At 70.0% G+C, this 108,536-nt stretch carries 115 protein-coding genes, 4 pseudogenes and 1 riboswitch (1 of these 120 running past the window's edge); of the genes and pseudogenes, 46 read left to right on the top strand and 73 right to left on the bottom strand.

The genetic code is table 11. The features are described from left to right. Together Pka01_RS33050 and Pka01_RS33045 are read right to left on the bottom strand one after the other, a co-directional pair. Positions 1-680, bottom strand: partial view of a penicillin-binding transpeptidase domain-containing protein gene (locus Pka01_RS33050; RefSeq protein ID WP_203886878.1) — the start only. Its footprint begins 940 nt before the window's first position; the window shows 680 of its 1,620 coding nt (coding positions 1-680); it begins with the start codon at positions 678-680; its stop codon lies beyond the left edge, outside the window. A 107-nt stretch (positions 681-787) separates the two neighbouring features. Continuing rightward, positions 788-1,438, bottom strand: coding sequence for a lysophospholipid acyltransferase family protein (locus tag Pka01_RS33045; RefSeq protein ID WP_373318208.1), 651 nt, complete (start codon positions 1,436-1,438; stop codon positions 788-790). A 461-nt stretch (positions 1,439-1,899) separates the two neighbouring features. Here Pka01_RS33045 and Pka01_RS33040 point away from each other — a divergent pair, with 461 nt between their 5' ends. Continuing rightward, on the top strand, positions 1,900-2,430 hold the full coding sequence (locus tag Pka01_RS33040) for a GNAT family N-acetyltransferase (RefSeq protein ID WP_203886877.1): 531 nt from the start codon (positions 1,900-1,902) through the stop codon (positions 2,428-2,430). Positions 2,431-2,568: 138 nt separating this feature from the next. On the opposite strand, the gene Pka01_RS33035 is transcribed toward Pka01_RS33040, so the two are convergent. After that, entirely contained in the window at positions 2,569-3,528 is a 960-nt protein-coding gene (locus Pka01_RS33035; RefSeq protein ID WP_203886876.1) for a tyrosine-type recombinase/integrase, read from the bottom strand. Positions 3,529-3,697: 169 nt separating this feature from the next. Here Pka01_RS33035 and Pka01_RS33030 point away from each other — a divergent pair, with 169 nt between their 5' ends. Next, complete coding sequence (locus tag Pka01_RS33030; protein WP_203886875.1) at positions 3,698-4,135, top strand: GNAT family N-acetyltransferase; 438 nt, start codon at positions 3,698-3,700, stop codon at positions 4,133-4,135. Positions 4,136-4,288: 153 nt separating this feature from the next. On the opposite strand, the gene Pka01_RS33025 is transcribed toward Pka01_RS33030, so the two are convergent. The 4 genes from Pka01_RS33025 to Pka01_RS33010 all read right to left on the bottom strand — a co-directional run bounded on the left by Pka01_RS33025 (position 4,289) and on the right by Pka01_RS33010 (position 7,351). Continuing rightward, complete coding sequence (locus tag Pka01_RS33025) at positions 4,289-4,894, bottom strand: DedA family protein (protein ID WP_203886874.1); 606 nt, start codon at positions 4,892-4,894, stop codon at positions 4,289-4,291. 180 nt (positions 4,895-5,074) lie between these two features. Further along, positions 5,075-5,509, bottom strand: coding sequence for a hypothetical protein (locus Pka01_RS33020; RefSeq protein WP_203886873.1), 435 nt, complete (start codon positions 5,507-5,509; stop codon positions 5,075-5,077). A 52-nt stretch (positions 5,510-5,561) separates the two neighbouring features. Further along, the gene (locus Pka01_RS33015) at positions 5,562-6,395 is read right to left on the bottom strand and encodes an ABC transporter permease (protein ID WP_203886872.1); all 834 of its coding nucleotides are present in this window, start codon (positions 6,393-6,395) and stop codon (positions 5,562-5,564) included. After that, positions 6,392-7,351 (bottom strand): ATP-binding cassette domain-containing protein, encoded by a 960-nt coding sequence (locus Pka01_RS33010; RefSeq protein ID WP_203886871.1) that lies wholly within the window; start codon positions 7,349-7,351, stop codon positions 6,392-6,394. Before Pka01_RS33010 ends, Pka01_RS33015 begins: the two co-directional genes overlap by 4 nt. Before the next feature lie 78 nt (positions 7,352-7,429). Between Pka01_RS33010 and Pka01_RS33005 the strand changes: the two genes are divergently transcribed. Together Pka01_RS33005 and Pka01_RS33000 are read left to right on the top strand one after the other, a co-directional pair. Further along, entirely contained in the window at positions 7,430-8,221 is a 792-nt protein-coding gene (locus tag Pka01_RS33005) for a TetR/AcrR family transcriptional regulator (RefSeq protein ID WP_203886870.1), read from the top strand. A gap of 36 nt (positions 8,222-8,257) precedes the next feature. Further along, a complete protein-coding gene (locus Pka01_RS33000; protein ID WP_203886869.1) occupies positions 8,258-8,974 on the top strand; it encodes a YoaK family protein in 717 nt (238 codons plus the stop codon). Between the two features lie 37 nt (positions 8,975-9,011). Here the strand turns inward: Pka01_RS33000 and Pka01_RS32995 are convergent, their stop codons facing one another. After that, a complete protein-coding gene (locus tag Pka01_RS32995) occupies positions 9,012-9,422 on the bottom strand; it encodes a VOC family protein (RefSeq protein WP_203886868.1) in 411 nt (136 codons plus the stop codon). Positions 9,423-9,510: 88 nt separating this feature from the next. On the opposite strand from Pka01_RS32995, the gene Pka01_RS32990 reads away from it, so the two are divergent. Next, positions 9,511-10,464: a helix-turn-helix transcriptional regulator gene (locus Pka01_RS32990; RefSeq protein ID WP_203886867.1), complete on the top strand. Its 954-nt coding sequence runs from the start codon at positions 9,511-9,513 to the stop codon at positions 10,462-10,464. A gap of 94 nt (positions 10,465-10,558) precedes the next feature. Here the strand turns inward: Pka01_RS32990 and Pka01_RS32985 are convergent, their stop codons facing one another. Then, positions 10,559-11,536: an aldo/keto reductase gene (locus Pka01_RS32985; protein WP_203886866.1), complete on the bottom strand. Its 978-nt coding sequence runs from the start codon at positions 11,534-11,536 to the stop codon at positions 10,559-10,561. Positions 11,537-11,760: 224 nt separating this feature from the next. Here Pka01_RS32985 and Pka01_RS32980 point away from each other — a divergent pair, with 224 nt between their 5' ends. After that, positions 11,761-12,237 carry a pyridoxamine 5'-phosphate oxidase family protein gene (locus Pka01_RS32980; protein ID WP_203886865.1) on the top strand — a complete coding sequence of 159 codons (477 nt, stop codon included), beginning with the start codon at positions 11,761-11,763 and terminating at the stop codon, positions 12,235-12,237. Positions 12,238-12,334: 97 nt separating this feature from the next. Here the strand turns inward: Pka01_RS32980 and Pka01_RS32975 are convergent, their stop codons facing one another. Both Pka01_RS32975 and Pka01_RS32970 read right to left on the bottom strand, forming a co-directional pair. After that, positions 12,335-13,108 carry an SDR family NAD(P)-dependent oxidoreductase gene (locus Pka01_RS32975; protein WP_203886864.1) on the bottom strand — a complete coding sequence of 258 codons (774 nt, stop codon included), beginning with the start codon at positions 13,106-13,108 and terminating at the stop codon, positions 12,335-12,337. A gap of 30 nt (positions 13,109-13,138) precedes the next feature. Then, positions 13,139-13,672: a MarR family winged helix-turn-helix transcriptional regulator gene (locus Pka01_RS32970; protein WP_239115729.1), complete on the bottom strand. Its 534-nt coding sequence runs from the start codon at positions 13,670-13,672 to the stop codon at positions 13,139-13,141. A 129-nt stretch (positions 13,673-13,801) separates the two neighbouring features. On the opposite strand from Pka01_RS32970, the gene Pka01_RS32965 reads away from it, so the two are divergent. The 3 genes from Pka01_RS32965 (at position 13,802) to Pka01_RS32955 (ending at position 19,335) form a co-directional block, all read left to right on the top strand. Next, positions 13,802-17,047 carry an efflux RND transporter permease subunit gene (locus tag Pka01_RS32965; protein WP_203886863.1) on the top strand — a complete coding sequence of 1,082 codons (3,246 nt, stop codon included), beginning with the start codon at positions 13,802-13,804 and terminating at the stop codon, positions 17,045-17,047. Positions 17,048-17,167: 120 nt separating this feature from the next. Then, positions 17,168-18,595 (top strand): adenylosuccinate lyase, encoded by a 1,428-nt coding sequence (purB, locus tag Pka01_RS32960; protein ID WP_203886862.1) that lies wholly within the window; start codon positions 17,168-17,170, stop codon positions 18,593-18,595. Next, positions 18,592-19,335, top strand: coding sequence for a GNAT family N-acetyltransferase (locus Pka01_RS32955; protein WP_203886861.1), 744 nt, complete (start codon positions 18,592-18,594; stop codon positions 19,333-19,335). The genes purB and Pka01_RS32955 overlap by 4 nt, the downstream gene beginning before the upstream one ends. Here the strand turns inward: Pka01_RS32955 and Pka01_RS32950 are convergent. From Pka01_RS32950 to Pka01_RS32840, 24 genes are all read right to left on the bottom strand, one after another. Then, entirely contained in the window at positions 19,287-20,099 is an 813-nt protein-coding gene (locus Pka01_RS32950) for an HAD family hydrolase (RefSeq protein ID WP_203886860.1), read from the bottom strand. The genes Pka01_RS32955 and Pka01_RS32950 overlap by 49 nt on opposite strands. Positions 20,100-20,171: 72 nt before the next feature. Further along, a complete protein-coding gene (locus Pka01_RS32945) occupies positions 20,172-20,939 on the bottom strand; it encodes a MerR family transcriptional regulator (RefSeq protein WP_203886859.1) in 768 nt (255 codons plus the stop codon). Positions 20,940-21,013: 74 nt separating this feature from the next. Beyond that, a complete protein-coding gene (locus Pka01_RS32940) occupies positions 21,014-22,117 on the bottom strand; it encodes a beta propeller repeat protein (RefSeq protein WP_203886858.1) in 1,104 nt (367 codons plus the stop codon). A gap of 57 nt (positions 22,118-22,174) precedes the next feature. After that, the gene (locus Pka01_RS32935) at positions 22,175-23,242 is read right to left on the bottom strand and encodes a tyrosine-type recombinase/integrase (RefSeq protein ID WP_203886857.1); all 1,068 of its coding nucleotides are present in this window, start codon (positions 23,240-23,242) and stop codon (positions 22,175-22,177) included. Between the two features lie 30 nt (positions 23,243-23,272). Further along, positions 23,273-24,214, bottom strand: a complete 942-nt coding sequence (locus tag Pka01_RS32930; protein ID WP_203886856.1) for an alpha/beta hydrolase — start codon at positions 24,212-24,214, stop codon at positions 23,273-23,275. A 57-nt stretch (positions 24,215-24,271) separates the two neighbouring features. Continuing rightward, on the bottom strand, positions 24,272-24,712 hold the full coding sequence (locus Pka01_RS32925) for a hypothetical protein (protein ID WP_203886855.1): 441 nt from the start codon (positions 24,710-24,712) through the stop codon (positions 24,272-24,274). Positions 24,713-25,257: 545 nt separating this feature from the next. Next, positions 25,258-26,124, bottom strand: coding sequence for a hypothetical protein (locus tag Pka01_RS32920; RefSeq protein ID WP_203886854.1), 867 nt, complete (start codon positions 26,122-26,124; stop codon positions 25,258-25,260). 1 nt (position 26,125) lies between these two features. Next, a complete protein-coding gene (locus tag Pka01_RS32915) occupies positions 26,126-27,397 on the bottom strand; it encodes a hypothetical protein (RefSeq protein WP_203886853.1) in 1,272 nt (423 codons plus the stop codon). A 355-nt stretch (positions 27,398-27,752) separates the two neighbouring features. Further along, a complete protein-coding gene (locus tag Pka01_RS32910) occupies positions 27,753-28,145 on the bottom strand; it encodes a hypothetical protein (protein WP_203886852.1) in 393 nt (130 codons plus the stop codon). Positions 28,146-28,173: 28 nt separating this feature from the next. Then, complete coding sequence (gene hypE, locus Pka01_RS32905) at positions 28,174-29,250, bottom strand: hydrogenase expression/formation protein HypE (RefSeq protein ID WP_239115727.1); 1,077 nt, start codon at positions 29,248-29,250, stop codon at positions 28,174-28,176. Then, positions 29,247-30,374 (bottom strand): hydrogenase formation protein HypD, encoded by a 1,128-nt coding sequence (gene hypD, locus Pka01_RS32900; protein ID WP_203886850.1) that lies wholly within the window; start codon positions 30,372-30,374, stop codon positions 29,247-29,249. Before hypD ends, hypE begins: the two co-directional genes overlap by 4 nt. A 7-nt stretch (positions 30,375-30,381) precedes the next feature. Beyond that, entirely contained in the window at positions 30,382-30,633 is a 252-nt protein-coding gene (locus Pka01_RS32895; RefSeq protein ID WP_308442308.1) for a HypC/HybG/HupF family hydrogenase formation chaperone, read from the bottom strand. Then, positions 30,617-31,036 carry a hydrogenase maturation nickel metallochaperone HypA/HybF gene (locus tag Pka01_RS32890; RefSeq protein WP_239115725.1) on the bottom strand — a complete coding sequence of 140 codons (420 nt, stop codon included), beginning with the start codon at positions 31,034-31,036 and terminating at the stop codon, positions 30,617-30,619. The genes Pka01_RS32895 and Pka01_RS32890 overlap by 17 nt, the downstream gene beginning before the upstream one ends. Next, positions 31,033-31,137, bottom strand: a complete 105-nt coding sequence (locus Pka01_RS41670; RefSeq protein WP_373318207.1) for a DUF6893 family small protein — start codon at positions 31,135-31,137, stop codon at positions 31,033-31,035. Before Pka01_RS41670 ends, Pka01_RS32890 begins: the two co-directional genes overlap by 4 nt. Continuing rightward, positions 31,131-31,718, bottom strand: a complete 588-nt coding sequence (locus Pka01_RS32885; protein ID WP_203886848.1) for a hydrogenase maturation protease — start codon at positions 31,716-31,718, stop codon at positions 31,131-31,133. Before Pka01_RS32885 ends, Pka01_RS41670 begins: the two co-directional genes overlap by 7 nt. Further along, positions 31,715-33,220 carry a hypothetical protein gene (locus Pka01_RS32880; protein ID WP_203886847.1) on the bottom strand — a complete coding sequence of 502 codons (1,506 nt, stop codon included), beginning with the start codon at positions 33,218-33,220 and terminating at the stop codon, positions 31,715-31,717. The genes Pka01_RS32885 and Pka01_RS32880 overlap by 4 nt, the downstream gene beginning before the upstream one ends. Beyond that, on the bottom strand, positions 33,217-33,861 hold the full coding sequence (locus tag Pka01_RS32875; RefSeq protein ID WP_203886846.1) for a DUF6084 family protein: 645 nt from the start codon (positions 33,859-33,861) through the stop codon (positions 33,217-33,219). Before Pka01_RS32875 ends, Pka01_RS32880 begins: the two co-directional genes overlap by 4 nt. Continuing rightward, the gene (locus tag Pka01_RS32870; RefSeq protein ID WP_203886845.1) at positions 33,858-34,610 is read right to left on the bottom strand and encodes a DUF5947 family protein; all 753 of its coding nucleotides are present in this window, start codon (positions 34,608-34,610) and stop codon (positions 33,858-33,860) included. Before Pka01_RS32870 ends, Pka01_RS32875 begins: the two co-directional genes overlap by 4 nt. Next, the gene (locus tag Pka01_RS32865; protein WP_203886844.1) at positions 34,607-35,302 is read right to left on the bottom strand and encodes a NifU family protein; all 696 of its coding nucleotides are present in this window, start codon (positions 35,300-35,302) and stop codon (positions 34,607-34,609) included. The genes Pka01_RS32870 and Pka01_RS32865 overlap by 4 nt, the downstream gene beginning before the upstream one ends. Before the next feature lie 51 nt (positions 35,303-35,353). Continuing rightward, on the bottom strand, positions 35,354-37,138 hold the full coding sequence (locus Pka01_RS32860; RefSeq protein ID WP_203886843.1) for a nickel-dependent hydrogenase large subunit: 1,785 nt from the start codon (positions 37,136-37,138) through the stop codon (positions 35,354-35,356). A 1-nt stretch (position 37,139) separates the two neighbouring features. Further along, positions 37,140-38,216, bottom strand: coding sequence for an NADH-quinone oxidoreductase subunit B family protein (locus tag Pka01_RS32855; protein ID WP_203886842.1), 1,077 nt, complete (start codon positions 38,214-38,216; stop codon positions 37,140-37,142). A gap of 116 nt (positions 38,217-38,332) precedes the next feature. Beyond that, positions 38,333-39,064 carry a D-sedoheptulose-7-phosphate isomerase gene (locus Pka01_RS32850; protein WP_203886841.1) on the bottom strand — a complete coding sequence of 244 codons (732 nt, stop codon included), beginning with the start codon at positions 39,062-39,064 and terminating at the stop codon, positions 38,333-38,335. Beyond that, positions 39,051-39,320, bottom strand: a complete 270-nt coding sequence (locus Pka01_RS32845) for a HypC/HybG/HupF family hydrogenase formation chaperone (RefSeq protein WP_203886840.1) — start codon at positions 39,318-39,320, stop codon at positions 39,051-39,053. Before Pka01_RS32845 ends, Pka01_RS32850 begins: the two co-directional genes overlap by 14 nt. Continuing rightward, a complete protein-coding gene (locus Pka01_RS32840; RefSeq protein WP_203886839.1) occupies positions 39,317-40,009 on the bottom strand; it encodes a D-sedoheptulose-7-phosphate isomerase in 693 nt (230 codons plus the stop codon). Before Pka01_RS32840 ends, Pka01_RS32845 begins: the two co-directional genes overlap by 4 nt. Before the next feature lie 176 nt (positions 40,010-40,185). Here Pka01_RS32840 and Pka01_RS32835 point away from each other — a divergent pair, with 176 nt between their 5' ends. After that, positions 40,186-41,139, top strand: coding sequence for an NAD-dependent epimerase/dehydratase family protein (locus tag Pka01_RS32835; protein ID WP_203886838.1), 954 nt, complete (start codon positions 40,186-40,188; stop codon positions 41,137-41,139). Positions 41,140-41,171: 32 nt separating this feature from the next. Here Pka01_RS32835 and Pka01_RS32830 read toward each other — a convergent pair whose 3' ends face one another. Both Pka01_RS32830 and Pka01_RS32825 read right to left on the bottom strand, forming a co-directional pair. Beyond that, positions 41,172-41,567 (bottom strand): DUF3224 domain-containing protein, encoded by a 396-nt coding sequence (locus tag Pka01_RS32830; protein WP_203886837.1) that lies wholly within the window; start codon positions 41,565-41,567, stop codon positions 41,172-41,174. Between the two features lie 142 nt (positions 41,568-41,709). Beyond that, the gene (locus Pka01_RS32825) at positions 41,710-42,186 is read right to left on the bottom strand and encodes a nuclear transport factor 2 family protein (RefSeq protein WP_203886836.1); all 477 of its coding nucleotides are present in this window, start codon (positions 42,184-42,186) and stop codon (positions 41,710-41,712) included. 102 nt (positions 42,187-42,288) lie between these two features. On the opposite strand from Pka01_RS32825, the gene Pka01_RS32820 reads away from it, so the two are divergent. The 4 genes from Pka01_RS32820 to Pka01_RS32805 all read left to right on the top strand — a co-directional run bounded on the left by Pka01_RS32820 (position 42,289) and on the right by Pka01_RS32805 (position 46,827). Beyond that, positions 42,289-42,843 carry a TetR/AcrR family transcriptional regulator gene (locus Pka01_RS32820; RefSeq protein WP_203886835.1) on the top strand — a complete coding sequence of 185 codons (555 nt, stop codon included), beginning with the start codon at positions 42,289-42,291 and terminating at the stop codon, positions 42,841-42,843. Positions 42,844-42,993: 150 nt separating this feature from the next. Further along, positions 42,994-43,683, top strand: coding sequence for an ATP-binding protein (locus Pka01_RS32815; protein ID WP_203886834.1), 690 nt, complete (start codon positions 42,994-42,996; stop codon positions 43,681-43,683). A gap of 161 nt (positions 43,684-43,844) precedes the next feature. After that, positions 43,845-45,257: an aminotransferase-like domain-containing protein gene (locus Pka01_RS32810; RefSeq protein WP_203886833.1), complete on the top strand. Its 1,413-nt coding sequence runs from the start codon at positions 43,845-43,847 to the stop codon at positions 45,255-45,257. 325 nt (positions 45,258-45,582) lie between these two features. Further along, positions 45,583-46,827 (top strand): aminotransferase class V-fold PLP-dependent enzyme, encoded by a 1,245-nt coding sequence (locus Pka01_RS32805; protein WP_203886832.1) that lies wholly within the window; start codon positions 45,583-45,585, stop codon positions 46,825-46,827. Between the two features lie 397 nt (positions 46,828-47,224). Here Pka01_RS32805 and Pka01_RS32800 read toward each other — a convergent pair whose 3' ends face one another. Continuing rightward, the gene (locus Pka01_RS32800; protein WP_239115719.1) at positions 47,225-48,220 is read right to left on the bottom strand and encodes an alpha/beta hydrolase; all 996 of its coding nucleotides are present in this window, start codon (positions 48,218-48,220) and stop codon (positions 47,225-47,227) included. Between the two features lie 72 nt (positions 48,221-48,292). Here Pka01_RS32800 and Pka01_RS32795 point away from each other — a divergent pair, with 72 nt between their 5' ends. Further along, on the top strand, positions 48,293-48,871 hold the full coding sequence (locus Pka01_RS32795) for a TetR/AcrR family transcriptional regulator (RefSeq protein WP_203886831.1): 579 nt from the start codon (positions 48,293-48,295) through the stop codon (positions 48,869-48,871). A gap of 490 nt (positions 48,872-49,361) precedes the next feature. Continuing rightward, the gene (locus tag Pka01_RS32785) at positions 49,362-50,447 is read left to right on the top strand and encodes an RNA polymerase subunit sigma-70 (protein ID WP_203886830.1); all 1,086 of its coding nucleotides are present in this window, start codon (positions 49,362-49,364) and stop codon (positions 50,445-50,447) included. A 257-nt stretch (positions 50,448-50,704) separates the two neighbouring features. On the opposite strand, the gene Pka01_RS32780 is transcribed toward Pka01_RS32785, so the two are convergent. From Pka01_RS32780 to Pka01_RS32760, 4 genes and pseudogenes are all read right to left on the bottom strand, one after another. Continuing rightward, a complete protein-coding gene (locus tag Pka01_RS32780; RefSeq protein ID WP_203886829.1) occupies positions 50,705-51,268 on the bottom strand; it encodes a dihydrofolate reductase family protein in 564 nt (187 codons plus the stop codon). 25 nt (positions 51,269-51,293) lie between these two features. Then, positions 51,294-51,941, bottom strand: a pseudogene (locus Pka01_RS32775) (DUF4158 domain-containing protein). Positions 51,942-52,016: 75 nt separating this feature from the next. Beyond that, positions 52,017-52,766 (bottom strand): SRPBCC family protein, encoded by a 750-nt coding sequence (locus tag Pka01_RS32765; RefSeq protein WP_203886827.1) that lies wholly within the window; start codon positions 52,764-52,766, stop codon positions 52,017-52,019. Between the two features lie 473 nt (positions 52,767-53,239). Beyond that, complete coding sequence (locus tag Pka01_RS32760; protein WP_203886826.1) at positions 53,240-53,689, bottom strand: universal stress protein; 450 nt, start codon at positions 53,687-53,689, stop codon at positions 53,240-53,242. A gap of 143 nt (positions 53,690-53,832) precedes the next feature. Here Pka01_RS32760 and Pka01_RS32755 point away from each other — a divergent pair, with 143 nt between their 5' ends. From Pka01_RS32755 to Pka01_RS32740, 4 genes are all read left to right on the top strand, one after another. Then, the gene (locus Pka01_RS32755; RefSeq protein WP_203886825.1) at positions 53,833-54,768 is read left to right on the top strand and encodes an ABC transporter ATP-binding protein; all 936 of its coding nucleotides are present in this window, start codon (positions 53,833-53,835) and stop codon (positions 54,766-54,768) included. Beyond that, positions 54,768-55,574 (top strand): ABC transporter permease, encoded by an 807-nt coding sequence (locus Pka01_RS32750; protein ID WP_203886824.1) that lies wholly within the window; start codon positions 54,768-54,770, stop codon positions 55,572-55,574. Before Pka01_RS32755 ends, Pka01_RS32750 begins: the two co-directional genes overlap by 1 nt. Next, positions 55,574-56,380 carry an ABC transporter permease gene (locus tag Pka01_RS32745; RefSeq protein ID WP_203886823.1) on the top strand — a complete coding sequence of 269 codons (807 nt, stop codon included), beginning with the start codon at positions 55,574-55,576 and terminating at the stop codon, positions 56,378-56,380. Before Pka01_RS32750 ends, Pka01_RS32745 begins: the two co-directional genes overlap by 1 nt. Before the next feature lie 61 nt (positions 56,381-56,441). Further along, positions 56,442-57,185 carry a helix-turn-helix domain-containing protein gene (locus Pka01_RS32740; protein WP_203886822.1) on the top strand — a complete coding sequence of 248 codons (744 nt, stop codon included), beginning with the start codon at positions 56,442-56,444 and terminating at the stop codon, positions 57,183-57,185. On the opposite strand, the gene Pka01_RS32735 is transcribed toward Pka01_RS32740, so the two are convergent. The 5 genes from Pka01_RS32735 to Pka01_RS32715 all read right to left on the bottom strand — a co-directional run bounded on the left by Pka01_RS32735 (position 57,178) and on the right by Pka01_RS32715 (position 60,334). Continuing rightward, positions 57,178-57,576 (bottom strand): VOC family protein, encoded by a 399-nt coding sequence (locus Pka01_RS32735; RefSeq protein WP_203886821.1) that lies wholly within the window; start codon positions 57,574-57,576, stop codon positions 57,178-57,180. The genes Pka01_RS32740 and Pka01_RS32735 overlap by 8 nt on opposite strands. Before the next feature lie 56 nt (positions 57,577-57,632). Further along, entirely contained in the window at positions 57,633-58,550 is a 918-nt protein-coding gene (locus Pka01_RS32730) for a GNAT family N-acetyltransferase (RefSeq protein WP_203886898.1), read from the bottom strand. A 415-nt stretch (positions 58,551-58,965) separates the two neighbouring features. Beyond that, positions 58,966-59,289 (bottom strand): DUF952 domain-containing protein, encoded by a 324-nt coding sequence (locus Pka01_RS32725; RefSeq protein WP_203886820.1) that lies wholly within the window; start codon positions 59,287-59,289, stop codon positions 58,966-58,968. A 17-nt stretch (positions 59,290-59,306) separates the two neighbouring features. After that, on the bottom strand, positions 59,307-59,930 hold the full coding sequence (locus Pka01_RS32720) for a TetR/AcrR family transcriptional regulator (RefSeq protein WP_203886819.1): 624 nt from the start codon (positions 59,928-59,930) through the stop codon (positions 59,307-59,309). 80 nt (positions 59,931-60,010) lie between these two features. Next, positions 60,011-60,334: a DMT family transporter gene (locus Pka01_RS32715; protein WP_203886818.1), complete on the bottom strand. Its 324-nt coding sequence runs from the start codon at positions 60,332-60,334 to the stop codon at positions 60,011-60,013. Positions 60,335-60,586: 252 nt separating this feature from the next. On the opposite strand from Pka01_RS32715, the gene Pka01_RS32710 reads away from it, so the two are divergent. From Pka01_RS32710 to Pka01_RS32700, 3 genes are all read left to right on the top strand, one after another. Next, positions 60,587-61,603: a radical SAM protein gene (locus tag Pka01_RS32710; RefSeq protein WP_203886817.1), complete on the top strand. Its 1,017-nt coding sequence runs from the start codon at positions 60,587-60,589 to the stop codon at positions 61,601-61,603. Between the two features lie 117 nt (positions 61,604-61,720). Beyond that, positions 61,721-62,494, top strand: coding sequence for a phytanoyl-CoA dioxygenase family protein (locus tag Pka01_RS32705; protein WP_203886816.1), 774 nt, complete (start codon positions 61,721-61,723; stop codon positions 62,492-62,494). 34 nt (positions 62,495-62,528) lie between these two features. Continuing rightward, entirely contained in the window at positions 62,529-62,708 is a 180-nt protein-coding gene (locus Pka01_RS32700) for a hypothetical protein (RefSeq protein ID WP_203886815.1), read from the top strand. Between the two features lie 72 nt (positions 62,709-62,780). Here Pka01_RS32700 and Pka01_RS32695 read toward each other — a convergent pair whose 3' ends face one another. The 5 genes from Pka01_RS32695 to Pka01_RS32675 form a co-directional block, all read right to left on the bottom strand. Then, on the bottom strand, positions 62,781-63,986 hold the full coding sequence (locus Pka01_RS32695; protein ID WP_239115717.1) for a L,D-transpeptidase: 1,206 nt from the start codon (positions 63,984-63,986) through the stop codon (positions 62,781-62,783). A gap of 161 nt (positions 63,987-64,147) precedes the next feature. Then, positions 64,148-65,293, bottom strand: coding sequence for a cytochrome P450 (locus tag Pka01_RS32690; protein ID WP_203886814.1), 1,146 nt, complete (start codon positions 65,291-65,293; stop codon positions 64,148-64,150). 80 nt (positions 65,294-65,373) lie between these two features. Next, on the bottom strand, positions 65,374-65,850 hold the full coding sequence (locus tag Pka01_RS32685) for an HIT family protein (protein ID WP_203886813.1): 477 nt from the start codon (positions 65,848-65,850) through the stop codon (positions 65,374-65,376). A gap of 42 nt (positions 65,851-65,892) precedes the next feature. Continuing rightward, positions 65,893-66,144 carry a hypothetical protein gene (locus Pka01_RS32680; RefSeq protein ID WP_203886812.1) on the bottom strand — a complete coding sequence of 84 codons (252 nt, stop codon included), beginning with the start codon at positions 66,142-66,144 and terminating at the stop codon, positions 65,893-65,895. A gap of 114 nt (positions 66,145-66,258) precedes the next feature. After that, entirely contained in the window at positions 66,259-67,287 is a 1,029-nt protein-coding gene (locus Pka01_RS32675) for a saccharopine dehydrogenase family protein (protein WP_203886811.1), read from the bottom strand. A gap of 100 nt (positions 67,288-67,387) precedes the next feature. Here Pka01_RS32675 and Pka01_RS32670 point away from each other — a divergent pair, with 100 nt between their 5' ends. The 3 genes from Pka01_RS32670 to Pka01_RS32660 all read left to right on the top strand — a co-directional run bounded on the left by Pka01_RS32670 (position 67,388) and on the right by Pka01_RS32660 (position 69,269). Next, positions 67,388-68,350: a helix-turn-helix domain-containing protein gene (locus tag Pka01_RS32670; RefSeq protein WP_203886810.1), complete on the top strand. Its 963-nt coding sequence runs from the start codon at positions 67,388-67,390 to the stop codon at positions 68,348-68,350. Positions 68,351-68,466: 116 nt separating this feature from the next. Continuing rightward, positions 68,467-68,826: an ArsR/SmtB family transcription factor gene (locus tag Pka01_RS32665; RefSeq protein ID WP_239115715.1), complete on the top strand. Its 360-nt coding sequence runs from the start codon at positions 68,467-68,469 to the stop codon at positions 68,824-68,826. Continuing rightward, entirely contained in the window at positions 68,823-69,269 is a 447-nt protein-coding gene (locus Pka01_RS32660; RefSeq protein ID WP_203886809.1) for an SRPBCC family protein, read from the top strand. The genes Pka01_RS32665 and Pka01_RS32660 overlap by 4 nt, the downstream gene beginning before the upstream one ends. Positions 69,270-69,292: 23 nt before the next feature. On the opposite strand, the gene Pka01_RS32655 is transcribed toward Pka01_RS32660, so the two are convergent. The 4 genes from Pka01_RS32655 to Pka01_RS32640 all read right to left on the bottom strand — a co-directional run bounded on the left by Pka01_RS32655 (position 69,293) and on the right by Pka01_RS32640 (position 74,174). Then, positions 69,293-70,660, bottom strand: coding sequence for a pyridoxal phosphate-dependent decarboxylase family protein (locus Pka01_RS32655; protein ID WP_239115713.1), 1,368 nt, complete (start codon positions 70,658-70,660; stop codon positions 69,293-69,295). 42 nt (positions 70,661-70,702) lie between these two features. Further along, positions 70,703-72,958, bottom strand: coding sequence for an SF1B family DNA helicase RecD2 (recD2, locus tag Pka01_RS32650; RefSeq protein ID WP_373318206.1), 2,256 nt, complete (start codon positions 72,956-72,958; stop codon positions 70,703-70,705). Between the two features lie 67 nt (positions 72,959-73,025). Next, the gene (locus Pka01_RS32645) at positions 73,026-73,289 is read right to left on the bottom strand and encodes a hypothetical protein (RefSeq protein WP_203886807.1); all 264 of its coding nucleotides are present in this window, start codon (positions 73,287-73,289) and stop codon (positions 73,026-73,028) included. Between the two features lie 63 nt (positions 73,290-73,352). Beyond that, complete coding sequence (locus Pka01_RS32640) at positions 73,353-74,174, bottom strand: helix-turn-helix domain-containing protein (RefSeq protein ID WP_239115711.1); 822 nt, start codon at positions 74,172-74,174, stop codon at positions 73,353-73,355. 138 nt (positions 74,175-74,312) lie between these two features. Between Pka01_RS32640 and Pka01_RS32635 the strand changes: the two genes are divergently transcribed. Next, positions 74,313-75,665, top strand: coding sequence for a serine hydrolase domain-containing protein (locus Pka01_RS32635; protein WP_203886806.1), 1,353 nt, complete (start codon positions 74,313-74,315; stop codon positions 75,663-75,665). A gap of 7 nt (positions 75,666-75,672) precedes the next feature. Here Pka01_RS32635 and Pka01_RS32630 read toward each other — a convergent pair. The 5 genes and pseudogenes from Pka01_RS32630 to Pka01_RS32610 form a co-directional block, all read right to left on the bottom strand. Further along, positions 75,673-76,095, bottom strand: a pseudogene (locus tag Pka01_RS32630) (LuxR C-terminal-related transcriptional regulator); the annotation flags it as partial. Positions 76,096-76,325: 230 nt separating this feature from the next. Then, on the bottom strand, positions 76,326-77,015 hold the full coding sequence (locus Pka01_RS32625) for a recombinase family protein (RefSeq protein WP_425571072.1): 690 nt from the start codon (positions 77,013-77,015) through the stop codon (positions 76,326-76,328). Positions 77,016-77,138: 123 nt separating this feature from the next. Next, on the bottom strand, positions 77,139-79,493 hold the full coding sequence (locus Pka01_RS32620) for a tetratricopeptide repeat protein (RefSeq protein WP_203886804.1): 2,355 nt from the start codon (positions 79,491-79,493) through the stop codon (positions 77,139-77,141). Continuing rightward, entirely contained in the window at positions 79,490-79,927 is a 438-nt protein-coding gene (locus Pka01_RS32615) for a hypothetical protein (protein WP_203886803.1), read from the bottom strand. The genes Pka01_RS32620 and Pka01_RS32615 overlap by 4 nt, the downstream gene beginning before the upstream one ends. Before the next feature lie 184 nt (positions 79,928-80,111). Next, positions 80,112-80,798 (bottom strand): annotated as a pseudogene (locus Pka01_RS32610) (Tn3 family transposase); the annotation flags it as partial. A 459-nt stretch (positions 80,799-81,257) separates the two neighbouring features. Further along, positions 81,258-81,395, top strand: a riboswitch (cyclic di-AMP (ydaO/yuaA leader). A gap of 14 nt (positions 81,396-81,409) precedes the next feature. On the opposite strand from Pka01_RS32610, the gene Pka01_RS32605 reads away from it, so the two are divergent. The 5 genes from Pka01_RS32605 (at position 81,410) to Pka01_RS32585 (ending at position 85,408) form a co-directional block, all read left to right on the top strand. Beyond that, entirely contained in the window at positions 81,410-82,081 is a 672-nt protein-coding gene (locus Pka01_RS32605) for a CHAP domain-containing protein (protein ID WP_203886802.1), read from the top strand. A 136-nt stretch (positions 82,082-82,217) separates the two neighbouring features. Beyond that, positions 82,218-82,610, top strand: a complete 393-nt coding sequence (locus Pka01_RS32600; protein ID WP_203886801.1) for an ArsR/SmtB family transcription factor — start codon at positions 82,218-82,220, stop codon at positions 82,608-82,610. Positions 82,611-82,714: 104 nt separating this feature from the next. Continuing rightward, on the top strand, positions 82,715-83,971 hold the full coding sequence (locus Pka01_RS32595; RefSeq protein WP_203886800.1) for an RNA polymerase sigma factor: 1,257 nt from the start codon (positions 82,715-82,717) through the stop codon (positions 83,969-83,971). 112 nt (positions 83,972-84,083) lie between these two features. Further along, positions 84,084-84,449, top strand: coding sequence for a VOC family protein (locus Pka01_RS32590; protein WP_203886799.1), 366 nt, complete (start codon positions 84,084-84,086; stop codon positions 84,447-84,449). Further along, positions 84,446-85,408, top strand: coding sequence for an ADP-ribosylglycohydrolase family protein (locus Pka01_RS32585; RefSeq protein WP_203886798.1), 963 nt, complete (start codon positions 84,446-84,448; stop codon positions 85,406-85,408). Before Pka01_RS32590 ends, Pka01_RS32585 begins: the two co-directional genes overlap by 4 nt. Before the next feature lie 40 nt (positions 85,409-85,448). Here the strand turns inward: Pka01_RS32585 and Pka01_RS32580 are convergent, their stop codons facing one another. Beyond that, positions 85,449-85,928: a DUF302 domain-containing protein gene (locus Pka01_RS32580; RefSeq protein ID WP_203886797.1), complete on the bottom strand. Its 480-nt coding sequence runs from the start codon at positions 85,926-85,928 to the stop codon at positions 85,449-85,451. A 426-nt stretch (positions 85,929-86,354) separates the two neighbouring features. Between Pka01_RS32580 and Pka01_RS32575 the strand changes: the two genes are divergently transcribed. The 3 genes from Pka01_RS32575 to Pka01_RS32565 are packed head-to-tail and all read left to right on the top strand — an operon-like array spanning position 86,355 to position 88,506. Further along, positions 86,355-86,753 carry a VOC family protein gene (locus tag Pka01_RS32575; RefSeq protein ID WP_203886796.1) on the top strand — a complete coding sequence of 133 codons (399 nt, stop codon included), beginning with the start codon at positions 86,355-86,357 and terminating at the stop codon, positions 86,751-86,753. Between the two features lie 53 nt (positions 86,754-86,806). After that, a complete protein-coding gene (locus Pka01_RS32570) occupies positions 86,807-87,145 on the top strand; it encodes a YciI family protein (protein ID WP_239115704.1) in 339 nt (112 codons plus the stop codon). Next, on the top strand, positions 87,142-88,506 hold the full coding sequence (locus tag Pka01_RS32565; protein ID WP_203886795.1) for an RNA polymerase sigma factor: 1,365 nt from the start codon (positions 87,142-87,144) through the stop codon (positions 88,504-88,506). Before Pka01_RS32570 ends, Pka01_RS32565 begins: the two co-directional genes overlap by 4 nt. A 67-nt stretch (positions 88,507-88,573) precedes the next feature. On the opposite strand, the gene Pka01_RS32560 is transcribed toward Pka01_RS32565, so the two are convergent. The 3 genes from Pka01_RS32560 to Pka01_RS32550 are packed head-to-tail and all read right to left on the bottom strand — an operon-like array spanning position 88,574 to position 91,628. Further along, a complete protein-coding gene (locus Pka01_RS32560) occupies positions 88,574-90,364 on the bottom strand; it encodes an FtsX-like permease family protein (RefSeq protein WP_203886794.1) in 1,791 nt (596 codons plus the stop codon). Between the two features lie 5 nt (positions 90,365-90,369). Next, complete coding sequence (locus tag Pka01_RS32555) at positions 90,370-91,098, bottom strand: ABC transporter ATP-binding protein (protein ID WP_203886793.1); 729 nt, start codon at positions 91,096-91,098, stop codon at positions 90,370-90,372. After that, positions 91,095-91,628, bottom strand: a complete 534-nt coding sequence (locus tag Pka01_RS32550) for a PadR family transcriptional regulator (protein WP_203886792.1) — start codon at positions 91,626-91,628, stop codon at positions 91,095-91,097. The genes Pka01_RS32555 and Pka01_RS32550 overlap by 4 nt, the downstream gene beginning before the upstream one ends. 210 nt (positions 91,629-91,838) lie before the next feature. Between Pka01_RS32550 and Pka01_RS32545 the strand changes: the two genes are divergently transcribed. The 3 genes from Pka01_RS32545 (at position 91,839) to Pka01_RS32535 (ending at position 94,449) form a co-directional block, all read left to right on the top strand. Beyond that, positions 91,839-92,246, top strand: a complete 408-nt coding sequence (locus tag Pka01_RS32545; RefSeq protein WP_203886791.1) for a YciI family protein — start codon at positions 91,839-91,841, stop codon at positions 92,244-92,246. A gap of 8 nt (positions 92,247-92,254) precedes the next feature. Continuing rightward, positions 92,255-93,400: an RNA polymerase sigma factor gene (locus Pka01_RS32540; RefSeq protein ID WP_203886892.1), complete on the top strand. Its 1,146-nt coding sequence runs from the start codon at positions 92,255-92,257 to the stop codon at positions 93,398-93,400. Between the two features lie 176 nt (positions 93,401-93,576). Beyond that, positions 93,577-94,449 carry a GNAT family N-acetyltransferase gene (locus Pka01_RS32535; RefSeq protein WP_203886790.1) on the top strand — a complete coding sequence of 291 codons (873 nt, stop codon included), beginning with the start codon at positions 93,577-93,579 and terminating at the stop codon, positions 94,447-94,449. Positions 94,450-94,520: 71 nt separating this feature from the next. Here the strand turns inward: Pka01_RS32535 and Pka01_RS32530 are convergent, their stop codons facing one another. From Pka01_RS32530 to Pka01_RS32505, 7 genes are all read right to left on the bottom strand, one after another. Beyond that, entirely contained in the window at positions 94,521-95,633 is a 1,113-nt protein-coding gene (locus Pka01_RS32530; RefSeq protein WP_203886789.1) for an ABC transporter substrate-binding protein, read from the bottom strand. 70 nt (positions 95,634-95,703) lie between these two features. Continuing rightward, on the bottom strand, positions 95,704-96,885 hold the full coding sequence (locus Pka01_RS32525; protein ID WP_203886788.1) for a coiled-coil domain-containing protein: 1,182 nt from the start codon (positions 96,883-96,885) through the stop codon (positions 95,704-95,706). Positions 96,886-97,409: 524 nt separating this feature from the next. Further along, positions 97,410-97,799, bottom strand: a complete 390-nt coding sequence (locus Pka01_RS32520) for an alpha/beta hydrolase (protein WP_203886787.1) — start codon at positions 97,797-97,799, stop codon at positions 97,410-97,412. A 353-nt stretch (positions 97,800-98,152) separates the two neighbouring features. Further along, positions 98,153-98,890: an SDR family NAD(P)-dependent oxidoreductase gene (locus Pka01_RS32515; protein ID WP_203886786.1), complete on the bottom strand. Its 738-nt coding sequence runs from the start codon at positions 98,888-98,890 to the stop codon at positions 98,153-98,155. A gap of 31 nt (positions 98,891-98,921) precedes the next feature. Next, positions 98,922-99,137 carry a hypothetical protein gene (locus Pka01_RS40975; RefSeq protein ID WP_239115702.1) on the bottom strand — a complete coding sequence of 72 codons (216 nt, stop codon included), beginning with the start codon at positions 99,135-99,137 and terminating at the stop codon, positions 98,922-98,924. Then, positions 99,134-99,337: a class I SAM-dependent methyltransferase gene (locus tag Pka01_RS40970; protein WP_239115700.1), complete on the bottom strand. Its 204-nt coding sequence runs from the start codon at positions 99,335-99,337 to the stop codon at positions 99,134-99,136. Before Pka01_RS40970 ends, Pka01_RS40975 begins: the two co-directional genes overlap by 4 nt. A 29-nt stretch (positions 99,338-99,366) precedes the next feature. After that, positions 99,367-100,824 carry an MFS transporter gene (locus Pka01_RS32505; protein ID WP_203886785.1) on the bottom strand — a complete coding sequence of 486 codons (1,458 nt, stop codon included), beginning with the start codon at positions 100,822-100,824 and terminating at the stop codon, positions 99,367-99,369. A 107-nt stretch (positions 100,825-100,931) separates the two neighbouring features. Here Pka01_RS32505 and Pka01_RS32500 point away from each other — a divergent pair, with 107 nt between their 5' ends. The 7 genes and pseudogenes from Pka01_RS32500 to Pka01_RS32470 all read left to right on the top strand — a co-directional run bounded on the left by Pka01_RS32500 (position 100,932) and on the right by Pka01_RS32470 (position 106,464). Further along, the gene (locus Pka01_RS32500) at positions 100,932-101,540 is read left to right on the top strand and encodes a helix-turn-helix domain-containing protein (RefSeq protein WP_373318205.1); all 609 of its coding nucleotides are present in this window, start codon (positions 100,932-100,934) and stop codon (positions 101,538-101,540) included. 207 nt (positions 101,541-101,747) lie between these two features. Further along, positions 101,748-102,033, top strand: a pseudogene (locus Pka01_RS40965) (IS701 family transposase); the annotation flags it as partial. Positions 102,034-102,350: 317 nt separating this feature from the next. Beyond that, entirely contained in the window at positions 102,351-104,321 is a 1,971-nt protein-coding gene (locus tag Pka01_RS32490; RefSeq protein ID WP_203886784.1) for a sensor histidine kinase, read from the top strand. 60 nt (positions 104,322-104,381) lie between these two features. Next, positions 104,382-104,657 (top strand): hypothetical protein, encoded by a 276-nt coding sequence (locus Pka01_RS32485; protein ID WP_203886783.1) that lies wholly within the window; start codon positions 104,382-104,384, stop codon positions 104,655-104,657. Positions 104,658-104,662: 5 nt separating this feature from the next. Beyond that, a complete protein-coding gene (locus tag Pka01_RS32480) occupies positions 104,663-105,571 on the top strand; it encodes an SDR family NAD(P)-dependent oxidoreductase (protein WP_203886782.1) in 909 nt (302 codons plus the stop codon). A gap of 10 nt (positions 105,572-105,581) precedes the next feature. Continuing rightward, complete coding sequence (locus Pka01_RS32475; protein ID WP_203886781.1) at positions 105,582-105,785, top strand: hypothetical protein; 204 nt, start codon at positions 105,582-105,584, stop codon at positions 105,783-105,785. Positions 105,786-106,131: 346 nt separating this feature from the next. Next, a complete protein-coding gene (locus Pka01_RS32470) occupies positions 106,132-106,464 on the top strand; it encodes an STAS domain-containing protein (RefSeq protein ID WP_203886780.1) in 333 nt (110 codons plus the stop codon). A 121-nt stretch (positions 106,465-106,585) separates the two neighbouring features. On the opposite strand, the gene Pka01_RS32465 is transcribed toward Pka01_RS32470, so the two are convergent. After that, a complete protein-coding gene (locus tag Pka01_RS32465; protein ID WP_203886779.1) occupies positions 106,586-107,455 on the bottom strand; it encodes a helix-turn-helix transcriptional regulator in 870 nt (289 codons plus the stop codon). 139 nt (positions 107,456-107,594) lie between these two features. Between Pka01_RS32465 and Pka01_RS32460 the strand changes: the two genes are divergently transcribed. Beyond that, on the top strand, positions 107,595-108,449 hold the full coding sequence (locus Pka01_RS32460) for an NAD-dependent epimerase/dehydratase family protein (RefSeq protein ID WP_203886778.1): 855 nt from the start codon (positions 107,595-107,597) through the stop codon (positions 108,447-108,449). The last annotated feature ends 87 nt before the right edge of the window (positions 108,450-108,536 follow it).

Genomic DNA, 108,536 nt, shown 5'->3' with positions numbered 1-108,536 from the left:
GTCACCTGGATCTCGGTGGTGGGGGTTCCGGCCAGCTGCTTCTGGAAGGTCTCCTGGAGACCGCCCCTGCCGATGGCGTTCCCCACGCGGTAGGCGGTGCCGAGCTTCTTGACGTCCTTCGCGGTGGCCTTGTCGAGGTATCCCACGAGTTGCTGGACCGAGCCGCCGACGTCCCCGGTGTCGATGCGCTCGCCGTTCGCGGCCAGGATCACCGCGCGTTGCGGCCACGACGTCTTGATCGCCAGGTGGTTGGACCCGTCGAGGTCGGGGTGGACCGCCTTTGGCGACCAGTCCACCTTCCAGTAGTGGTCCTTGACCGCGAGATCGAGCGTGCCCTTGTAGGACCAGTCGCCGATGTTCTTGAGCGTGGCGGTGACGGTGTAGGTGGCCGTCGCTCGGTCGTTGACCGGCTTGCTCACGCTGAGGCCGCTCACGGCCACCTTGGTCGCGCCGAGGTTCTTGGTGAGCTCGGAGTAGACGGAGTCGAACGCCGGGTCGGCCGCCGTGAGATCGGTCTTCATGCCCGCGAGGTCGCCGCGCGTCCACGCAGCGGTGAACCGCTGCGCCGTCTCCTGAGGGGTGCCGCGGGTGTGGAGCACGTAGTACGCGCCCCCGGCGGCCGCGGCCACCACGAGCACGCCCGCGACCGATGTGATGGCGACGATTCGTCCTCGTGGCATGTGCACCCCCATGTCCTGAGCCCGCACGTCAACTTCAGAACGACTGCTCGCAGAGATTGCGGGACGACGGAGAGCCTAGCGTGGACAAATCGTTACCGACGCGCAAGTCAGGCGGCGTTCTTCACGCTGGTGCCGTACTTCGGCACGTACTCCTGCCCGGAGAGCTTCTGGATGGCCGCCATCACCTCGTCGGTCACGGCCCGGCGGTCGCGGGCGCTGGCGGCGTCTCCGGTGAAGGTCATGGGGGCGCCCAGGCGGATGCCGAACCGGCGCAGGCGCGGGATCGAGGTGCCGGGCGGCAGCACCTTCTCGGTCCCCAGCATCGCCACGGGGATCACCGGGGCGGCCGTCGTGAGAGTGAGCCACGCCACACCGATCTTGCCCCGGTAGAGGCGGCCGTCGGGGGAGCGGGTGCCCTCGGGATAGATGCCGAACATCTCGCCCGCCTCGAGCACCCCCACCGCGGAGTCGAGCATCGCCTGGGCGGCGGACGCGTTGTCCCTGTCGATCGGCATCGTCCCCATGGCCCCCATCCAGGTGGCGGTGAGGCGGTTGCCGGTGAAGTACTCGTTCTTGGCGACGAACCGCATCGGGCGTCGCAGCAGCGCGGGCAGGAAGAAGGAGTCCAGCACCGAGAGATGGTTGGACGCCAGGATCGCCGGGCCGTGCGCGGGGACGTGCTCCCGGCCTTCTACCTTCGGCCACCACAGCAGGCGGACCAGCGGAGCGGTGACCATCTTGGCGCTGCGGTAAAGCACGGGCTCTCCTCCGACGGATGATGCGATCAACCCTAGGCGGGGCCGATGCGCCCGGGAGTGTGTGGCTCGGGCAACTCCCGTTCACGTATTTTGTAGGGCTCCGCCAAATCGGCGGCCGCCCGGTTGGAGCAGGCGGCCCCGGCCGTCCCCGGACACACGAACGCCCCGCGAGGCAGATGCCTCGCGGGGCGTTCACGCCGAGGGCCGATGTGGCGGTCGCCTCCTCGGCGAGATGCACAACACGGCTCCAGCCGAACGGTATTCCGTGAAGGCGGTAATTGCGGCCCGGGGGACACAAACCACATCGGCCGACACTGAGCTTAACGGACTCTCAGGGATCCCTATTCCGGCGGCGATGCGGAATGTCCGTTATAGACCGATTCGGGAACAATCTTTTTCTGAGCGGACACGCGAAGGGCTAACCTCGGCGGGGCGGGAGAGGTCGTGAGGCGGGAGGAAACATGCTCGAGACCGAGCGGTTGTCGCTGCGGAGATGGCGGGAGGGCGACCTGGAGCCGTTCGCGGCCCTGAACGCGGACCCCGTGGTCATGGAGCACTTCCCCGCCGCCCTCTCCAGGGACGAGAGCGACGCCCTGGCCCGGCGGATCGAGGCCGGCTTCGAGGAGCACGGGTTCGGGCTGTGGGCCGTCGAGGCCGACGGGACCTTCCTCGGCTTCACCGGCCTTAGCGTCCCGCGGTTCACGGCCGCCTTCACGCCGTGCGTCGAGATCGGCTGGCGGCTGGCCAGGCACGCCTGGGGGTACGGCTACGCCACGGAGGCCGCGTCGGCCGTGCTGGACGACGCGTTCGGCCGGTTGGGCCTGCCGGAGGTCGTCTCGTTCACTGCCGTCGGGAATCTCAGGTCTCAGGCCGTGATGCGCCGGATCGGCATGTCGCGCGATCCGGCGGAGGATTTCGACCACCCGGCGCTCGCCGAGGACAGCCCCCTCCGGCGCCACGTCCTCTACCGGATCGGGCGCACTGCCGCCTGATCGTTCACGCGTCCACCAACGCGAACAGGTTGACCCGGGTCCGCTCGATCTGCTTGCGGTCGACGCCCTGCACGCCGCGCCGCGGCACTGGCCGTCCCCGTCCGGCGACGCGGCCGGCGAGAGCGGGCTGAGGGGCCGTCAGCTCGCCGGCGGGGCTCCGGGGATCCGCAGGCGGTCGACGGCCTCCCTGCGGCGGCGCTCGGGGCGCCGGTCATACCGGGCGGTCGTGGCCGGGGAGGCGTGCCCGACGAGCGCCTGGGCGGTCGCGAGGTCGACGCCGGCGTCGAGCAGTTCGCCGATGAACGTGCGGCGGAAGTCGTGCGGCGTCCGCTTCGAGGCTCCGGCCGAGGTGAGGCGGCGCGCGACGACGTCGGCGACCGCCTGGCCGGTCATGTGGGACAGGCGCAGACGCCCGGCCTTGTTGATGGGGCAGAACAGCGGCCCCGCCTGCCTGCCGCGTTCCGACAACCACAGGTCCAGGCGTTGCACCGCCTCGGGGGTGAGGTAGACGAGGCGTTCCTTGTCTCCCTTCCCGCGGACGCGCAGGGAACGGGCCGGCCGGTCGAAGTCGCCGAGCCGCAGACCGGCGAGTTCGGCCCGGCGGCATCCGGTCGAGTACAGCACCGCCAGCATGGCGCCGTCCCGGCGGCCGGCTGGGGAGTGGTCGTCGTCGCACGCCTCCAGGCAGGCCGCGAGAACCTCGGCGGGCACGTGGGCGCCCGCGGGCAGCCGGGTGTGCTTGAAGGCGGGCAGGTCGGCGGCCCGCTGGTAGTCCTCGCCGCTCATCAGGCCGAGGCGCCAGGCCTCCTTGAGCACGCGGCGCAGAGCGACCAGATGCTTGTTGACGTGCGCGGGGGACCAGCCCTGCTCACGCATCAGGGTGCGCAGGCGGACGGTGTGCTCGTAACGCAGCCGTTCCCACGGCTGGCCGGCACCCGTCGCGTCGGGATCTCCCGTGATCAGGCGGGCGAGACGGTCGAGGCACCCGCGCATGGTCCGCTTGGACTCGAGGCTCGGGAGCGCGTCGAGGTAGGCGTGGTACGGATCGGGCGCCGGCCGGGGCGCCGGGCTCCGGTCCGGTATGGCGGGGGTGTCCATCACGCCCGATCGTAATAGAAATCTACATTGTAAAGGCGCTGGGGGTGAGGAAATTCGCTCAACCTGCCAGAACACCCGAACCTGCAGCGATCATCACCAGCCGTCCGGGCCGGTCGGCGGGCCGTTTAAGTGGTTGACGCGTCCCCGGGCGTTGCCGTTGAGTGTCGCGATGCCTCGACTTCGCATCGAACAGGTCGGCGACGCCACGCTCGAAGACTGGCGCCACGTCCACAACGTGATCATCCCGTCGGATCCCCTGTCGGCCGATGAGGTCCGTGAGCGGGCCGGGCGCAACCATCTGGAGGTCGCGTATCTCGGCGACGAGCTCGTCGGCTGCACGACCGTGCGTCCTCCGGTGGGCGGCTCCGCGACGTCCACGGTGATCGTCCGCGTGCTTCCCGCCCATCGGCGGAACGGGTACGGCGGGGAGCTGTACGAGAGGGAGATGGCCCACGCCCGGACGTCGGGGGCCCGGACGATCGAGACGGTGGTCCTGGCCTCGAACGTGGACGGGCTGCGGTTCGCGCTGTCCCACGGGTTCGTGGAGGTGTCGCGCCACCTCCCGCCGGACGACGACGACCCGTTCATCACCCTGAGACTCCAGTGACCCCCCTCAGTTAGGTGTGATCATGCCCCCGCCCAATTTGGGTGTGATCATGCACAGGTTCGGCGACAGGCGTTCTCACCAGCGGCGACGCGCACCGTGATCATGCACGCTTTCGGGGAGGCACCCGCTGACCTGGGAGGTCGTCGTGCGTGATCATGCGGCGTCGACGGTCTCCGCGGCCTCGGCCTCCTCGGCACGGCGCGAGCGGCCCATCCGGACGGCGGCGGACGCGCCGATCAGCAGGGCCGCGACGGCGGCCGTCAGCCAGACGTTGCCTATCTCCGCGGCGGCGTGACCAACGATCGCGTCCGTGGCCACCCACGCGGTCCCGCCCACCAGGACCCAGGCGACGAACCGCCGGTACGGCATGCCGAGCGTTCCGGCCAGAACCGGGATGAGCGAGTCCATGACCGGCAGGAAGTAGGAGAGCGCGAGCGCGGGGCCGCTGCGCCCCAGAACATGGCGTGCCCGTTGCCAGCGCTCGTCGCCGATTCGCGACCCCCATCGGCCGTGCACGAGGCGGGAGCCGTACCGGCGGCCGAGGAGGTGGCCGACGGACGCGCCCGTCACGCACCCGGCAGAACCGGAGGCGATCACCGCCGCGACCTCGGCCGGTCCGCCGGCCGCGGTCCCCGCCAGGATGATGAGCGCGTCGGCCGGGATCACGAGGCCGATCAGCAGCATGCCGTCCAGGACGAGGAAACCGAACAGTGCCGCGCAGACGATGAGGAGGCTCTGGTCTCTCAGGACGTCCAGCACGAGATCAAGCCTCGTCGAGGCGGGGGCGGAGGGGCATCGGGAGCGACCCTGACGCGTCCCTGATACCCGGCGGCCAGAAGGAGGAGGGCGGGGGTACTCCCGTCGTGTGACGGCTGCCGTGCGCGGATCGGACGGATCCGGACGGGGCCGCCGAACGCTCGTCAGAAAAGGATCAGGACGTCACTCGGGCTGGTCCCAGATGCTGGGGGGATAGGGGGTGGCGCGGTCGGACGGCCAGTCGAGCGCGGAGGACGCGGCGTCCAGGTCGTCGGTGGCGATCACGAGCCGGACGCCGCCGAAGGTGGTGTAGGCCAGGTCGATGTTGACGCCGGCGTCGGCGAGCTCTCTGGCGAGTTCGCCGAGCGTGCCGGGCCGGTGCTCGACGTCGACGACCATGACCGGGCGCACCTCGACCACGCCCATGCCGGCGGATTCGAGCGTTTCGCGGCACCGGGCCGCCACGTCGTCGTCGACGAGGATGTGCACGACGCCCTTCCCGTCCCCGGTGACGGCGGCGAGGCCGAGCACGTTCACGCCGGACTCCCCGGTGATCTCTCCCAGTCGGGCCAGCTCACCGGGTCGGTCGTTGAGGATCACCTCGATGTCCGTCGCCATGGCCCTTCAATTTTCCCATGAAGGCACATATTGGACACAGTGGGTTGCCTGGTCAGCGGTCGAGCCGGGCGTAGCGGCGTACGGCGAGGGGGAAGAAGATCGCGGTCAGCGCCAGCGGCCAGAACAGGGCCATCGCCAGTGAGTGCTCGGCGATCCACGATCCGCCGCCGGTGGGATTGCCGAACAGCTCACGGGTGGCCGTGATCGTGGCGGCCAGCGGATTCCACTCCGCCACGGCGGCCAGCCAGCCCGGCATCGTGTCCGTCCAGACGAACGCGTTGGACAGGAAGCCGATGGGCCACACCAGGATCTGGAGGGCCATCACGGCGTCGGGGGAGCCGATGGCGAGCCCGAGGTGGATGCCGATCCACAGGAAGGCCAGGCGCAGGAGCAACAGCAGGCCGATGGCCGCGGCGGCCCTGCCCCAGCCCTCGTGCCAGCGCCAGCCGACGGCGAGGCCGCACAGGACGAGCACCGCGAGTCCGAGGACGCTGTTGATCATGTCGGCCGCGCACCGGCCGACCACGACCGCGGAGCGGGAGACCGGCATCGAGCGGAACCGGTCGGTCACACCCTTGGCGGCGTCGGCGGCGACCGCGGTGAAGGTCGCCTCGACGCCGAAGAGCATGCTGAGTGCGAACATGCCGGGCATGAGGAACTCCCGGTAGTCGCCGCCTCCGGGTACGGCCATGCCGCCGCCGAAGAGGTAGCCGAACATCAGCACGATCATGACGGGGAACAGCAGGCCGACGGCCACCTGGCCGGGCTGCCTGGCCCAGTGCGCCAGGATGCGCGCGGTCATGGTCCAGCCGTCGGCCACCGCCCACTTCAGCCGCGAGGCCGGGCCGTACGGGATGTGCGGGGCGTGTGGGGTGGCCGTGGTCATGCGGCGACCTCCTTCCGGGAGTCTTCGGGTCCGGTCAGGTGGAGGAACACCTCGTCGAGGGTGGGTCTGCGGACGCCGATGTCCTCGACGGCGAGTCCGGTGGTCTCGAGTTCACGGGCGAGTTCGGCGAGGGCGGCGGCCTTCTCGCGCACGGGCGCGCTGACACGGCGCGTGTCGGCGTCGAGCGTGACCTTCGCGCCGGTGGCCCGCTCGAGGACGCCGGTCGCCGCCTGGAGGTCGGCGGCGTCATGGACGACCACCTCGACGCGGTCGCCGCCCAGCGCCGACTTGAGCTCCCGCGGGGTCCCCTCGGCGATCACCTTCCCGGTGTCCATGATCGCGATTTGGTCGGCGAGCTGGTCGGCCTCCTCCAGGTACTGCGTGGTGAGCAGGGCGGTGCGGCCCGTGGCGACGAGCGCGCGTACGGCCTCCCATACCTCGCCCCTGCCGCGCGGGTCGAGGCCGGCCGTCGGCTCGTCGAGGAACAGCACGGGTGGGGCGAGGATCATGCTGACCGCCAGGTCGAGGCGGCGGCGCATCCCTCCGGAGAACTGTTTGACCGGCTTGTCTCCCGTCTCCGCCAGGCCGAACCGTTCGAGCAGTTCGTCGGCGCGGGAGCGGGAGCGGGCGCGGCCCAGGTGGGACAGCCGCCCGAACATGACCAGGTTCTGCCGTGCGCCGAGCACCTCGTCGACGGCGGCGTTCTGGCCCACGAGCCCGATGTGCGAGCGGACCTGTGCGGCCTGCCGCACGACGTCGTGGCCCGCCACCGAGGCGCGGCCGCCGTCGGGCCGCAGCAGCGTGGTCAGCATGCGCACCACCGTCGTCTTGCCCGCGCCGTTGGGGCCGAGCAGCCCGCACACGCCGCCCTCGGGCACGGTCAGGTCGAAGCCCTCGACCGCCGGGGTTTCGCCGAAGCGCTTGCGCAGCCCTTCCGCGATTACCGCGAACGTCATCTCCGCCTCCTGTCCTCTCGGTTCCGTACGTTGTACCGTACAGCATACGGTACGGTGTCGGGGATAGACTTCGCGGCGATGACGGAGTACACGGGCAGGGGAGATCCGGCGCGAAGCCTGGCCATCCTGTGGCGCACGGGGGAGCGGACGAGCAGGAAGGGCAAGCCCGACCTGAGCGTCGAGGTGATCGTGCGGGCCGCCGTCGAGGTGGCCGACGCCGAGGGGATCGCCGCGCTGTCGATGCGCAAGGTGGCCGAGCGGCTCGGCGTCGGCACGATGTCGCTCTACACCTACGTGCCGGGCAAGGCAGAGCTGCTCGACGTCATGTTCGACGTGGTCTGCGGCGAGGTGGCCATGCCCGAGGACGTGCCCGGCGGCTGGCGGGGCAGGCTGGAGCTGGTCGCCAGGGAGAACCTGGCCCTGTTCCAGCGGCATCCGTGGATGTTGCACGTGTCCGCCACCCGTCCGCCCCTGGGGCCGAACATCGTCGCCAAGTACGACTACGAGCTGCGGGCCGTCGACGGCATCGGGCTGGACGACGTCGAGATGGACTCGGTGATCACCTTGGTCGACGGGTACGTGACCGGCGCGGCGCGGGGGGCGGTGGAGGCGGCGCAGGCGGAGGGCAGCACCGGGATGACCGACGAGGAGTGGTGGTACGCCCATTCCCCGTTCTTCGCCAAGGTCTTCGACCCCGCCCGGTACCCCCTCGCAACCCGGGTCGGCGCGGCCGCCGGCGAGGCCCACAACGCGGCCTACGATCCCCGGCACGCGTTCGAGTTCGGTCTGCAGCGCGTGCTCGACGGCATCGAGACGTTCATCGCGTCCCGCGCGGTGCGTCGGGCCGAGTCCGGGGAAGCTGAACGGTAGGACCGTCCGCCCGGGACGGTGGGCGGGGGAGGCGGGATGCGGGCTGCGGCGACCGCCCCGAGCGCGGAAGGGCCGGCCCGTGCCGGGCCGCGGATCCTCACGACCGCGCTGACGCTGGCGACGGGGGCGACCAACGGGATCAGCTTCTTCGGGCTGGGCGGCGTCTTCACCAGCGTCATGACCGGGAACCTGGTCCTGCTCGGCCTCGCCGCGGGCCGTCCCGACGCGACCCTCGCCGCGCACGCGCTGGGGGCCATCGCCGGGTTCGTCGCCGGCGTGCTCGCGGGCAGCCACGTCATCGGCCGGACGGCGCCGGGCCATCCCGGCTGGGGCGTCCGGGTGGCGATCGTGCTGGGGGCCGAGTTCCTGATGCTGGCCGGGCTGCTGGGGGTGTGGGCGGCCGAGGGCGGGCATCCCACGGCGGGTGTGCGGCTCACGCTCGCGGGTGTGGCGTCGCTGGCCATGGGCGTGCAGAGCGCGGTGATCAGGACCTTCGGGGTCCCCGGCCTGTCGACCACCTTCTTCACCGGGACGCTCACGGGCGTTGTGGCGGGCCTGGTCATCGAGGGACGGGTGCAGTGGCACAACGTCGTGCTGCTCGCGTCCGTGGTCGTCGGGGCGGCGGCCGGCGGATGGATGGTCGATCACGGCGGTCCTTACGCGCCGGTCGTGCCCACCGCGCTCCTGGCGCTCGTGCTCGCCGGTCTGTGGCCGCTCGCCGTACGGCCGGGCCGTACGGCGGCGCGATCGTGACCGGACTCATCGGGACGGCGGCCTCAGGGGGTTCGGCTCACGTGGCAGCCTCGAGGATCTCCAGGTAGTGGCGGTTGTACATCACGCCGAGGATGTTCCCGAACGGATCGACGACGGACGCGGTGACGAAGCCGGGTCCCCTCTCGACCGGCTTCTCGTGCACCGCGGCACCCATGGAGATCAGCCGGTCGAACGCGGCCCGGACGTCGTCGACGTGCCAGTAGATCATGGCGCCGCCGGGCCCGTCCGGCCGGTCGTGTGGGGCGAACCGGCTGTCGACGATCCCGAGCTCGTGCTCGTAGTCGCCGACGCGGAACTCGACGTACGCGGGCGGCCCGCCGACCGGTCGGGTGAAGTACGGCTCGGCGCCGAGCAGTTCGGTGTACCAGCTCGCCGCGGCCGTAACGTCGTCGGCGAAGAGGCTGACGGTGGTGAGTCCTCGCAACATCGGTGGTTCCTCCCTGGCGGTTGACGACAGGTCCATCCTCCGACCTGAAGTGCTCACCAATTGAGCACTTTGATGGAGAAACTGGGGTATGCGCGCTGACCGCCTCGTCGCCACCCTCCTTCTCATGCAGGCCCGCGGCCGCGTGACCGCCGCCGAGGTCGCCGGAGAGCTCGAGGTGTCGGTCGCCACCGCCCGCCGTGACCTGGAGGCGCTGTCCGCGGCGGGCGTCCCGGTGTACCCGCAGCCGGGGCGCGGCGGCGGCTGGTCGCTCGTCGGCGGCGCCAGGACCGACCTCACCGGCCTGTCGGCGACCGAGGCGCAGGCGTTGTTCCTGCTCGTCGGGCCGGCCGCGTCCGTCTCGGGCGAGGCCAAGGCGGCGTTGCGCAAACTCGTGCGGGCGCTGCCGAGGACCTTCCAGGCGGACGCCGAGGCCGCCGCCGGCGCCACGGTGATCGACCACGCCCGGTGGGGCGAGCACGACCGTCAGCGGCCGGAATTAGTCGAAGTGCTGCAGGCCGCCGTGATCCGGCGACGGAAGGTCCGGCTGACCTACACCGACGGCGCCAGGAAGCGGACGGAACGGCTCGTCGACCCGTGGGGCGTGGTCGGCAAGGGCGAGATCTGGTACCTGCTCGCGGGGACCGAGCGAGGCCGGCGGACGTTCCGGGTCGACCGGATCGCCGGTGCCGAGCCGACCGACCAGCCGTCCGAGCGCCCGGACGGCTTCACGCTCGCCGCCGCGTGGCGCGAGGTGGTCGGCGATGTGGAGCGGCGGCGTTCCCGCACCTGGGCGACGGCACTCGTCCAGGCCAGGTTCGTGCCGGTGCTGCGAAACCAGTTCGGGCGGCACTGTCACGTCGAAGGCGAGGTCGAGGACGGGCGTGCCCGGGTCCGCCTGGGGGCGCCGACGCCGCTGGACATCGCCAGGCACCTCGCGGGGTGGGGCACGATGATCGAGGTCGTCGACCCTCGATCCGTCCAGGACGAGCTGGGACGGATCGGGGCCGAACTGTCCGTCATGTACGGCCAGGCCCCCGAATGATTTGATCTACATTGTAAAGGCGCCCGGTTCGGCGAGGTGGTGGTGCCTCGCCGAACCCCGAATCCGCGCCGAATCGGCCCGCCCGAGCCAGTCGTCAGCGGTTGACCCCGGACATCTGCGCGGCGTTGTAGCGCTCGCCTGACACCTGGGCGGCCAGGGATTCGAGCGCCTCGACGTCGGCGGAGCCGAGTTCGATCTCGGTGGCGGCCGCGTTCTCCTCCAGGCGGCTGACGCGCTTGGTGCCGGGGATCGGCACCACGTCGTCGCCCTGGGCCAGCACCCAGGCGAGCGCGACCTGCGCGGGCGTGGCGCCGGCGCCCGACGCGATCTCACCGATCTTCGCCGCGAGCGCGTGGTTGGCGGCGAAGTTGTCACCCTGCCAGCGCGGGTGCGTGTGGCGTACGTCGCCGGCCGCGAGATCGCCGGGCCCGCTGAACGCCCCGGCCAGGAAGCCGCGGCCCAGCGGGCTGTAGGCGACGAGACCGATGCCGAGCTCGCGCAGCGCCGGCAGGAGCTCGGTTTCGATGTCCCTGGTGAACAGGGAGTACTCGTACTGTCCTGCGGTGATCGGGTGGACCGCGTGGGCTCGGCGTACGGTCGCGGGGGCCGCCTCGGAGATGCCCAGGTGGCGGACCTTGCCGGCCTCGACCAGTTCCTTGAGCGCCCCCCAGGTGTCCTCGATCGGGACGCCGGGGTCGATCCTGTGCTGGTAGTAGAGGTCGATGTGGTCGACGCCGAGCCGTTCGAGGGAGGCGTCGCAGGCCTTGCGCACGTAGTCGGGCCTGCCGTTGTGTCCCAGCCGGGTGCCGTCGGGCAGGCGTTCGATGCCGAACTTGGTGGCCAGGACGACCTCGTCGCGGCGGCCGCGGAGGGCCGCGCCGACCAGCCGCTCGTTGGTGAAGGGCCCGTACGCGTCGGACGTGTCGAGGAAGGTGACGCCGAGGTCGAGCGCACGGTGGATCGTGTCGGTCGACTCGGTGTCGTCGCCGGGACCGTAGAAGTCGCTCATCCCCATGCAGCCGAGTCCGAGCGCGGACGTGCGCAGGCCCTGGCCGAGTGTGCGCTGCTTCATGGCTTCTCCATCGTCGGGTTCGTGCGTCATGTCGTGGTGGCCGGTCGCGGGGGGTGGCGCCGCGATCTCCGGGATCAAGTCTTCTCCTCGGGAAGCGCGCTGTGCGAAGCGGCCCCCGGCTCGGGGCCTTCGGATCTTTGGGCGGGTGAGCCCCGATCACACGGCTCGAGGGTTCCCGGCCTGCGGCGGAAGGAATTGTCGGTGCGGACGGGCACCATGGCGGCATGGCTTCATGGCAGGAGATCGAGAAGGAGATTCCCGACCTGGCCGCGCGCGTGCTGGCGGTCATGGGGAAGCGCAAGCACAAGACGATGGCCACGCTGCGCGGGGACGGCTCGCCGCGCATCAGCGGGATCGAGGTCGACTTCAAGGACGGCGAGATCTGGCTGGGCTCGATGGCCGGCGCGGTGAAGGGGCGCGACCTCAAGCGAGATCCCCGGCTGGCGATCCACGGCACGTCGGACGACCCGGACGAATCCAATCCGAGCGCGTGGGACGGCGACGCGAAGCTCACGGGCAGGGCGGTCGAGATCACCGACCCGGCGGTGCGCGAGCGGTTCGGCGCGTCCGAGGTGGGTTCCGACCTGTTCCGGGTGGACGTCACCGAGGTCGTGCTGACGAAGGTCGACGCGGCGGGGGAGTACCTCGTGGTCGAGATGTGGCATGAGGGTGAGGGAGCCAGGGTGGTCCGCCGCAAGTGATCGGCCCGATGCACGGGAGGCGCGCGGCCGGTACGAGGGAGGCGCCGGGACGGGTGACCCAGGGCCCATCGCCGGGCCATCGCCGGTCGGCGGGAGCTCAGTGCACGCTGAAGCCTCCGTCGACGCGGATTTCCTGACCGGTGACATACGCGGAGGCGTCACCGGCCAGGAAGACCGCGGCCCCGGCGAAGTCGGCGGGGACGGCGTTGCGGCCGATCATCGAGCGGGCGGCGAGCTCCTCCACGCGCCCGGGCACGGCCTGGGCCGGCTCGGTCAGGGGAGTGAGCACGAAGCCGGGGATGATCGTGTTGCTGGTGACACCCGACGCCGACCATGCCTCGGCCTGGGAGCGTGTCAGCCCGCAGATGCCCGCCTTGGAGGCTCCGTAGGCGCCGCTGTCGCCGAAGGCGCTGATCGACTGCTGGGAGCCGATGTTGATGATCCGGCCCCGGCCGCGGGCGGCCATGCGCGGGCCGAAGCACTGGCCGAGCAGGAAGGGCGCGGTGAGGTTCACCGCGATGGTTTGGTCGTAGTCGTCGGGGGTGAGCTCGGCCAGGGGCAGCCGGATGTTGTTGGCGGCGTCGTTGACGAGGATGTCGATGTCGCCGAAGAAGCGGGGCGCCTGTTCGCACACGCGGGCGACGGCGGTCCGGTCGGCGAGGTCGGCGCTGATCGCGGCGGCGCGCACGCCGTGTCCTTCGAGGCGGCCGACGGCTTCGGCCAGCTCCCGCTCGCGCCGGGCCACGATGACGACGGCGGCGCCGGCACGGCCGAGCGCCTCGGCGATGGTGGCGCCGATGCCGGAGCTCCCTCCGGTCACCAGGGCGACGCGGTCAGTGAGAGAGAACAGCGATTCGAGATATGCCGACATGTGGCGGAAAGCTATCAGTGCTGATCACCGTCATTGCGCGGGGGAGTGCTCTTCCGCCGCCATGTCCCGCATGGCCTGCTGTATCTTCCGCATGACGGTCTCCATCGTCCGCAGGGTCTCGGTGTCGAGATGCTCCAGGAGCCTGCGGTAGCCGGCGGTTCCGGCGTCGATGATCTCGGCGGTGAGCCGCCTGCCCGCCTCGGTGAGCTCGACCCGGCGGACGCGGCGGTCGTTCGGGTCCTCCCGGCGGGTGACCAGGCCCTGGGCGGCGACGCGGTCGACGATCCCGGTCACGGTGCCGAGGCCGACGTGGAGATGGCGGGCCAGCTCCTGCCCGGAGGTCGACCCGTGGAAGGACAGGAACATCACGACCTTGAGCTGCTGCATGGTCAGGTTGGAGGCCATGATGGGCAGCGACCGGTCGCGGGCGAAGAAGCGGCCCATGCCGCGCTGCAGTTCGGCGAGCCGGGTGATGATCTCGTCCCGCTCGCCGGCCGGGTCCTGACCGGTGCCCCGCGTGCCGCCGTCCGCGCCGCCGGGCCGCCCTGTTCGACAGTCGCTCACGTTCACCTCTCGCCGGGAGAGGTTACCAGAAGTTAATGCCTCGCTAAATGTTCGCACCAAGCGAAGTGTTATCGTTGGGCAAAACACTTTAATGAGTTACCCCGATAGCACGCTTAAGGAGCTTGCCAGATGACCTCCCTGGCCAGGCTGAGTCTGGCCAACCGCAGTCTGGTGATCATGATTGCGGTTGTCCTCGGCCTTTTCGGCGCCTTCGCGATCCCCTCGCTGAAGCAACAGCTTTTCCCCTCGCTGGAGTTCCCGGCGGCGTTCGCTGTGGCCAGTTACCCCGGCGCCTCGCCCGAGATCGTCGAGGAACAGGTCACCAAGCCGATCGAGAGCGGCTTCCAGGGACTGCCCGGCGTGACGGAGATCACCTCCACCTCGAAGGAGGGGGTGGCCCAGATCCAGGTGGCCTACGAGTACGGCACCGACGTCGACGACGTCGTCGGCAAGATGCAGCAGGCGATCACCAGGGTCAAGCCGCAACTGCCGCAGAACGTCGACCCGCAGGTGGTCGCCGGCAGCACCGACGACATCCCCGTCATGGCCCTCGCGGTCGACGACGGCGGCGACCCGCACGGCACGTTCGAGAAGCTCGAGCGGATCATGGCTCCCAAGCTGCAGTCGATCACGGGCGTCCGCGACGTGACCGTGAGCGGCGCCGGCGAGAAGCAGGTCGTGGTCACCCCCGACTCGCGCAAGCTCGCGTTGCTCGGCCTGTCCGCCGCCTCGATCCCCGATCTGCTCCGCTCGAACGGCGCGCTGATCCCGGCCGGCAGCCTCACCGAGGACGGCAAGTCCCTCACCGTGCAGACGGGCGACCGGCTGCAGACCGTCGACGACCTCAAGAACCTCTACCTCACCCCCGCCGTGCCGTCCGCCGCTTCCGGCCGGGCAGGGACGCAGGGCGGCCAGAGCGCGGGAGGCCAGGCCGCGCAGGGAGCCCGTGCCGGGCAGCCCGGCCTGCCCCAGGGCAACGCGCAGGCACGGCTACGGCCGGTCAAGCTGGGCGACGTCGCGACCGTGGAGATCAAGGACGCCCCCGCCACCGCGCTGACCCGGACGAACGGCAAGCCGAGCCTCGGCGTCTCGGTCACGATGACGCCCGACGGCAACGCCGTACAGATCTCCCACGACGTGCGTGACGCGCTGCCGGAACTGACCCGCGCGCTCGGCGACGTGTCCCAGCTGACCGTCGTGTTCGACCAGGCGCCCTACGTCGAGAACTCGATCGAGGACCTCACGACCGAGGGCCTGCTCGGACTGGTCTTCGCCGTCCTGATCATCCTGGTGTTCCTGCTGTCGGTGCGGTCGACGCTGGTGACGGCGGTTTCGATCCCGATGTCGGTGGTCATCGCCCTGATCGCGTTGTGGATCGGCGACTACTCGCTCAACCTGCTGACCCTGGGCGCGCTCACCATCGCGATCGGCCGGGTGGTCGACGACTCCATCGTCGTGCTGGAGAACATCAAACGGCACCTGGCGTACGGCGAGCCGAAACGCCAGGCCATCCTCGGGGCGGTACGCGAGGTCTCGGGTGCCGTCACCGCGTCCACGCTGACGACGGTGGCGGTGTTCCTGCCGATCGCGTTCGTCGGCGGCCTGGTCGGCCAGCTGTTCAGCCCCTTCGCGATCACCGTGACCGTGGCCCTGCTGGCGTCGCTGCTGGTGGCGCTGACCGTGATCCCGGTCCTGGCCTACTGGTTCCTCAAGACGCCGAAGTTCACGGCGCAGGAGGCCGAGGCGGCACGTGAGGACGCCGAGCGCAGGGAGCTGCGCAGCCCGCTGCAGCGCATGTACCTGCCGGTGTTGCGGTTCGCGACCAAGCGGCGCGTGGTCACCCTGATCATCGGGGTGGTCGTCTTCATCGGCACCATGGGCCTCGCCCCCAACCTGAAGACCAACTTCCTCGACTCCTCCGGCAACGACACCACCTCGATCAGTCAGCGGATGCCGGTCGGCACCGACCTCGCCACCACCGACGCCGCCGCCAAGAAGGTCGAGGGCGTTTTGTCCTCGGTCAAGGGCATCGCGTCGTACCAGGTGACCATCGGCGGCGGCAACCAGTTCCTCGCGGGTGTGGGCGGCGGCTCCGACCGCGCGTCGTTCTCCGTCACGCTGAACCAGGGGACCGACACCCCGACGCTGGAGCAGACGCTGCGCGACCGGCTGAAGCAGCTGAACGACGTCGGCGAGATCACCGTTGGCGGGGGAGGGGGCGGCGGCTTCAACTCCAACCAGGTTCAGGTCGTCCTCCAGGGCTCCGACGCCGCCGAGCTGAAGACGGCCGCCACCACCGTGCGCGACGCGATGGCCGGGATCGGCGGACTGCGTGACGTCGCGTCCAACCTCGAAGACAGCGCACAGCGTGTCGAGGTCCACGTCGACAGGGAGAAGGCCGCGGCCAGGGGACTGACCGAGGCCGCGATCGGCCAGATCGTCGCGCAGGCCTTCCGCGGCGCGCCGATCGGTTCGCTCGACATCGACGAGCGGTCGAGCGACATCGTGCTCCGCGTGGGCGACGCCCCCGACGACCTCGCCGCGATCAAGGCGATCCAGCTGCCCACGCCCACCGGGCTGGTCAAGCTGAGCTCGGTCGCCGATGTGGCCAAGACCGACGGGCCGACGCAGATCAGCCGCCAGGACGGCGACCGGACCGCGACGGTCTCCGGCGCCGCGGACGCCTCCGACCTCGGCGCGATCACCACCAAGGTGACCGACAAGCTGGAGACCCTCACCCTGCCCGCCGGGGTGACCTGGGAGATGGGCGGCGCCAGCTCCGACCAGCAGGAGGCGTTCGCCAGCCTCGGCATCGCGATGCTGCTGGCGATCGCGATCGTCTTCATGATCATGGTCGCGACGTTCCGCAGCCTCATCCAGCCGCTGATCCTGCTCGTGTCGATCCCGTTCGCGGCGACCGGCGCGATCGGGCTGCTACTGGCCACCGACACCGCACTGGGCGTCCCCGCGCTCATCGGCATGCTCATGCTGATCGGCATCGTGGTCACCAACGCGATCGTGCTGATCGACCTGATCAACCAGTACCGCGCCAAGGGCCTCGGCATCACCGAGGCGGTCATCGAGGGCGGCAGGCGCCGGCTCCGGCCGATCCTCATGACGGCCATCGCGACGATCTGCGCGCTGACCCCCATGGCGCTCGGCGTCACCGGCTCGGGCGGCTTCATCTCCCAGCCGCTGGCGATCGTCGTGATCGGCGGCCTGATCTCCTCGACGCTGCTCACGCTGGTGCTCGTGCCGACCCTCTACACGATGGTCGAGCGGACCAAGGAGCGCATGCGCCGTACGCCCAAGGCGCCGTCGGGTGAGGGCGACCTCAAGGTCTACGAGAAGGAGGCCCTGACCCCGGCTCCCTGAGCCGCACCCCTGGTACGGCGGGGCCGCGCGACGCGCGCGGCCCCGCCGTCCGGCTTTCATGAGCCGCCGCGGCGGGGCGGCGGGGCGGGAGGCCGCGCCGCCTCAATAGACTGACCCAACGTGAGTGCCAAGCCGCGAATCCCGAATGTCCTGGCCGCCCGCTACGCGTCAGCGGAGCTGGCCCGCCTGTGGTCCCCCGAGCACAAGGTCGCGCTGGAGCGCAGACTCTGGCTGGCCGTGCTGAGGGCCCAGACCGACCTCGGGATCGACGTGCCGCCGGACGTGGTCGCCGACTACGAGAAGGTCGTCGACCAGGTCGACCTCGGCTCCATCGCCGAACGCGAGCGCGTCACCCGCCACGACGTGAAGGCCAGGATCGAGGAGTTCAACGCCCTCGCCGGCCACGAACACGTCCACAAGGGCATGACCTCGCGCGACCTGACCGAGAACGTCGAGCAACTCCAGATCCGCGACAGCCTCCTGCTCGTCAGGAACCGCGTCGTCGCGCTGCTCGCCCGCCTCGCCCGCCTGGCCGCCGAGCACTCGCCGACGGTCATGGCCGGCCGCTCGCACAACGTGGCCGCACAGGCCACCACCCTCGGCAAACGCTTCGCCACAGCCGCCGACGAACTGCTCGCCGCCTACGAACGCCTCGACAACCTTCTGGACCGGTACCCCCTGCGCGGCATCAAGGGCCCGGTCGGCACCGCCCAGGACATGCTCGACCTGCTCGGATCCGGTGACCGCCTCACCGAACTGGAGGACCGCGTCGCCGCGCACCTCGGATTCACCCGCCGCTTCACCAGCGTCGGACAGGTCTACCCGCGCTCCCTCGACTACGACGTCCTCACGACCCTGGTGCAACTGGCCGCCGCCCCGTCGTCGCTCGCCAAGACCATCCGCCTGATGGCCGGGCACGAACTCGTCACCGAGGGCTTCAAGGAGGGCCAGGTCGGCTCCTCGGCGATGCCGCACAAGATGAACACCCGTTCCTGCGAACGCGTCAACGGCCTCACCGTCATCCTGCGCGGATACGCCTCCATGACGGCGGAACTGGCAGGCGACCAGTGGAACGAGGGCGACGTGTCCTGCTCGGTCGTGCGCAGGGTCGCGCTGCCCGACGCGTTCTTCGCCTTCGACGGCCTTGTGGAGACCATGCTCACCGTCCTCGACGAGTTCGGCGCGTTCCCCGCCGTCATCGAGGCCGAACTGAACCGCTACCTCCCGTTCCTCGCCACGACCAAGATGCTCATGGCCGCGGTCCGCGCCGGAGTGGGCCGGGAGACCGCCCACGAGCTGATCAAGGAACACGCTGTCGCGTCCGCGCTCGCCATGCGCTCGGAGGGCAAGGCCAACGAACTGCTCGACCGGCTGGCCGCCGACACCCGGTTCCCGCTCGGCCGGGCCGAACTCGACGCGCTGCTCGCCGACCGGATCTCCTTCACCGGCGCGGCGCCCGAGCAGGTCGGCCAGATCGTCGAACACGTCGGGCGGATCACCGCCGCCCACCCCGGCGCCGCCGCCTACACGCCCGGCGCGATCCTTTGAGGGAGCTCACCCGTACGGCGGAGGTCGTCGACGCCTCCGCCGACGACGACCTGATCGTCTGGGCGGCCCAGGGCATGAAGCCCGGCGTGCGGGCATGGGCCGCCGGCGACGCGGTGGTCGTGGCCAGCCCCCGCGCGTCGCGCCGCGACCGGCTGGCCGTCCACGGCGGCACGGCCCACGCCACCCGGCTGGTACGGCACGCCCTGGCCGAGGTGGGCCCGGCCTTCCGGCCGTTCGGCGACCTCCACCTCGTCCGCGAACTGTCGGACACCATGGACGAACTCGAGTTCTCCGGCAACTTCTCGTGGATGGTCACCACCGCGCCGCCACCGGCCCCTGACGTGGTTCAGGACGCCGAGTGGCTCACCCCCGACGAGGAACCGGACGTGACCGACCTCCTCAAGGCCGCCAACCCCGACTCCTACGCCGTGCCGGGCATCCCCGAGGTCCGCCGCTGGGCAGGCATCCGGGACACGACAGGCGAACTGCTCGCCGTCGCCGCCGACGCCTGGTCGGCGCCGACCGTGGGCCTGCTCGCCGGGGTCGCGACAGCCGTACAGGCCAGAGGGCGCGGGCTGGGGGAGCGGATCTGCCGCTTCGTCACCCAGGCCCTGCTGGCCGAGCACGACCGGGCGGCACTGATGGTGAATGACGAGAACGACGCCGCGATCGGCCTCTACGAACGCCTCGGCTACGCCCGCCGCCTCGTCGCCGCCGCGGCCGACACACGCCTCGCCTGACCGGCCCGTGCCGTACGCCTCGGGGGAGCGGCGGCCGCGAACCCGGGGTCGAGCACACGCAGCACGCCCGGCAGCTCGTTCAGCGACCTGATCGCCGAAATCCTCGACGAGGTTTCCGGATCGACCGCCGACGCGGGCGAGCTGCCGTAACGGTCCAGCCAGACCCCGTGCATGCCCACCTTGGCCGGGCCGACGGCGTCGAGCTGAAGGTTGTCGCCGACGAGGACGACCTCCTGCGGCCGCAGCCCCAGCTTCGCCGCGGCCCGCAGGTAGCACTCCGCAGACGGCTTGAAGTTCCCGCCCAGCGAATCGGGCGTCAGGACCGGGTCGAGACGGTCCATCAGCCCGATGCGGCGCAGCTTGGCCTCCTGCTGCACGGGAACCCCGTTGGTGAGAACGCCCAGAGTCAGCCCGCCGCCCGCCAGCGCGTCGATCACCTCGGCCGCGTCGGGGAAGGCGGCCCATGCGGCCTCGTAGTGCACGAGGAAGTCCGCATAGGCCGCGTCCAGGTCCGGCGGGAGCCGCAGGCCCATCCGGCCGCAGAAATCCCTGAGCCTGCGCCGCCGCTGCTCGGCGAACGAGCACTCGCCGGCATGCCACGCCGGAAGATGCCTGTTCTCCAGATCCAGCCACAACGCGGGCGTCTCCATCACCAGGGGATGCCCGGGCGAAACCGACTCCGTCCAGCTCGCCGCGGCGTACGCGACGGCCCTGCGGTGATCGAAGAGGGTCTCGTCGAGGTCGAACAGAATGGCCCTGATCATCAGGCCATCGTGACCGGCCGTTGTTTCACCGGGATTTCCCGCCGATGAAGGCCCGTGACCGGCCCGGCCGGCTCAGGCGTCGTCGCGGCGCCGGTCCGCGTTCGCGTGCACGGCGTCCCGCACGTACGCCGCCAGCCCCACCGCGACCCGCTCGTAGTTCACCGCGAACCGGGGATCGGCGACGTACATGTCGCCCAGGCCCCGGTGCATCGTGGTGGAGCAGTCGTAGAACCACCGGCTGATGTGCTCACGATGCCGTTCGGCCACGTCCATCGCCTGCTCGGCGTCGGCCGGGACACCCGCCTCGAACGCCTCGGCGAACGCCGTCAGCAACGCACCACCCTCCTCCTTGATCCTCAGCCAGTCGTCCTTCGTGTACGCGGCCGTCCTGCGGCGGCTCTGCTCGAACGCGTCGCCGCCGCCCCACCGCTCCTCGGCCTCCTGGGCGTGCTCATCCGGATCGAAGTCGCCGAACACCTCGAACCGCTCCTGCGGGGTCAGCGAGATCCCCATCGTTTGCGCCTCCATCGCCTTCTCCACCGCCGCCACCATCTCCTGGAGCCTGCCGATCCGCCGCCGCAGCAACTCGTGCTGGCGACGCAGGTGCGTCATCGGGCCGGCGCCCGGCTCGTCGAGGATGGTGGCGACCTCCTCCAAGGAGAACCCGAGCTCGCGATAGAACAGGATCCGCTGCAACCGGTCGAGATCCGCCTCGGCGTACCGCCGGTATCCCGCCCTGGTCCGCTCACCCGGCGACAGCAGCCCGATCTCGTCGTAATGATGCAGCGTGCGCACCGTCACCCCGGCGAACGCGGCGACCTGCCCGACCGAATAACCCATGGGTCCACCCCCTTTCAGGATCAAGCGTGTGGCCTGACGTCACGTGAGGGTCAACCCGAGCGTCCCAGGGCGGATCAGCGAGCCCGCCAGAACGCACCGTTCGCCGACGGATCGTCGGGGTCGCTCTGTGGCACCGTGAACCCCACGCCCCACGTCGTCGCCGTACCCGGTATCCGCGCCACGGACGACAACACGGCGTCCGTCCCCGGCCTGCGCGGCAGCGGCGTGCTCTTCCACCCCGATCTGGTGACATGCCACAACGTGGCGTTCCACGCACCCTGCACGACCCAGACCCCGCCTGTGCCGTCGGGCGTCACCTGGGTGTACGGCTGGCCGCCGGTCTTCCCCACGAGAGTCGTCCACTTCGTGCCGTTCCAGTGCATGAGGAGCGTACGGCTGAACGTGACGTCGTCACCCTCCTCGTTCGCGCCCTCCCAGCTGATCCCGCCGACCGCCCAGACGTTCTCCGGACTCATCACCAGGAGGTCCCGGAAACCCACTTCCGCGTCGGGTGAGGGCAGCGTCACCGGGGGAAGGGCGATGGGTTTCCACGAACCCCCACGCCACCGCATGATCGTCGGCTGTGACCCGTTCAGTCCCGCGGCCCAGACGTCACGCGCCTTGTAGATGTCGACCGCGCTCGCCTGGCCGGGGAGTGCGAAGCTGCGCCAGGACTTGCCGTTCCAGTGCCGGGCAGAGGCCGTCTGGGCCCCGACAGCCCAGACGTCCTTCACGTTCAGCGCGTCGGTGTCGGCGGCCGAGAACCGCTTGCCCAGCGACCGGGTGGTCCACGACTTCCCGTTCCACCGGGACGCCCTGCCCTGCCCGAACACCCACACGCTCTTCGGCGAACTCGCGGCGATGGCCGTCAGGTCGGCCGCAGGCACCCCGGGCAGCAGCGTCCACCGCTTGCCGTCGAAGCGCTCGACGACGCCCTTCACCTTGCCGTTCACCACCCGGTGGCCGGCCGCCCAGACCGAGCCGTTCTTCAGCGTGGCCACGTCGTTGAGCACGTCGTCTCTCGGCAGGGCGTTGACCTTGACCAGCTTCCACGCGGGCGGGGCCTGGCTCGCCGCTCCCGCCCCGGCGGGCTCGACCACCGCCCCGGCGGGCGGCGCCACGAGCACCGCCCCGGTCAACCCCACGACCGCCGCTCCCGCCACCAGCACACACCGCATGCGCCCTCCCTGTTTACAGGTTGGACTCCAACTCGGCGGGATTCGTTCGCGGCAGGTTCACCCGTCTGCGGCCGCACCGCCGCCCGAGCTGTCTTGGGGGTCATGGCCGTTGTGGCCGTCCGCGTCGCGCAGGAGCGGATGCGAGCGCATCGCCACCTCCAGCTCACCGGGAAGCTCGTCACGATAGCGGCCGAGCGTGGACAGGTCGCTGTGCCCGAGAACCCGGCGCACCGCGTCCATGTCCGTGCCGTCCGCGAGCAGATGCGTCGCCGTGGTGTGGCGTAACCCGTGCGGGGTGACGCTGCGCCGCCGTCCGGGATCGACCCGCCGCTGCACCCGGTCGATGACCGCCTGGACGTCGCCCCGCGCGAGCCTGCGGCCGCGCCACGACAACAACAACGCCTTGTCCCGCTCCTGCGCCCGCACGGTCAGGTAGGCGTCGAACACCTCGGCGACGTCACGGGGGAGCGGCACGTCCCTCGTCTTGCCGCCCTTGCCGAAGATCCGCCAGTAACGCACGCCGTCGTTGGTGTAGAAGTCCTCCACATTGGCTCTGACCAGCTCGGACACCCTCGGCCCCAGTGTCGCCAGCAGCAGCACGATCAGGGCGTCGCGGACGTCGGTCCGCTGGTCGCTCCGGCGCGGGGGAACCTGCGCGGGGGAGCGGGCCGCCCCGATGAGACCCTCGGCCTGCTCCTTCGTCAACGCGCGGCGCTCGGCCCGCAGGCCGCCGCGTTCCCGCGCGGTCACCGACGCCGTGGACATCGGATTCAGCTGCACCCAGCCCACCGACGCTGCGTGCTTGAACAACGCCGACACCGACCGGCGGAACCGCCCCTGCGACGCCGCGCTCTGCACATGCGCCTGTTCACGTGGAGCGTCAGCCCGGCGCCGCTCGTCGGGCTTCGTCGCGAAGGCCAGCAGCACCGCGTCGACGTCCTCACCGGTCAGGTCGTCGAGCACCCGGCCCGGGCCTGCCAGCCGTACGAAGGTGGTGACGTCACGGGCGTAGACCTCGGCTGTGGCGGGGGACAGCGCCCCGGTCACGGTCTTGGCCCTGACCAGATCGACATAGCGGTCGGCGGCCTCCTCCACGGTCAGCCGGTTCACCTGAGCGGGCAGCATGATCGAAACCGTACCGGTGTCCACCGACATTCAGGCAGCGGCGTGGAGGAGCTCCGCGACCCGCGTGAAGAGCCTGTCGCCCGCCGCGGCGGCGGCGGGAGAGACCGCGTCGAGCGTGAGGAACCCGTGAACCATCTTCGCCTCACAGTGATGTCTCACCGGCACACCCGCCGCGGTGAGACGCCGGGCGTAGGCGTCGCCCTCGTCCCTCAGCGGGTCGTGCTCGGCCGTGACCACCAGAGCCGGAGGCAGGCCGCCCAGATCGGGCGCGTGGAGCGGGCTGACCCGAGGATCGGCCCGCATCGCCCCCTCGGGGACCCACATCTCCGCGCCCCAGGCGACGGCGTCCGCGTCGAGGCCCCACCCGGTGCCCTTCTCCAGGACGCTGGGCTGGGACAAGGTCAGATCGGTGTTCGGATAAATCAGGATCTGCGCCAGGGGAGTCGGTCCACCCTCGTCGCGCAGGCGCATGCAGGCGAGCGCGGCGAGGTTGCCGCCCGAGCTGTCACCCGCGACCGCCGGGACGCCGAGGGCCCCCATCCGGTCCCGGTGCCGATCGGCCCATAGGACGGCGGCCACCGCGTCGTCGACCGCGGCCGGCCAGGGATGTTCGGGCGCGCGGCGGACGTCCACGGCCAGCACCGCGACCTCGGCGGCGGCCGCGAGGCGGCGGCAGGCCCGGTCGTGGGACTCCAGGTCGCCGATCGTCCACATGCCGCCGTGCAGGAACACGACGAGCGGGAGCGGTCCGGCCGCGGGACGGTAGAGCCGTACGGGCAGCTCGCCGATCATGATGTCGTCGACGAGGGGGAGTGACGGGCCACGGGGCGCGGCCATGGCACGACGGCGCTGGCCGTCGCGCAGGGCGGTGGGGCCGATGTCGCGGGCCGGTGGTCCGGGATTCGTGCGGGTGGTCCTGATGAACTCCGCGAGTTCGGCGTCGGCGAGGTCGCTCATGAGGTCGTCGTGCATGTACGAAGCCTGCCACTCTCATACCGAACAGAATTCACCTTCTGTCCGGTATCGGAGTCATAAGGCATTTATGAATGCTTCTGCCTCTTCTTGTCCCATTCCGGTTTCGTCGCGGACGAGCATGACGGCCTGATGGGTACGACCGGACGCCTTGAGTTCGCGGACGCGCGAGGCCAGATCGGCTGGAGAGGGGGCGGCTCCCGGGATGGGCTGCCCGGAGGCGATGGCGTCCACGACGTTCTTGGCTTCCTTGGGGACGATCCCGGTTTCCGCCCTGACGAGTTTGACCGCCTGGGCCTTCCGTCCCTCGGCGAGCAGGACGCGCACCCGGTTCTGCAGGTCGGCCGAGATCGGCGGTGGAAGGCCGGGTGAACGCCAGCCGAGTGACGCGCTGGGCCGCGCGCCCGCCCGGATGGCGGCCAGCACGACCACGAGCACGGCCACTGCGAGAAACAGGGCGAGCACCACGACGACGAACCCGACCTTGAAGCCGAACATGCCGTGATCGTACGGCTTCGCCCACCCATAACCCCACCCCCTGAGCCTGGAGATGTAGGAGATGTAGGAGATCTATTGGGGGTTGAGGTCGGAGATGCCTTGGGGTGATCATGCACACCCTCGGGCGTGCGCACGGCGACCTGCGGCAACCCGCTTCGTGATCATGCGCAGGTTCGGAGGGATATACGTTGACCTGCGGTTATGTGGCTCACGATCATGCATGATTCCGATTATTAATCTACATTGTAAAGGCTGCGGCTCGGTACCGAACTCCAGATCACCCAAACCACCACAAGCTCAACTGAGGGGCGGGGCACCGAGCGTAGCTGAGACGTCCGTGCGCCTGGGCCGGCCCTGAAAATGGCCGCCATACAGCTCGTGCATGGTCGCGGACGATGAAACGGCAGCTCTTCATACGTGCTGGCGAAACCGTGCATGCTCACGAAGCGGGTTGCCGCAGGTCGCCGTGCGCACGCCCGACGGTATGCATGATCACCATTACGTGGCGGCGAGGTCGGCGGGCCTGCGCACGAACCCGTGCATGATCACGCGCGTAAGCGCGCATGAGGCGTCACCTTTGGCGCGTGATCATGGCGGATGGGGTGCTTCTGGAAATGCTTGATAAGGAACATTATGTCAAGTTTCTTCGGTTGGGGCTTCTCTCCCGGGGGTTGTGGGATGCAGGACTGCTTGGGTTTGAGGCCGGGCTTCCCCGCTGCGGGTTGCTTCGCCGGCAGGGTCTGACCCGCGACCGCCGCGGTGGGTGTCGGGCATGGGATGGCCGGCTCAGGTGTCGCCGTGAGCCGCATCATGGCCAGGATCACGACGCTGATCAGTGTCACGGCGCCGACCAGGAGGATCGCGACGCCGGCGCGTGACGGCATTTTCGTGCTTATGGCCGTGTCGGCGGTCTCGATTCCCGGCATCGACGACCGGGTCATCTCCTCGGGCTCCCTGACGTGGGATCGCAGGGCGAACCCGTGCCCGGCCTCCACCCGGAACGCCTCCTCGTCCGCGAGGAACCTCCTGTACGCGGACAGGGAAGCCTCGCGGCAGATGCGCAGGTCGTCGGGGTCTGGTGGGGCTGCTCCCCCGCCCGCGCAGACGAATCCGTAGATCAACTGGAGGGGCCGGCTGTGCGTGTCGCGGGGTGCGCGTTCAGCCGGCGCCGTTCCGGGTTCGGCGACGTCCTCGGCGGTGACGAGGTGGGTGGCGTGGACGATGGAGATTCTGTGGCCGGAAGACGTCTGCGTTTCGACGACGGTCGCCCGGTCCTCCTGGGTGTCCGGCACGACGGTGTCGTCGAGTATGCCGTGCTCCCCCGCCGAGATCAGGAAGCCGGGCGCGAGGATGGTGCGGTATCCGAGGCGCCGTCCCCGCGCGACGAGGAACGGCCAGGCGTATGCGCTCATGTCACCATCCCCCTTCGGTCAGCCGTGAGTACGGCAGTCGGCCTTCCAGGGCGTCCACCTTGCGGCGCATGTCGTACATGACGCGTCTGCGGGCGAGCTGGATGTTTTCGAGGCGCTGTTCGGCGTCGTTGAGTTCGCGGCTGAGGCGTGCCCGGTCCTCGTCGGGCGGCGTTCCCATGCGTGAGTCGAGGAAGAAGCCGAGCATGGTGTCGCCGAATGCGGCGGTGGGCGTGCCGAGCAGGGCGAGCACGGTACGGCCGGCGAGTTGGCCGGCGAAGGTGGTGAGTGAGGCGAATGCCTCGAGGGCGCCCTGCCGGGTGCGCCGGTCGACCTCGGCTCTGATGGCGGCGATGCTGTCGTGGTCGAGGCGGGATTCGATCTGTTCGAACAGGCCGGGGACGACGGCGGACAGGGGCACGTCGACGTTGGTCGGCTGCACCGCGCCCTGTGGGGTTTTGACGATCTCCCCGTTCGGGTCGATGGTGGCGAAGCCGGGCCCGACGGCGCTGACGGGGATGAGGCGGACCACGCGGGTGGCGCCGTGCAGGGTGATGAGCGAGCGGAAGTGGTCGTTGGATGTGAGCAGGTTGCGGACGATGCTGAGCCGGGTGTCTTCGTCGGGGTGGAGGTCGGCGAGCAGGTCCCATTTGGTGATGACGAAGCTGATGGGGGCCGAGGCCTCGAGCATGACGGGCAGGAGCGCGTTGAGGGTTCGTTCGAGGTGGAGCGGGCCTTCGGGGTGGCCGTCGGCGTGCTGTCGTATGCGGTAGCCGTCGAGGACTCCGATGAGGGCGTCGGCGGAGTCGATGTGGGCGAACAGTTCCTTCTGTTTGGTGGAGCCCGCGTCCTGGAGGTCGGTGAGCAGCTCCCCCGCGTATTCGAGGTATCTGAGGTTGAGGATGGGGTGTGGCGCGCCGTCGATGTGGGTCTTGACGGTGAAGGTGAAGTGGCGGGTCTCGCCTTTGGCCGTGCCGCGCGGCCATGCTCCGGTGGCGGCGGTGTCGGCCATCTGCAGGTACCACTCGTTGAGTTGCAGGACGTCGTCGCGGGTCGCGGTGATGAAGTAGCACTGGCCTGCGGGGCTTTTAAGCCGGTGGTACATGCTGGCGAGCAGGAGCGTTTTGCCTGAGCCCTGCAGGCCGAGGGCGACGACGTTGAACGTCGGGGTGGTCTCGGCGATGGTGAGCGGGGTGGTGGCGCGTCGTGCGCGGATTCGCCGGGCGAGCAGGCCGAGCAGGATGCCGAGGGTGATGATGATCAGGACGACAGCCATCGCGTCGTCTCCGTCCTGGGATTGCCGTTCTGAGGGTGGGCGCGGAGGGGTGTGGCTCTGATCCTGCGACGGAGAGTGGTGGCTGCGCCTGAGTAGGCCCGTACTCAAATCGGCCCGTGATCGGCCCCCGGGGCGCGTGTGCGGGCGGGCGGGTGCTGTGTCCGGGGGCGGGCGGTACCGGTCGCCTGGTTGGGGTTCCCGCCTGTCCCCCGGCGGTCCGCCTGGTCGTGGCGGATTGGAGCGCGACGTTCGGGGATCAGGGGTGGGGACGTACGTGGCCGTGCGTCGCCGTCCCGGCTCGGGAGGTGTCGCTCTGGAGCCGGGACGGCGACGTGGGTGGTCGGTTCTCGGTGGCTCAGGTCGTCGTGCGGGACTCGCTCTCGTCGGAGACGAGATGCGGCCGGCCGACGCCTGTTCCGTGTCCGGGAGCGGATCCTCCGTACGGCCGGCCGGTTCTGTCGTGGATGCCGTGTCGCCGGTAGGCGGTTTCCTTCTTGTGCGCGATCTCTTCTGCGCGGGTGGTGGTGCTGACGCCGACTCCGAGTGGTGAGGAGGCGTTGACGTCGGTGGAGGGGACGCCGTGGCGTTCGGTGGAGCCGACTTCGCGGCCGGGTCCCTGGTCGGCGGTCGGTTTGCGGAAGGCGAGGTCGCCTGCCCGGACGACTTCTTCGCTGACCTTGCCGACGTCGGGTGAGAATCCGTGCTGGTGTTTGCCTTCGAATCGGCCGGGTTTGGTGGTCTTGGCCATGTCCGACTCCCCCCGGGGTCGGCGGATCTCAGCAGATCCGCGGTAGCGGGTCACCGACGAGCATGTCGACGATGCGGGTCCCGCCGAAGGCGGTTTTCAGCAGGACGAGGCCGGGCGGGTCGTCGTTGACCCGGCCGACGATGGCGGCTTCGCGGCCGAGGGGGTGCGAGTGCAGCGCGGTGAGCGCGGCCTCGGCGGACGCCTGGGCCACGATTGCGATCATCCGGCCTTCGCAGGCGACGTACAGCGGGTCGATGCCTAGGAGTTCACATGCCCCGCGTACGTCGGGACGAACCGGAATTATGTCCTCATTCACGATAATTGCCGCTTTTGATGCTTCGGCGATCTCGTTGAGGACGGTGGCCACTCCCCCGCGGGTGGCGTCGCGCAGGCAGCGGACGTCGCCGTCCGCGCAGGCGTCCAGCAGCCGGGCGGTGAGCTCGTTCAGCGGCGCGGTGTCGGAGGTGAGGTCGGCCTGGATGTCGAGCTCTCCCCTGGCGAGCATGATCGTGATGCCGTGCTCGCCGATGGGCCCGGACACGATGACCGCGTCGCCGGGCTGTGCGGCGGCGGCGCTGAGCCGGGTGGGCCGCTCGAGCGTGCCGACGCCCGCGGTGACGACGTAGCAGCCGTCGGCCTTCCCCCGCTCGACGACCTTGGTGTCGCCGGTGACGATGTGCACGCCTGCCGCTTCGGCCGCGGCGGCCATGGACGCGGCGATGCGCCGCAGGTGGGCGATCGGGAAGCCCTCTTCGAGGATGAATCCGGCCGACAGGTACCGGGGCCGGGCGCCGCACATGGCCAGGTCGTTGATGGTGCCGTTGACGGCCAGGTCGCCGATGTCGCCTCCGGGGAAGAACAGCGGCGTGACGACGAACGAGTCGGTCGTGAAGGCCATCTCGTCGATGACGGCGCCGTCCTCCAGCGGCTCGAGGGCGGGGTTGCGGAACGACTCCAGGAACACCCCTTCGATCAGGGTGTGGGTCGCCTTTCCGCCCGCGCCGTGGGCGAGGGTGATGTGTTCCTCGCGCACGCGGGCCTTGCGGCGGCGGGCCCGCTCGATGCGTTCGAGGACCTGCTCCTCGAGGCCGGTGTCGCCTGTCACTGGCGGGTCGCCTCCTTGACGCGCTCTCGGGAGAAGCGCCCGAAGTTGTAGTAGGCGGCGCATGCTCCTTCGGAGGAGACCATGCAGGTGCCGATCGGCGTCTCCGGCGTGCAGGCGGTTCCGAAGACTTTGCACTCCCAGGGTTTGAGCACGCCCTTGAGGACCTCGCCGCACTGGCAGGAGGTCGGGTCGGCGACGCGGCCGCCGGGGATCCGGAAGATCCGTTCGGCGTCGTGGCGGGCGTAGGCGGCGCTCATCCTGAGGGCGGACTGGGAGATGAAGCCGAGTCCGCGCCATTCGAAGTGGGGTCTGAGTTCCATGACCTCGCTGATGGCGGCGAGTGCCTTGGGGTTGCCGTCCCAGGGCACGACGCGGGCGTACTGGTTCTCCACCTCGCAGCGGTCCTGTGCGAGTTGGGTGAGGAGCTGGTGGACCGACTGCAGGATGTCGAGCGGTTCGAATCCGGCCACGACGATGGGTTTGCGGTAGTCGCGGGCGATGAACCGGTACGGCCGGCAGCCGATGACGGTGGAGACGTGGCCGGGGCCGATGAAGCCGTCGAGCCGCAGGTCGGGTGAGTCGAGGATGGCCTTGATGGCCGGGATGATCGTGACGTGGTTGCAGAAGACCGAGAAGTTGTCGACGCCGTCGGCCTTGGCCCGCAGGACGGTCATGGCGGTCGACGGTGCGGTGGTCTCGAAGCCGATGGCCATGAAGACGACGCGTTTGGACGGGTTCTGCTTGGCGATCTTCAGGGCGTCGAGTGGTGAGTAGACCATGCGGATGTCGGCGCCGCGTGCCTTGGCGTCGAGGAACGAGCCGGTGCCTCCGGGGACGCGCATCATGTCGCCGAAGGAGGTCATGATGACGTCGGGCTGTGAGGCGATGTGGATGGCGTCGTCCACGCGGCCCATCGGGATGACGCAGACGGGGCATCCGGGGCCGTGGACGAGGGTGACGGCTTGCGGGAGGTAGTCCTCGAGGCCGTGCTTGTAGATCGTGTGGGTGTGGCCGCCGCAGACCTCCATGAACTTGTAGGCGCGGCCGGGTTCGCACAGTGCGGTGATCCGGGCGGCCAGGGCTCTGGCCGTGTCGGCGTCGCGGTATTCGTCGACGAAGCGCATTCAGGTGTCACCCCTGTTCGATCATGGATTCTCGGAGCGCCGCGATCTCGTCGTCGTAGGCCTGGCCGATGCTTTCGAGGAAGTCGAGAGCGGCCTTGGCCTCGGTTTCGTCGATCTTGGACAGGGCGAAGCCGACGTGGATGAGGATCCAGTCGCCGGGGGCGACGGTCTCGTTCTCGAGCAGGCCGATGTTGATCGCGCGTCGTACGCCGCTGACGGCGACCATGGCGAGGTCGGGGTGGTCATTCAGGATTTCCACGATCTCGCCGGGGATTCCCAGGCACATGGGTGGCCTCCGCCATCTCAATGGATTCGAGGATGAGGTCGTCGCCGCCCTCGGTGTGGACGTCCGCGCCGCCGCAGCCCGGGCAGATGGCGAACGGGTCGGGTGAGGTCGTCGTCTGGCCGCAGGATCGGCAGGTCAGCCGGGCCGGGACGATGACCAGGTCCACGTGGGCGCCTTCGGCCGACGATCCTTGCGCGACCATGGTGAACGCCTGGTTGATCGCGGGTTCGGTGATGCGCAGCAGCGCGCCTGCGCGTACGCGTGCCTGGCGGACGCGGCGGCCGGCGGCGCGTTGTTCGATGGCGGCGAGGATGGATTCGGCGATTCCGAACTCGTGCATGTTCTGCCTTTCCTGGTGGGTGGCGTGGGGTGTCACATCTTGCGGATCTCCATGTATCTCTTGAGGTCGGGCATCGCCCGGTAGACCAGGACTCCGGCGGCGACGACGGCTGCGCCGATGATGAGGCGTCTCAACATGTCCGCTCCTCTTGCTGGGCCGGTGACCGTGTGGGTGTGCCGGCGGGTGTGTGGTCGGCGTCGACGCGCTTGTCGACGCGCTTGTGGATGTCCTGGCCGAGGTCCTGGCCGAGGTCCTGGCCGATGTGCTGGTCGATGAGGTCGGCGACGAGGGCGGCGGCTCTGGGCACGGCGTCGGCGACGGGCGGGGTGAGTTCCATGCCGGGTGAGGTGTCGGCGGGTTCGCAGCCGACGATCAGCACCTGTCCCGCTCCCCCGCCGAAGGTCCCGGCCAGGGCGAGGACGGTCTCGGGGGTGAGTGCGTGGGCGTCGACGAGGGCGGCGCCGCGTTGGAGTTCGGGTGGGGGTTCGAGCACGTAGACGGTGCCGGGTGCGCCTCCGCGGGCGGTGGCGTCGACCAGGATGGTGAGGTCGTAGCCCCCGCTGGTGAGTTCGTAGGCGAGGTGGATGCCGCGAATGCCGAAATCCGCGACCTGTGCCTGTTCGGGCAGGTCGGCGTCGGCCAGGTGCCGGGCGACGGCGACGCCGAACCCGTCGTCGCGCAGGAAGATGTTGCCCACTCCCGCGACCAGGATCTTCATGGGTGCGCCTCCTCGTCGCCGAGCGGCTCCACCTCGTCGGGGGCGAAGTAGAGGAAACGCCCTTGGATGCGTTGCAGGTCGGCGGCCGGGTCGTCGGCCAGGGTGACCGCCAGGTGCCGGGATCCGTCGACGTCGAGGAACACCGCTTCGACGTGGGCGACCTTTCCGGCGAGGAACATGTCGTGGGCGTCGGCGCGGCGGGTGCCGGGGTTGAGGCGGACGCGGCTGCCCTTGGTGAGCTGGACTCCGGAGACGGTGACGGTGTCGGTCTCCGGGGAGACGTGCGGGTCGGCGCCCGGATCCCACCAGGGCGCGCCGGGGATCGTGGCGGAACCGCCTGAGTGCGTGGTGTCGAGGAGGGCGTCTCCGGGATCGGCGCCGTACTCGCCCGCGGGCCCGTTTCCGGGCGCGGCCGGGGCGACGTCCGCGAATCCGGGGAAGCCGGCCAGCGCGCCGTGCCCGGCCGCAGCGGTGGAAGGCGACGGCGCGCCCAGGTACCTGATGACGCCGTGCAGTCGTTCGAGCAGTTCGGGAGGCAGGTCCTGGGCCCGGCGGAGGATCTCGGCCGCGCGCGGATCGGTCGCGGCCGCCTCCCTGGCTTCCTCCTCGGTGAGGGTGATCGCCCGGAGGTGGAGCATCTCGTCGATCTCGGTCGAGTCGAACATGTCGCCCTGGCTCTCCGGAGCGATGCCCGGGTAGTCGTACAGGATGATCGGCGAGGACAACATCAGCGTCCGGTCGCCGGGGTCGCCGATGAGTACCGGCCATACGTGCTGGTTGCGGCAGCCGTCGACGGCGGGGTGTGCCCATTCCGGCGGGTCGATCAGGGAGACGAATCCGCCGCGGGTGGTGCCGATGAGCAGGTGGGTCGCGATGAGCGACCGGCGCAGGGCCTCTTCGCGTGGCGCGCCCGGTTGGTCCCAGGAGCTGGTGTTCCTCGTTTCGACGTGCAGTCTGACCAGCCCGTACGGCCCGCTCAGGCGGGTGGCCGAGACGCGGAGGCGTGCGTCGAGGGGTTGTTGCCGCAGCACCACCTGGCCCACGGGTTCGCCTTCTGGCGACAGGATCGGCTCAGCGGTCCGGTCTCCGGCGACCTGGACGTCGACGGAGTGCTCTTCTGCGAGCAGGTCGCGCAGTGGGAGGACGGCCTCCGCCTCGCGTTCGGTCGCGTCGTCGAAGCCGAGGTACACGGTCTCGCCGCTGGTCAGCTCGGGGACGGTGCGGTGGCCGCCGTCGACGGTGAGCTCCTCGACGGTCCGGGACCTGATGTGGAGGAACCGCAGGCGCAGGTGGATGTCCGCGTCGTCGTCCGCGGCTTCGAGGAGGCATTCGGTGACGCTCTTGGACGGTTCCGCGGTGACCGAGTAGCCGGGCGGGACGAGCACGCCGAACTGCCAGCGGAGCCGGTTCTTGGCCGCCGAGGCGCGGTACGGGTAGAGCAGGTAGCCCTCGTACAGGACGGCGTCGGCCACGCGCCGGGCGATTTCCATGGGGGTGGTCACTTCTGGGCCTCCCTGAGTCCCCGGGCTTCGCCCAGCAGCATGTCGATGGCGTCGTCCCAGGTGGGGACGGCGTGTTCGGATTTGTAGCGGTGCAGCGCGCGCAGGGTGTCGCGCCGCAGCATCAGCCAGCCGGAGCCGGGGAAGTAGCGGTCCATGAGCTCGCGCCACACCGTGACCGGCAGCCGGTGGCGGCATTCGCAGTGCCACGGCACCTGCCGTACGGTGAAGCCGCCGTCGGTCTGGACGAAGACGGTGCCGCTGAACAGCAGGATGAGCGGGATCTCGCCTTCGTCGAGCGCGGCGAAGTACTTGCCTGCGGCGACTTCGAGGTCGTAGGTGAACGGCACCTGCAGGTCGATCTCGGCGGACCCCTCGAAGCCGGGGACCATGGTGGAGACGCCGGCGAGGTGCAGCGGCTTGAGGGTCTCCCCCCATCGGGACGGTTCGCCGAACAGGTCGCCGAGCAGTTCCGCTTCGGCGGGACCGTACCTCCTGCGTTGCGGCTCGATGCGCAGCTGGCAGTGCAGCAGGACGGCGTGTACCGGCGAGGGGTCGGTGATCCGCAGCCGGAAGTTCATGATGGGCGAGGCCGCGTAGGGCTCGGGGCGTGCGCCCAGGCAGTCGAACCGTGTCTCGCTCATGGGTGCCCACCTTCCGGGTCGCCGCCCGGTTCGTACGGCACGGCGCGGCCGCGCCGCCGGAGTCCGGCGAAGAACCCGTCGATGGCGGCCCACGCCTGTTCACCTCCGCCGAACCCCTTCCAGTGGAGCCGGACGAGGCCGACCAGTTCGTAGCAGGCGGAGATCGGCACGAGGTGGCAGGCGAACGTCCCGGTGGCGTCGCGGTCGATGAGCAGCGCCTCGACGTCGGGCTCGGCTCCGGGAAGCTCGGGGTTGGCCGCGAGGATCCGCTCCCACGCCTGGAGCGGCAGCAGCGACTCGGTCGCGCCGGCGGGGCTGGGGTAGAACGCGACGGCGTGGCCGAGTGCGGAGTTGTGGAAGAAGAACGCGGTGCGGACCGGGATCTGCAGTTCGTCCCAGTCGACGGCCGATATCCGGAAGGCCGGGGCGTGCAGGTAGCGGCGCGGCACGGCGCGGTAGCGGCCTTGCGCGGCGGGCGCGAAGAGCAGGTGGCAGCCGGGGCAGACGCACCGCAGGGCCCGGTCGCCGATGTCGACGACGTGGCCGTGGTCGCCGCCGGCAGGCTGGGCGCACAGTTCGCACCGCGTGCCCTCGGCCGTGTGCTCGGCCGTGTGCTCGGCAGTGTCCCCAGCCGTGCCCGTGTGCTCGACTGTGTGGCGTGCCGGTGCGGGTCCGGCCGCCGGCCCGCTCAGTGGTTCGGGTGCCGGCGGCGGGGGTTCGCGGAAGCGGCGCAGTCCGCTGCCGGTCATGCGACCTCCTCCGGCACCGGGCAGGGGCCAGGCGGGCGCCGCTGGATCTGCAGGAGCGGCCGGTCCGCGGCGCGGCCGCCTCCGTCCGCTGAGCCGTCCGCTGATCCGTTGACGTGCGAGGATCCGTGTACGGCGCCGTGGCCGGCGTGCTCGTCGAGGTCGTCCAGGCCGTCGACGTCGACCCTGGTGACCTCGGGGGCGAGCCGGATGATGGCCCGTTCGATGGCTCCGGCGACGGTCAGCCGCGAGGACGGGCAGCCGTGGCAGGTGCCTTCGAGCCGCAGCCGGACCACCCCCGCGGGGTCGACGCCGAGCAGTTCCACTCCCCCGTCGTGCAGCCCGAGATGCGGCCGGACCTCCTCGAGCGCGGCCAGCACGCGGTCGGCCGTGCCCAGCGGGTGGAGGTCGTGCACGATGAGCAGGCCGGAGACCAGGTCGTCGGTGGTGAGCCGGTGCAGGACGTCGGCGGCCTCGGCGCCGGTGACGATCCGCATGACGCGCTCGAGGGCCTCGCCGTACAGGCCGACGAGGACGCGGACGAGTTCCTCGGCCTTCGCCCGCGTGTCCGGTGAGCCGAGTTCGGCGATGAGCGCCTCGACGCGGGCGCCCGCCGCGTGGACGTCAACCGCGTTGATGTCCACTGGGGGCTCACCGGTGCCGGCCGTGTTGTCGTGGTCGCTGCCTTCGGGCATCTGCCCGGCTTCCTTTCCGTCGGTCGTCCCTGTCGTGGGTGGATCAGCCGGTCACGGCGTGGTGAACGCGTGCGGGCTGTGCAGCGTCTGCAGGAGCTTGCCCTCGCCGAGATACATGTGCACGCCGCACGGCAGGCAGGGGTCGAAGCTGCGGATCGTCCGCATGATGTCGATGCCCTTGAAGTTCTCCGGGGAGTTCTCCTCGAAGATGGGCGTGTTCTGCACCGCGTCCTCGTACGGCCCGGGCGTGCCGTGGCTGTCGCGGACGCTGGCGTTCCACGGCGTGGGCGGGTACGGGTGATAGTTGGCGATCTTGCCGTTCCTGATGACCATGTGGTGGGACAGCACGCCGCGGACCGCCTCGGTGAAGCCGCAGCTGATCGTCTCCTCGGGCACGGTGAACGGCTCCCACGTCTGCGTACGGCCCTGCCGTACCTCGTTGAGGCACTGTTCGGCGAAGTGGAGCGCGCAGGCCGCGACGTAGGCCTGGAAGTAGGAGCGGGCGCGGTTGCGTTCGAGCGCGTTGGACAGCGGTTCGCCCTTGTGCGTCGGGATCTTCCACTCGAACGTCTTCTCCGGCTTGGTCGCCGTCCGCGGCAGGTTGATCAGCACGCTGTTGCCCGTGGCCTTGACGTAGCCGATGTCGACGAGGCCGTTGAGCGCGGTGGACCACAGCCGCGCGATGGGGCCGCCGCCGGTGTCGAGGGCGAGCATGTCCTTGCCGTCGAACCAGCGGGGCGACATGACCCAGCTGTACTTGTCGGTGAAGTCGCGTTTTTGCGGCCGCGGGATGGTGTGCTGGTTCCACGGGTGGCGGACGTCGACGGGGTTGCCGAGCGGGTCGTGGGTGACGAACGGGTCGGTGGCGCCCGCCCAGTCGTCGTAGTAGGAGCTGCCGAGCAGGATGCGGATGCCGAGGTTGATGTCGACGAGGTCGTTGGTCAGCAGCCGGCCGTCGACGATGACGCCGGGTGAGACGAACATCTTCCGGCCCCAGTCGCTCATGTTCTCGTAGGTGAAGTCGCAGTGGTCGGGGTCGTTGAGGCTGCCCCAGCAGCCGAGCAGGACGCGGCGACGGCCGACGTTCTCGTAGCCGGGCAGCGCGTCGTAGAAGAAGTCGAACAGGTCGTCGTGCATCGGTACGACCCGTTTCATGAATTCGATGTAGCGCATGAGCCGGGTCATGTAGTCGGTGAACAGCTGCACGGTCGCGACCGTGCCGACGCCGCCCGGGTAGAGCGTGGAGGGATGTACGTGCCTGCCCTCCATCAGGCAGAACATCTCGCGGGTGAGGCGGCTCATGACGAGCGCTTCGCGGTAGAACTCCCCTTCGAGGGGGTTGAGCGAGCGCATGATGTCGGCGATCGTCTTGTAGCCGTGGTCTTCGGCGTGCGGCGCCTCGGTCCGCTCGGCCTTGGCCAGGACGCCGGGGTTGGTCTCGCGGACCATCTTCTCGCAGTAGTCCACGCCCACCAGGTTCTCCTGGTAGATGTTGTGGTCGAACATGTATTCGGCGGCCTCGCCGCAGTTGATGATCCATTCGGCGAGGTGCGGCGGGCGTACGCCGTAGGCCATGTTCTGGGCGTAGACCGAGCAGGTGGCGTGGTTGTCGCCGCAGATCCCGCAGATCCTGCTGGTGATGAAGTGGGCGTCGCGGGGGTCCTTGCCCTTCATGAAGATGCTGTAGCCGCGGAAGATGGACGAGGTGCTGTAGCACTCGGCCACCTGCCGGTTGGCGAAGTCGATCTTGCAGTAGACGCCGAGGCTGCCGACGATCCGGGTGATGGGATCCCAGGCCATCTCGACCAGGTCACGGCCTTGCTCCGATGAGGTCATATCAGCTCCAGGGCGCCTTGTATCCGGTGAGCAGCTCGCGGCCCTTCCTGCGCCACTTCGGCTCCTTGTCGACGGTTCTGAACGTGAAGCCGCGCAGCGTGCGGATGACCGATCCGTAGGCCTCGCTGATGGTCGAGGAGACGTGCGCGCCGGGCGGTTCGTCCATGAAGGGCATGAACTTGTCCGGGAATCCCGGCATGGTGCAGGCGATGCAGATGCCGCCGACGTTGGGGCAGCCGCCGAGGCCGTTCATCCAGCCGCGTTTGGGGACGTTGCACTTCACGACCGGTCCCCAGCAGCCGATCTTGACCAGGCATTCGGGCGTGCCGTACTCGGTGGCGAACTGGCCCTGCTCGTAGTAGCCGGCCCGGTCGCAGCCTTCGTGGACGGTGGCGGTGAACAGCCAGGCCGGGCGGAGCGCCTGGTCCAGCGGGATCATCGGCGCCTGCCCGGCGAGCTGGTAGAGCAGGTAGAGCAGGGTCTCCGACATGTTGTCCGGCTGGATGGGGCAGCCGGGGACGTTGACGATGGGCAGCCCGGCCTTGGACCGCCAGTCCCAGCCGAGGTAGTCGGCCACGCCCATGGCTCCGGTCGGGTTGCCCGCCATGGCGTGGATTCCGCCGTAGGTGGCGCACGTGCCCGCGGCGATGATGCCCGTCGCGTTCGGCGCGAGCCGGTCGAGCCATTCGGCGACCGTCATGGGCTGGCCGGTCTCGGGGTTGTTGCCGAAACCGGTCCAGTAGCCCTCCCGCTTGAGCGACTCGTTGGGGATGGATCCCTCGACGACGAGGACGAACGGGTCGAGTTCGCCGCGCGCCGCCTTGAAGAACCACTCGATGAAGGCGTCGGCTCCCTGCATCGGGCCGGACTCGTAGTCGATCAGGGGCCAGTGCACGGCCACCTTGGGCAGCCCGGGGAAGACGCCGAGCACGATGTCCTCGATGCTCGGCTGGGTCGCGGCGGTGAGGGCCACGGAATCGCCGTCACAGCTCAGTCCGGCGTTCATCCAGAGAACGTGGACGACCGGCTCTTCCTGCTTGCGCTGCTTGCTGGTCGCTGACTTCGTCGGCGCTGTCATGACGCCTCCCCGTCTCGATACCGTGTCGATGGCGTGTGCGATGGCGTGTGCTGGCGAGCGTTCGGATGCTTGGTGGCTGGTCACGGCCGCAGCGCGAGCAGCGGTGTGCTTTCAGGTCACGGTGGGCCGGAGGCCGGCAGAGCCGCGGCACGCTGTGGTGATCCCTTCGCCGGGCCGGCCAGGACGTGCTGGGTGAGCTCCCACAACACGTGGTAGACCGTCGTCTGGGCCTCCTGGATGCGGTGCACCGACGACGACGGGACGACGAACAGGTGGTCGAGCACCCCGTTCTCCGAGAGCTCGGTGAGCATGCCCCCCTGCCCGCCCGCGAGGCCGACCGTGAGCATGTCCCGGCGCGCCGCCTCCTCGAAGGCACGGGCAACGTTCGCCGATCCCCCGCTGGTGGACAGCCCGAACGCGATGTCCCCGGTGCGGCCGAGCGCGGCCATCTGGCGGGCGAAGACGGCGTCGAAACCCACGTCGTTGGACAGCGCGGTCACGACGGCGACATCGGTGGTCAGCGACAACGCGGGCAGCGGGCGGCCGGAGGGAGGCCGCAGGAACGCGGTGGCCACCTCCTGGGCGTCGGTGCTGCTGCCGCCGTTGCCGAACGTGAACAGCCGCCCGCCGCAGGCGAAGGCGGCGGCCATCTGCTCGGCGCAGCCGGCGACGCGGTCGCCGCACAACTCGGCCATCCGGCGGCGCAGCAACACGATCTCGGTGGCCTTGCCCTCGGAGGACCGGGTGGCGTCGGCCCAGACCGGGACCGGATCGGTCGAGGCCTCGTAGAGGAACGGGTACAGCTCCCGCGTTCCTGTGCCGTGCGCCGGCTCCTCAGCGGCACCCATCGTCGTCCACCCTGGTGACGACGGCGATCGCCTCCTTGGCGTGGACCAGGATCGTGTCGCCCACGGCGGTCTCCACCAGCGCCACGCTGACCTCCTCGGGTTCGCCGCCGCCGGTGTCGACGACCGCCATGTCCCGGTACTTCAGGCGGACGACCGTGACGGGCACGGCCTCGTCGGAGCACGTCACGCAGGAGCCGGTGTGACAGCCGTCGTCCGGCTCGTCAGCATCGTCGAAACCGTCGAAACCTTCGTTCATGTGAGGGCCTCCCCGCCCTGTTCGAGAAAGACGTGGACGAGTTCCCACAGCAGGTGATAGGTCGTGACGTGGATCTCTTTGATCACGGCGGGATCGGCCGAGGCGACCGCGATAACGTGGTCGGCATGCCCGGCCCGGCCCGCCGCCGCCTGCACCGCCTCTGCGGCGTTCCCCGTGTTTCCCGTGTTTCCCGTGTTCGCCGCGTGCACCGGGTTCTCCGGGTGCGTGGGCGGCGCTTGCCGGTCTCCCGTCAGCGCGACCGTCAGCAGGCCCAGTTCACGGGCGGTCTCGAGGCCCCGCCGTACGGCGGCGGCCCGGTCGTCCCGTGAGATGCCGAGCGCGACGTCGCCCGGGTCCGCCCAGTGGCGCACCTGATGGGCGAACGCCTCGGTCATCCCCTCGTCCGCACCCACCGCGGACACGGTCGCGGCGTCGTTGCTGAGTGCCAGAGCGGGAAGCGCCGGTTTGCCCACGATGACGGGATGCATGAACTCGACGGCGACGTGAGCGGCGTCGGTGCCCGCCCCTCCGTTGCCGAACACCACGAGCTTCCCGCCACGACGGAACCGCGCGGCCATGTCTCGGGCCGCGCGGGTGATCAGCTCCGCGTCGCGCGCGAGAGCGCCGCCGGCGGTGTCCCGGCGGGCGAAGGCCTCACGTGCGACCTGCTGGATCGATGCGACGGGCATGTGGCGCTCCTTGACGGTAGTCGTCAGGCTACGGTGGGTGTCCGAGGACGAGATACCTCGAGCGTCACAACCCCGAGTAAAGCTCTTATCGCGGACCTAAGCTCCCGACCCGGCAGATCATCGGCATGTGGGTCATCGCGCGGACAGGCGGGCGGGGGCGACTACCATCCGGCGCCATGCGCATTCTGATTCTGGGCGGCACCTCGTTCGTCGGACGGGCCATCGTCGACGCGGCCCGCGAAACCAGCGCCGACGTGACGCTCTTCGGCCGCGGCCGGACCGGCTCCGAACTGTTCCCCGACGTGCCGCGGCGGCTCGGCGACCGCGACACGGGAGATTACGCGGCGTTGCGTGACGGCGCCTGGGACGCGGTGGTCGACGTCAGCGGCTACGTGCCCCGCCATGTACGGCAGGCCTGCGACGCGCTCCGCGATCGGGTCGGGCGGTACCTGTTCATCTCCAGCAACGCCGTCTACCGGCCCGGCAGCGGGCCGGGCTCCGACGAGGACGCGCCCCGCCTTCCCGCCGAGCGCGACACCGAACAGATCGGCGCCGACACCTACGGGCCGCTCAAGGTGGCCTGCGAGGACGACCTGGTCGCCAGGTTCGGGCGACGGGCGACGATCGTACGGCCGGGCGTCGTGGCCGGGCCGTACGACAACCAGGAACTGTTCACGTACTGGGTGCGCCGGGCCGCGCGCGGCGGGCGGGTGGCCCTGCCCGGCCGCCCCGGACAGCCGGTGCAGGTGGTCGACTCGCGTGACCTCGCCCGGCTCGTGCTGCGCCTGCTCGCCGATGACCGGCCGGGGGCCTACAACGCGGTCGGCCCGGCCGAGCCGGTGACGATGGCCGGGCTCATCGAGACGTGCGCGGACGTGGCCGGCACCCGCGTCGAGATCGTGCCGGTGCCGGCCGAATCGCTGCCGAGTTTCCCGCTGGTGCGCCCCGACCCGGTCTGGGAGCTGACGTTCCAGCGCAGTGCGGCGCGTGCCCGGGAGGCGGGCATGCCGGCGACGCCGTTGTCCGTCACCGCCGCCGATGTCCTGGCCTGGGATCGTGAGCGGGGCCTGCCGCCGCTGGAGGTGGGCCTGTCTCCTGAGGAGGAGGACAGGCTGCTCGCGGGAGCGTGAGCGGGGGGCGCGGGAGGCCGCCCTCTGCCCTGCTACAGGGTGTAGTCGAGGGTGTAGGCGTGCCCGCCGTCCTCCAGGATCTCGATCCGGCCCTCGCCGCGTAGACCGGTGAGCTCGCCCGTGCCCGAGGTGGCGACGACCAGCCAGCGCATCCAGGGGTTGCCGTCGTCGTCACCGCCCGCGCTGTGCTGCAGGACGAAGGTCCCCTTGCGGCCGCCGAGCGTTCCCTCGACATGTTCGATGCCGACGTAGGCGGCGGGGCCGGCCTCGGTGGCGACCGTCATGATCTCGGTGGTGCTGGTGCCGTCGAGGTCGCCGCGGAAGGCCTTGGTGACGCGCGTCCGCCCGATGGTGGCGCCGGTCTTCTCCTCGGTGGCCACCTCTTCCCAGCCGGTGATGTCGAACATGCCCGTCGCGTGATTCGTCATGGCTCGACTCTGCCGCACATTCCTGTCATCCGCCGTCAGGTTCCGACGGCGATCACGGTCACCTGCCGCGCCTGGACACTCGTCGCGAGGCCGTCGCAGTGTCTCGCAGTGTTGTCGCAGTGTCGTCGCGGGGCCGTCAGGGTCATCCGGGGAGTTCCCCGAGCGCCGCGGCCATGGCCGCCACGTCCTGGTACTCCCGGACGTGGACGACCTTGCCGTCACGGACGCGGAGTACGGTGACGAACGCCGCCGACGCCTGGCGGCCGGTGGTGAGAACCGTGCCCGCGAGAACGTACTCGGCGATGATCACCTCGGGGTCGGCGGTCTCATGGACGACGAGGTCGCGGAAGCCCTCGAACCGCACGGGCAGGGCCGCCCGGCCGGGTCCGGCGATCGCCTCGAACGCGGCCCGGCCCTCGACGCGGCGGGGCCGTCCCGGAGGGTTGAAGGGCCACTCGACCACCAGGTCGTCGGCGAGGTCGTCGCCGTAGGCCGTCTGCGTGTCCCCCGTCGCGGCCGCGGCGCCGTCCGGGCCCGCCGGGCCCGTCTGTGGGCCGGCGAAGCCGGACAGTACGGTGTCCTGCCATCGGGTGAAGGCGTCGCGTGCGGTGAGGGTCATGGGTCCCGTTCCTTTCGTGGTTTCCCTGGGGCCTGACGGCGTGCCGTACACTCGGAGTCGTGACTCCGCTTAGAAAATACGGAGCGACGACTCCGTTTGTCAATGGGTGAGGGGCGCCCGCTGCGCGCCGACGCGCAGCGCAACCGTGCCAGGATCCTCGAAGCGGCCGAGGCGGTCTTCGCGGCCCAGGGGGTGTCGGCCTCCACGGAGGATGTGGCCAGGGAGGCCGGCGTCGGCATCGGCACCGTCTTCCGTCACTTCCCGGCCAAGGAGTCCCTGATCGAGGCGGTCTTCCTCGCCCGGGTGCGCAGGCTGGCCGACAAGGCGGCTGCGCTGTCGCAGGCACAGGCCGGTCCCGCCTTCTACGGCTTCTTCACCTACGCGGTCGAGCAGGCGGCCACGCAGAGCGCGTACGCCGACGTGCTGTCGGAGGCCGCGGGGAACGGGGTGCCGTCCGTGGTCGGGACGGAGTTGGCCGCGACCGTCGGTACGTTGCTGACCCGCGCGCAGCAGGCCGGTGCCGTCCGCGCGGACATCGGCCCGGAGGAACTGATCGCGCTGCTGGTCGGCGCGTCCAGGGCGGCCGAGCGCGTGAGCGCGGACGTCCGGCGGAAGGCGCTCGACATCATGTTCGACGGGCTTCGTCCCGCACGGTGACGACACGAGTACATCCGACAAGAAACTTGTCTGAATCCTGAAAACCCCGTCACTTCCCAACCTTCCATGACAGATGATCGGAGGCATGCGTCTTCCTCGGTTGCTCCCGCAGCCCGCGCCCGCCGGGGCCGTCCAGGAGTCACTCCGGGGATGTTGACCTCACCGTTCTCCTCCCACGGTGACCGGCGGGTCGCCGACCGGGTCTTCGGCTCGGCGCTGACGGCGCCGAGGCGGGCCCGGGCCTTCGTGCGCTGTCAACTCGGCAGGTGGGAACTGGCCAACCTCGCCGACACCACCGAACTCCTGGTGTCGGAGTTGGTGACCAACGCGGTGCACGCGACCAACGAGGTACGCAACGCCCCGATGGCCTCGTCCATGTTCCCCGTCGCGCTGCGGATGGTCGCCCTCCGGCTGCGCGTCTCCTCCGGCTCGTGCAGCCTGTTCATCGAGGTGTGGGACGGGAGCGAGTCGGCGCCGATGGTGGCCGAGAGCGACCTCTCCGCGGAGGGCGGCCGCGGGCTCGCCCTCGTCGGCATGCTGTCGACGAATTGGGGCCACTACACCGCGCGCGACCGAGGGAAGATCGTCTGGTGCGAGCTTCCTCTTCCGCCGGCGGCTCTGACGCGGCCCGCCGCGAGGCCGGCCCGCGTCACGGCCGCACTCGGTCACGGGAAGGGCCCGGCCGCCGCTCAGGGCGACGCGCACAGGACGCTGCCCCGCAGAGTGCGGCGGCACCCGCCGGCCGAACGGGCGGCGGGGCCGGATGAGATGACGATGCTGCGCGTCCTCGACGGTCTGCGCAACCTCGACGTCGCCGACGCCGACCTGTCCGACGGCTGAAACGCGCGTAGTACTCGCCGAAAACCGGGCGGATATGGCGCTGACCAGCGATGATCCGACCGGGCAGGCGGCACGATCACCGGGTGGTCATGCGGTCTGCAGGGCCGCGACCTCCAGAAGCGATTCTGCAGAAAACCATGGAAGCGCTATCGTCATTATCCATGTCGGACAGTAGCAGTTCTGATGAGTTGGCGACAAGAATGCGCGCGATGATCGCCCGGCTGTCGCCGGGCGACCGTTTGCCCAGCAGCCGGGAGCTGATCCGGCGCTACCAGGTCGGCCCCGCCACCGTGTCGCAGGCGATCGCCACGCTCGCTGCCGAGGGCTTGGTGATCAGCCGTCCAGGAAGCGGCACGTACGTGGCAGCACGCGCCCAGCGTCGCACCGAGGTCGCCGACACCGCCTGGCAGACCGTCACCCTCGCCGACCGGACCGTGGACACGAGCATCCTCACCGATACATACGGAGCGCCACCCGCAGGGACGATCATGCTGGACGGCGGTTACCTACATCGTTCGCTCCAGCCCACCCAGATCCTTACCGCGGCGCTGGCCCGCGCGGCACGACGCCCCGACGCATGGGACCGCGCCCCCACCAGTGGCCTGACGGCCCTGCGCAGCGTGTTCGCCACCATGGCCGGCGGCGGCGCGAGCGCGGACGACATCCTGGTCACAGCCGGCGGTCAGAGCGCCCTGTCCATGGCGTTCCGGGCTATCGCCGGACCGGGTGACCCCATCCTGATGGAGTCGCCCACCTATCCGGGAGCGATAGCCGCCGCCAGGGCCGCCGGCTTGCGCCCGGTACCAGTACCGATGGACGCCGACGGCCTGCAGCCCGACCTCCTCGCCGACGCCTTCGCGAGGACCCGCGCACGCCTGCTGTACTGCCAGCCGACCTATCACAACCCCACAGGCACCGTGCTGGCGCCACAACGCCGCCGGCAGATCATCGACACGGCCAGAGCAGCAGGCGCATTCGTGATCGAGGACGACTTCGCACGTCACCTCGGTCACGGCGCGCCGGTGCCGCCGCCCCTGCTGGCCGACGACTGCGATGGCACCGTGGTCTACCTGACTTCACTCACCAAACCCGCGGCGCCGAGCCTGCGCATCGGCACCCTGGTGGCCCGAGGCCCGGTGATGGAACGCCTGCGCGCCATCCGCCTGGTCGACGACTTCTTCGTCAGCCGCCCACTCCAGGAGACAGCGCTGGAACTCCTCAGCTCCCCCACGTGGGAACGGCACGTCCGCACCCTGGCCGCAGCACTGCGGGAGCGGTGCGGGGCACTGGCAGCCGCCGTCACGCACGAACTTCCCGGCTGGACTCTGACCTGTATCCCCACGGGCGGACTCCACCTGTGGGTCCGCCTGCCATACGGCACCGACGCAACCGTGATCGCCGACATGGCCCGCCAGCACGGCGTCGCCGTCAGCTCCGGCAACCGCTACTTCGCCACTGAACTCCCGGCGGCCTACCTGCGCCTCGGCTTCGCCGCCACCACCGACCGCGCCGAGCTGATCGAAGCCGCACGCCGACTCGCGTCCACCCACGAACCTGCCGCCGGCACACGCTGATCGAAGCTGTCCCGTTCGAAAGAAGATTCTCGCTCTTGGCCTGGACCTCGCCGGATGCGTCGTGTATCGAGGTCGCCAGCAAGCAAAGGCGGTCCCGCGGTCCTCCAGGCCCGGGCCCAGCCGGGATACGGGCAGAAGCGGCTCGGACTCGGCCATCCCGGCGAAGAACGCGAACAACGCCGCGTCGTGCCGGCTCGGGTCGTACGCGCCCTGCAGCGGCCCGGTCGGCAGCTCCTGTTGGATATCGGCCGGGCGCAGCAGTGGTCAGCAGCTCGGCCGCGCCGCGGTCCTTGTCGCCAACTCCATAGAACTGCTACTGTCCGACATGAGAAATGATAATAGCGCTTCCAGCGCTTTCACAGAATCACTTCTGGACGTCGCGGCCCTGCGCGCGGACACGCCCGGCGCCGACGGCGTCGTGCACTTCAACAACGCCGGTTGCGGCCTCCTGGCCACCCCTGTGCTGTCCGCGATGGTCGACCATCTGCGGCTGGAGGCCAACATCGGTGGCTACGAGGCCTCTGCCGCCCGCGCCGAGCAGGTCCGCGAGTTCTACGCCGAAACCGCCGCGCTGATCAACTGCGCTCCCGAGAACATCGCCTTCGCCGGTAGCGCCACCCATGCGTTCTCTACCGCCCTGTCGGCGATCCCGTTCGAGGCCGGTGATGTCATTCTCACCACGCGTAACGACTTCATCTCCAACCAGATCGCCTTCCTGTCGCTGCGCAAGAGGTTCGGCGTGCAGATCGTGCACGCGTCCGACCTCCCCGAGGGCGGGGTGGACGTGGCGGCGATGGCCGAAATGATGCGGCGCCACCGCCCGCGACTGGTGGCCGCCACTCACATCCCTACCAACTCCGGCCTGGTCCAGCCGGTCGCCGAGATCGGCCGGCATTGCCGCGAGCTGGATCTGCTGTATCTGGTCGACGCCTGCCAGTCCGTCGGCCAGTACCCGATCGACGTGGCCGAGATCGGCTGCGACCTGCTCACCGCCACCTGCCGCAAGTTTTTGCGCGGACCTCGCGGTTCTGGCTTCCTGTACGTGTCCGACCGTGTGCTGAGCGCCGGCTACGAGCCGCTGTTCATCGACATGTACGGCGCGCGCTGGGTCGAGCCGGGCCGCTACCAGCCCGTCGAGACGGCAGCGAGGTTCGAGGACTGGGAGTTCCCCTACGCCATCGTGCTCGGCTGCGCGGCCGCCGCACGCTACGCCCGCAAGGTCGGCATGGACGCCATCGCCCGCCGTACCCCTGCCCTGGCCGCCAACCTGCGCGACAGGCTCGCCGACCTCCCCGGAATACGCGTGCTCGACCATGGCCGGCAGCTGGGCGCCCTGGTCACCTTCGCCATCGACGGCTGGCAGCCGGAGCCGTTCAAAGCGGCAATGGACGCGCGCCGCATAAACTCGGCGCTGAGCTTTCGCCACTTCGCGCAGTTCGACTTCGGCGACAAGGACATCGACTGGTGCCTGCGCCTGTCGCCCCACTACTACAACACCGAGCAGGAAGTGGACCAGGTCATCGCGGCGGTCGCCGATCTCAGCGTCGCGAACCTCAGGCAGCAACCGTGACGGCCACCGAACCTCGCTCCGAGTCGGCGGCTGCCTCCGCGCAGGAAGGCCTGTGGCGCAACGGCGACTTCCTGAAGTCTCTGGCTCGGTGAGAGCCTGTCGCTGCTCGGCACCCAGGTCACCAACCTCGCGCTGCCGCTGACTGCGACTACGCCTTCCACATGAGCAGGTCGGTCTCCGGCGGTTCGTGCAGTTCGCCGCCGCGGGGGGTGTACCTGCCGGCCGCCTTCCTTCGTCTGGCCGGGGCAGGAGCACCGGTAACGATCGGCCTGAACGCGGCCGCGCCGGTTTCGGTGGCTGGACGTTCGTACCCGCCACGCTATGGGGGTTGCGGACCATTCCCCGTATCTCGGTTGGACCCGATGCTGGGGAACAGAAACCGGCAGGCCGGGATCTGTCACCCAGCGAGGGCCACCTGGAGGAACTCGACGATCTCCGCCCGCGCGGCCTTGGCTTGCGGCACCACGCCCGGCATGCTGAGGAACGCGTGCGTCGCTCCGGAATGTTCGGTGAGCCGCGCGGGCGTCCCCGCCGCTCGCAGTCGTTCGGCGTAACTGCGGCCGTGATCAGCCAGCGGGTCAATGGTCGGCACCACCACGAGCGCTGGGGGCAGGCCGCTCAGATCGTCGGCATACAGCGGCGACATCGCACGAGGATCCGTTCCCGGCGGAACGGCAAGCCGGTGGAGCAGCTGCATTTGCGGCACGGTGAGGGTCGGGCTGTGGGCGTGCTGGGTGATCGAGGCGTGGTCGAACATCGTCGAGGTCATGTCAACAGCGGGGTTGACCAGCACCTGCGCCCGCAGGGGCAAGCCATGCTCTCTGGCCCGGATCGCGGCCAGGGCGGTGACCATCGAGCCGGTGCTCTCCCCGAAGACGGCGGTCCGCGCCGGGTCGATTCCCCACTGGTCGGCGTGCTGTACCACGTGCCGGAGCACGTCCCAGCCGTCGTCGACGGCCGCCGACAGCGGAGTCTCCGGGTCGAGGAGGCGGTGCTCGACCGAGACGACGACCGCGGGCAGCCGCGCGGCGAGGTGGCTGTTCACCCAGTCGCTCTGCACCGCCGTGCCCACGAACCCGCCTCCGTGCACGTGGAGCACGAGGGGCAGGTCGGCCCGGTCGGCGTCCCCGTCGCCGCGCCCGGGCGACGGCCGGTACACCCGGACCCGGAGCTCGCGGCCGGGCAGTGCCACCTCCTGCCATTGGATCGTGGCGCCGCGGTCCGGGAACCCGGTGATCACCCGCGCCAGGCCGGATGCCCGCTTGCGGTTCTGCGCGTCGCTGTAGGCGGCCAGTTCCTCGGCCGTCATCGCCGACCAGTCCGGCTCCCTTCCCAGGGCATGCAGTAACCGGATGCCCAGCGGCGGCCGCTCCGTACCGGTGACCTCGCTCACGTCTTCTCCTTGGCCAGTTTCGCTACCAAAGGTATCGATACCGATCGTAGCGCAAATGGCTATCGTGTGGCCATGACCCGATCGACCACATCCGCCAGACCACCCGGTCGCCCGCGCTCCGGCGTCAACGCCGTGGTCTTCGCCGCAACGCTGAGCACGGTCAACGAGCTCGGCTACGCGCATGCCACCGTCGACCGCATCGCCGCCGCGGCCGGCGTCGCGAAGACGACGATCTACCGCCGCTGGCCGTCCAAGGGCGCGCTGATCGTGGACTGCCTCCTTGACGCGTTCGGCCCGCTGCCGCTGGAGGGTGCCAGTCGAGCCGCGTTCATGTCCTCGGCCATCCACTGGATCGCAGCGAAGATCAGCGAGCCCGGAGTAGGCGACGCGTTCGCAGGCGTGTTCAGTGACGCCGTCAGCGATCCGGCCCTGCGCGAGGTCCTGTCCACGCGGTTGCAGGACCCGTACCGGCTCGCGCTCCAGGACGCGCTCGGCGAGCCGGAGAACCGGGTCCTGTTCTTCATTGACGTCGTCGTCGGAACCTTGCTCCACCGGATGGGCATGACCGGCGAGCCGATGGTCGACGCCGACGTCGCCGCACTTGTCGAGATGGTCCTGCCGCACTTCACTGACGGCCCCGGTCCGACCTAGACCTGCTGTCGAATCGGCGATTCAGCTCCGACAGCGACGACGCGGCCAGAGCCCGGGCACTGCGACTCCTGGGATTCACCGCCTGTCAGATGCAACTCCGCCGGCAGCAGTTCGTGCAGCTTCCTCGACGGCATGCCAGTCCCGCAACCGGCGCCAGCAGGTCGTCCCCGAGCTGAATCCGCGCCCACAACTCATCCGACACGTTCCACGGCGGCTGCTCGCCCTTCCTCATACCATGATCAACTCGGAGACGATCAGAAGCATTCCTAGATCATTTTGTTGGAAGTTCTAAGTAGCAGGCGCCGAGAAACAACGCTTAGCCGTGCTGGCCCACCTCGACATCGAGGGCCGACCCGGAGCGCGTTCCCTGGATCGACCCCGACCCATCCGGCCTGGCGAACGGCCCGGTGTCAGCGGCTTCACCGATCAGAAATCCTCCGCCACGTCGTCAGTTCTGTTAGCCCTCGCACCGGTGGAAGGATTTATGACCATGACCGACACCAGACCGCTGGGCGCCGACGAGGCCACGTTCCTCGCGGCGGTCCGCTCAGGCGACACGGCGCGGTTCGCACTCATCACGGAGCGCCACCGGCGTGAGCTGCAGGTGCACTGCTACCGGATGCTCGCGAACTACGAGGATGCCCAGGACCTGACGCAGGAGACGTTCCTGCGAGCGTGGAACAAGCGGGAGTCGTTCAAGGGCCACGCGGCCCTGCGGACCTGGCTGTACCGAATCGCGACGAACGCCTGCCTCGACTTCCTGGACAAGCGCAACGACCGCACACCCGTACCGTCCGAGCTGCCGGACCCCGGTTCCGAGGTGCTGTACCTGCAGCCCTACCCCGACCGGATGCTCCCCGAGGACCCGCAGGAATCGGTGGTGGCGCGGGAGACGATCGAGCTGGCGTTCATCGTCGCCGTCCAGCACCTGCCGCCGCGGCAGCGGGCGGTGTTCATCCTGCGCGACGTCCTCGGCTGGCCGGCGTCGAAGGCCGCCGACGCCCTCGAGCTGACCGTCGCATCGGTGACCAGCGCACTGCAGCGGGCGCGTGTGACGATGCGCGAGCAGCTGCCCGACCGCCGCCTCGACTGGCGGAGCCCCGCCACCCACGAGCTGTCGAATGACGAGCGGGGCGTGGTGAAGTCGTATATCGACGCCCATGAGCGCAACGACCTGGACGGGCTGATGGCCCTGCTGCGCGACGACCTGCGCTTCGCGATGCTGCCCGAGCCGGGAACCTCGGTCATCACGGCCAAGGACGCGGTGGACGGCTGGGTCTCCGGTGGGCTCTTCCAGCGCGGCCACGACGACTGGCGCTGTATCACCACGACGGTCAACCGCATGCCTGCCGCCGTGCTGTACCTCCGCACCCCCGACGACCCGGAGTACCGGCTATTTACCATCGCGGTCCTGCACATCGTCGACGGGAAGATCGCCGAGCTCACCGGATTCGACGCCACCGACAAACCATGGCTGGGCCTGCCCCCGACACTGTCATCAGACAAAAGCCCCATCGTCGACGAGTCCAGCGCACGGGCCGCCGTCACCGAAGTCACCGAAGTCACCGCGGAATGAGCACCCTGACCAGCTGAACACCAACGCGACAACGCGGACACCACCGCCCCGCCGGCGTTGCCGGCGGGGCATCTTCATGCCCGAAGAACATCGTCACAATCAACGACGCCGTCGCCCTCATGTCCAGCAAGTCGGTCAACAGCTCACTCGGAACGCAAGGAAGGGCCCGGGGAAGGTTCCCTCATAGCCGAGGGTCACGGTGAGCACGCCAGGAAGGATTTCGACCTGGCCTCACGAGCCGAGCATCTGGCCCGTGCTCATCGCCTCGTCTCGTATCGGGTCAGTACCACGCCGCCGGGAAACGCCCGCGTCTTCACCAGGTTCAGGTCCACCCAACTGTCCAGGGCCGTAAAGAACGGCGTGCCGCCGCCCACCAGGACCGGGTGGGTGACCAGCACGTACTCGTCGATCAGCCCGGCCCGCATGGCCGCCCCGGCGAGCGTGGCGCCGCCGATGTCCATCGGGCCGCCGTCCTCGGCCTTGAGCCGGGTGATCTCGGTGACCGCGTCGCCGGTGACCAGGCGGGTGTTCCAGTCGACCGTGCTGGTCGTCGAGGAGAACACCACCTTCGGCATGTCCCGCCAGCGGCGGGCGTACTCGATCTCCGCCGGAGTGGCGCCGGGCTGCTGGTCGGCGGTCGGCCAGTGGGAGCTCATCGTCTCCCACAGTTTGCGCCCGTACAGCGCCAGGCCGGTCGCGCCCACCCGGTCGGACCACCACTGGAACAGCTCGTCGCTCGGTACGCTCCAGCCGAGGTCGTCGCCGGGCGCGGCGATGTAGCCGTCCAGGCTCAGGTTCATGCCGAAGATCAGTTTCCGCATCGTGCCAGCCTCTCGTGAGTCGATCTCACACGTACAGACGGGCACGACGCGGAAACCTAATCGGTGCGCGATCTGCGTCCGCAGGTAGTCCTCGCGTTCCGGACTTTCCCGTCCGGGCAGACGGCAGCAGCGGTCGGTAGCGCTCGACGCGCTCGCACACGGTCACCAGTCCCGGACGGATCACGCGTGCCGAGATCAGGTACTCGCACCCGAGCCGGAACAGCAGGGTCGGCGAGTCGTGTTCCATCGCCCTGGCGAGCAGGAACTCGTCTAGTTCCTTGAGCTCCAGCGTGGTCGGCAGCCGCCACCCCAGATACTTCGCCACCAGCCGCGAATGCTCGGTCCGCGTCTTCGCCCGCGGCCCGTACGAGCGCAGCCCGGCCAGGTCGACGCCGAGCTGCTCGGCCAGCCTGGCCACCGCCACCGGCGGGGCCGAAAGCACCTAGTCCGGCACGAACCCCAGCCACGGCAACGTGCATAACTCCACGGCCAAGCCGAGCCGGTCCGCCGGACCACGGCCCCGACCGGGATCGACGAACGCGACATCCGCCGGAGTCAGGGTGAAGAACCTCGCTGGCTCGTCCCTGCCAATCTCCGGGAACCCCGCAAGCGCTCCAGCTCCTCGTCCGCGAACATCTGCGTCGCCGAGAACGACCTCCCGCCAGACCCACAGATTCCCAGCTCAGAAGCCTACCCAGCCATATCCGCCCGATTTTCGGCGAGTACTACGGGGACCCCGGCCTGGGTGTCAGGCGAACGCGCGGGAGAACCAGGACTGCCAGGCGGCTTCGGCCTTCTTGGCGTCGGCCTCGTCCGTGAAGCCGTGGCGTTCCAGGACGATGACCTCCTGGTAGCCGTGGATGAAGGTGTAGAGCGCCTCGGCGGTGACCACGCCCAGGCAGAAGGGCGTCTCGGCGAAGACGACGACTCCCTCCTCGGGTGCGAGGCCCTGCGCGCCGACCTTGACGCGGTCGCCGGCCGCGGGCGTCCCGGTCAGCCCCAGAGCGTCCGCGATGACCCGGAAGGCGCGATCGGGATCGGTGACGCGCGGACCGGGAGCGAACAGGTTGGACGTCGCGGTCCGGCCGGAGAAGTGCTCGAGGTAGGCGGCGAGCTTGCGCAGGTACATGCCGTCGCCCTTGGACATCGCGTCGTACTCGGCCTCCCAGTCGTCCCCGAGGAAGCCGCTGTGCACAAATCTGAGGGTCGTGCCGCTCCCACCGCGTCCCTCGATGATGTACTCGAGCGCCATGAACGTGCCGTCGGGGTTGTCATCGGTGCGATAGGCGAAACGCCTGCCCGGCTCCCACGCGGTCACGGTGGAATGGGCGGTGACGCCCATCAGGGTCATGTGGCCCCGGCCGCCCTCGCGGGGCTCGATCTCCGTGCTCCCCATGAACCAGGAGTCGACGCCCGGCCCGGACGCGATCGCGTCCCACACCTGTTCGGGAGAGGCGTCGAGTTCGATTTCCTCGTTGACCTCGAACGGATGCGTCATGTCAGGGCTCCTCGCTTTGTCAGGCGACGTCGTGGGGTCAAGTGTCGCGGGCTCAAGTGTTGCGGGGTCAAGTGTCGTCCCATCAGGCCCCTGCGGCCGCCCCCCTCCCATGGGCGTGATCATGTCCCATGGGTGTGATCATGTCCCATGGGCGTGATCATGGACAGGTTCGTGAGTCGCATGCCTGAGCTGGCGAAACCCCACCCGTGATCATGCATGGATTCGTCCGGAGTGGTTGTGAGCAGGGGAAAGGCCGTTCGTGATCATGCACGTCGGGGGCGGATGCGGCGCCGGTGTGTGGTGTTGCCGTCGTTCCGCCGGCCGTACCTTGTCGGGGGCGCACATCGCATGATCACGCATGTCGTCCGGCGAGGTCGGCGGGCACTTCGCCGAAGGTGTGCATGATCACGGCGGGAATCCGCGCAGGTGACGCCGGCACCGCCCGAACCTGTGCATGATCACACCCAAGGGGGTCAGGGGACGACGGTGACCGGCCACCGGCCGGCGCGGACGAGGCGGATCGCCACCGAACCCATGATGCGGTGGCCTGCCTGAACCGAGGCGCCGACCACTACGGCGTCCGCCCTGACCTCGTCGGCGACGCGGATCAGCACACCCGCGGCGTCCCCGTGCTCGACGCGGAAGACGTACGGCACCGCAGGATGGATGGTCTCCGAGACCTTGGCCACTCGTTCACGCAGGTCGGCCGCGACCTCATGGCCGGCCATGATGGCGGACGCGGTGGCGTCGGGAACGAACGAGGTGATCGTGTTGGAGGTCGCGGCGAACACGAAGACCAGCTGAGAGCCCTGGCGGCGGGCCAGCCCCCACGCGTAGGCGACGGCCCGGAGCGAGGTGTCCGAGCCGTCGATCCCCACCATGATCCGCTGAGGTCCATCGGTGCCAATCTCGAACCCGCTCATGCCGTGAGCCTATGACCCGGCGGCCGCGCTGATCCACAGCAGGGGCGGCGAAGGGATGCCGATCATCCGGCCGGTTCCCGGTCCCGCCGGCGCCCGAAAACCTGTTGCGGGAATGTCGGTGCCGTTGGTTAGGGTCTCGACACGTGGCTGACCAATCTCTGATCTTTGCTCGCGGCCTGGTCAAACGTTTCGGGGACTTCACCGCCGTCGACGGGATCGATCTGGACGTGGCGCCGGGAGAGGCCTTCGGCTTCCTCGGGCCCAACGGCGCGGGCAAGTCCTCCACGATGCGAATGATCGGCTGCGTCTCCAGGCCGACCGCCGGACAGTTGCGCATCCTGGGAATGGATCCGGTCCGCGACGGCACCCGCATCCGGGCGAGGCTCGGGGTCTGCCCGCAGCTCGACAACCTCGATCCCGATCTGTCCGTCCGGGAGAACCTGACCACCTACGCGCGCTATTTCGGGGTGTCCCGGGCCGAGGCGCGCACACGGGCCGACGAGCTTCTTGAGTTCGTCCAGCTGTCCGACCGGGCCAACGGCAAGGTCGAGCCGCTGTCCGGCGGCATGAAGCGGCGCCTGACGATCGCCAGGGCGATGGTCAACGACCCCGACCTGGTGCTGCTCGACGAGCCCACGACCGGCCTCGACCCCCAGGCGCGTCACCTGGTGTGGGAGCGCCTGTTCCGGCTCAAGCAGCGCGGCACCACCCTGGTGCTGACCACGCACTACATGGACGAGGCCGAGCAACTGTGCGACCGGCTCGTCGTCATGGACGGCGGGAAGATCGTCGCTGAGGGCTCCCCGAGGTCGCTCATCCAGAACTATTCGACGGCCGAGGTCGTCGAGTTACGCTTCGCCGATGGGCTCGACTCCAACGCGCAGTACGCCGCCAAGCTCGACGGGATCGGCGAGCGCGTCGACCCGCTGCCCGACCGGGTGCTCCTGTACGCAGACGACGGTGACGAGGCCGTGGCCGAGGTGCACCGCCGCGGCCTCACCCCGGCGAGCGTGCTTGTGCGCCGCTCCACGCTGGAAGACGTCTTCCTGCACCTGACCGGCCGGACGCTGGTGGACTGATGATGACCACGGAATCGACCCCAGTCACGCGCGCAGCGGACCCGCCCCGGTTGCGTCCCGTCGTCGCCATCGTGGAGCGGTATCTGACGCTCTACCGGCGGTTGTGGCAGGCGTCGGTCTTCTCGTCGTTCATCCTGCCGATCCTGTTCCTCGTCAGCATCGGCATCGGTGTCGGCGGATACGTCGGGTCCGTCGAGGGAGTCGACTACCTGTCGTGGATCGTCCCCGGCGTGCTCGTCTCGACGGCGTTCCAGATCTGCGTCGGCGAGTCGACCTATCCCGTCCTGGGCGACTTCAAATGGGTGCGGGCCTACCACGCCATGCGTGCCGCGCCGGTCAGCCCCAAGGACATCGTCCACGGGCACCTGATCTACATGATCTTCAGGGTCGAGCTGGCCATAGCGGCGTTCCTGCTGGTGGTCGTCTTCTTCGACGGGCTGCACTCGCCCTGGGCGCTCGCCACCGTGCCCATCTGCGCCCTGCTGACGGCCGCGGTCGTGACACCGGTCGCCGCGTTCGCCGCCTCGATCGAAAGTGACAGCTACTTCGCGCTGCTCTTCCGCTTCGTGGTGATCCCCGCGACGTTGTTCTCCGGCGTGTTCTTCCCCGTCGAGCAGCTTCCCGCCGCGATCCGTCCCGTGGCGTACGCGTCGCCGGTGTGGCACGCGGTGGAGCTCAGCCGCGCAGCGACGCTCGGCCGTGCGCCGGGCTGGCCGATCCTCGTGCACGTCGGATATCTGCTGCTGTGGGCCGTGGTCGGGCTGATCGCGGCGAGACGAGTGTTCGCCCGGAGGCTGGAAGACTGATGATGACCACCCTTGTGGCCGCCCGGCTCTCGCTCTCGCCAGGCCGGGTGGGCGCCGTGATCAACCGGAATGTGGGCGCCCTCCGGTCGGGCCCCTCGTACTGGATCGTGCTCATCTCCGGCTTCTTCGAGCCGCTGCTCTATCTGCTGTCGATCGGCGTCGGAGTCGGCGCACTGGTCGGCGACCTGAGCGTCGACGGGCACACCATGTCCTACGCCGCGTTCGTCGCGCCGGCCATGCTCGCCGTGTCGGCCATGTCGGGCGCGCTCGCGGAGACCACGTTCAACTTCTTCTTCAAGCTCAAATACATGAAGACCTATGAAGCGGTCCTCGCCACCCCGGTGCGGCCCTTCGAGATCGCGGTGGGCGAGCTCGTCTGGGCCGTGGTCCGCGGTTCGGTGTACACCGTCATCTTCCTCGGCTTCATGGTCGCGCTGGGGCTGACGACGGTGGCCGGCGCGATCGCCGCCTTCCCGGCGACCGTGCTGATCGGCCTGGCCTTCGGCGCCGTCGGCATGTGGGTCAGCACGCTCATGCGCGGATGGCAGGACTTCGACCTGCTCGGCACGGGCCAGTTCGCGATGTTCCTGTTCTCCGGCACCTTCTCGCCCGTGCACGACTACCCCGTCGGGGTCGAGATCCTGATCCAGCTCACCCCGCTCTACCACGCGGTCGAGCTGGTCCGCTCGCTGTGTACGGGAATCGTCGGGCCTGGCATCCTGGTGAACATCGCCTACCTCGCCGTCCTGGTCGTGGGCGGGCTGTGGCTCGCCTCGCGCCGCGTGGAGAAGATGTTGTGCGTGTGAAGTGCCCCGTCGGCCGTGCAGAGGTGCCGTCGTGCGCCGGATCCCTTGAGCCGGTGGCGTGATGGAGGCGCGCGCGGGCGCCGCGGCGACCGATCCCGGGCGTTACCGGGAGCGAGCCTCGAGTGTTCCCGGCGCTGTCCTGTGGCGGCGGATCACGCCGCCCGGGTCCACCGCGCAGCGGGTGCTGCCTGACGGCTGCATGGACCTCATCTGGGCGGACGGCGAGCTGATGGTCGCCGGGCCCGACACCGAGGCACAGCTGGGATCGGCGCCCGCGGGCACGCGCTACGTCGGGCTCCGCTTCGCGCCGGGCACCGGCCCGGCCATTCTCGGAACGCCCGCACATGAGTTGCGGAACCGCCGGGTCGCGCTCGCTGATCTGTGGCCTGCCGTACAGGTCCGGCGGCTGGCCGGCCACCTGCACTCGGTGCTGGAGTCCGGGGAGATGACGGACGTCGGCGCGGCGATGGAGCAGGTGGCGGGAGCCCGCTATTCACTGGCGGGTCCGCCCGACCCCGCCGTGGCGCAGATGGTCACGCTGGTACGGGCCGGGCTGCCCGCCGCGGGCGTGGCCGTCGCGGCGGGCATCAGTGAGCGGCAGCTGCTCCGTCGGTGTCTGGCGGCATTCGGGTACGGGCCCAAGACCCTCGGCCGGATTCTCCGCATGAACCACGCGGTCGACCTGGCGCGTATCGGCACGCCGTTCGCGACCGTGGCGGCCACGGCGGGTTATGCGGACCAGGCCCATTTGGCACGAGAGGTCAGGGCGCTGGCCGGGGTTCCCTTGAGCGTGCTGCTCAGCTGACGGGCAGCGGGGCGAACAGGTCGACGTTGTTGCCGTCCGGATCGGACACGCATGCGTACCGCTGGCCCCAGAACGCGTCCCACGGAGGGTTGTGCCCTTCATAACCGGCCTCGATCAGATCTGCGTAGACGCGGTCGACGTCCTGCGGATCGTCACACAGGAAGGCCAGGCTCATCTGGGAACCGCCGCTCGGCGGCGTCCAGCCGGGCTCGAACGAACGGATGGTCTCGACGTCGTCCCACGCGAGCCGCAGGCCGCCGGGCAAAGCGACCTCGACGTGTGGCTGGGTGTCGGCGTCCGCGGGGATGTCGAGCCCGAGGCGGCGGTAGAAGGCGAGTGATTTGCCCATGTCGGCCACCACGAGGCCGATCAGATTGAAGGTAGGTGCCATGCGGGTCACGCTACGGGACCCGCATGGCATCGTCTTGAACGAATCGGACGCCCGGCTCAGCTCCAGGTCATCGTGATCTGACGTTCGTAGTTCACGTATCCGGCCCGCTGGAAGGCCTTGGCCATGGGGACGTTCCCGACGTCCGTGGCGGCACGGATACGCGGGACGTCCTGCACGGCGAGGACGCGTGTGCCCTCGGCGAGGATGTCGTCGATGTAGCCGTTGCCGCGGTGGCCGGGCAGAACGCCGATGTAGGCGATGATCGGGTTGTAGTCGTTGCGGGCCGGGACGACGAATCCCACGGGCTCGCCGCTGGGCAGGGTCGCGATCCGCCACCAGTCTTTCGGACTGGTGTAGCGGGCGAGCTCGTCGTCATGATGCCGCTGGGCCGCCTCGCGGGCGGGAACCCGGGTCAGGTCGTCGCGACTGTGTGCGTCGAGGGTCCCGTCCAGCGTTCGCGTCATCAGGTCGAGGATCTCTTCGGTGTCGCGGACCGCCCGGAAATTCAGGCGTCCGTCCGGCTCGGGAACCGGCGTACCGGGACGCCACTCCAGTCGGAGCCGTTCGACGAACAATCGGGCGCCGACCTGCTCCAAAGCAGTCATGCGGTCCTGGACCACCTTCTGGGACGTCGCGTCTTCGCGCCAGTCGGGTGGGATGAAGCGAACATATTCGGGAGGTGTCGTCCCGGCCTGCAAGGTCTCGGGCATGGCCGCTTGCAGCAGCCGTACACCGACGGCCACGCGATCCGGCTCGGTGTCGTCGATGTCGAAGACGTCCAGGAACGACGGCGCGTCGTCGCTTGGCCGTCCCCACCAGGCGGCGCGGGCCACCAGACGGTCACCACGCAGGGCGACCCACATCCAGGACGCCCGGCGGCGGCCGGTGTCGAGATCGCCCGCCAGTTCCTCATTGAGGGTGTACGGCAGACGGGAGAAGAGGTCGAGTTCTTCGCGTCCGGCGAGCGGACGCATGATCAGGTCATTCTGGTGATGCAAGGTAAGGCACGCTCCTGTGAGAGCGCCTGTGATCCGGGGTCAGACGCGGTGCGCGCCCCGGGAGGACACAAGCGCGATGATCATGGGGGTCATGGGCTTATCCCTCCTCTCGTCGGTGATCGGCCCAGCGATCACCGGGCCTTCCGACGGTAATGACTACCGGACCTCTGTATTCACCGCAAACCCTTTTCCCGGACCCAACTGCATGATCACCAAGTGTCTCCGCCCAGGTCGGACGGCTCGGCGCCGAATCCATGCATGATCACGAAAAGCGTCGTCCCAGCTCAGCGGGCGTTTCGGCGAATCTGTGCATGATCACGCCCCGGGGGCGGGCGGATCACACCCCGGGGGCAGGCGGATCACACTCCGGAGGTGGCGGGCCTGCGCGGGATCACACCCCGGGGGTGAAGGGGGTGGCGGTGGTGACGGCGGCGGTGGGGATCGGGCCGTAGATGTGCGGGAACGCCTCGGTCGTCCCCTCGGGGACCTCGAACTTCACCGGCGAGCCCAGCAGGCTCTCATCGACGGCCAGGAGCACCAGCGGCTCGGTGACGTCCAGGTAGAAACGCCTGGCCACGCCCTCGGCCTGGGCGAGGTCGGCGGACGCGTGGATGAAGCCCTCCTCGTCGAGCGTGCGGCCGAGGGTGGACATGCGGTACTCGCCCGCCCCCTGGGCCTGTTCCCAGTCGGACACGAGCGCGAGGTGAAAAATCATGAAACGGAGCCTACGGGTCAGCTGATCGCCGCAAGCGCGCGGGCCACCACGTTCCGGGCGCGTTCCCGTCCCTCGGGCCGCGCCTCCACGATGTCCTCCAGCCACAGGCCGGACAGCACGGTGGTGAGGAAACGGACCTCCGATCGCCCGCAGGGGTATCCCGCCCGTTCGAGCACCGAGGCGACGATCTCGTCGCAGCCGTCGGTCCATGCCCGGGCGACGTCCTGCAGCGCCGGATCCCGGCCCGCCTGGAGGTAGAGCTCCCACAGACCGAGTTGCCGCGGCCGGTCGACGGCGTAGACCATGGCGAGCGTGTCGGCGAGAACCTCGGGGGACTGATCGCGCAGGTCCGCCAGCGACCGGCGCATGTCGGCCAGCTCCCGCTCGACGAGCAGGGCGAACGCCTGGGCGAGCAGTTCGTCGCGGCCGGCGAAGTAGTAGGTGGTCGCCGCGAGGGGGATCCCGGCCCTGCGGGCCACGGCCCGGTGCGTCGCCGCGGCGAAGCCGCCCTCCCCCAGCAGGTCGGCGGCCGCGCTCAGCAGGGCGTCACGGCGGCGCAGGGCGCGCTCCTGCCTGCGCCGGCGCTGGGTCGCGACCACCGCGCCGGTGTGCTCCTCGCGCTGTCCGTCAACCTCGTCCAAGGAACGACCTCACGAAACAGACCTGAAGTGATGTGCCGATCTCGGTGAGCCGCCGATGGCCCGGTGTGGGCTCGGTGGGCTCAGTGGGCGCCGGCCAGGTTCAGCACCACGACACCGCAGATGATCAAAACGATACCGGCGGCTTTGGTGAGGTTCATCCCCTCGCCGAGGAATAACGTTCCGATGAGGGCGATCGCCGCGGTGCCGATGCCCGCCCACACGGCGTACGCCACGCCGACCGGCATCTCCAGCTTCAGGGCGCGAGCCAGCAGGATGAAGGACGCGACGTATCCGATGCAGACCACGACGGTCCACCCGGCGTTGGTCAGTCCGTTGCTCAGTTTGAGAGCGGAGGTGGCCAGGACCTCCGAGACGATGGCGGCGACGAGCAGGAGCCACGCCATGGCAACCTCCACTTAAGCGGTACGCTTGTACCAGTTTAAAGGTTTCCCATGGTCAGGGCCATGGGCAATCGCGGCTCTTTCCGTCAGGCTCGGCAGCCCCCGAGTAGGGGTCGTGCCCGGGGTCCCGGCCGCTCATGTCCGGCGCGGCCATACCGCGTGCCGTCGCCGGTGCCCGGGGATCTCCTCGCCGCCGCCGTTCCCGTGCGGCGCGGCACTTGGCGTCAGGGTCGAATGCGTGTTCTACTGATCCCCATGCGTCGCGACGCCTCCTCCGGCCCCGCCATCACCCCAGGGGTCCAGCAGTCGCTTCTCGACGGCGGCCCCTCGCGGCCCCGAGTCGAACGGCAGGCCGTCATACGGTCCTTCGACGGCATCACCTGCTACGAGGTGCCCGCGCGGACGGCGATCGACCCGATCCCCGAGACCGCGGAGCTTCCCTACCAGTGGGCGGTGAGCCCGTATCGCGGCTGCGAGGCGGCGTGCGGCTACTGCATGGCCAGGCGCGGCCACCGTTATCTCGGGCTCGACGCCGGTCACGACTTCGCCTCGAAGATCGTCGTGAAGACCAACCTGGCCGACCGGTTACGCCGCGAGCTCGCCTCGCCCCGCTGGACCGGCGACCCGATCGCCCTCGGGCTCACCGGCGACTGCTACCAGCCCGCCGAGGAGACCTACCTCCTCATGCCCCGCGTCATCCGCGCACTCGCGGACGCCGGAAACCCCTTCTCCGTGATGACCAAGAGCCCGCTCGTGCTGCGCGACCTCGACCTGCTGCGTGAGGCGGCCAAGACGACCCAGGTGACCGCCGCGGTGTCCGTGGGCTTCGTCGACGACCGGATCCGCCGCGCGGTCGAGCCGGGCGCCGCGACCCCCCAGAGACGGCTGGAGGTGTGCGCCACGCTGAACGACAACGGCATCCCCTGCGGCGTCCTGATGGCGCCGATCCTGCCCCTGATCACCGACTCCGCCGATCACCTGCTGTCCACCGTGCGGCGCGCCGCCGAGGCCGGCGCGGTCAGCGTGACCCCCGTCGTGCTGCGGCTGCCCTCCGGCGCGCGGGAGTGGTACATGAGCTGGCTGGAGCGCGAACATCCCGGCCTCGTCCCCCGCTACCAGGCCCTGTACGGCAAGGGCCCCACGGTCGACGCCGACTACCGGCGGCGGATCGCCGACCAGGTCAGCGGCCTGGCCGAGGCGTACGGCGTGGGACAGTCGGCCAGGCGCTGGCGCCGCCGCCGGGCGCCGGCCAGACAGCTCGCCCTGGTCTGAACCCCGCTTCCGGCTCCTGTCCAAACCCGGCGGGCTCACCCCGACACGCCCGCGCCTCGACCCCGCACGCGAAAAATGGGGAGACGTCCGCGGCACGGGATCGTTAGCGTTCCTGGCATGAGCACGGTGAAGGAGACGGCGGCCGACCTCGACATCGAGCGGTTCGTGACGGAGGGGTTCCTCAAAGTGGAGGTGGCCTTCCCGCGTGACGTGGGCGACCGCATCCGGGAATCCCTGTGGGAGCGGATGGGACTGTCGCCGGACCGGCCGTCGGAGTGGGCCAAGCCGGTGATCTGGATGGCCGACGAGACGGGGCAGGGCCCGTTCGGAGAGGCGGCCCGCAGCCCCCGGCTCACCGCCGCGCTGAACCGGGTCGCAGGAGAGGGCACCTGGTACCCGAGGGGCACCCTCGGCATGATGCCGATCCGCTTCCCGCATCCGGAGGACGCGGGCGACACCGGCTGGCACATCGACCAGAATCATCCCGGCCCGGACAACGCCTGGGGGATCATCTCGGCCAGGCCCCGCACCATGCTCGTGCTGCTGCTCTACTCCGAGGTGACCGAGCAGGACGCCCCCACCCGGATCCGCGTGGGCTCACACCTCGACACGGCCCGCGCCCTCGAGCCGTACGGCGAGCAGGGGCTGCCTTTCGGCGAAACCGGTCCCATCATGGACGCGGCCGGCGCGGACCGGCCGCTCGCCCTCGCCACCGGCCTCCCCGGCGACGCCTACCTGTGTCATCCGTTCCTGGTCCACGCCGCGCAGCCGCACCACGGCACCCGGCCCCGCTTCATGTCGCAGATCCCGTTCATCCTGGTCGAGTCCCTGACCGCGGGCGAGTCCACGCCACTGGCCCGGGCCGTACGGCTGGGCCTGTCGGGCACGTGAGGCCCTCGGCTGCGACACCGATAGCCTTGCCCACATGTTCCACCGCAAGCCGATCGAAGAGCGCATCGCGGAGCGAGTCGCCAAGCGCCCGCCCCTCAAGGAGGGCAAGCACTTCGAGCACCGTCCGGCGCTGATCGTCTTCTGCGTCGTCGTCGGGCTGATCATCCTCAAGATCGTGGGAGCGTTCGTGCTGATGCAGTCGGGGCTCCGGTAGCCGGGCTTCGGGGGCAGTGAAAGGGCCCTCCGGCGAATCGCCGGAGGGCCCTTTCACTGCCGGGAGGCGCTCCTACTTGAGCGCGCTGCCCTTCTCCCATTCCTTGAACGACATCTGCCAGAAGCCCCAGCCGTTCCACGACTCCAGAATGCGGGAGGTGCCGGTGATCTTGACGACGTCGCCGCGGTGGAAGTTGTCGTAGAACCACTTCGCCTGCGCCGGGCTGGCGTTCACGCAACCGTGGCTGACGTTGGCGTAGCCCTGCGAACCGACCGACCAGGGGGCGCTGTGAACGTACTCGCCGCTGTTGGAGATGCGGACGGCGTAGTTCACGACCTCCTTGTAGTAGCCCGGGTCGCCCTCCTTCTTGCCCGGAGAGATCATCGTGACTGGGTTCGCCCGCTCCATGGTCAGGTGGACGCCGCTCGTCGTGGTGTACTCGCGCGTGTCACCCTTGCCGGCGCTGATCTTCATCGTCTGGACGGTCTTGCCGTCCTTCTTGACGTACATCATGTGCGTCTTCACGTTGACGGTGCTGATCAGGGCCGCGCCGATGTTGATCGTCGCGCTGGAGTTCTTGACTCCGTACATGTCCTTGCCGCCGCGCACGCCCGCGAGGTTCGCGGTGAACTTCACCTTCTGGTGAGCGGGCCAGTACTTGGCGGGGCGGTAGATCACCTGCTTGGAGCTCATCCAGCGCCATGCTCCGTCGACCGGTTTCTCGGCCTTGACCTGGAGCGCCTTCTCAACGGACGCCTTGTCTGTCACCGACTGGTTGAAGGTCACCATGATCGGCATTCCGACGCCCACCGTCTCCCCCTTGACGCCCGGCGTGATGTCCGCGACGGCAAGCGGGAATTTGGGCTTCAGCGTGCTGAACTGGCTGTTCGCCTCGGTGGGACCGCCTTCACCGGTGGCCTTGGCCGACACGGTGTACTTGCTCGACGGCTTCAACGGGCCCTTCGACGTCCACTTGGTGCGGTCCGCGTCGAATTCCCCCTCGACCGGAACACCGTTGGACTCGACGACGACCTCTTCAAGCGAACCGTTGTCGGCGGTCACGACCACAGCCTTGTCCGGGCGCACCTTCGCGGTGCCCTTGACGGGGCTGATCTTGATGGTCGGTACCGGCTTGGCCGGTGTCGTTTCTCCTCCGTCGCCCCCCGGCGACGACGCGGAGCCCGACCCCGACCCACTGGAACATGCTGCCAATGCCGTGACCATGGCCACGGCGACCCCGGCGATGGGCAACTTAGACCGGGTGTGAGTGCTCGTCACAACTTCTCCCCCATGGGCGCAAAGTGCACACAAGACCTTATTAGGGGTAGCCGTAGATATGTGCAATTTCTGGACCAGTTAGGTCACAGTTTGGTCGCCGAACGTTCACACCTATCTCGATCACCGGTAAAGTCCGCGTCAAACCTGATCATGATAGTCAGTCAGCTGATTTTTTCGCGATTCGGTCGCCGCAGATCGAGACGTGCGGGAACCCTGAGGTTGGGTGACGGTTCGTAGTCGATCTCCGGGTTGACCCGCATCCACCCGGCCGCGGCGTCGACCACCCCCGCCGCGAGAGCGACGGCGGCCGCGTCGCCGGGACATGGCCGGATTCCGGCTCCGAATCCGAGATGCGGGCAGACGCCGTCCTCACTCCCGTCTCGCCGATCGGCATCGAACCGGTCAGGGCCGAACCGATCAGGGCCGAACCGGTGGGGATCGCGGAACGCGCCGAAATCACGATTGGCCGCCGCGAGGTCGAGCACGACCGCGGTGCCCGCGGGGACGGCCACTCCCCCGGCCGTGGTGTCCATGACGGCCACCCGGCGGGTCAGCCGTACGGGAGGGTCGTGGCGGAGCGTCTCCATGAGGATCGCCTCGGCCGGCCTGCCGGCGATCGCGGCACGCGGCAGTCGCGTCAGCAGGTTGAGGGCGTTGCCGATCAGGCCCGCCGTCGCGTCGCACGCCTGGATCAGTGACGCCGCCACGGCGGCCATCCGTTCCGGGTCAGGACGGCCGAGCAGGTCGGCCAGCACGGCCACGGCCCGGTCGGCCCGATCCTCGGCTTCGGAAACGGATGCATCCGGCCGGGGATGGTAGGCGGCGGCCATCGCCACGACCGCGCCCACGGCGTCCTCCCGGTGCTCCGGAGCGACGCCCAGGTGGGTCGCGAGGACCCCGACCGGTACGCGGCGGGCTAGCCGTGCCATGACATCGACGACGACATCGACCACGCCCGGCTCAGACGGCCCGTTCGGCCCCGACGCGGTCGGCCCGGACGGCGCGGACTCGGATGGACCCGGTGAGGACACCCTGGACGCTTCGGATGAGGCCAACTCGGCGGAGGCCAGGTCGAACGCGTCCTCGCGCAACGCGACGACGTCGATCGCGGACAGCAGGCCGATCACCTGTGACCTGCGCCGGGCGTGCTCGGCGCCGTTGCTGAACCGGCTCACCGCCCCCCGGAGCCAGGCCATGCCCTGAGCGCCGTCCGTCGCCGGCGCGACCGGGGGCACCTCGAAGCAGGGATCGGACAGTACGGCCCGGACGTCGGCATGCCGCCGGAAAACCAGGGGGGAGTTCGTCATGCCGGAACGCTAGGCGGGTGACGTTTCGGCGAGAGGCGAAGCATGCCGTCGCACCGCGGCTCGAATCACGATGCAGCGAGTCACGATGCGGCGAGCCTCTTCACCTCCGTGGTCAGCGCGGTGCGCAGATCATCATGGTCCGGGCCGAGGGCGTACGCAGGGTCGCGCCAACGGTCCGGCGGGTAGAGCCACACCGGCCTCCCGACGACCTCATCCGGCTCCCACGCGTAACGAGGCCAGATGTGCGCGTGAAGATAGGGGTCCGTGTTACCGAGAATCTCCAGATTGACCCGGAGGAAATCCGGGTCTGTGCGACCGCACACGCGCTCGACGGCCTCAGCGAGCCGCTCCATGTCCATCAGGTATTCCATTCGACGTCGAAACGGCAGTTCCGACAGCCGAGTAACTGCGGGGTCGTCGACGAGGAGCACGCAATATCCGGGCAGGAATTGGACGTCTCCGATCACCGCGAATCCCGCCTTCATGCGTGTCAAAACGGTGGGGTTCTCGCCCTTGTGCGCGGCCCCGATGCGGTCCGCCCGCCAGTCTGCATTCACGGGTGGATCGTATCGGCGGCTCCCACGCAGACCTCGCACCGTTCAGCCGAGGAGCAGTTCGAGCAGCAGGAGCACCGCCCCGACAGGGGTGATGACGCCGACGATGAGGATTTTGACGAGTCGGGGGATCCGGGTCCGCCAGACGCCCCACGCCGCCAAAAGGAGCACCTTGCCGATGGAGAAGGGCAAATTCAGTACGAACTCGATGGCGTCGAGAATCCCGTCCCCACGCCCGGTCTTCTTGTTCGGGGGATTCGTCAGATCGACGGAGTCGTACCGATGCAGGGGCCCCATGTCTGCACCATATGTCGGTGCCGTCCTTCGCGCTTTTGAGGTGCCGATGATCCCCGGACGCGGGTCCAGGCCGTCGGGCATTGCGGCCGCGCGGAAATCGAAATTCATATCTGACTACGGGCGCAGCTCCACGGAAATGTGCGGGGACAGCGCGCGGAGGAAGTCGGGCGCGTCGAAGAGTTCGCCGGCGGAGGCGACACCGGTCGTCCTGGTCCGTCCGGTGAGGATGCGGTCGACCGCTTCCACCACGAGCGGCGCGGTCACGGCGTAGATGTCCCGGCCTCTCGCCACGGCGCGACGTTCATCGTCGCCGGAGCGCACGACGACGTCGACGAGGAAGGTCTGCGCGGACCGCCCACGTTCGTCGGAGGCGGCCGGCGCCGGAGTGTCCGGGGACGCTATGTCCCTGGCCGCCTCGACCGTCATGTAGGTGCGCACCTCGGGGATCGGCAGGTGGCTGGGAACGGTGACGACGTCGGCCATCGTGAACTCCCCGATGACGGCCCGGGGCCCCATCGGGTCGGGGAAGGGCCACTCGAGGGCCGGCGGGTCGTCGTGGCGGTACTCCAGCCGCCCGTTCGAGTAGCGGACGCGCCGGCCGTCCCGCCGCTGCCGGGAGACCACGCCCGAGACCCGCGTCCCGGCGGTGGGGTGCCAGCTGTTCAGCCCGTACGCGATGTGCGCCTCGTCTGCCGCCGTCCAGTCGCCCATCGCTGCGGTGACCATCAGGTCGCCGAGGCCGCCGTAGAAGGCCATCGCAGGGACGATCACCGCGCCCGCGGCGCGGGCGCGATCCGCGAAGTGCGCGAACGTGTCGACGTTGGCCTCGATCTCGGCCGCCACGTCCACATACGGGATCCCCGCGCGCAGTGCCGCCTCGATCACGGGTGCGGCCGTCGTGGCGAACGGCCCGGCACAGTTGATCACGGCCGCCGCACCCGCCAGCGCGTGGTCGAGCGAGGCCGGGTCGTCGACGGACGCGGGGCGGGCGTCGAGTCCGTGTTCGTACGCCAGAGTCTTCAGCCTGTCGGCGTCGCGGCCGGACAGGACCGGGACGAACCCGCGTTCCCGCAACTCCGCGACCACGAATCGACCGGTGTGCCCGTACGCGCCGAACACCGCCACCGTGAGCCCCGATTTCATGGGTTCTCCTCGTGCTCAAAATGATCTGTCGCGAACATCCTGGCGAGGGCGGGCGTTCCGTACGAGTGTCTGGAACGCCAATACCCATACAATTCCGGACATGCACACTGTCGCCCTGGCCGTCACCGACGGGATGTTGCAGTTCGAGCTGTCCTTGGCGTACGAGGTCTTCGGGGCCGACATGACCAGCGTGGCCGGCCCCTGGTACGGCTTCGTCGTCTGCGGGCCGGGCGCCGTACGGACCGGCAGGTTCCTGCTGGAGCCCGACCACGGCCTCGACCGGCTCTCGCACGCCGACACCGTGATCGTCCCCGGCTGGGCCGACGTCGACGTGGATCCGCCCGCGGACCTGGTCGACGCGGTGCGCGCGGCCCATGAGGCGGGCGCGCGGGTGGCCTCCCTCTGCACGGGCGCGTTCGTGCTGGCCGCCGCCGGCCTCCTGGATGGGCGGCACGCGACCACGCACTGGGCGCACACCGAAGTCCTGTCCGCGCGCTACCCCCGGGTGCAGGTGGACCCGGACGTCCTGTACGTGGACAACGGCAGCGTGCTCACCTCCGCGGGCAAGGCGGCCGCCATGGATCTGTGCCTGCACATCGTCCGCCTCGACCACGGCTCGTCGGTCGCCAACACCGTCGCCCGCCGCCTGGTCGTGCCGCCGCACCGGGACGGCGGCCAGGCCCAGTTCGTCACCACCCCGGTGCCCGCCCCGTCCAGCCATCCACTGGCTGAGCTGTTCCCCTGGGTGATCGAACGGCTGGACCACCCGCTGACCGTGGAGGATCTGGCCCGCCAGGCGCGGATGAGCTCGCGCAACCTGGGCCGCCACTTCAGATCGGTGACCGGCACCACCCCGCTGCAATGGCTGCTGACCCAGCGGATCCGCCACGCCCAGGAGTTGCTGGAGACCACCGACGACGGCATCGACGCCATCGCGGCTGCCACGGGCATGGGCACCGCCACGACGCTGCGCCGGCACTTCAACCGCACGGTCGGCGTGCCTCCGGACGCCTATCGCCGGACCTTCCGCTCGGCGCCCCGCCCCGGCCCGTACGGCCCCTGACCGATGCGTCGATGCGTGCACCCCGCCGACCGCACGCACACCGCGCCTGCGAATCGGCTCCCAAATAGTTAATCAACTACTTGACTGTTGACGGGTCTCGGGGAATAGTTAAGTACGTGCCTAAGTATGAGTTGGACCGGATCTTCCAGGCGCTGGCGGACGAGACCCGCAGGAGCATGGTCGAGCGGCTGGTACGCGGGCCGGCCTCGGTGAGCGACCTCGCCCGACCCCTGGAGATGTCCCTGCCGGCGGTCATGCAGCACCTGCAGGTGCTCGAGGCGTGCGGGCTGGTCAGGTCCGGCAAGTCGGGCCGGGTCCGCACGTGCCACATCCAGCCCGAGGGACTGCGGGCCGCGCAGGAGTGGATCGCGGCGCAGCGCACGTCCTGGGAACGCGGTCTCGACCGCCTCGGCGACTACCTGGCCGAGGAGCCACAGGCACCAGATCAGGGACTCGAGAAGAGGAGCACATCATGAGCGACCGTTCCGTCATCCACACCACGTTCACCCACGAACGGGTCTACGCCGCGTCGCCGGCCCGCGTCTTCGCCGCCTGGGCCGACCCCGCCGCCAAGGCCCGCTGGTTCGCCGGTCCCTCCTCCGAGCACGAACTCGACTTCCGCCTCGGCGGCAGGGAGGTCGCCCGCGGACGCGGGGAGGACGGCTCGGTACTGACGTTCGAGTCGGTGTATCACGACATCGTCCCCGACCGGCGGATCGTCTGCGCCTCCGCCCTCACGTTCGGGGACACCCTGGCGACGGTGTCCGTCACATGTGTGGAACTGTCCCCCGAGGGCGAGGGCACCCGGTTGGTGCTCACCGAGCAGGACACGTTCCTCGACGGGCACGAGCAGCCGGCCTGGCGGGAACAGGGGACCCTCGAGCAGCTCACCGCCCTGGAGGCGGAACTCCGCCGTTAGAAGACGCATCCCGGCGCGTCGCCTCATCCGGCGAGTTCCTCGGCGGCGGCGCGGATCTCGTCCAGGAGCACGGCGAGGTCGTCGCGGGTGGTGCCGGGATGCAGAACGCAGGCGCGCAGCGTCTCCTGGCCGCCGAGCAGGGTCCCGGTCAGGAAGGCGCGCCCGCGCCGCTGGACGACGGCCGGGATCCCCCCGTTGACCCGGAGGGGAAGGTAGCGGAACGCGACGACCGAGGTGACGGCGGGCGCGGCGAGCTCGAAGTCGCCGGCGGCCGCGACCATGGCGGCGAGTTCCGCGGCACGGTCGCGGGTGCGCTCGACCAGGCGCGTGACGCCGTCCCTGCCCAGGTGGGCGATGGTGGCCCAGACCCGCAGCGCACGGAAGGGCCGGGTCTGCTCGGGACCGTACTCGGAGAACCATCCCAGCTCGCCCGCGCCTTCGTCGCGCAGGTAAGGCGGAACGAGGCTGAAGGCGTCGCGTGGCCCGGCCGGGTCGCGGAACAGGACGCACCCGGCGTCCACGGGAACCCCGAGCCACTTGTGCGGGTCGAGTACGAGAGAGTCCGCGAGGTCCATGCCCGCATACGCCGGGCGCAGACGCTCGTCCAGGACGCCGAGCGCGCCGTAGGCCCCGTCGACGTGGAACCACAGGTCGTGCTCGCGGGCGACCTCGGCGATGTCGGCCAGCGGGTCCACCGCGCCGGTGTTGACCGTGCCCGCGCTCGCGGCGACCAGAAGGGGCCGCAGCCCGGCGTGGAGGTCGTCCCCGATCATGCGCCGGAGCGCGGGCACGTCCATGCGGAACGCGTGGTCCACCGGAACGGTCCTGATGTACCGGCCGCCCAGACCGAGCAGCTCGGCCGCCTTGCGCAGGCAGCTGTGCCCCTCGGCGGAGACGTACGTGGTCAGCGGGCGTTCGCCGTACAGGCCGTCGACGCGCACGCCCGGCACCCGCTGCCGGGCGGTGGCCAGCGCGACCACGGTCGCCATGGACGCCCCGCTGGTCAGGAGGCCCGCGCCTGGCCGGTGCGGGAAGCCGGCCAACTCGGCCAGCCACCGTACGGCGGTGCGCTCCAGGAGCGCTCCGGCGTGCTCACCGCCCGCGCACGACGGGTTCATCGCCGCGGCCAGCGGCGCGACCAGCACACCGGCGGGTGACGGAGGCGAGTTGACCCAGCCGAAGAAGCGGGGGTGACCGTTGCCCATCGGATAGGGCAGCACGTGATCACAGATCGCGCGCAGCAGGTCCTCCAGCGCGGCGCCCGTGTCCGGCAGCGGTTGCCCTGTCAGCCAGGCCCTGTCGTCCGCCGGCACCGGCCGCCAGACCGGCTGCTCGGGGACGGCGGACAGGTGGTCGGCGGCCATCCGGGCCGCGTGCGAAAGCTCGTCCACGGTGTTCCTCCACGGTGCTTTTCCGCTCGGCGCCGCGTCCCGTCAGTCGAGGCGATGCGTCAGGCCGGTGTGCCTGCGGCCCGCCCCCTTCGTCCGTACGGCCTGCGCGAGCGCGCGCCTGGACCCCACGATGACGACCAGCTTCTTCGCCCGCGTGATGGCGGTGTAGAGCAGGTTGCGCTGCAGCATCATCCACGCGCTGGTCGCGAGGGGGATGACCACGGCCGGGTACTCGCTTCCCTGCGAGCGGTGGATGCTGACCGCGTACGCGTGGGCGAGCTCGTCGAGTTCGTCGAAGGAGTAGTCGACGTTCTCGTCCTCGTCGGTGAGGACGGTCAGCTTGCTCTCCTCCGGCGACATGCCGGTGACCACGCCGACCGTTCCGTTGAACACCCCCGCTGCGCCCTTGTCGTAGTTGTTGCGCAGCTGGGTGACCTTGTCGCCCACACGGAATACGCGTCCGCCGTACCGGCGTTCGGGCATGCCCTCGCGTGACGGCGTCAGCGCCTCCTGCAGGGCGATGTTGAGGGCGCCCGCGCCGGCGGCTCCGCGGTGCATCGGGGCGAGCACCTGGACGTCCCTTCGCGGGTTGAGGCCGAACTTGGCCGGGATCCGCCGTGCCACCACGTCGACGGTCAGCGCGGCGATCTCCTCCGGTTCCTCGCAGGGGAACAGGAAGAAGTCGGGGAATTCCCGGACCAGGGGGCTCTGTCCGGTGTTGACCCGGTGGGCGTTGACCACCACGCCCGACTCCTGGGCCTGGCGGAAGATCTGCGTGAGCCGTACGCGGGGGATCTCCGGTGCGGCCAGCAGGTCGCGCAGGACCTCTCCCGCGCCGACCGAGGGGAGCTGGTCGACGTCGCCGACGAACAGCAGGTGAGCTCCGGGCGCGACGGCCTTGGCCAGCTTGTTGGCGAGCAGCAGGTCGAGCATGGACGCCTCGTCGACGACGACCAGGTCGGCGTCGAGCGGATTGTCGCGGTCGAAGGTGGCGTCGCCGCCCGGGCGCAGCTGCAGCAACCGGTGCACGGTGGTGGCCTCGTGGCCGGTCAGCTCCGCCAGCCGCTTGGCGGCGCGGCCGGTGGGGGCGGCGAGGATGACCTTGGCCCGTTTGGCCCTCGCGAGGGTGACGACGGAACGGACGGTGAAGCTCTTGCCGCAGCCGGGACCGCCGGTCAGCACGGCCACCTTCTCCGTCAGCGCCAGCCGTACGGCCTGGGCCTGCTCGGGGGCGAGTTCGGAGCCGGTGCGGCCGCGCAGCCAGTCGAGGGCGGCGGGCCAGTCGACGTCGGTGAACGCCTTCAGCCGGTCGTGGCCGGAGCCGAGCAGACCGCGCAGGGTGCCCGCCAGTGACAGCTCGGCGCGGTGGAAGGGCACCAGATAGACGGCGGGGACCGAGCCCTCCCCCACCGGCACCTCCTCGCGGACCACGCCCTCCTCGGCCACGAGCTCCTCGAGGCAGGCGGCCGTGAGGTCGGGCGCCACCTCGAGGATCTTCACGGCGTCCGCCACGAGGTTGGGCGCGGGCAGGTAGCAGTGGCCGTCGTCGGCCGCCTGCGACAGCGTGTAGCGCAGACCGGCCTTCACCCGCTCCGGGCTGTCGTGCGGGATGCCCACCGCCTGTGCGATGGTGTCGGCCGTCTTGAAGCCGATGCCCCACACGTCGTCGGCGAGCCGGTAGGGCTCCTTGCGTACCACGTCGATGGACTCGTCGCCGTACTGCTTGAAGATCCGCACCGCGATCGAGGTGGAGACGCCGACGCCCTGCAGGAAGATCATCACCTCCTTGATGATCTTCTGCTCCTCCCAGGCGGCGCCGATCATCTTCGTGCGCTTCGGGCCGAGCCCCGGCACCTCGACGAGCCGGGCGGGCTCCTCCTCGATCACCCGCAGGGTGTCGGTGCCGAAGTGGTCCACGATGCGCTCGGCCATCTTGGGCCCGATGCCCTTGATCAGCCCCGAGCCGAGGTAACGCTGGATTCCCTGGATGGTGGCCGGCAGGACCGTGGTGTAGGACCACACCTCGAACTGCCTGCCGTACCGGGGGTGGGAGCCCCACCGGCCGGTCAGTCGCAGGGACTCGCCGACCTGCGCACCGAGCAGCGGGCCGACGACGGTCAGCAGCTCGTTGCCGCCGCGCTCGGTGGCGACCCTGGCGATCGTGTAGCCCGTCTCCTCGTTGGCGTAGGTGATCCGTTCGAGGACCGCCTCGAGGACCGCGCCCGGCGGCCTGCTTTCCCCTGAGCCTGCGCCGGATCCGCCGGAGGGGCCGCCAGGAGGATTGGTCATGGACGGCATTGTCCCGCAGCGCCCGGGGACGTGCGCCCACCCGCCGGCGGGGCCGGGTGGGTCGCCGCCCGTCGCGTCATCCCTGGGGCGGGTCGCCCGCGGCGTCGCGACGATCGACGGGGGTGCTCTCCAGGGCCCTGTTGATCTGACTCCTGCCCCACCACTGGCCCAGGCCCACAAGGATGCCGAGAACAGCCGTCGTGGGCATGAACCAGGATGCCTCGGTCATCGACGAGCCGACGATGGCGAAGCTGACGAACAACCAGAACAGGAAAACGCCGGCGAGCACGCGCTGGAAGATCACCAATCGCCTGACGGGATCCGCGGTCGGTCCTGCCACGTCGCCTCCACGCGCATTCGAATCGGCAGCGTTTCGACCATTGATTTCACAATGTGGCGTGCATCACAAGGGTCGCCTGGCCGGTGTCGCCTGCAGGCGCAGCCGCCGCTCCGACTCGGAGCCGGGATCGGCGTGGTAGGTGATCAGCATCTGGCCGGCCACGGACAGGCCGAGCTTCTCGTAACGCAGGTCGAGCGGGCCGACCTCCGGGTGCAGCAGACGGGTCAGACCGCTGGTCCTGTGCCGGACGTCGTGGCGGGCCCACAGGGTGCGGAACCGTTCGCTGCCCCGGCTCAGCTCCTCGATGAGGCCGATCAGGCGCGGGTCGTCGGCGTGGGCTCCGACCACCGACCGCAGGTACGGCACGACCTTGGCGGTCATCTCGTCCCAGTCGCGGTAGAAGACGCGCATCTCCGGTTCGAGGAAGGCCGCGCGGAGGGTGTTGGAGCCGGGCGCGAAGTGCGGTGACAGCGCCACCGCCGCCCGGTTGGCCGCCAGGACGTCCCCGGTGCGTCCGTGGACGTACGCCGGCGTCGTCGTCCAGTTGGCGATCAGGTTCCGCACGCTGTCGGCGACCTGTTCGGGATGGGCCGGGCGGCGCCCGCGCGGCGCCGGACGCGCGAGGTCGTGCAGGTACGCCGAGGCCTCGGCGTCCAGCCGCAACGCCTCCGCGAGGCAGTCGAGGATCTGGTCGGACGGGTGCCGGTCGCGGCCCTGCTCCAGCCGCAGGTAGTACTCGGTGCTGATCCCGGCCAGCAGGGCGACCTCCTCGCGCCGCAGACCGGGCACCCGGCGCCGCTCCCCCTCGGGGAGGCCGACCTCACCTGGGCGGACCAGCCGGCGCCGCGCCCGCAGATATTCACCGAGTCCGCTGGTCACAGCCACGAGCCCGATGCTATCCGGCGTCGTACGGCGCGGACGGCGCCCGCCGTCGCCGCCTGCGCCGTGATCGGGGCGAACCCCGCGGCCCGGCTCCGCGAGGGCGTTAACCTGGAGCGATCACGATACGGGAGGGTCGCGAAAATGGTTCTGGAGGGAACGGCTCGCGCGTTGCTGCGGAGACTGGCGGTGGAGCAGGCGGAATCGCGCGTTCCGTCGGTGGTCGCGGCGCTGGTCCGCGACGGCGAGGTCGCCTGGTTCGGCGGCCGCGGACGGGTCGGCGGGGAGCGGCCCGGCGAGGACACGCAGTACCGCATCGGCTCGATCACCAAGAGCATGGTCGCGGTCCTGATCATGCGGCTGCGCGACGAGGGACAACTCGACCTGCTCGATCCCCTGGACAAGCATCTGCCGGGAACGCCGGTCGGCGACGTGACGATCGCCCAGCTGCTGTCCCACACCGCCGGCCTGACCGCCGAGTCGCCGGGCCAGTGGTGGGAGCGCACCCCCGGAGTCCCCGCGGCCGAGCTCATCGGCGCCCTCGGATCGGACACGGCCCGGCACCGGCCCGGCCGCCGCTACCACTACTCCAACGTCGGCTTCGCCCTGCTCGGCGAGATCGTCGCCCGCAGGCGCTCGGCCCCCTGGGAACAGGTCCTGCGCGACGAGGTCCTGCGACCGCTCGGCATGCGCGACACCACCACGCGTCCGCGTCCGCCGCACGCGACCGGCTTCGCCGTGCACCCCTGGGCCGACGTGCTGCTCCCCGAACCGGAGAACGATCACGGGGCGATGGCTCCGGCCGGGCAGCTCTGGTCGACCGCGTCCGACCTCGCCAGGTGGGCGGCGTTCGTCGGCGGCGACACCGGCGGCGTGCTGCGGCCCGAGACGGTCGCGGAGATGCGCGAGCCCGCCACCGTCGAGGACGGAGACGCCTGGACGCGGGGATACGGCCTCGGCCTGCAGCTGAGCCGGCACACCGGTCCGGCCGGTTCCCGCAGGCTCGCCGGGCACACCGGGTCGATGCCGGGATTCCTCGCCACCGTCTGGGCCGATCCGGCGGACGGCACCGGCGTCCTGTTCCTGGCCAACACCACCTCGGGGGTGCGCGCCTCGCTCCTGACCGACCTGCTCGACATCCTGGCCGTGCACGAGCCGCAGTTGCCCGCCGAATGGTCGCCCGCGCCCGTCGAGGAGGACCTGCTGGCGCTGACCGGCCCGTGGTACTGGGGTCCGACGGCGTATGTGTGCCGCGTGCTGCCGCAGCGGGGGCTGTCACTGTCCCCCGTGAACGGCCAGGGCCGGGCCTCGCGCTTCGCCGCCCAGGCGGACGGCACCTGGCTCGGGCTGGACGGCTACTACGCGGGCGAGACCCTGCGGGTCGTCAGGACCGCCGGCGGCGCGCACCTGGACCTCAACACCTTCGTCTTCACGCGGGAGCCGTACGACGCGAGCGCTCCGGTGCCGGGAGGCGTCGACCCGCAGGGCTGGCGCTGAGGCGGCCTCAGCCGTCGAGGTAGCGCAGGATGGGCAGCACCTGCGGCTGTAGCCGGGGTCACGTGGCAGCTCGAGCTTGTCCATGATGGCGTTGACGTGCTTTTCCACGGTGCTGAGGGACACGTGCAGGCGTTCGGCGATCGCCGCGTTGACGTAGCCCTGCGCGAGGTGCCTCAACACCTCGGTCTCGCGCGGGCTCAGCCTGCTCAGCGGGTCGGCGTGGGTGGTGCGGGCGAGCAACCGGCGGACGACCTCGGGGGTCGAAGACCGTCTCGCCCTCGCTCACCCGCAAGAGGAAGTCCAGGAAGTCGGAGACTTCGGAGACCCGGCCCTTGAGCAGGTAACCCAGCCCTCCGCCGGTGCCCGCCAGCAGCGTGGCCGCGTACGTCTTCTCCACGTACTGCGACAGCACGAGCACGCCGACGTCCGGCCGGCTGTGCGCCAGCGCAGTCAGATGGGGGTGGCCGCTGCGTCCCGGATGGAGCGCGCGGGCGTCCAGGAGCGCGCCGACGGTCCGCAGCGGGTTCCTCAGCCGGTGGTAAGGGACGCCGCCGATCAGGGCGGTGCCCGCGGTGGGGTGGTCGAGCCCGAGGACGAGCCGCATCGTCGTCGACTTGGGGTGCCGGTAAGAACTCTGTCACCAGCCGCAAACGGCGGTGATCAGTCCTCGGACCTGGTGGGTTGGGGCAGCTCCGGCGTGCTCGCCGCCTCGGCGAGTGCGACGCGACCACCCTTCAACTCGGGCACGTAGTTGTAGATCGTGTTCCTGGAGACGCCGAGGAGCTTCGCGATCGAGGTGACGGTGTTCTCTGGGCGGGCGAGCAGGTCGCGGGCGTGACGTACCTGCTCCTCCGTCATCGCTGGCGGGCGGCCGAGTCGGGCGCCGCGGGCGCGAGCGGCGTCCAGGCCCTCGTTGGTGCCCTGCACGATGAGCTCGCGAATGAACTCCGCCAGGGCCGCGAACACGTGGAAGACCAGGCGTCCACCGGGCGTGGTCGTGTCGAGCGCCTCGTGCAGCGAGGTGAAGCCGACGCCACGCTTGCGCAGGCCGGACACGATCGCGATGAGGTCCTGGATGGAACGGCCGAGCCGGTCCAGCGACGGGACGACGAGGGTGTCACCCTCGCGCAGGTAGTCGAGGGCCTTCCACAGTTCCTCGCGTTCGGCGTTCTTGCCGGACTTCTTGTCGGAGAAGATCCGGATGCACCCTGCCTCGGTGAGTGCGTGGATCTGCCGGTCGAGCAACTGCCCCTTGGTGGACACGCGTGCGTATCCCACGAGGCCGCCGCTCCGTACGGCCGGTACGGGGGCGAGGAGATCGGCGGTGTCGTCGTCCTGGGGTGGCTGCACCCGCCAGATTGTACAGAAAAGGGTGCTGCTCAAGTTCTTGAGCACATCGACTTTCTGACGCCGTTTTATGGGCATGATCCGGCGTCGATTCGGCCGCGCGCCGCCGCTTTCCGATCTTGCTCATCAATCGGTCGATTCGCGAACAGCAGACTCGGCTGCCTTTCTTTGCCAGTCGGCGAGGTTGACTCGGGTGGTAAGTGTGTCGGGGTGGTCGGGGCCCAGCACCCGCACCCGGTCGCCGAGCAATTCGGCGAACGCGGTGGCCGCTCCGGCCGCGTCGCCGGCCTCACCCCGCCACCGGGCCAGGCCATGCCGTGTGGCGAGGGTGTCGGGATGGTCGGGGCCCAGCACCCGCAAGCAGTGCTCCAACAGTTCGGCGTAGGCGGTGGCGGCTCCAGTCGCATTCCCTGCCTTCCCCAGCCACCTGGCGTGGTTACTCCGGGCGGCCAGCGTGTACCGGTGGTCCGGGCCCAGTACACGCAGCATGTGCTCCAGTACCTCGAAAGACGCGGCTGCGGCTCCGGCGGGGTCTCCCGCTTCTCCCTTCCACCGGGCGAGGTTGTGGCGGGCGTCCAGCGTGAAGCGGTGGTCCGGGCCCAGTACTCGCAGGAGGTGCTCCAGCAATTCGGCGAAGGCGGCTGCGGCTCCGGCCGGGTCTCCCGCCTCCCCCCGCCACCGGGCGAGGTCGTGGCGGGCATCCAGCGTGTACAGGTAGTCCGGGCCCTGCACCCGCTCCCGGTCGGCCAGCACTTCGACGAGGGAGGCTACGGCTGCGGCCGAGTCTCCTGCCTCCCCCCGCCAGTTGGCGAGGTCGTGGCGGGCCTCCAGGGTGTGAGAGTGGTCCGGGCCCAGCACACGCTGCGTGTGCTCCTCCAGTTCGGCGAGGGCATCTGCGGCTCCGGCCGGGTCTCCCGCCTCCCCCTGCCACCGAGCGAGATTGTTCCGGGCCTCCAGGGTGTCGGGATGGTCCGGGCCGAGGTGATCGTGAGCGGCACGGACCAGGTGCCGGAAGTACGAAACGGCAGTGGTGACCTGGCCGGATTCACCGAGGCTTCTGCCCGCTCGGTACAGGACACGGTGGGCGTCGGGGCGCCACAGAGCGTCCTCGGCGTGGCGGGTGAGGGTGTCGGTGTTGGCGCGCAGGGCTTGAGCGAGAGCCGTGTCGAGTTCCACCTCGGGCCAGGCGGCGATCAGGGCGTCGGCGGCGACGCGGGCGAGGCGGTCGTACTGGTCTGCGTGCAGGGAGTCACGGACAGACCGTTGGATGAGGTTGTGCACACGTATCGCCTGGTGGGGTGTATCAGGGGTGTGGTCGGCCAGACTGAGCCGGTGCAGGCACCGCATCGCGTCAGTCGCATCCCGGGCGCTGACCTGCCTTCCCCGGCCATTGCCGCCGGTGTTCGCGCCCCGGGTGCGTAGTTCAGCGAGGCAGGCCAGCGCCGGGGGGGCTGTGAGGACGGCCGCGGGGATGCCGTTGGGGTCGAGCATCGCCGCCAGTTGCAGCACAGGGCGGGCGAGGCCCAGCGGGCGCATACGGTCCGCGTACTCGATCGACAAGGACCAGGTGGCGGCCACGGTGGAGCGGTGGTCGTCGGGCAGGCCGGTGTCCTCGGGAATCAGGTCGGACAGGGTGTGGGCGCGGTCGGCCAGGCGTTCGCGGTAGTCAGCACAGTCCAGGCCGGCGTCAATCAGGTAGGCGGCCGCCTGGGCCAGAGCCAGCGGCAGGTGTCCCAGGGCGGCTGCCAGGGCCTGGATGTCGCTGGGCCGGTCGTGGCGGTCGTGCGCTGCCAGGGACGTGGTCAGGTAGGAGGCGGCCTCGGCAGGAATGAACAGACCGACGGGTACGAGGTGGCGGCCTGGCCCTGTCAGGAGGGCATCCCGGCGGCGGGTGGTGACCAGTGCTCTGCCGTGCGGGCCGACGGGCGGCCACAGACCCCGTAGATCCGCCGGGTCGGCCACGTCGTCCAGAACCACCAGCCACCGGCAGGATCTGCTGCCCTCCGCCGGCGGCTTGGGTTCCAACCAGGCCAGGAACCGTGCTGCGGCCTGCTCAGGCAGGGACAGGTCGGCGCCGAGGACCTCGACCGCGGCCTGAGCGTAGGCGGTGGCGATGGCCTCGCGGTTGGCGGCGGTGACCCATACGAGCAGGTCGAGATCCCCCTCGGCCAGGGCACGGCGGGCGTAGTCGGCGGCCAGTTGGGTCTTGCCGACCCCACCGGTGCCTGCCAACACCTGGCAACGCACCGCCGTTCCTCCGTCGGCTCCTGAGGCATCCAGCCACCGGACCGCGCTGCGCTGCTGGAAGCCGTCGGCTCGCCTGGGCAGCACCCCGACCTGGTGCGGCCACGCCACGAGTGTGCGCGGCGTGTCGGAGAAGTAGTTGTTCTGAGTGGAGTGGCTCCCGGCCTGGAAGGGAGCCGGTCCGTGGAAGGTGCTGCTGGACACCCCGCCCTCACCACGAGGGAGAGGGGTGGTCATGTCCCTGGCCCAAAGCTGTTGTCCTGCCGGTTGTGGTCGCCGACTTGGACGGCAGTCGGCCCGTGGAAGGTGTTCCCGGACACCCCACCCCCGCGAGACTGCACCTGCCGGACCTGCTCGACCAGCTCGCGCAGCGCGATGGCGATCTCCTGGCGCTCAGCGTCGCCCGCTTCCTCCAGCAAAGTCTCGAACCGGGTCCGCCAAGCCGCCTCCTGCCCCACCAGCACCCGTTCCGTCTCCCCGTCGCCTGCCGCCTCCACATCGGCCGCGGTGCGGTCGAGACGCTCCAGCTCCGTTCGCTCGCGTTCAGGAATCCCGCGGCCCAGCAGCCGTGCCACCCGCTGCCGCAGACTCTCCCACGCGTCCGTGCCGGCCGCCTGCGCCACCGCCGTACCGCCAGCAGCAGCCAGCGCCACCAACGCCTCCGCCAACATCCCCGGGCCCCCCTTTACCCCGTGCCGTCACCGCGATGGTAGAGCCGGACCAAGCTCAGGCGCAGCCCCTGCGACGCGGGCGCTCCCTCGCAGGTGCCGTGGATCACGCGCCCGTACCGTCCTCGGCCGGGTGCTGGTTGTGGGAGTCCATCGGTGCACGAGGGCCGGGCACGGCTCCTGCGGCGAGGTTGAGGCGGGCGTACATGTCGAGGTTGACCTCCCCGTACGGGCGGACGTGAGACCAGAACAGCGGGGTCAGGCCGCGCCGGTCGGCGGGCGTGAGGAGGCCGGCCCACTCCGGTTCGCCCAGGATGTCCTGGAGCATCAGGGTGTTCACGTAGACCAGGGCCGATTGCAGAATCCGCAGGCACAGGACGAACATCTCCTGTTCGTCGCGTCGGTTGGAGGCGATCTCTCCGCCCTTGCCGTAGGCGATCACGGAGTTCGCGCCGTTGGAGGACTCCATGACGTTCAGGCCCTCCTCGATCTCCCGCTGGAGGTCTCGAAGCCGCAAATAGCGGGCCACGAAGATTGTCTTCTGCGCGCGGCCGACCTCCAGCATCGCCGCGTAGGTGGGGTGGCAGGCATTGCGGGTGAAGCGCCGCAGGATCGCCTCCGTGGACGCCGTCCGGGTCCGGATCGCGGTCGCGTACTTGATCATCTGGTCGTACTGCTGGGCGATGAGCTCCCAGCGGATCGGGCGGGTCAGCGCCGGACCGAGCTGCGGGTAGGCGTCTGGGTCGCCGGCCACCGGCCGGTACAGCTTGACCTTGTTGATCCGCTTGATACGCGGCAGCAGGTCGAAGTTCAGCAACCGGGTGATGCCGAACCCGATTTCCGACTGGCCATGGCTGTCCGTGTAGTTGAGTTCTTACCGGCGCCCCGACTTGCCCGCGCCGTTGGGCCGAGGAATCCGGTGACCACGCCGGGTCTGACATCGAGCGTCAGGTCGTCGACGACCATCCGGTCCCCGTAGCGTCTGCACAGTCCGTTGAGGCTGATCATGTCGGTCAACGGTAGGCACGGGGCAAAGCGGCCACCATGGTGGGCAACCCCCGAGTCGAATGGCGGTTAACCGTAAAGCCGGCGCCCTGCTCACTGCGATCGCGCGAGGTTTTACCCCCGATCCGGATCGCCCGGCGGAGCAGGGGATCGACGCGCCACATTCAGTGGTCCGGACGTCCGTCCAGGCCTTGACACGTAAAATCTGACTTGCCCTTACTTGACCGGTATGGATGCGTCTATTACCTTCTAGGTAACTCAAGGCATACCTGTCCTGTTTGTTAGGAAAAGGCAGGTTTGCACTCGGATGGCGGACTTCCGTCAAGAAGGACCGTCACCGCCGAGTCCGCGTCATCGCGGAGCCGGGGACCCACCTCTCCTGGGGTGAATCGGCACAGCTCGTGCCGTAGGGCGCCTTCCAGCCCGAACCCGTCAGCTAACCCGGTAGGCGGAACTGGAAGCAAGGGAGTAGACCCCAGCATGCGAGCCCTGAAGACCTGTATTCGCGCTGCGCTCGTGACCGGCGCCCTCGCTTCTGCGGTGGCGGCGGGATCGGTGGCGACGGCTCACGCCCAGAGCGCCGACCACATCGTGGCCGGCGGCACGAGCACGACGCCTCTGGCCAAGGAGGCGGCCGGGCTGCCCAAGGTCAGCCCGTCTCAGCTGCTGAAGCTGGCCGAGAGCCAGGTCGGCGTGCGTGAGAACGCCCTCGGCGGCGGCACGAAGTTCCAGGCCTGGTACATGTCCTCGCCGCGGGCCCAGCAGACCGTCGCCCGCGACGGCGGGGCCCTGGCCGACTACGCCAACGCTCCCTGGTGCGACATGTTCGTCTCCTGGGTCGGCAACCAGCTCGGCATCCGCCCGGTCCTGGGATGGGACGCCTACACCGTCGCGCACGCGCGGTGGTTCGCGCAGAACAACCGGTGGGGCACCGTGCCCAAGCCGGGCGCCGTCGTGTTCTTCAGCTGGAGCGGCAGCAAGAGCATCGACGGAATCGACCACGTCGGCTTCGTCATCAAGGACAACGGCGACGGAACGATCAAGACGGTCGAGGGCAACACGGGCAACGGCGTCGTGGAGATCCGCACCCGGCCCACCTCGAGCGTCGCCGGATACGGCTACCCGTACTACACGGCGAACGACACCGCCTGATCGGAGCCGATCGGATCACGGACGAAGCGCGCCCGGAGTCACTCCGGGCGCGCTTTGCCCTTTTCTGGGCCGTTTCTGGCCCGGGTGGCAAGTTTCGAAGTTGATTTATATAAGCCGCAACTGAGACGCTGCGGTCATGCACGCGTTCGACGTTCTCGGGGACCCGGTGAGGCGGCGGATCCTGGAACTGCTCGCCGGCGGCGAGCGCTCGGCCGGTGAGATCGGCGCGATCGTCCAGGACGAGTTCGGGATCTCCCAGCCCGGGGTGTCGCAACACCTGCGCGTGCTGCGGGAGAGCGGGTTCGCCACCGTGCGGGCCGCCGGCACACGGCGCCTCTACGCCGTCGACCCCGCCCCGTTGCAGGAGGTCGACGTGTGGCTGGGGCCCTTCCGCCGGTTCTGGACCCAGCGGCTCGACGCGCTCGGCACCGAGATCGCCCGGGGCAGGCGGGCCCGCCGTACGGCAGGTGAGGCGCCGGAGGAGGCGGCCGGGGTGCCGGGCGGATCCCCGGACTCCCCGTCCTCATAGTGCTCGGCGGCGGCCGCACGCCCGGCCGGGGATGCGGGTAACTTGGCATCCCGACACCGGCACACGCGTGGAGACCGTGCGGGAGATCACCGGGGGGCGTGGCGATGAACGCGGAGGGGGGCGTCGCCCCGGCCATCGAGGAGATGCTCCGCGAGCTGGCGCCTCAGGTCCTCGGCGCGCTCGTGCGGCGCTACGGGCACTTCGACGCGTCCGAGGACGCGGTGCAGGAGGCGCTGCTGGCCGCCGCCGTCCAATGGCCGGACCAGGGCGTGCCCGACAGTCCCCGGGGCTGGCTGATCACGGTCGCGTCGCGCCGGCTGACCGACGAACTGCGCAGCGACGAGGCACGCAACCGGCGGGAGGTCGCCGTCGCCGCCATGGCACCCGCCGACGACCTCCTCGCCCGTTCGCCCGAGGACGAGCCGCCCCTCGACCGGGACGACACGCTCACCCTGCTGTTCCTGTGCTGCCATCCCGCCCTGTCCGCCGCGTCCCAGGTGGCGCTCACGCTGCGCGCCGTCGGGGGGCTGACGACGGCGCAGATCGCCCGGGCCTTCCTGGTGCCCGAGGCGACCATGGGGCAGCGCATCAGCCGGGCCAAGCAGCGGATCAAGACCGCCGGAACCGGGTTCACCATGCCGCCGCCGAGCGAACGGGACGAACGGCTGCGCGTGGTGCTGCACGTTCTCTATCTGATCTTCAACGAGGGGTACACCACCACCTCGGGCCCCGATCTGCACAGCGTCGAACTGACCGGTGAGGCGATCCGCCTGACGCGTGCCGTACATCGTCTGCTGCCGGACGACGGCGAGGTGGCCGGCCTGCTCGCGCTCATGGTCCTCACCGACGCGCGGCGCCCGGCCAGGGCCGGGCCCGGCGGAGAGCTGATCCCGCTGGCGGAGCAGGACCGGACGTTGTGGAACCCCGGCTTCATCCGGGAGGGTGTCGAGCTCGTCACCTGGGCGCTGTCGACGACGTCACTCGGGCCGTACCAGCTGCAGGCCGCGATCGCCGCGGTCCACGACGAGGCCCCGCGGGCGCAGGACACGGACTGGCCGCAGGTCCTCGCGTTGTACCGGCTGCTCGATCAGATCTCCCCCAACCCGATGGTGACGCTCAACCAGGCCGTCGCCGTCGCCATGGTGGAAGGCCCCCGCGCCGGCCTCGACCTGCTGGCCGACCTGGACGCCGACGACAGGATGACTGGTCATCACCGCCTGGCCGCCGTCCGTGCCCATCTGCTGGAGATGGCAGGCGACCTGGACGGCGCCCGCGCGGGATATCGCGCCGCGGCACGGCGGACCACCAGCCTGCCCGAGCAGCGTTACCTCGAGAACCGGGCCGCCCGGCTGCCCACCTGAGAACCGTCCACGGGCGGGCAACGGGCGTTCCGTCGATGCCGTCCTGACGAGCAGGAGAATCCGGATAGCGTGGTGGGTCTCACGATCGGCCCGGCACCTGGAACGGAGCGGCATGTTCGAGCACACTAGGGCGTTCAGCGGATTCTCCGTGGACGACATCCCGGCGGCGAAACGGTTCTACGGCGAGATCCTCGGCATCGCGGTGTCCGAGGAGCACGGCATGCTCACGCTGCACATCGCCGGTGATCGGGACACGCTGATCTACCCCAAGCCCGACCACACGCCCGCGACGTTCACGATCCTCAACTTTCCCGTGGACGACATCGAGTCCGCCGTCGACGCGCTGACCTCGAGGGGAGTCCGGTTCGAGACCTACGAAGGTTCGGACGACAGGGGGATCTTCCGACGGGTCGGTCCGCCCATCGCCTGGTTCAAGGACCCCGCCGGCAACATTCTGTCGGTGCTCCAGCAGAGTTGAGCCCGTCCTCCCCGGCCCGAGCCGGGAACCCCGATCGGATCCGCCGCGCCGCCGGTGCGGTGATCGGTTCCGCGGTGGGCGACGCGCTCGGCGCGCCCTTCGAGTTCGGGCCCGCAGGAGCGTTCTCCGCACGTTTCCCCGCTGCCGAATCGGCCGGCGAGATGCGCGGCGGCGGGGGCTGGGACGCCGGGGAGGCCACGGACGACACGCAGATGGCCGTCCTGGTCGCGGAATCACTCCTGGAGCGACACGGTCTCGACCTCCCCGACATGTTCACCCGCTTCCAGAGATGGGCGGCCGCGGACCCGAAGGACATCGGGCTGCAGACCGAGGACGTCCTGACCAACGGCCTGCCCTGGGACCGCGCCGCTGCGCACCACTTCCGCACCGCTCAGCGTGCGGCGGGCAACGGCTCTTTGATGAGAGCGACCACCTCCGCGGTCTACTTCGCCCGTGGGAGCGACGAGACCACCATGCAAGCCGCCCGGCGCATCGCCGCCCTCACCCACGGCGACCCCGCCGCCTGGGAGGGCACCGCCGTCTTCCATGAACTCGTGCGGGTGGCGTTGAACGGCGCCGATCCGCTCGCCGCCGTTCCCGCCGCCCTCGCCCACGTCCACCCCGATCACCGTGGCCGGTACGCGACGGTTCTGGCCGACGACTGGCACCCCGATCGGGCGACGGAGTTCAACGGCGCCGTATGGCCGTGCCTGGGCTCCGCCGTATGGGCCGTCCGCACCACGACCTCCTATGAGGACGCGGTCCGCGCCGCGGTGGATCTCGGTGGCGACACCGACACCGTCGCCGCGGTCGCCGGCGGGCTCGCCGGTGCCCGGTACGGCGTGGACGCCGTCCCCGCCCGCTGGACCGAACCCCTGCACGTTCCGCTGCCGGGCTTCGACGGCCGCGTGCTGAGAGCGCCGGACCTCGTCGATCTCGCACGGCGGCTGGCGAGCTGAACGAGATCGCCGGTCAGGGCGAGGTCCGGGTCGCCCCGGCTCAGACGAGCGCGGCCGGGACCGGCAGGCCGAGGTACGCCAGCAGGTCGGCGAGATCCCGGTCGAGTTCGAGGCCGACATCGGTGATCTCCGGGCTGCCGAAGCTGGAGAAATGGCTGCTGGGCTGTTCCACCGAGAACCAGGTCTCCCCGTCGGCGTCCTCGTAGATGGCCGTGCGGAGCGGGGCGTACAGCAGGATTGCGGGATTGTGGTGGAACATCCGCTGGGCGATCGTGTGGTTGCCCATCAGGTATTCGACGCAGCGCAACCGGTCCCCCGCCAGCCGCAGCAGCGAGTTGAAGTCTCCTGTCCAGTAGATGATGAACTGGTGCGGCGCGTTCTCGGCCGTCGCCTGGAGGATGGTGTCCCAGTCGACCTCGTCCTCAATGAGCCGTTCGAAGCGTCTGGTCTCGAAGGCGGGGACGGCCCGTTCGTAGCGGGCGCGGAAGGTGTCGAACGGCTCGCCGACCGCTATGGACATGCGATTCACCCGATGCGGCACGGTTTCGATTCTGTTGTTCACCGACTGGCTCATGGTTCCTCCGACTCCTTGGTCCACGTCCCAGGCGGGCACGGGCGAACAGGATCGCCCGCGGCGCGGTGAACCAGGTTGATCGTCGACATGCGCGGGAGTGACCTGCGGGTTCGCAGGCGGCGGCACGCGCGGAGCCGGCCACGAAGGCGGGCTCACCAGCGTTGTTATGGGACCGCTGGCCGGTCTGAAACGCCCCGTCAGCCGAGCCTTTGTCGGGCGTGGTGGTGTTTTTACGATGCGCGGCCGCCTGAAAAAGTCGTACCGCCAGATGTCGTATCGGGGCATGTCCCGATCGTCGTGTTGGTGAACGACCCCGGCCCCATCTCTGTGGCGGTGCCAGGGCCCGTATGACCAGACGACAGGAGCCCGATCATGCATCCGACGCTCAACACCATCGACATCGTGGTGTCCGACCTGCAGGCCTCGATCGCCTTCTACGCCCGGCTCGGGTTGGAGTTCAAGATCGATGAGCATTCGCCCGAACACGGCGGCTGCGACCTGCCCGGCGGCCTGCACGTGATGCTGGACACCGAGAACTTCCGCACCCCGCTCCTGCCAGGCTGGACAAGGCCGACCGGCGGGCCGCGCACTCTGCTGTGCTTCGAGTTCGAGGCTCCGGCCCGGGTGGATTCCGCCTATGCCGGGCTGGTCGCGGCCGGATACAAGGGGCTGGCCGAGCCGTTCGACGCGTTCTGGGGGATGCGGTATGCCACGGTGGCAGACCCCGACGGCAACGGCGTCGACCTGTACGCGGCCCTTCCGGTCGGCTAACCCCCGGCGCGGGAGGCGGCAGGCAGACCATCAAGGATCAGGAGGTTCAGAGCGTGAAATACGTGCTGATGTTCGTCGAGACCGAACAGTTCGCCCGCCAACTGGAGGCGATGGGCGAACTGGAGCTGCGCCAGGCGTATGAGGCGGTGGGTCAGTGGTTCACCGAGCACGCCGACAAGATCACTCACCATGCGCATCTGGCTCCGGTGCACACCGCCACCACCATGCGCCTGGACGGTGCCGAGCCGGTGATCACCGACGGGCCGTTCGTGGAGGGCAAGGAGGTGGTCAGCGGGTTCGCCGAGGTCGAGGTGGCCGATCTGGACGAGGCCCTGAAGATCGCCCGTTCCTGGCCGGCGTGCCCGATCGTGGAGATCCGCCCTCTCTCATGAGCACCTCAGGCCAGAGCGGCGACGGGTCCGCGCCGGGGTCGGCGGGTCACGTGCCCGCCGACCTTCCCGGTCACGATCGCGGCGGGGACCGTGGCGGGAATCCCGGATGGGATCGTGACGGGGATGACGGCGGAGACCGTGCCGAGGACCGTGACGGCGGGCCCGGCGCGCGGAGCGAGCAGGTGCTGGCCGGCGTGGTGCGCGAACACGCGAGCCGGCTCGCGGCCGCCCTGATCTCGCTGCTGGGCGACTTCTCCGCGGCCGAGGACCTGGTGCAGGACGCCGTCGAGACCGCGCTGCGCCGCTGGCCGGTGGAGGGCGTTCCGCAGCGGCCGCAAGCGTGGCTGTACACGGTCGCGCGCCGGCGAGGCCTGGACGTGCTGCGCCGTGAGTCGAACTACCGCGCCAAGCTCGCCGAATTGCGCTGGCCGGAGGCGGCGCCGACCGACGACCGGCTGCGACTGATCTTCACCTGCTGCCACCCGGCTTTGGCGCCTGAGGCGCAGATCGCCCTCACCCTGCGGGTGGTGTGCGGGCTGTCTACCGCGCAGATCGCCGCGGCGTTCGTGGTGCCGGAGCCGACGGTGGCACAGCGCATCACCCGGGCGAAGAAGAAGGTCGGCGAGGCCGGGATCCCGTACCGGATTCCGTCCGATGAGGAGCTGCCCGGGCGGCTGCGCTCGGTGCTGGCGGTCGTCTACCTGCTGTTCAACGAGGGCTATCTGTCCAGTACGCCCGAACGCGCCCAGGCCCGCGACCTGGTCGACGACGCCGAATGGCTGGCCGCGCTGCTGGCCCAACTGGCACCGGCTGAGCCGGAGGTGGCCGGGCTGCTGGCACTGATCCGGCTGCATCGGGCGCGTGGCGCGGCCCGTTTCGACGAGCGCGGCCGCCTGGTGCTGCTGGCCGACCAGGACCGCACCCGCTGGGACAGGCAGGCGATCGAGCAGGCGGCCGCGCTGCTGACGCGGGCGGCCCGCGCGCACCGCCGGCCTGGGCCGTACCAACTGCAGGCGGCGATCGCGGCCTGCCATGCCGAGGCGGCCTCCTTTGAGGAGACCGACTGGGTGCAGATCCTGGTGCTCTACGACATGCTGACGCACCTGGTGCCCTCGCCGGTCACCCGGATGCACCGGGCCATCGCCCTGCGCCACGTGCACGGAGCCGAGGCTGCGCTGGCCGAACTGCAGAAACTGGAGCACGACCTGGCCCGCTACGGTCTGTGGCACGCCACCCGCGCCGAACTGCTGCGCGAGCTTGGCCGCGCCGACGAGGCACGGACCTGCGACGAACAGGCGCTGGCGCTGACCGTCAACCCGGCTCAGCAGGCACTGTTGAGCGAGCGTCTGCGCTGGGGATGAGCATCACCGGCGGACGGCTCCAGCGGCCGCCGGTCACTCGACCGCACGATACCGGCTGTGGCTGACGTCAGGCGGCTTCTGCGCTGAGAGTCTGCGCCACCGGCCGGCGGGCCGCAAAACGTGCGGGTACGGCGGTGAGCGCCGTCGTCGCCAGGAGGATCACGAGTGCGGCGGCGGCGATCCAGGAGACGGGGAGCGTGGTCACCTGCCCGGACAAGAGGATGCCCAGGGGAACGCCCGCGACGGCGCCGGGCAGGGCGGGCAGAAGCTGGGCGATGGACAGCCCTGCGGAGATCTGCCCGGGGGTGGCGCCGAGGGTGCGCGCGATGGCCATGTTCGCTCGGGCTTCCATCGCCGTGGACCAGGTGAGCGTGACGGTGTTCACGGTGGCGAGTGCGATCAGCAGGACGGAGACCGCCAGCAGCAACCGGCCGTCGTGATCGGCTCGCAGGTCGGGCAGGCCGGACAGGCCCGGGCCCCAGCCCTCGCGATGCTGGGCGAAGCCCCAGCGGGGCTGGGCGTCGTAGGTGATCAGGGCGGTGATCGCGATCAGTGTGACGGCGGTGGAGCACCCGTGCAGTACGGCGCGGCCGGGCCGGCGGGCGGTCAGCCGCAGTCCGAGCAGAAGCGGGGTGGGCAGCAGCGCGGACAGCGCTGTCAGCCAGGGGCGGTGGCGGGGCCGGTGAGCGGTGACGGCCAGGGCGGTGACGGTCGCGGTGCGCAGGGCACGCAGTGTGGGAGGCAGGGCGGACAGCGCGGCCACCGCCACCGCGAGGACGGTCGTCGCGATGATGATGGCGCCGGTAGGCCCGCCGACACCGCCGATCCGGCTGGCGGTGGGGGTGGCGATGGCGGGCTCGGCCAGACGGGCGACCGCCAGCCCGAGTGCGTCGGCCAGCAGGGCCAGGGCCAGGTATTCGGTGAGCAGGACGGCGGCGATCAGGCCGGGGGTGGCGCCGACGGCCTTCAGCAGTCCCGCCCGGCGCGTCTGCTCGGCGGCGCGTCCCGCGGCCAGTGCGGCCACTCCGGTGATGGCCAGGAAGCTGAGCAGCCAGCTGCCGACCACCAGGATCGGCTGTGTGTCATTGAGCATGACGGTGTCCTGGTGGGCCATGAACTGCCAACTGTGGAAGTTCACCCGGGTGTTGAAGGTGTGGCGGTGGGCGTCGATGAAGGCCTCGGTGGCGGCGGGGTCGCGCAGCTTGAGGTCCATGGCCATGGTCACCGGGAGATCCCGCGATGCCAGCGCCCGGGCATCTGACTGGGTCAGCCAGACCAGACCGCCCCCGTCACTCGGGCCGCCGCCCGGGCCGATCTGCGGCGCCCACGGGAAGACGGGGGTGGCCGCGGTCACGGCGATCCCGACGACGGGGTACGTCCGGCCGGAGATGGTGACGCGGTCGCCGACCCCGGCGCCCAGCGCGGTGGCGAAGCCCCGTTCGAGGACCGCGCCGCCGGAGCGTACCCAGTGGCCCGAGGTGACCAGCGGGCGATCGACCGCGCCGGGTTTGTCGGCGGCGCCGTGCACCACGACGAGGGAGGCGGTGCGGTGCGCGGTGAGGGTGGCGTAGACGATGCGGTAGGGACCGTTGTGGGCGACGACCTCGGGGGCGTGCGCCAGCGAGGCCAGAGCCGGGGTCACGTCGGGACCCGGGTCGGGGGCGAGCGCCACCACGTCCGGCCCGGCGGTGGCCGCGCGGGTCTCCTCGTACAACGTCTGCGTCGCCCCGCCCAGGGACAGGCCAAGGGCCAGGGTGGCGGTGGCCACGGTCACCGCCAGCAGGAGCATCGCGGCCTGTGCCTTGTGCCGGCGGACGTCGGCCAGGACGAGGCGGAAGACGAGCACGGTGCGGCCCATGTCGTTCAGCCCTCCAGCCCGGCCAGGCCGCCGAGCCACCCGGTGCCGGTGCCGGCCAACCGGGTGTCGTCGACGAACATCCCGTCGCGCATAGAGACCAGCCGGTCCGCGGTGGCCGCGACCCGCTCGTCGTGCGTGACGATCACGAAGGTCTGCCCCGCCGAACGCAGCTCCTCGAAGATCCTGAGCACGTCGAGTGTCGCCGCGGTGTCGAGGTTGCCGGTCGGCTCGTCGGCCAGGACGACCAGAGGCTCGTTGACCAGGGCCCGGGCGATGGCGACCCGCTGACGTTGCCCGCCGGACAACTGCGAAGGCAGATGCCGGGCGCGGCCGGCGAGCCCGACCCGGTCCAGCAGAAGGCTCGCGCGTCGCCTGGCCTCCCGCCGCGAGCGCCCGGCCAGCAGCGCGGGCAACTCGACGTTCTCCGCCGCCGACAGCTCCTCCATCAGATGGAAGGCCTGGAAGACGAATCCCACCGACCGGCGCCGCAGCCGCGCCAGAGCCCGCTCGCTCAGGGTGTCGACGCGCCGCCCGGCCAGCCACACCTCCCCGCCGGTGGGCCTTTCCAGGCCGCCCAGCAGGTGCAGCAGGGTGGATTTTCCGCAGCCGCTCGGCCCCATCACCGCCAGCATCTCCCCCCGGGGCACCTCCAGGTCGACCTCGTCGACCGCGCGGACCCGGCCCTGCCCGTGACCATGCTGTTTCACCAGGCCGCGGGCGCTCACCACGTTCATGCATCCTCAACTTCGTCGTCGACCTTGGACCAGGCTCGCTCGCAGGCCGCCAACCAGCGCAGGTCCGCCTGCAGCCGAAGCACGACCCCTTCCAGCAGCAGGACGGCCGCCGAACCCTCCGGCTCGGCCAGAACCGCTCGCTGTGCCTCACGCATGCGGCGCAACAGCTCACGGCGCTGCGCCGCCACGAGTTCGACGGGATCGGCGAGCCGGGCCGCGGCCGCCGCGACGAGCTTGAGGTGGAACTCCGCCAGGTCCGGCTTCGGCCAGCTCACCTCGGACAGCCACGTGGCGACCCGCTGCTGCCCGGCCGGCGTCAGCGCATAGACCTTGCGCTCCGGCCGGTCGGGAAGACCGTCCGCCCGCTCGCAGACGACGAGCCCCGCCTTTTCCAGCCGGGCCAACGTCACATAGATCTGACCGGGATTCATCGACTCGCCCAGCGGGCCGAGACTCCGCTGCAGCCGCGCGCGCAGGTGGTACCCGTGCGACGGCTCTTTGGCGAGCATGGCCAGCACCGCGTCCTGCACTCCAACCCCCTAACGGTTGGCCATATAGGTAGCGGTTATCCATAAGAGGTGTCAACCGCGGCGATCCGCCGTACCGGTTGCGGCTCACCCAGGCTCATCCACGAGATCCCAGAAAAAAAATCGGCCGGCGATGTCGAGAACCCGCGTCCGGTTCCGTCCCCGGAGTGAACGCGACCACAATGGGTCACACGAGCACCAAGGAGAACCACGATGGCCAAGTACTTGCTGCTGAAGCACTACCGCGGCGCCCCGGCTGCGGTCAACGACGTGCCGATGGACCAGTGGAGCCCGGAGGAGATCTCGGCGCATGTGCAGTACATGAACGACTTCGCGGCTGGGCTGGAGAAGACCGGCGAGTTCGTCGACGGTCAGGCGCTCGCCCCCGAGGGGGCGTGGGTCCGCTACGACGGTGAGGGGCGCCCGCCGGTCACCGACGGACCGTTCGCGGAGACCAAGGACCTCATCGCCGGCTGGATGATCATCGACGTCGACAGCTACGAGCGCGCCGTCGAGCTGGCCGGGGAGCTGTCGGCCGCCCCAGGGGCGGGCGGCAAGCCGATCCACGAGTGGCTCGAGGTGCGCCCGTTCCTGGCCGAGCCGCCCACCATCACGGAGTGACGTCACCGATGGACGAGGTCCTGCTCAGGAGCCTCACTCCGAACGTGCTCACCGTCCTCGTCCGCCGCGGAGCCGACTTCGCGGCGGCCGAGGACGCCGTGCAGGACGCTCTGGTCGAGGCGCTCCGGGTCTGGGCGGCCGACCCGCCGCGGGACGCCAAGGGCTGGCTGGTCACCGTGGCCTGGCGCAAGTTCCTCGACACGACGCGCGCCGACGCCGCCCGCCGCCGGCGTGAGGACCGCGTCGAGGAGGAGCCGGCGCCCGGGACGGCGCCCGCGATGGACGACACGCTCCAGCTCTACTTCCTGTGCGCCCACCCGTCGCTGACCCCGGCGTCGGCGGTCGCGCTCACGCTGCGCGCCGTCGGCGGGCTGTCCACCCGCCAAATCGCCGAGGCCTACCTGGTGCCCGAGGCGACCATGGCGCAGCGCATCAGCCGGGCCAAGCGCACCGTCTCCGGTGTGCGCTTCGACCGGCCCGGCGACGTCGCCACCGTGCTGCGCGTCCTCTACCTCGTCTTCAACGAGGGCTACTCCGGCGACGTCGACCTCGCCGCCGAGGCCATCCGGCTCACCCGGCAGCTCGCGGCCCGCATCGACCACCCCGAGGTGGCCGGGCTGCTCGCCCTCATGCTGCTCCACCACGCCCGGCGTGCCGCCCGCACCGCGTCCGACGGCAGCCTGGTGCCGCTCGCCGAGCAGGACCGCGGCCGCTGGGACACCACGTTGATCGCCGAGGGCGTCGGGATCCTCCAGGCGGCCCTCGCCCGCGACCGGCTGGGCGAGTTCCAGGCCCAGGCCGCCATCGCGGCACTCCACGCCGACGCGCCCACCGCCGGGGAGACCGACTGGGTGCAGATCGTCGAGTGGTACGACGAGCTCACGCGCCTGACCGGCAGCCCGGTCGTACGGCTCAACCGCGCGGTCGCCGTCGGGGAGGCCGACGGACCGCGCGCCGGCCTGGCGGCGCTCGCGGCGCTGGACGCCTCACTGCCCCGCCACGCCGCGGTGGCGGCGTACCTCCACGAGCGCGACGGCGACCTGGCGACGGCGGCACGGCTGTACGCCGAGGCGGCCCACAAGGCACCCAACCTCGCCGAGCGCGACCACCTGACGCGCCAGGCCGCCCGGCTCAACGCCCGCCGAGGTCGCTGACGGGGCGCGCTCGGATTTCCCGCGGCACTGGGCGCGCCCCCGTGGCCGGAGCGGTCGCCTCGCAGGGAGTGGGCGGGTCAAGACCTCGACTACTCGCGCCCGATGCCCCCGCGTCAGGACCGGGCCCGGGGAAATCACGTTGCCCGGCGGAAAGTCCGTCGGGGAGCATGGGCGCCATGCGACGCCGTGAGCACGCAGGCCCCGTGGCGCTGCGCGCCATGCAGGACCTGGCCGTCCGGAGCTTCCCGGCGACCGGATACCGGCACATCGGCGACCTCACCTGGAACTGGTGCCTGGCCCTCGACCGGGCCGGGGAATGCCCGACGGCGATCTGGACAGAAGGCGACACGACCCTGGCCTGGGGCTGGCTGGATGTGTCCGGCGAGCTGATGCTGCAGGTCGACCCCGACCGCCCGGAACTGGCCGATGAGGTGCTCGACTGGGCCGAACGGACGGCCGGCGGCCCGTTGAGCACCGAGGTCGCCGAGACCGAACAGCACCTGGTCGCGGCGTTGGAGCGACGCGGCTACACCCGTGCCGCCGACGGGCCGTTCATGATGTGCCTTCGCCGTCCGCTCGTGGATCTGCCGGAGGCGCCCCACCTGCCGGACGGTTACACGATCCGGGCCCAGCGGGGCCACGCCGACGTGGCCGGCCGGGCAGCGGCCCACCGTGCCGCGTTCGGGTCGCCCCGGGTCACCGCCGGACGGCATGCCCGGATGAGGGACGCCTGGCCGTACCGGCCCGAGATGGACCTCGTCGTCGTATCACCTGCCGGCGAGGTCGCGGCCTACTGCCAGGGCTGGTACGACGAGGTAAATCGGGTCGGGGAGTTCGAACCGGTCGGCACGCATCCCCGCCACCGTCGACTCGGACTCGGCCGTGCCGCGTGCATCGCCGTGTTGCACGCCTTCGCGGCCGGCGGCGGTGAACGCGCCGTCGTCTACGCGCGCGGTGACGACGGATATCCCGTTCCCCTGCGGCTCTACACGTCGATGGGCTTCGGTGCGTACACGCGCACGCGCACCTACACGGCCCCGAAGCCCTGATTGTGTGAAAGCCTCGCCGGCCTTCTCGGGCCGGCAACTGAGAATGCGGCCGGCCGGACCTCCGTGCTCTCTCAGCCGGCGTGAAGGATCCGAAAGCGATCGGGGTCCGCCGGATCTCGATCGACGACGTGGATCGGCGGCCAAGCCCATTGCCAAACGCTGATGCCTGGCGTGCGGGAGAACTGGATCCGCCCGCGGGTGCCCTCGACGGCGACGCGCGGCCAGGATTCAGCTGTGCGCGCCCGGTCCGCGCCGTGAGAACGCAGCACGTCGGCGAGGACGACGACCGTGTCGTAGCCCTCGAAGGCGACGAAGGACGGCGCCTCGGCCAGCCGCTCACGGAGGGCCGTCTCGACTCGTGCACCGAGTGGGCTGAGGCGCTCGGGCAGGTAGCGCAAGAACGGGATCGCGGCGCCGTCGCCGCCCAGCGACGTCGCCCATTCGGCGAACTCCGGTTGCCCGGCCGGAGCACCGATCATGATCTCGGCGAGGCGCCGGTCGCGGCGGACGGACGTGACGATCGACACCGCCGGCTCCGGGTGGCCGACCAGAAGAAGGAGGGCCGTCGCGCGATTGTCGACGAGTTCGTCGCACACGGCCGCGGGGGTGAGCGCGCGCATGTCGAGTTCGATGACGGTGCCGCCGCGTGGAGTGATGTGGTCCCGCAGAACGCGGGCCCCGGACGCCCAGTAGACACTCGGCTCGGCTGCGACGGCGATTCGGCTGTGGCCCGCGCTGAGGAGGAAGTCCGCGTAGATCCGCCAGCCGTGGGACTGCGCCGGGGCGAGGCGGGCGACCCATTCCGTCGGCTGTTCGGTGAGCGCGTCGAGAACCGCCGACGAGCAGAGGAACGGCAGGCCGAGGGCGTCGGCCCTGGCGGCGGCGGCGCGAGCGACGACGCTGTGATACTCCCCCGCCAAGGCGGCCACGCCCAGGCGGGCCAATTCGTCCACGGCCGCCTCGGCCCTCTGTGGATCAGCCGCGGTGTCTCGGACCACCAGCTCGAGTGGTCTTCCGGCGATCCCGCCGGCGTCGTTGACTTCGCGGACGGCCAGCTCGAGTCCGGCGAGCAGGTGCCGGCCCGCCTCGGCCCAGCCAGGCCGGGTCAGCGGAACGAGAGCGCCGATCTGGACGGATGATCCGTCAGTCCGCTCCGCTCCAGGTGGCGATGGTGGAGTGTTCATGGGTTGGCGTCTCCCGTGTGACGTTTCGTTGTGCCCGGATCGCAGAGTGGTCAGAGATAGGAGACCGGGGCTACTGGTCGCGCAGCCGCAGTTCGGCGGTTATCGCCCTCTCGCGCAGCTCGGCCGCCTCCGCTCGGGCGGCCTCGAGCTGGGCACGCGCGTCAGCGAGCCGCGACCGCTCGAGCTCCAGCTCGGCCGCGATCCGTTCCCGCTGCGCACCGGCGGTGCGCAGCTCGCCGGCCAGCCGGTCCAGCTCATCGGCGGTCTGTGCCGCACGTGCGGTGGCCTGCTCGGCCTCGGTGGCGGCCCGGCCGGCGTCCACGACGGCCATCGCCCGCGCCGTCTCCGCCGTCTCCGCGCGTTCGATTGCCTGGTCGCGTTGTGCCGCCGCCGCCGCGACCGCGCGGTCACGCTCCGCCTCGGCTCGGGAGATCGCACGGTCCCGTTCGGCCTCCGCCGCCTGAGCCCGGGCCGCGGACGCGGCGCTCGACTGCTCGGCCTCGCGCCGGGCGCGCCGCGCCAGTTCGCTTTCCTGTCTGGCGCTCGCCGCGTCCGCCTCGGCGCGCTCCCGTTCCTTGCGTTCCTGTACGGCTTCCGCCTCGGCCTGCCGTACGTCGGCGGTCGCCTTCTCGACGCGCTCGGCGAGCTCGCGTGCGGCCTGGTCCCGGGCGGTCTCAGCCAGCTCGGTTCTGCGGTGGGCCTCCTCGGCCTCCTGCCTGGCCCGGCGCTCGGTGGCCGACGCCTCCCGGAGAGCCGCGAGCGCCTGCTCCCGTGCGGTCTCGGCGTCGGCGAACGCTCCGTCACGTTCGGAGTGGGCCTCCTCGGCCTGCATCCGGGCTTCCTCCGCTTCGCGCCTGGCCGCCTCGGCGGCCTCTCGCGCGAGGCGCACCTGGGCCAGCGCCTGCTCCCGCTCGGTATGCGCGAGGGCCACCCGGGTGTGGGCCTCGGCCTGCACGGCGCTGAGCTTCGCCTCCACACCGGCCGGGCTCAATTCCTCGGACAGGACCTGCGCGAGAGGCGCGATGGCCGCCGCGAGGCCGTTCTCCATCCGGTCGTAGAGATCCTCGACGCGGGCGAGCGCGCCCTCGAGACCCGGTGTGGATCGGCGCACCTCGCGTTGCCGCTTGGCCGCAGCCTGGCAGTCGCCGTCGGGGCAGTACTCCTTGGGTCTCCCCCGGCCTGCTCGCTGCTCGATGGCGGTGCCGCAGTGCTTGCACGTGGTCGTGGCGGGGGTCGGCGCTGGGGTCGTCACGACGCCGAATCTAGCGAATTTTCGAATTTCTGGAAATAGATATTCAGAAACGGTGATCTCTTGCTTCGGTGAGCGTGGCCGTCACTTGGGAGATGTTCAATTCCCGCAAGTTATCGGCCTGAGACCTTTCGAGCCGCAATGAAGACCCGTGCCGCGTGTGTTGAGCGCACCCGTTCTGACAGTGGAAACGCAGGGATTGTCAGTGAGCGCAGAGTTTTGTCAGTCACTCCCATGCACCGTTTCCCGGTGAATCTGCAGGTCAGGCCACTTCCCCGCCTGGGAGCCCTCACGCGGTGCACGGCTCGACTGGCGCGAGCCGGAGCGGTTCGTCGCCGGCGACGCGGGTGCCGACTCCGGTGAACTCAACGATCAGCACGTCACCGCTAGCGCTTTCTTGAACCAGTCGGGTACGGGTGTGGTGGTCATTTGCTCTCCAGGCGGCCGATCGCGTCGAGGCGTGCGAATGCGGACGTCGCCCTCGGCCAGGCCGAGGTGTCGGACGTGAGGGTGTCGCGCAGGAACGCCTAGCTCATTCGCTGGATCACGGCCACGCGTTCCGGGTCCTCGTCGGTGGTCTCGACGGTGTCGTAGCCGGTGATGCCGCCGAGCATGTGCTCGGCCCCGTGCAGGGTCAGCAGCGACTTCGGGCCGGGCGCTTGGTGGTAGCCGTCGGCGTGGTGGGCCGGTCCGCGGTCGGTGAGTTCGGGAGAGTCGTCCTTGTCGCCGACGATCACGAGCGTGGGCGTCGTCATCTCGTCGAACCGGGCGGTCCTCAGGGCGGTGAACCGCTTCGCCATGTCCGAGAGGTGATCGTCACCGGCGCCCGTTGAGGCCAACAGGACGCCTGCCTTGACCCGTTCGTCGAGGGCACGGACGGTGTGGCCGTCCTCCTCCACGCTCGCGCCGAGGAGCATGTCGCGCTCTGTCCGCCCATCGAGTGCCCGGCGACGGCGACCCGCTCGAGGCATCACCTGGCTGAATGCGGTGAACGACCAGGTCGCGGGCATCGGGCAGATGTCCGGCCTCGGGGAACATCGGTATAGCGGTTAACGCTAAGCCGGTGATCATGGCGTCTAGCACAGGTGGCAGGCCCGGCGGCGAGGTTCGACGGAAGATCCCTGATCGGCTCCGGGCGCCGCTAGCTTCTCGCCCATGCCAGTGGAGTTCCTGACCGACGAACAGGCGACGTCGTACGGCAAGTTCAATGAGGAGCCGAGGAGAGAGGTGGCATGACGATCGAGGGCGTCGTCCACCGGAAGTCCTGTGCTCAGCCGAGGGCGGGTTGGCCGCCCATGGCGCTGAGGGTGGCACCGTTGACGTAGCTGGCAGCGGGCGAGGCGAGGAAGGCGATGGGGCCGGCGATCTCCTCGGCCTCGGCGAGGCGCTTGAGTGCTACGGCTTGTCCGGCTGACTCGAAGGCTTCGCCGTAGGCGGCGGTGCCTTCGGTACGGGTTGGCCCGGCGGCGACGGCGTTAACGCGGACACCGGCAGGACCGTATTCGGCCGCCCAGACGCGCGTGAGGGATTCGAGGGCGGCCTTGGTGGCGCCGTAGATGCCGCTGCCGAGGCCGGGGGTGGTGGCTGCGCCGCTGCTGATGTTGATGACGGTGCCGTGTCCGCGTGCGGCCATGCCGGGGGCGAGGGCCTGGACGAGGAGGTAGGGGGCGCGCAGGTTGACGGCGATGTGGGCGTCGAAGGTGGCCGGGTCGGTGTCGGCGGTGCGGGCGAAGTGGAAGATGCCCGCGTTGTTGACCAGGATGTCGACGGTGCCGGCGGATTCGGCGAGTGCGGTCACCTGTGCCGGGTCGGACAGGTCGGCGGGCTCGAAGCGGGCGCTGGCTCCCAGCGCCTCGATCTGCTGGAGGGTGTCGGCGGCCCGGTTCTTGTCGCGGCCGTGGACGATGATGTCGGCGCCGCGAGCGGCCAGGGCCAGGGCAGCGGCGCGGCCGATGCCTGCGGTGGCACCGGTGACCAGGGCGGTCTGCTGGGCGAGATCCTTGATCATGATCGTGCTTCCCTGTCAGTGATGCGGGTGTTCAGCGGGTGCGCCGGGCGGTCAGGACGGTGTCGTGGACGATCACCGGTGTGCCGTCGGGTGTGGTGGCGGTGCGCGGGCGCGCGGTGCGGGTGATGACCGTCCACACATGGCCAGGGAGATCGGCTGCGAGGTCGTCGGCGGTGTAGAAGAGGCCGGGCTCGGGCGGGCGGGGCATGGCGGTGTCGAGGTCGCCGGGGTGGTGTCCGACGATCACCAGGTGCCCGTCGGGAGCGGCCCGGCCAGCCAGATGGCGTCCGCGCCCTCACCGCATCCCACCTCCAGTGCTGTCCCGGGCGCGAGGGACAAGACCTCTTCGACGAGCGCGGGGTTGGGCTCGCCGCTCCACACTTGGCTGGTGCTGCGGTAGCGCTGGTCCCAGAAGGCGGCGCTGAAGCGCGGGTCGTTCTCGGTCATCACACACTCTTTCGGACGGTGGGAAGCGGTCATGCGGGGGTGTCAGGGGCGGGGATGCGGCGCGCCCATATGCCGAAGAGAGCCAGGCCGGCCAGAGGGAAGGTCGCGGTGGCCAGGAGGGTCGTGCCCAGCCCGTGGTCCAGGCCGCCGGCAGCGGCCAGGATGCTGGTAAGGATGGCCAGGCCCATCGCGCCGCCGAGCTGCTGGAGGCCCTGGTTGAGGCCGGCTGCGGCACCGATGTGCTCGGCGGGGGCCTGGTGCATGATGACGGCGGTGACCGGCGCGAAGGTCGCGCCCGCACCCGCGCCGAGCAGGACCGAGGCCAGCAGCACCGGAAGGATCGAGGTGTCCGGGCCAGCGTCGGCGGCAACCAGTGCCATCCAGGCGATCCCCAGGACCAGGCCGGACAGACCGGCACTGCCGATGACGCGTTCGCCCCACCGCGGGAGCAGCCGTGGGGTGAGCTGGTTGGTGGCGATCAGCCCCAGGGTGAAGGGCAACAGCGCGAGGCCGGTCTGGATCGGGCTGAAGCCGAGAACCTGCTGGGTCAGCAGCGTGGTGAAGAACAGGAAGCCGACCTGACCGGCCGGGACGAGCAGCATCGCCAGAAGGGGCCCTGCACTGCGCATGGCGGAGAAGAACGCCAGCGGCATCACCGGGTGCGGATGCCTACGCTCACACACGACGAGCACCACCAGGGAGATCACTGCGACGGCGAACGAACCCAGGACCGAGGGACTCAACCACCCCTGGTCGGCGGCGGAGGTGAAGGCGAAGACCAGGGCCACCATCGCCACGATCGAGCCAGCAGCTCCCCCGAGGTCCAACGAGGTGCGCTGACGCGCCGTCTCGGGCAGGTTGCGCAGAGTGCCGAGCAGGGCCAGCACACCGATCGGGGCGTTGACGAACATCACCCACCGCCAGCCCAGCGTCTGCGTCAGCACTCCGCTCGCGAGCAGACCGACCGCCGCGCCGGCGCCGACGGCGAGAACGAACATCGCCATCGCACGCGAACGCTGCGGACCAGGAGCGGTAATCCCCATGAGGAGAACCATCACGCTGGGCGCGGCGACCGCAGCCCCTGCCCCTTGCAGAGCACGCGCGGCCACCAGGAGCCACGCCGAAGCGGCAAAGCCTCCGGCGAGCGAGGCGATCACGAAAACCGTCACTCCAAGGACGAGAGCCCGGCGCCGGCCGATCACTGAGCCGACCTTGCCGCTGAGCAGGATCAAGCCGCCGAAGGTCAGCGCATAGGCGGTGACAACCCAGGACAGACCGGCGCTGGAGAAGCCCATGGCTCGGCCGATGTCGGGCAGGGCCACATTCACAATGGAGGTGTCCACGACGAACATCAGCTGCGTCAGCACCAAGATTCCCACGGCCAGCGTCACCGAGCCGTGCCGAACGCTCACCATCGCCCCCGTCGGCGGCACCGGCAGGGTGTGGGGCGCACGCGTCGGCGCGGTGGGCGAGTTTCCCCTGATCATTACGCATCCCCTGTCCTCGTTCGCCCGTACATCGGGGCATCTGCCGCCACTATTGGTCCGCCAGACCCGATGCGCAAAGATCCTTGCTGCGGTGGCAAGATTGAGGCGTGGATGATGAGACCGCGTCGACGATGGCGGCCGTCGGCCCCCGCCTGAAGGGGCTGCGCACACAGCGCGACCTCTCGTTGACCTTCCTGGCCAACGCCACCGGGATCTCGCTGAGCACGCTGTCTCGACTGGAATCAGGTCAGCGCCGCCCCACCCTGGAACTGCTGCTTCCCCTGGCACGCGAGCTGCGCGTGGACATCAGCGAGCTCATCGGAGCTCCGCAGACCGGCGACCCGCGCCTGCATCTCAAACCCGTCACCCGCCACGGCATGACCATGCTGCCCCTCACCCGGCGGGCAGGAAGCCTCCAGGCCTACAAATTGATCATCTCTCCCAGAATGCGCTCGCCCGAGCCCGAGCAGTCCAGCCACGAGGGCTACGAATGGATCTACGTCCTCGACGGACGCCTCCGCCTGGTCCTGGGCGACAACGATCTGGTCATGGGGCCCGGTGAAGCCGCCGAATTCGACACCCGCACCCCCCACTGGTTCGGCAACGCCGACGACAACCCCGTCGAAATTCTCAGCCTCCTGGGCCACCAGGGAGAGCGCGCACACCTCCGCGCCCGAACGGTACGACCCCAGGACACCGCGACAGGTTCCGAGTGACACGACCGGAGCGCCCCCAGGCAGAGGGGGCTGAGAACTCGTACAGGCGGCTGCTCGCCGCCTGTCGAGAAACGATCGTTTGACGACAGGCAGCCGACGCGTCCGATGAACCCATGCAAAACGGGGGTCCGCGGCTTAACTGAATGCTCTTAGGCGTGTACGCATCGTCAGCATGTCTCCCCCTGTGGATCTTCCGGGTTTCTTATGGAACCGGCTTACTACCTGTGCCACGGCCCCCACCGGCAGCACCGTCGACGACCTCATCCGTATCGCCGGGGCGCGCTGGGCAATCGAAGAGTGCTTCCAGGCCGCCAAGAACGAGACCGGCCTCGACCACTACCAGGTCAGACGGTACGACGCCTGGCACCGCCACATCACCCTGGCCATGCTCGCTCGCGCCTACCTCGCCGTCACCGCAGCCACAGCCCCAAAAGCAGCCGCGGCCTGGTCCGCCTCACGCCAGCGGAGATCCGCCGTCTCCTGGCACACCTGACCCACGCCATCTCCCGACCACTGGACTTGGCCCTCGCCTGGTCACACCGCAGATGCCAGCACCAGACACGCGCCCGCAGCAGCCACTACTGGAAACGCTGGCTCAGACATCACGAAATCAAGCTGTAGTACTAGATCCCCGGCTCTGAGCGGACCCCCGGCCCTGGGCGGGGCTGTGGCGAAACTCTTACGTCTCCGCACCGTATAGCCGTAATGTCACGACAAAGCCTGGTTAAAGGTTAAATAACTGCAGGTAGGCGCGACTATTCTGGCAAATTCTGGAAGCGAACTCGTCCCCCACCAGAGATGGGTGATGGCATGAAAGCAACCAGCAGCGTCCGTGGAGGGACGACCCCAGCGGTCGCCGTCGTCGACGGCGCCGGCACGGTGATCGGCTGGACCCAGGCCGCCGAGGAGCTCACCGGCTACCCCGCCGCCGACATCCTCGGCCGCCCCATCGGTTCGCTCCTCCCGCCCGACGGCCACGACCGCGACGGTGAACGGCCCGGCGCGCACCTGCCCCGGACGGGATTGATGGAGATGCTGCGGCGGGACGGCGAGGTGGTCATCGTGCGCGCCGAGGCCGCCCCGCTCACTCTGGGCGACGACGCCGGGAGCCGGCAGGAATCCTGGCTGGTGTCGGCGATCCCGGCCGCCATCGACCTGTCCACCGGCACCGGCGCCCTGCTGGAGTCGCTCATCAGCAGCTTCCCCGTCGCCATGGCCATCTGGGACAAGAACCTGCGCTGCGTCTGGTTCAACGAGGCGGCCGAGCAGCTCAGCGACGGCTACCCGTACTACCGGATCGGCCGCTCCCTGACCGAGGTCATCGCGGGGATCGACACGGAAGCGGTGCAGGACGCGATGCGCGAGGTGCTCGCCGACAGCCGGCCCACGATCGACCGTGAGGCCCGCTGGTTCCACGGGAGTCAGGAGCGCGCGCTGTCCATCTCGCTGTTGCCTTTGGAGGGCGCGGACGGCCGGCCGCTGGGCGTGTGCTCGGTGGCCCTGGATTTCAGCAACAGCAAGGCGCGGGATCACCTCGGCCTGCTGCGCGAGGCCAGCGTCCGGCTCGGCAGCACGCTGGACGTCATGAAAACCGCGCAGGAGCTGGCCGAACTGTCCATTCCGGTCGTCGCCGACTACGTGACCGTCGATTTGCCGGAGGCGATGCTGCCCGGCACAGAGCCGCTGCAGCGGCTGGCCGTGACTAGCAGCCCCGGCTTCCGGCGGGCCGGCGTGGCCTCGGTGCACGACGGGGCGCCCGAGTCGCTCTGGGAGCGCACGGAGACCGTGTTCGTGCCACCGCGATCCCTGTTCACGGAGGTCCTGCACTCGCGCCGGCCGCACTTCGAGCCCGTGCTGGACACTTCGCCCGGTACCTGGCTGGATCTGGACCCCGACCGGGCGGGGCCCGTCCACGCCATCGGCATGCACTCGCTGATCGTCATTCCGCTGGAGGCGCGCGGCGACGTGCTCGGCGTCGCGACGTTCGCGCGCACCTCCAACCCCGCGCCGTTCACCAGGGACGACCTGCTGCTGGCCGAGGAACTGGTCACGCGGGCCGCGCTGAGCCTGGACAACGCACGCCAGTACACGATCGTGAACCACAACCTGGAGCTGCTTGAGGCGGCCGTGCAGCGCGAGCGGCGCTTCACCTCCGACGCCTCGCACGACCTGCGCACCCCGATCACCGGCGTCCGCCTGCGCCTGGAGGAAGCGCTGATGGACCCGGACGCGGTCGACTGGCCGTGCATGGCCAAAGACCTGCTCAACGACGTCGAACGCCAGCAGGCGATCGCCGAGGACATCCTCATCCTGGCCCGCCTGGACGCCGACCGACCGGCGCAGCGCCAGCGCACCGATCTGGCTGAGTTCGTCCGCACCGAGCTGCAGCACCGCACTCCGGGCCGCGTCCCGATCCGCACCGACCTGGCGCCGGGCGTGTTCGTCTCCGGCGACCGGCTGCTGCTGTCCAGGCTCTTGACCAACCTTCTGAACAACGCTCAGCGCCACGCCGCCACCGGCGTCACCGTTGTCGTCCGGGCCGAGGACGACACCGCAGTTTTGGTGGTCTTCGACGACGGCGCCGGTGTCGCTCCCGACCACCGCGAGCTCATCTTCGAACGCTTCGCCCGGCTGCCGGAATCACGCGCCCGCGATCCGAAAGGCACCGGCCTCGGCCTGGCCATCAGCCGCGAGATCGCCCACGCCCACCAAGGAACCCTGACGGTCGAGGACCCGGGCCAAGGAACGTGTCTGGTACTGCGCATGTCCCTGCTGGCCTGATCGCCGGGCTCGGGTGGCTCTGCACAGAACCAGAGCACAGGCGCGGGACTTCGGACATGCGTGCACCTCGACAAGTTCACCGACCCAGAAGGCGACGCGCTGATCTTCACCGGAGCCCGCGGCGGCATCCTGCGGCGCAGCAACTTCCGGCGTGCTGCCAAGTGGGACGAGAACACAAGGAAGATCGGCTTCCTCGGTCTCCACTTCCATGATCTCCGGCACACGGGCAACACGATCGCGGCCGGCTCCGGCGCCACTGGATCGGCTTGCCGGACGCTCGCGCAACTATGCCGGAGGCTGCAGCATTCCACGTCCAGACTCCGGTTCCTACCGTAGGGGTCATGACACTTATCAGCACTCCGTTCAACGCCAAGGCCACGGCTGCGGAGGTCCTCGCTGGCGTCGACCTCACCGGGCGACGGATCATCGTCACCGGCGGTGCCTCCGGGATCGGCCTGGAGACCGTCCGGGCTCTGCGGGGCGCGGGGGCCGAGGTTACCGTGGCGACGCGCAACCCCGCCAGCGGCGAGCGGGCCCTGGACTTGAGCGACCTCGGCTCGGTGCGCGCATTTGTGGCCGGCTGGTCCGGGCCGGTGCACGCGATCGTCGCGAACGCCGGGATCATGGCGGTACCCACCCGCCAGGTCGCCGCCAACGGCTGGGAGCTGCAGTTGGCGACGAACTTCCTCGGTCATTTCGCGCTGGTGACCGGCCTGTACGAGAACCTGCGGCAGGCTGGCGACGCGCGGGTGGTCACGGTGAGTTCCGGCGCTCATCTGGGCGTGCCGTTCGACTTCGACGACCCGCACTTCGAGCGACGCCCGTACGACCCATGGGCCGCGTACGGGCAGTCGAAGACGGCCGAAGTCCTGCTCGTCGTCGGCGTGGCCCGGCGCTGGGCCGCCGACGGCGTCACCGCGAATTCGCTGAGCCCCGGCTACATCCACACCAACCTGCAGCGGCATCTCGACGATGCAACCATGCGGGCGTTTGGCGCGATGGACGATGAGGGAAACCTCCTGACCCCGGACTACTACAAGACCCCGGAGCAGGGCGCTGCCACCTCGGTGCTGCTTGCCGCGTCGCCGCTGCTCGACGGTGTGACCGGCCGCTACTTCTTGGACAACCAGGAAGAAGGGGTAGTGCCGGGCGGCCCGGACGCGACCGGCGGCGTAGCGGACTGGGCGGTCGACCCGGCCGTTGCCGACCGCCTCTGGGACTACGCGCTCAAAGCAACGCTCAACGGATGATCACCAGCCAGTGAGCCCACGTCGCGCCCGGCTCATCGCGGTGTCCGGGCTGGCCATAGTTGCTAGTCACCCCTCGCTGGTGCAGGGGTCGTCGCAGCCGTCCCACGCCACGGCGCCGGCGACGGCGCAGGACCGGCACGGGCAGCCCGGTCCGCCCCTCACCGCCCTGCCTCCCATCATCAACGACGCGAACCCTGACGACGGCGCGCGTTGATGTAAACCAAGAGCACGGGCAGGATCACCACCACGATCACGAAGACACCTACTAGCGCGAGCTCCATACCTCCATAGGACTCAACGAGCCCCCCGGTCGATACCACCGCAGGGCAATATTCGCGTTGGGCGCCGGGATCCAGGTCGTCACCCCGCGGGCCGCCATATGGGCCATGCCGGACGCGTAGCGGTTATTGACCCTCTACCAGTAGCCGTCGCGGTGCAGCGTGACGCTGCAATAAGGGCATTACGCCTTCTTGGTTTTGCTCATACAAAAGGCCGAACTGCAATCTGGTATCAAGGTGCCATTCCCGGCAGTCACATTCAGCTGACCTGGGAGGTGAATCATGGAGTTGCTGAACGTCACAGTCGAGCCCGCTCACCAACAGGTCACCGTCCGGGTGCGCGGCGAGATCGACATAGCCACCGCCGACCACCTACAGCACATCCTTGACGCAGCCCTTCAAGAGGCGCAGGTCTCACGGCTGGAGGTGGACATGAGCGGAGTACGTTTCATGGATTGCTCAGGCCTCCGGGCGTTGCTGCACGCCAAGGAGCGGCTGGAAAAGGACGGCGGCACGATAACCCTGGTGAATCTGACACCACAGGTCGATCGTGTGCTGTCGATCCTCGGCTTCGACCATTCCCTCAGCCACAATCTGCTCGACTCCAAAGCCTGAAGGGCTGCGATGCGCACGATTGGAGGACGGCCCCCGCCGACGGCGCATCGTCAAGAAGGCAAACGTGGCCTGACACGGCACTGGCACCGTGCGCTCGATCGCGGGAGACGGGTCCGTGCCGTCAGGGCTCGTTCGGCGCCCTGACGGACCCGCTCGGTGTCATGTCCTGCAGGCCCACCACCCGCAGGAGTCGGAGTCGTTCGTGGGATTCCGTGCCCGGGCGAGCCGTGTGGAGGACGAGGAGATGGTGGCTCTCGTCGTTGAGGAGGATTTCGCAGTCCAGTTCCAGGAGGCCGACCACGGGGTGCCGGAAGCGTTTCGTGGTCGCTCGGCGTACCGCCACCTCGTGTTCGTCCCAGAGAGTCGCGAACTCGGCACTGGCTGTGCGCAATTCGGCAACCAGGGCGGCGGGCGCGGGGTCGGCCGGGCGGGATGCCGCCACCGCGCGCAGGTTCGCCACATGCACGCGCGCGTGCTCCTCGCGGTCTTCCGGAGGGACGATTTCGCGCGCCGTCGGGTCGAGGAAGTAGCGGCGGAGCAGGTTGCGGTCCCTCGGCGGGCGGGCCGAGGCGTCGCCGGAGAGTGCCTTCGACAGCGCGTTCTGCGCCAGGACATCGCCCAGGTCGGTGACCACCGAGGCGGGCGCGTCATACAGGCGGTCCAGGACGAGGAGGAGGCCGGGGCGGACGTGGCCGGACGGGACCTCGTGGCGTGGCGGCTCCTCGTCAGCCAGGTGGAACAAGTGGGCCCGTTCGTCGCCCGTCAGACGCAGGGCGCGGGCCAACGCCGTCAGCATCTGACGAGACGGGTGTGGGCCCCGGGACTGTTCGAGGCGCGTGTAGTAGTCGGTCGACATGCCGGCCAGCGATGCCACCTCCTCGCGCCGCAGACCCAGGGTGCGCCGCCGGGGGCCGGCCACCAGACCCACGTCTGAGGGGTGGAGGCGGGTGCGTGCGCGGCGCAGGAAGTCGGCGAGTTCGGCGCGGTTCACCCCTCCAGGGTGGCCCCGATCGCCCGGCGGATCCAGGGACTGACGGTCCCATGATCGGAAGGTCTCTCCCGTTCATCCCGGTCCGACCCCACAGTAGTGGCGCCAGACCGTGGAGCATCAGATCGTGAGGAGATACACCATGTTGACACTGGTGACGGGTACGACGGGGCAGGTCGGGCGGCGCTTCGTGCCGCGGCTGCTGGCGCAGACCCAGGCGGAGGAGCGGGTGCGGGTCCTGGTACGCGACGCGGCGCGCGCGGAGCGGTTCGCGGAACTGGGTGCCGAGGTCATGCTCGGTGATCTGCGGGACGAGGAGGCCCTCGGCAAGGCGGTGGCCGGGGTGGACGCGGTCGTGAACGTCGCCGCGTCCTTCCGCGGAGTGCCGGACGAGGAGGCGTGGGCCGTCAACCGTGATGCGGCGGTCGGGTTGGGACGGGCCGCGCTGGCCTCCGGCGTGCGGCGATTCGTGCAGGTCAGCACCGGGAACGTGTACGGCTCGGGGCGAGGCCGTCCGATGACCGAGGACGACGAGAGCCGGCCCGGCGGCGAGCTGTGGGGCGCCTACCCGGAGTCCAAGGCGGCCGCCGAGCGGGAGTTGCTGGCACTGGAGGGAATGGAGGTGCGCATCGGCCGGCTGCCCTTTGTCTACGGCGACGGCGACCCGCATCTCGCCCAGTCGCTGCGCTGGGCCGCGAACTGGGCACCCGCCCAGCGGCTGCAGATGGCTCATCACGTCGATATCGCCCAGGGGCTGATGCGCCTCCTGTACTCACCGGCGGTGACAAGCCCCATCTACAACATCGCCGACGACTCACCCGTCACAGCGGTTGAGCTGCACCAACTCAACCGCGTCGAGGTGCCCGCCGACATGCACACCCGGACCGACCCCGACCCGTGGTTCGGGATCATGTCCACCCAGCGGATCCGCCGGGACCTCGGCTTCCGGCCCATCTATCCAAGCGTCTGGGCCGCCCGGGACGCCGGAGCCCTCTGACAGCCAGTGCCCGGCAGGCAACGTTTGCTCCATCGTCTGGCGAGCCAGGTGATAGGGCAAACGTTGTCTGACGCGGCACTAGTGTGC

Source organism: Planotetraspora kaengkrachanensis, assembly GCF_016862895.1.
Taxonomy (GTDB): domain Bacteria; phylum Actinomycetota; class Actinomycetes; order Streptosporangiales; family Streptosporangiaceae; genus Planotetraspora; species Planotetraspora kaengkrachanensis.
Note: the sequence above shows the minus strand (reverse complement) of the source record. Positions and strands in the feature narration are given on the sequence as shown.

What these genes read in the sequence shown, in the direction of transcription:
- Pka01_RS33040 (WP_203886877.1), top strand. Translation starts at nt 1,900, where the DNA reads ATGCTCGAGACCGAGCGGTTGTCGCTGCGGAGATGGCGGGAGGGCGAC.
- Pka01_RS33035 (WP_203886876.1), bottom strand. Translation starts at nt 3,528, where the DNA reads ATGGACACCCCCGCCATACCGGACCGGAGCCCGGCGCCCCGGCCGGCG.
- Pka01_RS33030 (WP_203886875.1), top strand. Translation starts at nt 3,698, where the DNA reads ATGCCTCGACTTCGCATCGAACAGGTCGGCGACGCCACGCTCGAAGAC.
- Pka01_RS33020 (WP_203886873.1), bottom strand. Translation starts at nt 5,509, where the DNA reads ATGGCGACGGACATCGAGGTGATCCTCAACGACCGACCCGGTGAGCTG.
- Pka01_RS33015 (WP_203886872.1), bottom strand. Translation starts at nt 6,395, where the DNA reads ATGACCACGGCCACCCCACACGCCCCGCACATCCCGTACGGCCCGGCC.
- Pka01_RS33010 (WP_203886871.1), bottom strand. Translation starts at nt 7,351, where the DNA reads ATGACGTTCGCGGTAATCGCGGAAGGGCTGCGCAAGCGCTTCGGCGAA.
- Pka01_RS33005 (WP_203886870.1), top strand. Translation starts at nt 7,430, where the DNA reads ATGACGGAGTACACGGGCAGGGGAGATCCGGCGCGAAGCCTGGCCATC.
- Pka01_RS33000 (WP_203886869.1), top strand. Translation starts at nt 8,258, where the DNA reads ATGCGGGCTGCGGCGACCGCCCCGAGCGCGGAAGGGCCGGCCCGTGCC.
- Pka01_RS32995 (WP_203886868.1), bottom strand. Translation starts at nt 9,422, where the DNA reads ATGTTGCGAGGACTCACCACCGTCAGCCTCTTCGCCGACGACGTTACG.
- Pka01_RS32990 (WP_203886867.1), top strand. Translation starts at nt 9,511, where the DNA reads ATGCGCGCTGACCGCCTCGTCGCCACCCTCCTTCTCATGCAGGCCCGC.
- Pka01_RS32985 (WP_203886866.1), bottom strand. Translation starts at nt 11,536, where the DNA reads ATGAAGCAGCGCACACTCGGCCAGGGCCTGCGCACGTCCGCGCTCGGA.
- Pka01_RS32980 (WP_203886865.1), top strand. Translation starts at nt 11,761, where the DNA reads ATGGCTTCATGGCAGGAGATCGAGAAGGAGATTCCCGACCTGGCCGCG.
- Pka01_RS32975 (WP_203886864.1), bottom strand. Translation starts at nt 13,108, where the DNA reads ATGTCGGCATATCTCGAATCGCTGTTCTCTCTCACTGACCGCGTCGCC.
- Pka01_RS32965 (WP_203886863.1), top strand. Translation starts at nt 13,802, where the DNA reads ATGACCTCCCTGGCCAGGCTGAGTCTGGCCAACCGCAGTCTGGTGATC.
- Pka01_RS32950 (WP_203886860.1), bottom strand. Translation starts at nt 20,099, where the DNA reads ATGATCAGGGCCATTCTGTTCGACCTCGACGAGACCCTCTTCGATCAC.
- Pka01_RS32945 (WP_203886859.1), bottom strand. Translation starts at nt 20,939, where the DNA reads ATGGGTTATTCGGTCGGGCAGGTCGCCGCGTTCGCCGGGGTGACGGTG.
- Pka01_RS32940 (WP_203886858.1), bottom strand. Translation starts at nt 22,117, where the DNA reads ATGCGGTGTGTGCTGGTGGCGGGAGCGGCGGTCGTGGGGTTGACCGGG.
- Pka01_RS32935 (WP_203886857.1), bottom strand. Translation starts at nt 23,242, where the DNA reads ATGCTGCCCGCTCAGGTGAACCGGCTGACCGTGGAGGAGGCCGCCGAC.
- Pka01_RS32930 (WP_203886856.1), bottom strand. Translation starts at nt 24,214, where the DNA reads ATGCACGACGACCTCATGAGCGACCTCGCCGACGCCGAACTCGCGGAG.
- Pka01_RS32925 (WP_203886855.1), bottom strand. Translation starts at nt 24,712, where the DNA reads ATGTTCGGCTTCAAGGTCGGGTTCGTCGTCGTGGTGCTCGCCCTGTTT.
- Pka01_RS32920 (WP_203886854.1), bottom strand. Translation starts at nt 26,124, where the DNA reads ATGAGCGCATACGCCTGGCCGTTCCTCGTCGCGCGGGGACGGCGCCTC.
- Pka01_RS32915 (WP_203886853.1), bottom strand. Translation starts at nt 27,397, where the DNA reads ATGGCTGTCGTCCTGATCATCATCACCCTCGGCATCCTGCTCGGCCTG.
- Pka01_RS32910 (WP_203886852.1), bottom strand. Translation starts at nt 28,145, where the DNA reads ATGGCCAAGACCACCAAACCCGGCCGATTCGAAGGCAAACACCAGCAC.
- hypD (WP_203886850.1), bottom strand. Translation starts at nt 30,374, where the DNA reads ATGCGCTTCGTCGACGAATACCGCGACGCCGACACGGCCAGAGCCCTG.
- Pka01_RS41670 (WP_373318207.1), bottom strand. Translation starts at nt 31,137, where the DNA reads ATGTTGAGACGCCTCATCATCGGCGCAGCCGTCGTCGCCGCCGGAGTC.
- Pka01_RS32885 (WP_203886848.1), bottom strand. Translation starts at nt 31,718, where the DNA reads ATGAAGATCCTGGTCGCGGGAGTGGGCAACATCTTCCTGCGCGACGAC.
- Pka01_RS32875 (WP_203886846.1), bottom strand. Translation starts at nt 33,861, where the DNA reads ATGAGCGAGACACGGTTCGACTGCCTGGGCGCACGCCCCGAGCCCTAC.
- Pka01_RS32870 (WP_203886845.1), bottom strand. Translation starts at nt 34,610, where the DNA reads ATGACCGGCAGCGGACTGCGCCGCTTCCGCGAACCCCCGCCGCCGGCA.
- Pka01_RS32865 (WP_203886844.1), bottom strand. Translation starts at nt 35,302, where the DNA reads ATGCCCGAAGGCAGCGACCACGACAACACGGCCGGCACCGGTGAGCCC.
- Pka01_RS32860 (WP_203886843.1), bottom strand. Translation starts at nt 37,138, where the DNA reads ATGACCTCATCGGAGCAAGGCCGTGACCTGGTCGAGATGGCCTGGGAT.
- Pka01_RS32855 (WP_203886842.1), bottom strand. Translation starts at nt 38,216, where the DNA reads ATGACAGCGCCGACGAAGTCAGCGACCAGCAAGCAGCGCAAGCAGGAA.
- Pka01_RS32850 (WP_203886841.1), bottom strand. Translation starts at nt 39,064, where the DNA reads ATGGGTGCCGCTGAGGAGCCGGCGCACGGCACAGGAACGCGGGAGCTG.
- Pka01_RS32845 (WP_203886840.1), bottom strand. Translation starts at nt 39,320, where the DNA reads ATGAACGAAGGTTTCGACGGTTTCGACGATGCTGACGAGCCGGACGAC.
- Pka01_RS32840 (WP_203886839.1), bottom strand. Translation starts at nt 40,009, where the DNA reads ATGCCCGTCGCATCGATCCAGCAGGTCGCACGTGAGGCCTTCGCCCGC.
- Pka01_RS32835 (WP_203886838.1), top strand. Translation starts at nt 40,186, where the DNA reads ATGCGCATTCTGATTCTGGGCGGCACCTCGTTCGTCGGACGGGCCATC.
- Pka01_RS32830 (WP_203886837.1), bottom strand. Translation starts at nt 41,567, where the DNA reads ATGACGAATCACGCGACGGGCATGTTCGACATCACCGGCTGGGAAGAG.
- Pka01_RS32825 (WP_203886836.1), bottom strand. Translation starts at nt 42,186, where the DNA reads ATGACCCTCACCGCACGCGACGCCTTCACCCGATGGCAGGACACCGTA.
- Pka01_RS32820 (WP_203886835.1), top strand. Translation starts at nt 42,289, where the DNA reads ATGGGTGAGGGGCGCCCGCTGCGCGCCGACGCGCAGCGCAACCGTGCC.
- Pka01_RS32815 (WP_203886834.1), top strand. Translation starts at nt 42,994, where the DNA reads ATGTTGACCTCACCGTTCTCCTCCCACGGTGACCGGCGGGTCGCCGAC.
- Pka01_RS32810 (WP_203886833.1), top strand. Translation starts at nt 43,845, where the DNA reads ATGTCGGACAGTAGCAGTTCTGATGAGTTGGCGACAAGAATGCGCGCG.
- Pka01_RS32805 (WP_203886832.1), top strand. Translation starts at nt 45,583, where the DNA reads ATGAGAAATGATAATAGCGCTTCCAGCGCTTTCACAGAATCACTTCTG.
- Pka01_RS32795 (WP_203886831.1), top strand. Translation starts at nt 48,293, where the DNA reads ATGACCCGATCGACCACATCCGCCAGACCACCCGGTCGCCCGCGCTCC.
- Pka01_RS32785 (WP_203886830.1), top strand. Translation starts at nt 49,362, where the DNA reads ATGACCGACACCAGACCGCTGGGCGCCGACGAGGCCACGTTCCTCGCG.
- Pka01_RS32780 (WP_203886829.1), bottom strand. Translation starts at nt 51,268, where the DNA reads ATGCGGAAACTGATCTTCGGCATGAACCTGAGCCTGGACGGCTACATC.
- Pka01_RS32765 (WP_203886827.1), bottom strand. Translation starts at nt 52,766, where the DNA reads ATGACGCATCCGTTCGAGGTCAACGAGGAAATCGAACTCGACGCCTCT.
- Pka01_RS32760 (WP_203886826.1), bottom strand. Translation starts at nt 53,689, where the DNA reads ATGAGCGGGTTCGAGATTGGCACCGATGGACCTCAGCGGATCATGGTG.
- Pka01_RS32750 (WP_203886824.1), top strand. Translation starts at nt 54,768, where the DNA reads ATGATGACCACGGAATCGACCCCAGTCACGCGCGCAGCGGACCCGCCC.
- Pka01_RS32745 (WP_203886823.1), top strand. Translation starts at nt 55,574, where the DNA reads ATGATGACCACCCTTGTGGCCGCCCGGCTCTCGCTCTCGCCAGGCCGG.
- Pka01_RS32740 (WP_203886822.1), top strand. Translation starts at nt 56,442, where the DNA reads ATGGAGGCGCGCGCGGGCGCCGCGGCGACCGATCCCGGGCGTTACCGG.
- Pka01_RS32735 (WP_203886821.1), bottom strand. Translation starts at nt 57,576, where the DNA reads ATGGCACCTACCTTCAATCTGATCGGCCTCGTGGTGGCCGACATGGGC.
- Pka01_RS32730 (WP_203886898.1), bottom strand. Translation starts at nt 58,550, where the DNA reads ATGCGTCCGCTCGCCGGACGCGAAGAACTCGACCTCTTCTCCCGTCTG.
- Pka01_RS32725 (WP_203886820.1), bottom strand. Translation starts at nt 59,289, where the DNA reads ATGATTTTTCACCTCGCGCTCGTGTCCGACTGGGAACAGGCCCAGGGG.
- Pka01_RS32715 (WP_203886818.1), bottom strand. Translation starts at nt 60,334, where the DNA reads ATGGCGTGGCTCCTGCTCGTCGCCGCCATCGTCTCGGAGGTCCTGGCC.
- Pka01_RS32710 (WP_203886817.1), top strand. Translation starts at nt 60,587, where the DNA reads ATGCGTCGCGACGCCTCCTCCGGCCCCGCCATCACCCCAGGGGTCCAG.
- Pka01_RS32705 (WP_203886816.1), top strand. Translation starts at nt 61,721, where the DNA reads ATGAGCACGGTGAAGGAGACGGCGGCCGACCTCGACATCGAGCGGTTC.
- Pka01_RS32700 (WP_203886815.1), top strand. Translation starts at nt 62,529, where the DNA reads ATGTTCCACCGCAAGCCGATCGAAGAGCGCATCGCGGAGCGAGTCGCC.
- Pka01_RS32690 (WP_203886814.1), bottom strand. Translation starts at nt 65,293, where the DNA reads ATGACGAACTCCCCCCTGGTTTTCCGGCGGCATGCCGACGTCCGGGCC.
- Pka01_RS32680 (WP_203886812.1), bottom strand. Translation starts at nt 66,144, where the DNA reads ATGGGGCCCCTGCATCGGTACGACTCCGTCGATCTGACGAATCCCCCG.
- Pka01_RS32675 (WP_203886811.1), bottom strand. Translation starts at nt 67,287, where the DNA reads ATGAAATCGGGGCTCACGGTGGCGGTGTTCGGCGCGTACGGGCACACC.
- Pka01_RS32670 (WP_203886810.1), top strand. Translation starts at nt 67,388, where the DNA reads ATGCACACTGTCGCCCTGGCCGTCACCGACGGGATGTTGCAGTTCGAG.
- Pka01_RS32660 (WP_203886809.1), top strand. Translation starts at nt 68,823, where the DNA reads ATGAGCGACCGTTCCGTCATCCACACCACGTTCACCCACGAACGGGTC.
- recD2 (WP_373318206.1), bottom strand. Translation starts at nt 72,958, where the DNA reads ATGCCGTCCATGACCAATCCTCCTGGCGGCCCCTCCGGCGGATCCGGC.
- Pka01_RS32635 (WP_203886806.1), top strand. Translation starts at nt 74,313, where the DNA reads ATGGTTCTGGAGGGAACGGCTCGCGCGTTGCTGCGGAGACTGGCGGTG.
- Pka01_RS32620 (WP_203886804.1), bottom strand. Translation starts at nt 79,493, where the DNA reads ATGACCACCCCTCTCCCTCGTGGTGAGGGCGGGGTGTCCAGCAGCACC.
- Pka01_RS32615 (WP_203886803.1), bottom strand. Translation starts at nt 79,927, where the DNA reads ATGTTGGCGGAGGCGTTGGTGGCGCTGGCTGCTGCTGGCGGTACGGCG.
- Pka01_RS32605 (WP_203886802.1), top strand. Translation starts at nt 81,410, where the DNA reads ATGCGAGCCCTGAAGACCTGTATTCGCGCTGCGCTCGTGACCGGCGCC.
- Pka01_RS32600 (WP_203886801.1), top strand. Translation starts at nt 82,218, where the DNA reads ATGCACGCGTTCGACGTTCTCGGGGACCCGGTGAGGCGGCGGATCCTG.
- Pka01_RS32595 (WP_203886800.1), top strand. Translation starts at nt 82,715, where the DNA reads ATGAACGCGGAGGGGGGCGTCGCCCCGGCCATCGAGGAGATGCTCCGC.
- Pka01_RS32590 (WP_203886799.1), top strand. Translation starts at nt 84,084, where the DNA reads ATGTTCGAGCACACTAGGGCGTTCAGCGGATTCTCCGTGGACGACATC.
- Pka01_RS32580 (WP_203886797.1), bottom strand. Translation starts at nt 85,928, where the DNA reads ATGTCCATAGCGGTCGGCGAGCCGTTCGACACCTTCCGCGCCCGCTAC.
- Pka01_RS32575 (WP_203886796.1), top strand. Translation starts at nt 86,355, where the DNA reads ATGCATCCGACGCTCAACACCATCGACATCGTGGTGTCCGACCTGCAG.
- Pka01_RS32565 (WP_203886795.1), top strand. Translation starts at nt 87,142, where the DNA reads ATGAGCACCTCAGGCCAGAGCGGCGACGGGTCCGCGCCGGGGTCGGCG.
- Pka01_RS32560 (WP_203886794.1), bottom strand. Translation starts at nt 90,364, where the DNA reads ATGGGCCGCACCGTGCTCGTCTTCCGCCTCGTCCTGGCCGACGTCCGC.
- Pka01_RS32555 (WP_203886793.1), bottom strand. Translation starts at nt 91,098, where the DNA reads ATGAACGTGGTGAGCGCCCGCGGCCTGGTGAAACAGCATGGTCACGGG.
- Pka01_RS32545 (WP_203886791.1), top strand. Translation starts at nt 91,839, where the DNA reads ATGGCCAAGTACTTGCTGCTGAAGCACTACCGCGGCGCCCCGGCTGCG.
- Pka01_RS32540 (WP_203886892.1), top strand. Translation starts at nt 92,255, where the DNA reads ATGGACGAGGTCCTGCTCAGGAGCCTCACTCCGAACGTGCTCACCGTC.
- Pka01_RS32535 (WP_203886790.1), top strand. Translation starts at nt 93,577, where the DNA reads ATGCGACGCCGTGAGCACGCAGGCCCCGTGGCGCTGCGCGCCATGCAG.
- Pka01_RS32530 (WP_203886789.1), bottom strand. Translation starts at nt 95,633, where the DNA reads ATGAACACTCCACCATCGCCACCTGGAGCGGAGCGGACTGACGGATCA.
- Pka01_RS32520 (WP_203886787.1), bottom strand. Translation starts at nt 97,799, where the DNA reads ATGCTCCTCGGCGCGAGCGTGGAGGAGGACGGCCACACCGTCCGTGCC.
- Pka01_RS32515 (WP_203886786.1), bottom strand. Translation starts at nt 98,890, where the DNA reads ATGATCAAGGATCTCGCCCAGCAGACCGCCCTGGTCACCGGTGCCACC.
- Pka01_RS40970 (WP_239115700.1), bottom strand. Translation starts at nt 99,337, where the DNA reads ATGACCGAGAACGACCCGCGCTTCAGCGCCGCCTTCTGGGACCAGCGC.
- Pka01_RS32505 (WP_203886785.1), bottom strand. Translation starts at nt 100,824, where the DNA reads ATGATCAGGGGAAACTCGCCCACCGCGCCGACGCGTGCGCCCCACACC.
- Pka01_RS32490 (WP_203886784.1), top strand. Translation starts at nt 102,351, where the DNA reads ATGAAAGCAACCAGCAGCGTCCGTGGAGGGACGACCCCAGCGGTCGCC.
- Pka01_RS32480 (WP_203886782.1), top strand. Translation starts at nt 104,663, where the DNA reads ATGACACTTATCAGCACTCCGTTCAACGCCAAGGCCACGGCTGCGGAG.
- Pka01_RS32470 (WP_203886780.1), top strand. Translation starts at nt 106,132, where the DNA reads ATGGAGTTGCTGAACGTCACAGTCGAGCCCGCTCACCAACAGGTCACC.
- Pka01_RS32460 (WP_203886778.1), top strand. Translation starts at nt 107,595, where the DNA reads ATGTTGACACTGGTGACGGGTACGACGGGGCAGGTCGGGCGGCGCTTC.